Origin of the sequence: Aliigemmobacter aestuarii (assembly GCF_004799285.1) — a bacterium.
Lineage (GTDB): Bacteria > Pseudomonadota > Alphaproteobacteria > Rhodobacterales > Rhodobacteraceae > Aliigemmobacter > Aliigemmobacter aestuarii.
The window spans coordinates 1,513,637-1,625,148 of sequence record NZ_SSND01000001.1 but is presented as its reverse complement, the minus strand read 5'-3'; the positions used below and the strand labels follow the sequence as shown (position 1 = coordinate 1,625,148).

The window sequence follows — 111,512 nt, the reverse complement described above, 5'->3', positions numbered from 1 at the left end:
CCGCCGCGCGGGCCATACATGCCGACGGCATGGACCTCGTCGATGTAGGACAGTGCGCCATGCGCCTCGCAGACCTCGACGATCTCGCGGATGGGGGCGATGTCGCCATCCATCGAATAGACGCTTTCGAAGGCCACGATCTTGGGCCGGTCGCCCACGGCCTTCAGCTTGCGGTCAAGGTCGCGCCAGTCGTTGTGCTTCCACAGCACCTTGTCGGCGCGGGAATGGCGGATGCCCTCGATCATGCTGGCGTGGTTCTTTTCGTCCGAAAGGATCACCGCGCCGGGGATCTTTGCACCCAGCGTCGAAAGTGCCGCCCAGTTCGACACATAGCCCGAGGTGAACAGAAGCGCCGCTTCCTTTCCATGCAGATCGGCCAGTTCGCGTTCCAGCAGGACGTGGTGGTGATTGGTGCCGGAAATGTTGCGCGTCCCGCCCGCCCCGGCGCCGCAGGCGCGCACGGCTTCGACCATCGCCTCGACGACGACGGGGTTCTGCCCCATGCCAAGGTAGTCGTTCGAACACCACACGGTCACTTCTTCCTGCGTGCCGTCGGGGCGGTGCCGTTCGGCGCGCGGAAAGGTGCCGCAGCGGCGTTCGAGGTCTGCGAAGATGCGGTAGTTGCCCTCTGATTTCAGATCGCCAAGGCGGTCACGGAAGAAGCTGTCAAAATCCATCGGTCTGTTTCCTTGGCAAGGGGCCTGGGGCGGTGGGTGGCGTGGTCGGCGCGGCCTCGGGCAGCATCCAGCGCCACAGTTTCTGGTCGGGCACGGGCACGACCATGAAGAGATGTTCGATCAGCGCCAGCGCGGTCAGAACGGCCAGCAGCAGATAGCCGATGAACGGCGCATCCTCCTGCGCGGCGGCGGCCTCGGCGCCCCAATGGGCAGTGGCCGCCGCCAGCCCGAGGATCGAGACGGGAAGAAGCGCGGTCATCGGTGCCTTGCGGAAATGGCTGGGCAGATGCGCAAGCGGCCGCGGCAGGAATTCGGTGTGGATCCGCGGCGCGCCGAAGAACAGGTTCAGCTTGGCCGAGATGCGGGCGAAGAACAGCGTGGCGAAGGTCAATGCGGCAAAGGGATTGGCGGTATCCAGGCTGAGGTGTGTCAGCACCAGAAGCCCCGCAATCAACGCCAGTTCGTGCCACAGGATCGTCCCGATCGCGCGCCATAGCCGTTCCGGCAGGCGCGCGCCCGCAGGGCAAGGTTCGCGCGTGGGGCCGGTCAGCACGCCTGAAAGGAAGGCCAGCTCGATCCAGCCCCAGAGGGCCAGCGCCGAAAGAAAGCCGCCATAGACACCCGCGACCGAAAGGTCGTGCACGGTGGCATGTGCGGCGATCGCGCCACCGACCAGCAGCGGCAGGCCCAGAAGGACCGACCACAGGTGATCGTCGGGCCCGCCCAGATCGGCGCGGCGGACGCGCCACAGGATGGCCCCGGTCGAGGCCCACCACAGGAAGATGGCCGATGCGGCGACGATCCACGGATTGGTCATATGCGGCACCCCCATGACAGGGGTGCCGCACCGGGTGCCGGGACGCGCCCATCCCGCACCGCAGCCACCGCATGAGCGGTGGTATGGGAGTTACCGGTCAATACGACGGCTCCAGCCGCACGTTGGCGGGCGGAGTCCTCGGTATGACCGGGATCAGATAAAGCCGCGCGAAGGCAAGCCCCGCGCGCGCCGAGGCCATGGCATGTGCGATGCGGCCGCCCAGGCCACCGCGGCGCTTTGCGCGTTCCATGTCCAGCATCGCCGCGTTCATCTTGCGGAGCGTCGGAATCCACGCCGGATGGTCGATGTCGATCTCCATCGGAAAGACCTGCCGGGCGATGGTGGATGTCTTGCGGAACACCTCCTGGTCATACCAGTCGATGTCGACGCCAAGCGCCTCGTGAAAATCCTTGCGGGCATGGTCGCGCACCCACATCGTGGAATAGACGGCGACAAGGAAGAACTTGATCCACAGCTTGTTGGTGAAGCTTTCCGTCAGCTTCGGATCGGTGCGCATCAAGAGGGCGAAGGCCTCGCCATGGCTGAACTCGTCGTTGCACCATTCCTTAAACCACTTGAAAATCGGGTGGAACCGGTGTTCGGGATGCGCCTCAAGGTGGCGGAAGATCGTGATATAGCGGGCGTAGCCAATCTTTTCCGACAGATAGGTGGCGTAATAGATGAACTTCGGCCGGAAGTAGGTGTATTTCTTGGCCTTGGTCAGGAAGCCCAGGTTCACCGCCACGCCCGCCTCCCGCAGCGCATCGTTGATGAAGCCGGCATGCCGCGCCTCGTCGCGGGCCATGTAGTTGAACAGCTCGCAGATGTCGGCATTGGTGCCGCGACGCTTCATTTCCTTGTAAAGCACGCATCCGGAAAACTCGGCCGTGCAGGATGACACCAGAAAGTCGATGAATTCGGCCCGCAGTTTCGGGTCCATCCCTTCCCAGTCGACATGGTCCCAGTCGGCGGTCTTCTTGAAATGGCCCTTGTTCGGGTCCGATTTCATTTGCGCCAGGAGCGCGTCCCACTGTTCGCGGACGGGGGATACGTCGATCCGGTCCATCTCGTCGAAATCGGTGGTGTAGAAACGCGGGTTCAGCAGCGTGGTTTCGGTGGCCATCGCCGTGGTGTCGAACCGGTCCGAAAGCTCGGCATGCAGTTCACCGTGCGTGGTGTCGAAAGTTGCGTCTTTCATGCCATCAACTCCTCGCTGAACGAGAATTCACAAAGTTCCATGAATTCCAGATCGCCGGTCAGGCGGGTCCACCAACGTTCGATCATCGAGGCGCGGGTGATGGTGGCGGTGCGCTGTTCGACCAGCAATTCGCCGAAGGCGGCAAGGATCGGCGCACCATGCACCAGAACCTCGTCGCCCGGATGGATGACGGCCCCGTTGTCAAAGCGCACATGCGCATGCAGGCTTTCGAAACGGTGGCTGACCTCGACCGTGCAGGGCACGGTTTCCCTTTCTTTCGTGAAAAGTCCCATAGTGCGTTTCCCTTTGTTACTTGTGGGCCATCAGCCGTTCGAATGCGGCTTTGTTGTCCTTGCCGAAGGCGTAGAGTTCGATCGACGCCTTGGAATGCGGGTCTTCCGCCACAAGCCGCCCGTTGTCGTATTGCACGATGCGGATCGGCGGGTTTCCGGGCACGCGGGCCACGGTGCGTTCGCGGGCCACGGCGTTCTGGATCACGGTGATGAAGCCGCCGTGATCGAGTTCCATCAGAAGCGTGCCGTCGGCGTCATAGACGGTGACGGCCTGCGCGCTGCGCCCTTCCAGGATGACCAGCCGTTCTGCCACGACGTTGCCTGCGGCGGGCTGGCCCACAGGGGGGCGGTCTGTCAGGACGGCAAAGGTGGTGATCGCCAGTGCCGCCAGCGCCAGCGCCAGCATCGCCCACAGAAGGGCGCGCGGGATCATCTCGCGTTCGGGGCTGGGACGGTTCGCCAGGGTCTTGAGATAGGCCATGATGAACCCCCTATTCCGCAGCGATCGGTTCGCCTGCCGCCGTCGGGCGGCGGGTCACGACCGGTTCGTTCAGGCGCGTCTGCGCGGCATCGGCCAGGATTCGGGCCACACGGGCGGCATCGGGGATGCAGCGCAGCGCAGGCTGCACCTTGCGCGCAAATCCGGGCCGCAGGTGAGGCCAGAGCACAAGGTAGGAAAGCTGCGCGCCTTCCGTCAGCTCCAGCGCGATGGTGCCGGTGCCCGACACGGGGCGGATGTCGGCGCTGGCGGTCGCGATGCGGGTGAAGGGAACCGTATAGGTGACCTGAAGCGCCGCGCCGATGCGCAGGATCACGCGGTTCGAGGTGATCGAATAGATCGCCGCGCGGGCGCTGGCCCAGGCGAGGACGCGGATCACCGCATATCCGGCCAGCGCGAGCACGAGGTAGGGCAGGAAGACGGCCAGGGACCGCGCAAGCCCGCCATCGGCAAAGGCCGCGCCGCCGCGCCAGACCGCGATCAGCAGAAGGTAGCCGGTGATCCAGTTGATCTTGAAGGCTTCGCGCGCCAGCGCCTTTGCATCGGGGCTGCCTTGCCAGAGAAGTGCCTCGCCTTCCGGCAGGGGCGCCGGCAGGCCGGGCTGCGGCTCGAAGCGGAAATCGTGGTCTGACATGGCAGACCCTCCGTCACGTAGGGTAAGACGAAGCGGCGCGGGCGCGCGCCGCTTCCCTTCGTGGTCAGAAGCCGCGCTTGCGGCCCTTGGCGTAAAGCCAGCCCGAGGCGACATAGGCCGAGATCTTGTCTTCCTCGAGCTTGGTCACCTTGTCTGCGGCGGCCGTTGCGGGGATGTCGTCGAACAGGTCGGACGTCAGCGCATTGATGCGCACGCGATCCGACCAGATCTTGCACATGGTCATCGGCACCAGCCGCGACTTGCCGCTGTTCAGGTCGATTTCCAGATAGCGGACAAGCTGTTCGGGCACGTCGATCCACATGTCCTTGATCCGGCCGACGACCTCCAGATCGCCCGCCTGAACCGGCAGACCGCGCGGATCGCCACCGGCGCTGACGGCCATGCCGTCGATCTTCGACATCGGCTGGATCTTGGCGTGGCCGTGGCCGTCAAGTTCGGCGGCGTCCTTGCGCGGAACCCATGAGGCAGGGCCGACACCGTCAAGCATCGGGTTGCCCGTGGGCATGTGCGGGAAACCCTCGGACACGGCCGTGCGGGCCAGCGCCAGATCGGCACGGCGATGCGCGGCCTCGTTTGCGGCCGAGGGCAGCGTGACCGAACCCTGTCCGTTCGGCAGGATCACCGTCTTGGGCTTCGGCACGGGGAATGGGCCCTGATTGGGGGCAACGGACCCGTCCTCGTTTTCCAGAGGATAGCCTTCGCGCATGTTCTCGGTCTGCAGGTAGTAGATGAGCAGGGCGAAGAAGCCCCAGAACAGCCAGATCGAAAGGCTGGCCAGATCGAAATTTCCAAAGAAGTTGACACCAACCATCTGGGTCCTCCGTTGTCAGGTTGGGAATTCGGCGAGACGCAAACGCGTCTGGCCTTGGTCCGGTGTGGCAGGGTTCAGGCTGCCGATCCGGACAAGCGGGCCCAGAACGGCAAGGGTAAGGAAAAGCAGGGCGATCTCGATGTGATAGACCACGGAATAGCCAAGGCTGATGTCGTGGACCGCGCCGACAAGACCGCTGTCGACGATGTGGTTGACAGCATCCCGCAGGACCCCGCCGATCAGGATCGCAAGGCCTGCGGCGGTGGCCTGTGCCGACCCCCAGGCGCCAAGCGCAAGCCCCGCGCCGGCGCTGCGCTGCGCCTGCGCCATCGCGGCATTCAGGGTCGACAGGCCGAACACGCCGTTGCCCAGACCGATGGCGAAGGCCCCGGCATAGAACAGCGCGGCGCTGTCCAGCGGGCTTGCGAAGATGACGGCGGAAAAGGCGGCGATGCCGAACAGCAGGCCACGGGCCGCCTGGCGATAGGGTTCCGCCCCCTGCGACAGGCGCTGCGTTGCCCAGATGAAGCCCAGAAGCGCACCAAGCGCCCAGACCCCGGTCAGCAGCGTCGTGGCGGAAACCGAAAGGCCCAGGACCTGGCCGCCGTAGGGCTCAAGCAGGACATCCTGCATGTTGAAGGCCAGCGTGCCGATGAACACCACGACCAGAAGCCGCCGCGCGCCATCCTGTGCCATCAGGTCCTTCCAGGCGGCGGCGAAGGCCGGACGCGGCGCCGCGCGTTCGGCCGCCGACATCGGGCGCACACGTTCCTGTTTCCAGAAGGCGATGATGTTCAGAACCAGGGTCGCCGCGCCGCAGCCCTGCACCACGCGCACCAGCAGGATCGGTTCATAGTCGCGCAGAAGCCAGCCGACGATGATCGCCGAAATCCCCATGCCGACAAGATAAAGGATGTAAAGCATCGCCACGACGCGCGGCCGGGTATCATCGGAGGCGCGGTCGGCGGCAAGGGCAAGGCCCGCGGTCTGGGTCATGTGCATGCCCAGACCGGCCATGAGGAAGGCCAGCGCGGCCAGAACCTCGCCCGCCCATGTCGGCCCCTTGAACTGGTCGCCCGACAGCACGATCAGCGCGAAAGGCATGACGGCCAGCCCGCCCATCTGCCAGAGCGACCCGAACCAGAGATAGGGAATGCGCTTCCACCCCAGGGCCGACCTGTATGTATCGGACCGGTGGCCCAGAAGCGCGCGGAACGGGGCGACCAGAACCGGAATGGCGATCATCATCGCCACCACCATCGCGGGCACCGAAAGTTCCACGATCATCACGCGGTTCAGCGTGCCCAGAAGCAGCACCTGCGCCATGCCGACCGAAATCTGGAACAGCGCCAGCCGCCAGAGCTGGCCAAGCGGCAGATCGGCAGAGGCCGCATCGGCAAAGGGCATCCAGCGTGCCCCCAGTTGTGCCACATGCTTGCGCCGGATGATCATCTGCGATGCTCCAGACATTCCGAGATGTAGAAACCCGATGACACGCGCCCGACGCGATGCAGCTGGCCGGGGCAATGCCGCGCCAGCCTGCGGGGATCGTGCGGCACCATGACCGGCGACCGGTCCGACCGGGGAAACAGCTTGCCCATCGACCAGAAGGCCATCAGGAACGGCGTGCGCGGCGCGACGGTGAAAACGATGTTGCGGGCGCAGCGGTGCGACAGCTCGTCGATGATCTGGCCGATGTCGCGGTCGCGGTAATAGATCAGGCTGTCCATCGCCAGGGCGTGATCGAACCGGCCAAGCGCGGGGTCGGTCATGTCGCCGGCGTGAAACTCCACAAACCCCGCCAGATCGGGATCGAGCCTGCGGCGCGCGATGCCGATCAGCTGGGGCGAGATGTCGACGCCCACCACATGCGCGCCGCGCCGCGCCAGTTCGGTGGCCATCGCACCGGTGCCGCAGCCCGCATCCAGAACCCGCGCGCCGGTCAGGTCGGCGGGCAGGCGCGACAGCATCAGCGCGCGCATCCGGTCGCGCCCTTCGCGGACGGTCTCGCGGATGCGGCTGACCTTGTCGGATGAGGTCAGCCGTTCCCAGGTCTGGGTGGCGGTGCGGTCGAAATAGGTTTCGACCCGGTCACGGGTAAGGCCGTAGTCGGACATCAGTCGAACCCCAGCAATTCAAAGATTTCGCGGTCGGGCAGGGGCATCGGTGCCAGCGGGTCGGTTCCTGTCCACAGGCTTTGCGCAAGGCGCAGGTATTCGGCCCGCGCCAGTTCGATGTCGGGTTCGTCCGGCATCTCGAACAGCGTCTTCTTCTTCAGCCGCGACCGGCGGATCGCGTCATAATCGGGCATATGCGCCAGCCGCTTGAATCCGACACGCGCGCAATAGCGGTCGACCTCGGTCGTGGCGCGCGACCGGTTGGCGATGCAGCCGGCCAGGCGAACCTTGTAGTTTGCCGATTTCGCCTGCACGGCGGCGATGATCCGGTTCATCGCATAGATGCTGTCAAAGTCGTCCGCCGTGACGATCACCGCGCGATCCGCATGTTGCAGGGGCGCAGCGAACCCGCCGCAGACCACATCGCCCAGGACGTCGAAGATCACCACGTCGGTGTCTTCCAGCAGGTGATGCTGTTTCAGAAGCTTGACCGTCTGGCCCACGACATAGCCGCCGCAGCCGGTCCCGGCAGGCGGCCCGCCCGCCTCGACGCATTTGACCCCGCCCCAGCCTTCGGTGATGTAGTCTTCGGGCCGCAGTTCCTCGGCGTGGAAATCGACCTCTTTCAGGATATCGATCACCGTCGGTTGCAGTCGCCCCGTCAGGGTGAAAGTGCTGTCGTGCTTGGGGTCGCATCCGATCTGAAGCACCCGCTTTCCCATGGCGGCAAAGGCCGCCGACAGGTTCGACGAGGTGGTGGATTTGCCGATCCCGCCCTTGCCGTAGACGGAAAAGACCTTGGCCCCCTCGATCTTCAGCGCCGGGTCCATCTGGACCTGCACCGAGCCCTCGCCATCCAGCCCGCGCAGGTCGGGGATCTCGTCTCTCGGGCTCATGTCGTCTCCTTCCCGGAACCGATGGTCCCGATTTTCTGTCCCCAAATATCCCGGGGGGTCCGGGGGGCTGGCCCCCCGGTCTGACCGTTCCGCATGGCGCAAATCCGGGTCATTCCGCCGCGATCCCTTCCAGACGATCCTCAAGTTCATCCGCCGCGTCCTGAAGGGCGGCGAGCGTTTCGGGATCGGGTGTCCAGTAGGCGCGGTCGGACGCCTCCAGAAGCCGCTGCGCCATGCGCGACGAGGCTTCGGGATTGAGCGCCGCAAGACGGCGGCGCATCGCTTCGTCGGTGACGAAGGTTTCGGTCAGGCGCTGATAGACCCAGGGCTCCACCTTGCCGGTCGTCGCCGACCAGCCGAAGGTGTTGGAAATCTGCGCCTCGATCTGGCGCACGCCTTCGGCGCCGTGCTTCAGCAGCCCTTCGAAGAACTTGGGGTTCAGGCTGCGCGAGCGGGTTTCCAGCGCGATCTGGTCAGCCAGGGTGCGCACAACGCCACCGCCGCGGGTCTGGTCGCCGATGTAGACCGGCATGTCCTGCCCGCCCCGCGCGCGTTTCACCGCGCGGGCGATCCCGCCCAGGGTATCGAAGTAATGGTCGACCGTGGTCACGCCCAGTTCGACCGACTCCAGGTTCTGATAGGCCAGGTCCACATCCTTCAGCGCCTTCTGCAACAGCGCGGGATTGCCCTTGGCCTTGCCGTTCACCCCGTAGGCAAAGCTCTTGCGGTTCTGATAGGCATCGGCCAGTTCGTCTTCGTCGCCAAAGGCCGAAGACCCGACAAGAACGTTCACGTTCGATCCATAGGCGCCTTCGGCATTGGAAAAGACGCGCAGCGCGGCGGTTTCCATGTCGACACCCATTTCGGCCGCATAGCGCAGGGCATGGGCGCGGATGAAATTCGCCTCGACCGGCTCATCGGCCGTCGCGGCCTTGAAGGCGGCCTCGGCCAGCATCCGGGTCTGCAAGGGCAGAAGGTCGCGGAAGATACCCGACAGTGTCATCACCACGTCGATGCGCGGGCGGCCGAGTTCGGCCAGCGGGATCAGGTCGGCGCCGCACAGCCGGCCATAGCTGTCGAACCGGGGCCGCGCGCCGATCAGGGCCAGCGCCTGCGCGATCGGGCCGCCGTCGGACTTGATGTTGTCGCTGCCCCACAGCACCAGCGCCACGGTGCGCGGCAGGGTGGGGTGGGTGGCCAGAAGCCTTTCGGCCTGCGCCTTGCCATCCGCCAGCGCGAATGCCGTGGGCATCCGGAACGGATCGAAGGCATGAATGTTCCGCCCCGTGGGCAGGATCTCGGGCGCGCGGATCAGGTCGCCGCCGGGCACCGGGCTGATGAAGCGCCCCGACAGGGCCCGCAGCAGGGCCGGGATTTCATGTTCGCGCCGCAACAGATCGTCGGCGCGCGCGCGCGTTTCCGGATCGTCGGGCATCAGCGCCAGGAAATCGGCGCGGGCCTGGTCGCTGATCGGCCGGCCGACGACATGCAGCCCGTCGGTGATCAGCGCGCCTTCGGTTTCCAGAAGCCGCAGCCACAGCGTTTCGGGATCGTCGGCGGCCATGTCCACGGCGCGCGCCTGTTCATGCATCAGCGCGATCAGGTCGTCGCGGTCGGGCGCATCCGGGCCGGTCGCGCGGAACCGTGCCACGGTGTCCTTCAGGTCCAGCAACCCCTTGTAAAGCCCCGACTGCGCCAGCGGCGGCGTCAGGTGCGTGATCGTCACCGCATTGCTGCGCCGCTTGGCCAGCGTTGCCTCGGACGGGTTGTTTGCGGCGTAAAGATAGACATTCGGCATGTTGCCGATCAGCCGGTCGGGCCAGCATGTCTCTGACAGGCCGGCCTGCTTGCCCGGCATGAATTCCAGCGCGCCATGCATCCCGAAATGCAGCAGCACATCGGCGCCGAAATCACGCTTCATCCAGTCGTAGAAGGCATTGAAGGCATGCGTCGGGGCAAAGCCCTTTTCGAACAACAGGCGCATCGGATCGCCTTCGTAGCCGAACACGGGCTGCACGCCGACAAAGACATTGCCGAAGGTCCGGCCAAGGACGAAGACATCCGCGCCATCCGTTTGCGCACGTCCGGGTGCCGGGCCCCAGACCTGTTCGATATCGCCCAGCCAGCGCGTGCGGCGCACCAGTTCGGATGCCGGAATGCGCGCGGCCACATTGGCCGGTTGCCCGAAGCTGGCGGCATTGCCGCCCAGAACCGCCTGGCGCAGATCCTCGACCGAAGCGGGCAGGGTGACGTCATAGCCATCGGCCTGCATCGCCTTGAGAACGTTGAACAGGCTTTCGAAAACCCCCAGATAGGCCGCCGTTCCCACCGCGCCCGCATTGGGCGGGAAGCCGTACAGAACCACGGCCACCTTCCGTTGGGCCACGCTGGACTTGCGCAGGGCGGCAAGCCGCGCCACTTTTTCGGCCAGCGCCTCGATCCGTTCGGAACAGGGCGCCATGACGCGGGCGGCCATCGCCTCGGCGGCGGGGGCCTTGCAGCCGCGTGCGCAACCGTTGCAGCCTTCGGGGTCATGCCGCCCGGCGAATACGGTCGGGTTCGTCGCGCCGTCGATTTCCGGCAGGGCGATCAGCATGGTGGTTTCCACCGGGCCAAGCCCGCCGCAGGCCCCGCCCCACTGGCCAAGCGTCTGGAATTCCAGAGGATGGGCCGCGACATAGGGCACATCCAGCGCCTCAAGCGCGTCAACCGCCGCGGGGCTGTCGTTATAGGCCGGGCCGCCGACCAGCGAAAACCCGGTCAGCGACACCATCGCGTCGACCCGGCCAGCGCCGAAATACGCGTCGATCGCCGGGCGACCGTCGAGGCCCGCGGCAAAGGCCGGCACCACGGCGAGGCCACGCGATTCGAAGGCGCGGATGACCGCATCGTAATGGGCCGTGTCCGAGGCAAGGATGTAGGACCGCAACATCAGCAGGCCCACCGTCGCCACCGCGCCTTCGGGGCGCGGCAGAAGCGCTGCATCGGTGAACACCCGCCCCGGCACGTCGGGGTGATAGAGGCCCACATCCGGGTAATCCACCGGCGGGGCCGCGCGCACCCGGCGTCAGTCGCGATTGGGTGCGTAGCGGCTGACCAGGAACCGGATCATGCCTTCGATGTTGTCGTCGGACCCGCCCAGCCAGTACTGCATCGACAGGAACCAGGCCCGCATGTCCTGCGCCTTGCCGGGGATGAAGCGCAGGATCTTCGGCAGCCGCCGCAACAACGCCATCTGCCTTTCGCCCGACGAGGCCGAAGGCGATTTCGATCCGCGCAGCTTCTTCAGGAAGGCCATCGCGCCCGAGGCGGGTTGCGCCATGTCCAGATCGCCCATCCGCGTGAGCTTGACGATCTGCGGATCCGATATCACGCCCACGAATGCGTCCAGACGGTCGCGCACCGCCTGCATCTGCGGCAGGATCGCGGTCAGGTGTTCCTCGATGAACAGCAGGTTCGCCACGATGATGTTCGCCCGCGCCACATCGGCGCGTGCGCGGGCAAGGGCGGCGGGGTTCTCGGCCCATTCCGCGGCGGCATGGACCGAAATCGAGATGCCGGGAAAATCCTTGGCCAGCCGTCCGGCCACCCGCATCGCGGGACCGGCCGCATGGGCATCCAGCGTGACGATCACAAACCGGTAAAGCCCGTCATCCGCCCGGATCGGATCGGGCGACAGCGTCAGGTCCGGCGATGTGAAGCTGTCATCGCGCATAATGGGCCTTCGCCTCGTAGAGCGTTTCGATCGTGATCGCGGTCAGCCCACGGTCGGCGGCGTATTTTTCGGTGTTCCGCCGGGCCTTGGCGCGGACGAAGAACGGGATCTTGCGCAGTTCCTTCTCGGCGTCGGGCAGCCAGCGGATCGCCTCGGCCAGGGCCTGTGCCGCCTCGATCATCTGGGCCGCCATCACATTGGCCGGGGCCGGTTCGGGGATATGCGGTTCGGCGACGGGGCGCAGGTCGGCCTTGCCGCCGTGATGGCTGGGCCCGGCGGCGTCGTGGAATTCGAAATCCTCGCGGAACATCGTCAGCAGATGTTCCTCAAGCCCCATGACCAGCGGGTGGATCCAGGTATCGAACAGGACGTTCGCGCCCTCGAACCCCATCTGCGGCGAATAGCGGGCGGGGAAGTCCTGCACATGTACCGGGGCCGAGATGACGGCGCAGGGAATCCCCAGCCGTTTGCCGATGTGGCGTTCCATCTGCGTGCCCAGGATCAGTTCCGGCGCGGCGGCGGCGATGGCGGCCTCGACCTCGAGGTAATCGTCGGTGATCAGCGCCTCGATCCCGTAATCCTTCGCAGCGGCGCGGACGGGCCGGGCGAATTCGCGGTTGTAGCAGCCAAGACCGACCACCTCGAACCCGATTTCCCTTGCGGCCACACGGGCGGCGGCCATCGCATGGGTCGCATCGCCGAAGATGAAAACGCGCTTGCCGGTCAGATAGGTGCTGTCGACCGAGGCCGACCACCACGGCTGGCGCAGGCCGGTTTCCGGCACATCCGCCGAAACCGAGGCAAGCCGCGCCACCTCGGCGATGAAATCGCGGGTCGCGCCCACGCCGATCGGCACGGTCTTTGTGTAGGGCTGGCCCAGATTGCGTTCCATCCAGCGCGCCGCGCCCTCGCCCGTTTCGGGATAAAGCAGCACGTTGAAATGGGCCTGTCCCATCCGCGCGATATCGGCGGGCGAGGCATCCAGCGGGGCGGCCACGTTGACTGCGATTCCCATCCGTTCCAGAAGCCCGGCGATTTCGGCAACGTCGTCGCGATGGCGGAAACCAAGCGCGGTCGCGCCCAGAAGGTTGCAGGAAACCCTTTCGCTGCGCGGCATCGACCGGGCCAGCGCCCTGACCAGCGCCAGGAAGGTTTCATCCGCTCCGAAGTTTTCCTTGCGGCTGTAGCTGGGCAGGTCCAGCGGGACGACCGGGCAGGGCAGGCCAAGCGTCGCAGCCAGCCCGCCGGGATCGTCCTGGATCAGTTCGGCCGTGCAGGAGGCCCCGACGATCATCGCATCGGGGCGGAACCGGTCGAACGCCGCCTGCGCCGACCGCTTGAACAGGCTTGCGGTATCCGCGCCAAGATCGGACGCCTGGAAGGTGGTGAAGGTGACCGGCGGGCGATGATTACGCCGTTCGATCATCGTGAACAGAAGGTCGGCATAGGTATCGCCCTGCGGCGCGTGCAGCACGAAATGCACGCCCTTCATGCCGGTCGCGACACGCATCGCGCCCACATGCGGCGGGCCCTCATAGGTCCACAGTGTCAGCTTCATGGCCGCACCTCGCCCGAAAGGATGGCGCGGCGGCGCAGGGGCCGGCTGAACAGCCCCGCCAGATCGCCCGCCTGTTCGTAGAAATGGACCGGCGTGAAGACCAGCTCGATCGCCCATTTCGTGGGGTGCCCGGCCGCCTCAAGCGGGTTGGCCAGCCCAAGGCCGCAAACCGTCAGGTCAGGCGCAAGGGCCGCGTGCCGATCCAGTTGCAGATCCACATCCTGCCCCTCGGACAGCGCCGTTTCCGGCAGCAGGGCCAGTTCCGGCTCCATCAGCGCGCGATGCAGATAGGGCGTGCCCACCTCAAGGGGGCGCATCCCGCATTCCCGGGCCAGAAACCGTGCCAGCGGAATCTCAAGCTGGCTGTCGGGGAAGAAGAACAGGGATTTGCCGCGCAGCGTTTCGGCATGGGCGGCCACCGCACGGCGGGCGCGAGCGCGCGGTGCGGCGGTGACTTTCTCGAACCGTTCGGGGTGGACGCCGCGCGCATGGGCAACGGCATTCAGCCAGGCGGTCGTGCCTTCCTCGCCGAAGGGGAAGGGGGCGGCGATCCGTTCGGCCCCGCGCCGTTCCAGCGCGGCGGCCGTGTCCGCAAGGAACGGCTGGGTCAGGATGAAACGGGTGCGCGACCCTACCTTCGGCGCATCGGCGGCCCGGCGCGCGGGCAGCAACTGCACCTGATCCACGCCCATCTGGTGCAGAAGCGACAGGCACTGATCCTCGACCACATCGGGCAGCGCGCCGACAACCAGCAGGTTTTCGGCATCGGTTTCAGCCAGGCCGGGCACCATCGCCGCCAGACAGGCATCCTCGCCCTGGGTGAAGGTGGTTTCGATCCCCGAGCCGGAATAGTTGTAGACGCGCACATGCGGCGCATGGCGCTGGTTCAGCCGTTCGGCCGTCCGGCCCAGATCGAGCTTGATCACTTCCGACGGGCAGGACCCGACCAGGAACAGCTGACGGATGTCGGGGCGCCGCGACAGAAGGCGGGCAACCTCGCGTTCCAGCTCTTCATGGGCGTCGGCCAGGCCGGCCAGATCCTTTTCTTCCAGGATCGCGGTGCCGAATCGGGGTTCGGCAAAGATCATCACCCCGGCGGCCGATTGCAGCAGGTGGGCGCAGGTGCGCGACCCCACCACAAGGAAGAAGGCATCCTGCATCTTGCGGTGAAGCCAGATGATGCCGGTCAGTCCGCAGAACACCTCGCGCTGGCCGCGTTCGCGCAGGACGGGCGTGTGCAGGCAACCTTTGACGGGCGTGTCGAGGCTCATGCCGCCACCCCCTCGTCCAGCGTGTCGCGGCTGTCGGCGGCCGCCATGTCGCGCCGTGCCATGCGCAGTTTCCAAAGGAACTGCCCGGCGTTGAGGACATAGGTGAGATAGGCCGCCAGCGTGACCGCCATCAACTGTGGCGGCGACAGATTTTCGGTAATCAGACCATAGAGATAGAGCGTGTGAAGGCCGATCACGACAAAACTTACGACGTCTTCCCAGAAGAAGGCGGGGGCGAACAGATACTGCCCGAAGACGACCTTTTCCCAGATCGCGCCGGTCACCATGATCGTGTAAAGCAGCGCCGTTTTCAGAAGGATCGAGGCGGTTGCCGCGCCATATCCCTCGCCGGTGAAAAGGTACCGCAGCACCAGCGCCAGCGAGACGATGAAGACCAGAAACTGAAGCGGGGCGAGGACCGCCTGGACCGTCGTCCAGCGCGTCGAATCCCGGCGGGCGCGCTGGCTGGGCGTGTACAGCGGAGGGTGGCGGGGTTTCGAGGCAACAGCAGACATCCGGACGCCTCATGCTTCATCAGGTTTACACTCAGCCTAGTCCAGTCAGCCAGACTGTCAATTCAAATTTACATTTTATGCGGGTGTCAGTCTCGTGTGAGACGGACCCAAAAACTGGAAACCGGAAGACTCCAACTCCAAAAAAATATATTGAAAAACATTGATTTGATATGGATCATGTGCCAATTCGCGGAATGGCTGTCAATTTATGTAGACAGTAATGATGGTTTGATGTGGTATGGTGACTGCGAGTCGTAGGCTTCTAATTGCACTACATCGGTGCTAGCTTGCCCCGGCATCTGCGGTGTTGCCCAAGGGAGGGCTCCCGATGCGTGACGAAGGGATACCGGAAGACCAGGGCCTTTGTGTCGTCGATTGGATTGGTGGACTCGCGAAGGAGGCGCTGGAACATTTGGTGTCGGTACGCGACCAGCAGTGCGCGGATGTGAAACAGGATCACCTTGATCACTTCATGGATACCCTGTCCCGAACGTCATCGGATGATCCCGCTGTTATTGTCGACATCATGCGTGCGCGGCATGTCGAGCCTTTCACCGTTGCGCGTCAGTACGTCCCGGCAGCCGCCCGCCGTCTGGGCGAGTGCTGGGAGGCCGACGAGATCAGTTTCGTCGACGTGACGATCCGCACCGAACGCCTTCATGGGGTTCTGCGGCATATTGATACCCTGCTTGATCCCGACGGGGTCGCCGGGCCGTCGGTGCTGATCCTGGTGCCCGAGGCCGAACAGCACACGCTGGGCGCTTTCGTCATCGCGGTCCAATTGCGGAACGCGGGGCTTTCCGCGACGGTCCGTATCGCGCCTCTGGCCGCGGAACTGACGCAGCTTCTGGCGACGACGCAGTTCGACATCGCGCTGGTGTCGGTCGGATGTCAGGCGGGCATGGCTTCTGCCGCCGGTCTGGTCAAGACGCTGCGCCTGCTGTCGCGCGGGTCGATCCGCATCCTTGTGGGCGGTTCCGTGCCGATCTCTGACAAAGAATTGCTGCACGCGACAAATGCAGACCTTGCAATACGTGATCTTTCTGCCTTTCTTGGTGAGTATGGCGTCGTAACCACACCTGATGGGGTTGATAGCGAAGTCAAAAAAAGCCAAAGGGTTCGAACGAAAAACGCTCTGAGAGGGGGCGGAATTGACAGATGATGCCCACGTTCTTCCGGATCTGCCGTCGGACCCAGCCGCCAGACGTCTTGTTCTGGACCTGGTCGCGGCTGCAAGTGACCTGACGCTTGTCGTCGGGCCGGATGGCATTGTCGAAACCGTTCTCGCAAATCCGCAGTCCGGCCTTGCCGCCCATGTCGGCGGTTGGGAAGGTCAACCGATCGAATCCCTTTTCGCCGCGGAAAGCTGGGCAAAACTCAGTCAGCGCCTTGCCACTGCCAGCGGCATCCAGACGCTTGAACTGAACCATGCGGGGCCGGCCGAATACGAATTTCCCGTTCGTTATGCGATCCGCAAATGGGAAGGTTCGGGCCGTGTCCTGCTGATGGGGCGCGATCTGCGCCCCCTGGCCGAGGTGCAGCAGCAGCTGGTCCTTGCGCACCGTGCGATTGGCCGCGATCACGAGGCGCAGCGCGAACTTGAAACGCGCTATCGCGTGCTGATGGAGGAGAACTCTTTCCCGCTGCTGATCGTTTCCGCGACCACCGGGCGCATCGTCGATCTGAACAGTTCGGCGGCGCGGCTTCTGGGGGCGCCGCGCAACGATCTGCTGAACGCCGCCATCGCGCAGGAATTCGACGGTCGCCGCCGGGGCGAGTTGCTGGAAACCCTGTCCAAATATGCCTCGAACGATACCGCATCGTTCCTTGACCTGAACGTGCGCCGCACCGGCCAGCGCGTGAAGATCAACGCCAAGATGTTCCGCGCCTCGCGTGACCGGCTTCTGCTGTGCCGCATCAGCCTTTCGGAAAGCGCGCAGACCCAGCAGAGCGACCGCAGCGCCATGCTGGACAGCCTGTTCGAAAAGGGCATTGACGGGATCGTCTTCCTGGATGGAAACGGCGTGATCAAGGCCGCGAACGAGGCATTCCTGAACCTGACCGACAGTCACAGCCAGTCTGTCGTGATCGACAGGTCCTTTTCGGATTTCCTGTCGCGCGGTGCGGTCGACCTGAAGGTGCTGATGGACAACGTCAAGCGCGTTGGACATCTGCGCCATTACCGCACCCGGCTCAACACCGATTACATGGGCGAGGTTTCGGTCGAACTTTCCGCGACGCTCGTGCTGGATCGGGGCAAGCCTCTGGTCGCGATCATCGTGCGCGATTCCGTCGTGGCCGACAGCATCGTCTGGCCGTCCGCCGCGGCCGACAACGAGGGCCTGCGCAACGTGATGCGTCTTGTGGGCTATTCCACGCTCAAGGACATCGTGGCCGAAACGACCGAGATCATCGAAAAGATGTGTATCGAGGCCGCGCTGGAGATGTCGGGCAACAATCGCGCGGCGGCGGCCGAACTCCTTAGCCTGTCGCGTCAGTCGCTTTATGTGAAGCTGCGGAAATTCGGCATCCTGAACAAGGCGACGGAGTGATCCGTCGCCTCTGACTTGATCCAAGTCAAATCGACTCTGCCTGCCATGTGTCAATCTTGCTTGACACCGTCGCTCCTGACGGATGCCGCATCACGCAGGAGGCCGCCATGCGCATCGTGTTCGTTCATCCCAACTATCACTCGGGCGGCGCAGAGATTGCGGGCAACTGGCCGCCGGCTTGGGTCGCCTATCTTGCGGGCAGCCTGAAGCGCGCGGGATTTGACGATATCCATTTCATCGACGCGATGACCCACCATGTGGACGGCGAGACGCTGCGCGCGCGGTTGGCCGAACTGAAACCCGACCTGGTTGGCGTGACCTCGATCACGCCGTCAATCTATGCCGCCGAAGAGGTTCTCAGCATTGCCTCCGAAGTCGTGCCGGATGCGCTGCGGGTTCTGGGCGGTGTGCATGCGACGTTCATGTATCCCCAGGTTCTGACCGAGGCGCCCTGGGTCGATGTCATCGTGCGCGGCGAAGGCGAAGAGATCATGGTTGCACTGGCCGAGGCCGTCCGCGATGGCCGCTACATGGCCGACCGGCGCAAGATCCGCGGGCTGGCCTTCCGTGACGGCGACGAGATCGTCGCCACCGCCGCCGCGCCGACGGTGAAGAACCTTGACGGTATCGCGCCCGACTGGTCGCTGATCCAGTGGGACAGCTACATCTACATTCCCCTTGGCGTGAAGGTGGCCATCCCGAACCTTGCCCGCGGCTGCCCGTTCACCTGTTCCTTCTGTTCGCAATGGAAGTTCTGGCGCGATTACCGCGTGCGCGACCCCAAGAAGGTCGCCGACGAGATCGAGGACCTGGTCGACAACCACGGCGTCGGCTTCTTCATCCTTGCCGACGAGGAACCGACCATCAACAAGAAGAAGTTCGTGGAATTCTGTCAGGAACTGATCGACCGGGGCCTGAACCATCGGGTGAAGTGGGGCATCAACACCCGCGTCACCGACATCTACCGCGACCGTGACCTGCTGAAATTCTATCGCGAGGCGGGGCTTGTCCACATCAGCCTGGGGACCGAGGCCGCCGCGCAGATGAAGCTGGACATGTTCAACAAGGAAACCACCGTCGCCCAGAACAAGGAGGCCATCCGCCTTCTGCGCGAGGCCGACATCTTCACCGAGGCGCAGTTCATCGTCGGGCTCGACAACGAGACGCCCGAAACGCTTGAAGAAACCTATCGCATGGCCTGGGACTGGCAGCCCGACCTTGCAAACTGGTCGATGTACACGCCCTGGCCCTTCACCCCCCTGTTCCAGGAGCTGGGTGACAAGGTCGAGGTGTTCGACTTTTCGAAATACAATTTCGTCACCCCGATCATGAAGCCCGAGGCGATGACGCGGGGCGAGTTGCTGGACGGGGTGATGAAGAACTATCGCCGCTTCTACATGAAGAAGGCGCTGTTCCATTATCCCTGGCGCGGAACCGGATTTCGCCGTCGCTATCTGCTGGGATGCCTGAAGGCCTTCCTGAAGGCGGGCGTGGGGCGCACTTTCTATGATCTGGGCAAGGCGGGCTACTGGGGTCCGCAGACCAAGGACAAGGTCGATTTCCACTTCGACGAAACCCGCAAGCTTGCCCCGGCGCAGGTCGCCGACTGGGAGGCCGCCGCCGAACGGTCGCGCAAGCACCGCGAGCGGCAGGAAGCCGTGCGCGAACAGATGAAGGAACGCGCCGAAACCCGCCGCAAGGATTTCGTCCTGCCCGAACAGGCGCATGCGATGGCCTGCGGGGGCGGAAAGGAACAGATGCAGGAACCGGCGGAGTGATCCGCGATGCAGGCCGAAGCCCGGATCGGGCCGAATGCCATCCTGCAACTGGTGGACGTTCTGGAACGGCGCGGCCTGGGTGATCTGTGCGCCCACGTGCTGAGCCGCGCGGGCGTGGCGCGGCCGCCGCCCGATGCGTCCATGCTGCCGCAGGAGGATTGCGCCGCCGTTCATCGGGCGCTGCGCGAACTCAGGCCCGACGAGGCCGAACCGATCCTGCGCGCGTCGGGTCTTGCGACCGGCGACTATATCCTGGCCCACCGCATTCCCCGTCCGGCTCAAGCCGTTCTGCGCCTGCTTCCGGGCCGAGTCGCCGCGCCCCTGCTGTCAACCGCGATTGCCCGTCACGCCTGGACATTCGCAGGAACCGGCCGGTTTGACGTGGTCAGCCGCAGGCCGCTGGTGTTTTCGGTCCATGACAACCCGCTGATCGCCGGATGGCAGGCCGACAGGCCGCAATGTATCTGGCATGCCGCTGTTTTCGAAAGGCTTTTCTCGCGCCTTGTCTGGCCGGGCGTGACCGTTCGGGAAACCGCCTGCTGTGCCTGCGGCGACCCAGCCTGCCGGTTCGAGCTGACAGAAGGATGAAACCGTGCGCCTGTGGAAATGTAAAACTTGCCAGACTCGCAAGTGTCATCTTTAATTGACACATGAGCACCGCGATCACACATCCCCCGCGTCACCTGCCCGAACCCCGGGCCATGCTGACCCTGATCAAGCCGATCACCTGGTTCCCGCCGACCTGGGCCTTCCTGTGCGGCGCGGTGTCTTCGGGTGTGGCCCTTGGCGCCGAATGGCCGATGGTCCTGCTGGGGATGATCCTTGCCGGACCGATCGTCTGTGGAATGAGCCAGGCGGCCAATGACTGGTGCGACCGCCATGTCGATGCGATCAACGAACCGCACCGCCCGATCCCGTCGGGCCGCATACCGGGCCGCTGGGGCCTTTACATCGCGCTCGCGATGACCGCGCTGTCGCTTGCCGTGGGCTGGCTTCTGGGTCCCTGGGGCTTTGGCGCCACGGTCGTCGGCGTGATCGCCGCCTGGGCCTATTCCGCCGAACCTGTCCGCCTGAAGCGGTCAGGCTGGTGGGGGCCGGGCCTTGTGGGCCTGTCCTACGAGGGCTTGCCGTGGTTCACCGGGGCGGCGGTGCTTCTGTCGGGCGCCCCCCGGTTCGAGATCGTGGCCATCGCGGGCCTTTATGCGCTTGGCGCACACGGCATCATGACGCTGAACGATTTCAAGGCGCTGGAAGGCGATCGCCAGCATGGCGTGCGGTCGCTGCCCGTGACACTTGGCCCCGAGGTCGCGGCCAGGATCGCCTGCACGGTGATGGCGCTTGCGCAACTTCTGGTCGTGGCGCTGCTCGTCATCTGGGGCAAGCCGGTTCACGCGCTGGCGGTCTTCGGGCTGATCCTTGTGCAGCTTCTGGCGATGCGGCGCCTGTTCCGCGACCCGCGCCGCCATGCGCCCTGGTACAACGGCACCGGCGTCGTGCTTTACGTTTCGGGCATGATGGTTTCGGCCTTCGCCCTTCGGGGGCTGGCATGACGCTTTCATGGGTCCAGATCATCCGCCTCGGTCTGGTGCAGATGTGCTTTGGCGCGATTGTCGTGCTGATGACATCGACATTGAACCGCCTGATGGTGGTGGAACTGGCGCTGCCCGCCGTCCTGCCCGGTCTTCTGGTCGCCTTCCACTACGGCATCCAGATCACGCGGCCGAACTGGGGTTTCCGGTCGGATACCAAGGGCAACCGCACAAGGTTCATCATCGGCGGCATGGCGGTCCTGGCGGCGGGCGCCTTCCTTGCCGCGCTGGCGGTCCTGTGGATGGCCCATGCGCGCACGGCCGGTCTGATCCTGTCGGTGCTGGCCTACGGGATGATCGGCGTTGGCGTGGGGGCGTCGGGCACCTCGCTTCTGGCGCTGTTGGCCACGGCGACCGCCCCGCGCCGCCGGGCGGCCGCGGCAACGATCACATGGCTGATGATGATCTTCGGCATTGCGGCCACGGCGGCCACGGCGGGCCATTTCCTTGACCCTTACACGCCCTTGAGGCTGATGCAGGTGGTGGGCGCGGTCACGATTGGCGCGCTGATCCTGACAATGCTGGCCATCGCCGGGATCGAGGCGCGCGTCATCGCCGGGCGCGAGCCGGAACCAATGCCATTCCGGCAGGGCATCGCCGAAATCTGGGCCGAACGGCGGGCGCGCAACTTTACCCTGTTCGTCTTCCTGTCGATGACCGCCTATTTCATGCAGGAGCTGATCCTGGAACCCTATGCCGGGCTGGTCTTCGGCTTCACGCCGGGCGAATCCACCAAGCTTTCGGGCGCGCAGAATGGCGGCGTTTTCCTCGGGATGGCGTTGGTCGGCGTGCTGTCGACCGGCTTCCGCATCGGCAGCCTGAGGCTGTGGGTGGCGACCGGCTGCATGGGGTCGGCCGCGGCGCTGGCGGCGATCATCGCGACGGGCCAGACGAATGGCGCGCTGTTCGTGCCGATGGTGGTCGCGATGGGCTTCTTCAACGGCATGTTCGCGGTCGCGGCGATCGGGTCGATGATGGCGCTGGCCGGGCAGGGCCGCGACGCGCGCGAGGGCACGCGGATGGGCCTGTGGGGGGCGGCGCAGGCCGTCGCGGCGGGTTTTGGCGGGCTGACCGGCGCGGTTCTGGTGGATCTGGCGCGCCAGGCCCTGCCGGACGCCCAGGCCTTTGGCCTGACATTCGGGTTCGAGGCGGCCCTGTTCGTGATCTCGGCCATCATCGCGCTGAAAGTGATTGAAACCATGCCAGGCCGTCGCCCCGTGGCGTCGGGCCTTGCCGTGCCGGGAGAATGACGATGATCTACGACGCCTTCATCGTGGGCGGCGGCCCGTCGGGCGCCACCGCCGCCGAGGATCTGGCCCGCGCGGGCTATCGCGTGGCGCTTCTGGACCGGGCGGGGCGGATCAAGCCTTGCGGCGGGGCGATCCCGCCCCGGCTGATCGCCGATTTCGATATCCCCGACCATCTGATCGTTGCCCGCATCGGCACCGCAAGGATGATCTCGCCCACCGGGCGCGCAGTGGATATCCACATCGATGGCGGCTATGTCGGCATGGTCGACCGCGAGGATTTCGACGAATTCCTGCGCGACCGGGCGCGGATGGTGGGGGCGGATCGGCTGACCGGCACGTTCCTGAGGATCGAACGCGATGCCGGGGGCACGCATGTGATCTGGCGCGGCAAGACCACGGGCGAGGAAATGCGCACGACGGCGCGAGTCGTGATCGGGGCCGATGGCGCGAAATCCGGCGTGGCGCGGGCCGAGGTGCCCGGCGGCGACCGTATCCCCTATGTCATCGCCTATCACGAGATCATCAAGGCGCCGCCTGCCAATGCCAGCTATGATCCGGCGCGCTGCGACGTCGTCTATGACGGTCGGATCAGCCCCGATTTCTATGGCTGGGTCTTTCCGCATGGCGACAAGGCCTCGGTCGGGATGGGGACCGAGGTGGCCGATGTGGATCTGAAGAAGGCCACCGCCGACCTGCGCGCGATGTCGGGCCTTTCCGGCTGCGAAACGATTCGCAAGGAAGGCGCGCCGATCCCGCTCAAGCCGCTCGACCGGTGGGAAAACGGCCGCGATGTCGTGCTGGCGGGCGATGCGGCCGGCGTGGTCGCGCCGTCCTCGGGCGAAGGGATCTATTACGCGATGGCCGGTGGACGGGCTGCGGCGACCGCGGCGCAGGCCTTCCTGCGGTCGGGCAACCCCGCTGACCTGAAGCGCGCGCGCAAGATGTTCCTGAAAGAGCATGGCACGGTGTTCAAGGTCTTGCGGTCGATGCAGGATGCCTATTATCGCAACGATGACCGCCGCGAACGGTTTGTCAGCCTGTGCCATGACATCGACGTGCAGCGCCTGACGTTCGAGGCTTACATGAACAAGAAGCTGGTGGCCGCCCGCCCGCTGGCGCATCTGAAGATCGGGGTAAAGAACCTGATGCACCTGATGGGAGTTGTGTCGCCGAAATGGTCATGACGGAACAGCCTGCCGACACGCCGATCCCGGCCTGGGATGCATCCGGCGTCCTGCGCCCGACCGGCAAGTTGGCCGTGCATCGGCAGGGCCTGCGCCATCCGGCGATATCGGTCTTTGTCCTGCGTGGCGACCGGATCCTGATCCAGCAGCGCGCGGCGGGGAAGTATCACACGCCCGGACTCTGGGCGAACACCTGCTGCACCCATCCGCATTGGGGCGAACACGCCGCCGATTGCGCCGGGCGCAGGTTGGCCGAGGAACTGGGAATCGCCGGGCTTGACCTGCGGCATGTCGGGCAGGTCGAATACCGGGCCGATGTGCCGGGCGTCCGCGAACCCCTGATCGAACATGAACTGGTCGAGGTCTTCGTGGCCGAGGCCCCACCGCAGATGGCGATGTCGCTGGACCCGGCCGAGGTTCAGGCGGTCCGCTGGGTGTCGCTGGCCGATCTGCGGGCGCAGATCGCGCGGCATCCGCAGATGTTCACACCCTGGCTGCGCATCTACCTGCAGGACCATGCCGACATGATCTTTGCCGGTTCACCTTTGGGACAGACAGCCGAGAATCTCGCCTGACAGGCCGTCCGGGGCCTCTTCATGCGCAAGGTGGCCAAGTTTCGGCAGCAGGACGACGCGCGCCTGCGGCATCCTGCGCGCGGCATCCACCGACACCTGCGGCGGCACGGCGCGATCGCCTTCCGAGGCGATCAGGCAAACGGGAAAGGCCATCGCGGGCAGGCGCGACAGAAGCCCCTGCAACCGCCATTGCGCCATCATGCCCAAAGTGCCCGTCACATGATCGGGGTCGCGCACCAGCCGCAGGTACATCGCCCGTCCTTCCGGATCGAGCGGTGATCCCGTGCCCGCAAGGATGCGGTTCACCGTGTTGGGCCTGCCCCAAAGCGCGGCCATCGCGCCCGCCGCCATCGGCAGGCTGGCAAGGCCCCTTGCCAGCAGCGGAAACAGCAGGCCCGCGGCCCCCTCGAATTCCCCCAGTGCCGCGTTCAACCCGATGACACCCAGCGGGATCGGGCGCATCTCGGCCATGCGCAGGCCGATCGCGGCCCCGGCGGAATGGCCGATCACGGCCTCGGGCGCCACCTTCAGCGCATCGCACAGCGCCCACAGGTCCTCGGCCATCTCGTCCAGGCCAAGGCGGCGGAAACCGGGGCTGATGGTGCAGCCCTGCCCCGGCAGATCTGGCACGATCACGCGCCAGCGTTCGGCAAGACCGGGAATCGTGCGGTGAAAGCTGTGCCCGCTGGCCCCGGTTCCGTGCAGCAGCACAAGCACGGGCGCATCGCGCGGGCCGGTATCGATCAGCCAGTGACGCAACCGGCCCACGCGCAGGCTCAGCGCCGCGTCGCGATAGGGCCAGTCCGGAGGAAGCCGCAGCGGGTTCATCGTCAGCCCAAGGTCGCCGCGATCTGCCGTGCATCCGCGCGCGGCAAGGGCACATAGCGGCTGTCCATCAGGCGCGACAGCGCCGCAAGCGCGGGTTGCGGGCGGTTGGCCACATCCAGGACGACCCCGGTGATTCCCGCGGCACGGATGGCGCGCGCCAGCTCCTCGGCATCGGCCTGCGCTTGCGGTCGGTCGGCCCGCCCGTCCAGCGCGATGTTGCCGCGCCCGTCGGTCAGCAGCGCAAGGCTTGGCGTCATGCCCTGACGCCGGGCCCGCAGGGCGCACCCCAGAGCCACCGAAAGACCCGAGGCCAGCGGCGTTCCGCCACCGCCAGGCAGGCCGCGCAACCGCGTCTTTGTCTGCACAAGGCTGCGCGTGGGGGGCAGCACCAGTTCCGCCTGCATCCCCCGCACCACCACAAGGGCCACATGATCGCGGCGGCTGTAGGCCTGCGCCAGCAAGAGTTCCACCGCGCCTTTCGCCTCGGCCAGCCTGGCCACCGCCGACGACCCTGACGCATCGACCACAAAGATCAGCACCCGGTCCGAGATTTCGCGGAACCGCCGCAACCGCAGGTCGGCAGGACGGACCAGCAGCGCCCGATCGGGCCCGCCTGCGGCCTCGCGACGCCGCAGCGGCTGCCACGGTGCCGCGGCGCGCAATGTCGCCACCAGGTCGAGCCGCGATCGTCCGTCCAGGCGCCCGGCCCGCGACGGCAGCGGCCTGCCCCGGCGGTTCCCCGCCTTGGCGGACCCGGTCCCGCCGGTTCCGCGCGCGGCGCGCGCCGCCCGTGCGGCGGCCAGACGGTCAAGGATGTCAGGCGGCAGGGCAGCGCTGGCGGCATCGACCAGCCGGTCGGACAGGGCCTGCACCTCTCCCGGTGCGGTTTCCGCAGCGTCATCGTCGGGCGGCGGATCGTCGGCCGGAGGCTCGGCAGGGTCCTGCGGGGCATCCGGTTCTGCCTCGGTCATCGCGCGATGGGTCAGGCCAAGGCCCGCCGCCTGCGCCAGATCCTCGTCGGTGACGACGTCGCGCCCCTCAAGCGCGGCAAGCGCACGCGCGATCCGCACGCAAGCGATCACGGCCCGGTCAGACGCGATCCCCATGCGCGCCGCAGCGATGACAAGGGCGCTGATGCCTTCGGCCGGGCAGGCAACATTCGGCAGGCGTTCGCGGGCGCGCGCCAGATCCGCAGCCGCGATCGGTTCGGGTGCGCGCGCCGGCGCGCGTTCTCCTTCCAGATGGACGAACAGACCCAGCCTGTCGGCCAGCGCGGGTGCGATGCCCTCGCCGTCCTCCGCGGCTTCGTCCAGCGCGATCAGGCCATGAAGCCCTCGGTCCAGCGCCTGTGCCAGCCGCGCGACAAGCGCGGGGGGCGCGGCCTCGGCCATCGGCAGGACAAGGATGGACGGGCTTGCCAGAATCCCCTCGCGTCGCACCGGATGGCCCTGCGCCAGTGTCGCCACCGGATCAAGGCCGCCCAGCAGGGCTGCATCGTCCACGGCCAGTGACAGCCGCCGCTGCGGCCTGTCGAACGGAGCCGCCGCGATGGCCCTTGAGGCGATGTCGCGGACGGGCCCGGCGCGGCCGCGCAGCCATAGCCCGCCGATGCCCGCCGGATCGATGGCCAGCACGCGCAGGGCCAGGTCGAGGCGGGCCCAGGCGGTCATCTCAGATCTCGGGACAGCCGAGGGTTTCGGAAACGGCACGCGCCACCCGGTCGGTCGCGCCGGCCTCATCCAGCGGGTCGCGGCGCAGCCGGTGGCCCAGCGACATGCCCGCGACACGGCAAAGGTGCTGGCGCGTCACCGCCTCGGCGCCTTCGCTGGCCGCAAGGGCGCGCGCCGCCCGCAGCAGCGTCAGTTCACCGCGTACGCCGTCCGAACCAAGGCGGATGCACAGGGCGGCGCAATCCTCCAGCACGCCGCGGGGTGTCTGGACGCGCGCCAATGCGGCCCGCGCCCGAAGGATCGTCGCGCGCAGATCGGCCTCGGCCTCGGCCCAGCTTGCCGCGAAGGCCAGCGGGTCGGCCTCGTAGGCCTCGCGGCGCAGGACCACCTCGACCCGCGTCTCGATATCGCGCGGCGAACGGACCTCGACCGACAGGCCGAAACGGTCCAGCAACTGCGGGCGCAGGTCGCCCTCTTCGGGGTTGCCCGAACCGACCAGCACGAAACGCGCCGGATGACGGATCGACAGCCCGTCGCGTTCGACAACATTCTCACCCGACTGCGCCACATCCAGCAGCAGGTCGACGATGTGATCCTCCAGCAGGTTGACCTCGTCGATGTAGAGGTATCCGCGGTTCGCCCGCGCCAGCAGGCCGGGTTCGAATGCCTTGACGCCTTGCGAGATGGCGCGTTCCACATCCAGCGCGCCGGTCACGCGATCCTCGCTGACCCCCAACGGCAGGTCGACCACCGGCGTGGGTTTTTCGGTGATGGACGGATCGGGGATATCGGCCCAGTCGGGGCAGGCCGAGGCATCCGCGCTGTTGACCGGGCAGGACCGGACCGCACGGATCGGCGGCAGCAGGGCGGCAAGGCCGCGCACGGCGGTCGATTTCCCCGTGCCCCGGTCGCCGAACACAAGCACGCCCCCGATCGAGGGGTCGATCGCCGTCAGGACCATGGCAAGGCGCATGTCATCCTGCCCGACGATCGCCGTGAAGGGGAACGGCGGGCGGCTGCGGGTAGCCGGCTGTGCCGGGGCAAGCCCCTGGTCACGGTGAAGGATGGTCATGCGGCGTCCCTCCTGCCTGCGGCGGCGGCCCCGGCAAGGGCATCGGCCAGCGGATCCTTGTCGCCCCAGGCACCGGCGGTGCCAAGCACGCGGAACCGCGCGTAAAGCTCTTCCGAAAACCAGCCCTCGTCGCGCACCGCCTGCATCGCGCGCGCGTGCGGCCCCATTTGGCGGGCGAAGGCTGCCATCGATTCGGCATCGGGCCAGACCGAGAATGTCACCTGATGCAGCAACGGCACCTCGCCGATGCCGATCTTGAACAGCACCTTCGGATCCGATCCGATCACCTTGGAAATGTCGGGGACCCGGCGCCAGAAGGCCAGGGCGAACTGCGGCCTGACAGTCGCCCGTGTCAGCGCCGCGATCGGACCTGCGGTACGCGATGCCCGTTCCGCGGACGGGTCGATCAGCGGGTTGACCCCGCCCCAGCTGCCGCGGGCCGATACCGGCGACAGGAAGATCGTCCAGTCCTCGATGGCATGGCTGCGCCAGCGGGCGAAAACCGGGTGCCGGTCAATGTGTTCGCGCGCCCGCGCCTCGTCCGGCCAGACTGCGAAGATTGCCCAGACCGACCAGTTGGGCTGCGGCGTGAACCCCACGCCCGATCCCGATCCGCACAGCTTCACGAAACGGGCGCTGCCCGCCCAGGCCGCGCTGCGGCGGGCAAGTGCCATCTGTCCGATCACCCAAAGGCGGCTGCGCAGGGATGCGAAACGGAACAGGCTGAGCGTGGCAACGGAAATGAGTCTGTCCTCCGGCCGTGTGTAAGGCCAATGTTACACATGAAGCCCTCAGGAAAAAGAACAAAATTCACATATTTATTGGGTTAAAATGCGCAGTTGTAAATCAAACGGGACACTATAGACTGAAATCATGACCCAGCATCGCAATCCCGTTCCGATTGACACTTCCCGCAACATGGCCAGCGGAAGGGGGCGGGCGATCGTGATCGGCGCGGGGCTTGGCGGGCTGGCATCGGCCATGCGGCTGGGGGCTAAGGGATGGCAGGTCACCGTCCTTGACCGGCTGGACCGTCCGGGCGGGCGCGGGTCGTCGATCAGCCAGGGCGGCCACCGGTTTGACCTTGGGCCGACCATCGTGACCGTGCCGCAGGGGCTGCGCGAACTCTGGGCGGCCTGCGGGCGGCGGTTCGACGATGACGTGACGCTGGTGCCGATGGACCCGTTCTACAGGATCCTGTGGGAAGACGGATCGACCTTCACCGCCCGTCAGGACGATGCCGCGATGCGGGCCGAGGTCGCGCGCCTCAGCCCCGGCGACGTGGCGGGCTATGAACGCTTTCTGAAGGACAGCGAGGAACGCTACTGGTTCGGTTACGAGGATCTGGGCCGCAGGTCGATGCACCGGCTGGCCGATCTGGTGAAGGTGCTGCCGCGCTTCGGCATGCTCAGGGCGGATCGGTCGGTTCACGCCCATGCGTCGCGGCGTGTGCAGGACCCCCGACTGCGGTTCGCGCTGTCGTTCCATCCGCTGTTCATCGGCGGCGATCCGTTCCACGTCACCTCGATGTACATTCTTGTAAGTCACCTGGAAAAGGCATTCGGCGTGCATTACGCCATGGGCGGCGTGCAGGCCATCGCGCAGGCGATGGCGCGTGTGGTCGAGGATCAGGGCGGCCAGGTGGTGCAGGGCGCCGAAGTGGATGAAATCCTGATCGCGAACGGACGGGCTGCGGGTGTCAGGCTGGCGGACGGGCGGGTGGAACCTGCCGACGTTGTCGTGTCGAACGCCGATCCGGGCCATACCTATGACCGGCTTCTGCGCAACCATCCCCGCCGCCGCTGGACCACGCCGAAACTGAAACGGGCGCGCTGGTCGATGGGGCTTTTCGTCTGGTACTTCGGCACGAAAGGCACCCGCGATCTTTGGCCCGAGGTCGGCCATCATTCCATCGTCGTGGGGCCCCGGTATCGCGACCATATCCGCGACATCTTCCAGACCGGTCGTCTGGCCGGTGACATGAGCCTTTACGTCCATCGCCCGTCGGCCACCGATCCGTCTGTCGCGCCCGAGGGGGACGATACGTTCTATGTGCTGTCTCCGGTGCCGCATCTGGGCCATGACAACGGCATCGACTGGCAGCGCGAGGCCGAGCCCTACCGGCAGAAGATGCTCGACATGCTGGAAGCCCGGCTGCTGCCGGGGCTGGCCGAGCGTGTGACGGAAAGCCTGGTCTTCACGCCCGAAACCTTTCGTGACCGCTATCTTTCGCCCTTCGGCGCGGGCTTTTCGATGGAGCCGCGCATCCTGCAATCAGCCTGGTTCCGGCCGCACAACATCTCGGAAGAGGTGCCGGGGCTTTACCTTGCCGGGGCCGGAACGCATCCGGGCGCAGGTGTGCCGGGCGTGATCGGTACGGCCGAGGTTCTGGCGACGCTGGTGCCAGATGCCCCGCCGCGGCGGGATATCGCCCGGCCCCTGCCGCTGGCCGCCGAATGATCGCCGCCGAGGACATGGCCGCCTGCCGGGCGATGATCCGCACCGGAAGCCTGTCATTTCATGCCGCCTCGCGCCTGCTGCCGCCGAGGGTGCGTGACCCGGCGCTGGCGCTTTATGCCTTCTGTCGTGTGGCCGATGACGACGTGGACGAAACCCGCGACAAGGCCGCCGCCGTCCTGCGCCTGCGCGACCGGCTTGACCTGATCTATCAGGGCCGCCCGCGCGATCATTCCCCCGACCGCGCCTTCGCCGCCGTGATCGCAGATTTCGACCTGCCCCGCGCGCTGCCCGAAGCGCTTCTGGAGGGGCTGGCCTGGGACGCGACCGGCAGGCGCTATCGCACCCTGACCGAACTTCATGGCTATAGCGCACGCGTTGCTTCTTCGGTTGGTGTGATGATGTGCGTGCTGATGCATGTGCGCGACCCGGATGCCCTGGCCCGCGCCAGCGATCTGGGCCTGGCGATGCAGCTGACGAACATCGCCCGCGACATCGGCGAAGACGCCCGCGCGGGCCGCCTGTTCCTGCCGCTCGACTGGCTGGAGGCCGCCGGGATCGACGCCGAGGCTTTCCTGGCCGATCCGAACCCATCGCCCGCGCTGGCCGGAATCACCGCGCGCCTGCTGCACGAGGCGCAGGCGCTGTATCGCAGGGCGGGGGCCGGTATCGCCAGCCTGCCCCGCGACTGCCGACCGGGCATTGCGGCGGCGCTGCACATCTATCGCGGGATCGGGACAGAACTGGCCCGGCAGGGGCATGACAGCGTGACGCGCCGTGCCCGCACCTCGGGCCGGCAGAAGGCATGGCTGATGGGAAAGGCGCTTGCCGCCACGGCCCTGACCTTCGTCAGCCCGCAGGACGCCCTGCTGCATGCCCGCCCCGTGCCCGAAACTGCCTTTCTGATCGACGCGGCAAGCCGCCCGACAGCGCCGCCGCGCCGGTCGGAAACGCTGCTGGCGATCCTCGCGCAGCTTGAGGCGCGCGACAGGCGCGGTGCGGCCGGCTGACGCGTCTTCTGGCGACTGACGCGGATTTCGCTATCTTCCGCGGTCAGGGTCTGATTGGATGCCGGGCATGGATTTCACGCTTTTCCTCATCTTCCTGCTGGCCTGTGGCCCTGCTGCTGCGACCGGCGCCATGTTCTCGCCCGGCGAATGGTATCGCGGTCTGTCAAAACCCCGCTGGACCCCGCGCGACTGGATGTTTCCGGTGGCCTGGACCACGCTTTACCTGTGCATGTCTGTTGCGGCGGCGCGCGTCGCGGGGCTTGCCGGGCAGGATGCCCGCGTCGGCATGGCGTTGGCCTTCTGGGCGCTGCAGATCGGGCTCAATACGCTTTGGACGCCGGTCTTCTTCGGGCTGCACAGGATCCGTGCAGGGATGATCGTGCTTTCGCTTCTGTGGCTGGCGGTGGCCGCGACCACGGTCGCGTTCTGGATGGTGGATGCCATCGCGGGTTCGCTGTTCCTGCCCTACCTCGCTTGGGTCTCGGTCGCCGGGGCGCTGAACCTGTCTGTCCTGCGTCTCAACCCCATGGCGGCGCGGCAAGGCGGCTGACGTTCAGGACCATCCGGCCCGGCGCGGCACGCGAACGGCCAGCATCGGCTTGATCAGCGGCGACCGGAAGCGGCCCAGATCCAGTGCCTCGTGCATGCCGATGGTCGGCTCGCCTTCGATGCGGGTTTCGACCAGCGCGCGGGAATAGAACGGCGCTTCCAGCAGCGAAAGGCGCGCGCGCGGGCGGGTTCCCGGATCGGCACGGGTTTCCCGCCGCACCAGCCAGGGGTTGCGGGCAAACCGCGTGCGCGGAGGGGCGATGCAGTGGCGCACCGTGCCTGTCATGTCCGTTTCGACCGCCAGGTCGAAATGCCGCCCGTCCCGCAGTTCGGCATCATAGAAACAGATCGTCCGGTCGCGCAGCGGGTAACGCCCCCATGTCCAGAAGGCGAAATCGTCCTCCAGCGCGCGCGTGCCGAAATTGGCGTCGAAATAGCCATGCCCGCGCCAGCGGTGGCCCTGTGTCAGATCCACCTCGATATCGGCGATCGGCGCGAAGGGCCGCCACAGATGGGCCCCGTCCGCCGTCAGCCTGACCTCGGTGCCGGTGACGGCGCGCGGGCGCAGTATGATCCGCCCGCGGACCGGCGTGACCATTGGCAGGGCGCCCCATTCATCGACCTCGATCACCAGTTCCCGGCCCGTCCATGTCATCGAGGACGGCCCGAGTTGCAGCCTGTCGCGACTTTGCACCAGCGCCGCCCGGCCACGGTCGGTCATCGTGAAACGCCCGTTCGCGCCCGAGGTGACGACGTTCAGGCAGCAATGATCCGTCGGGTCGCGCCGCCCGGTCCAGGCATACCAGGGCGAAAAGACCGACCCGATGAACCCGATCACCGAGACGGCTTGCGCACCGTCATCCGAGATCCCGTCGACATACCACCAGGCATAGCCTCGGGGGGGGACCTGGATCGAGAAGTCAGGTCGCTCAGCGCCTGTGCGCTGGCTTGCCGGCCAGAGAGAAGCGCCATCGGCACCCCCGCCCCCGGATGAACCCCGCCCCCCGCCAGATACAGCCCCGGCAGCCGTGTCCGCGACACCGGGCGCCGGAAGGCCGCCAGCATCCCTTCCGGTGTCTGTCCATAGATGGCGCCCCGCGATCCCGGAAAACGCGCCGCCAGATCGGCGGGCCGTGTCAGGCACTCCCCCGTCGGCACCGGCGTGAAGCCGAGCCCCATCGACCGCAGATGCGTGAATGTCCGGTCGCGGCATGATCTGTCCTCGTCTGGATGGGCCGGCCGGTCGGCCGGGCCGTTCATGATGATCTGAAAGCGTTCAACCGCCGGGGCCGGGCCCAGTTCGCGGTCCTGCGCGCAAACGTACAGCGTGGGCGACACCGGCATCTGCCCCTGCCCGATCGGTCCGAATTCCAGTGCCGGATCGGCGGTGAAGAAAAGGTTGTGATGCACCAGGTCGCGGGCCGTCATGCCGCCCGCTTCGGCGGCGAAGGACCAGACCCAGGCCGACAGGCTGGGCGCGGGCAACGCCGGTTTGGCCAGCGCGTCGCGCGCGGCATCGCCAAGCGCGCCCTCCGCAAGGGCGCGGGGGTCGCCGTTGAAGATCGCCATATCGCAGTGCAGCTTCGCGCCGCCTTCGATCTCGACGCTGGTCACGTGGCCGGATTGGCGCACGATCCGCCGGGCGCGGGTGGCATAGCGGAACTGCACGCCGATCCGCGCCGCGGCCTGTGCAAGTGCATGGGCCAGCGCCTGGATGCCATCCCGCACGGCCCAGACACCCTGCGCCTCGGCCTGCCAGACAAGACCGAGCACCGCAGGAGTTCGCGCCGGGCGACCGCCCACATAGGTAGCATAGCGCCCGAACAATTGCCGCAGGCGGGGATCACGGAAAAACCCGCGCAGCCAGCGGTCCAGCGACATCCCCGGCAGAAGCGCGGGCCAGAGTGTGGGGTTCGACAGCGTGGCGCGCAGGATGCCGCGCAGGTCCGGCCGGGGCGCGCGCATGACCGGCAGATCGAAGGCGTCATAAAGCGCCCGCGCCTGCCGGTCAAAGCGGTCGAATCCGTCGGCCTCGGCGCTGCCGGCAAAGGCGCGGATCGCCTCGATATTGGCCTCGCGGTCGGAATACAGGTCCAGCGGGCCGGAACCCGGCCACCAGTGGCGGGCCAGCCGGGGCAGGGCGATCAGGTCGATCTCGTCCTCTGTCTTTGTGCCGCAGAGGTTGAACAGCGCATCCACCTCGGATCGCAGGGTCAGAACGGTCGGCCCCATCGCCGCAGGCCCTGCCACCGTGGGCCGCGCCCGCGCCTTGCCGCCCGGATGATCGGCGAGTTCCACCACCGTCACGCGGCATCCGGCGGCGGCAAGGCGGATCGCAGCGGCAAGGCCGCCCATTCCGGCGCCGATCACCACCGCCTGAGACGGGGCGTGAGACAGGTCTGCGCTGTCTGCGGCAGGCATCTGCGTCCTCGCGATATGTAATCCGTAACTTACATCAATGTGTAAATTCAGATTTACACATGCCGATGCGGATGCCAAACTGAATCGACACATCGCTGCGAAAGGATTCGCACATGGCGTTCGACGATCGGATTGATCAGGCCCTGCACGGGGCGTTGTCGGCCTTGGGTCACCAAGGGGCGCCGCCCCGGTTGGCCGCCGCCATTCCCTATGCCGTCTTTCCGGCGGGTGCCCGCATTCGCCCGACGATCCTTCTGGCGGTCGCGACCGCCTGCGGCGATGACCGGCCCGAGGTGGCCACGGCGGCCGCCGTGGCGCTGGAACTCATCCATTGCGCCAGCCTCGTGCACGATGACCTGCCGGTCTTTGACAACGCGGGCCTGCGCCGGGGCAAGCCCAGCCTGCACCGCGCCTTCGGCGAACCGCTGGCGGTTCTTGCGGGCGACAGCCTGATCGTGATGGGGTTCGAGGTGCTGGCAAGGGCCGGCGCGACCGCGCCCGACAGGGCGCTGGCGCTGACGGCCTGCCTTGCCCGCCACACCGGCGCGCCGCACGGGATCTGCGCGGGTCAGGCCTGGGAAAGCGAACAGAAGGTCGATCTTGCCGCCTATCACCGCGCCAAGACGGCCGCCCTGTTCGTTGCGGCGACTCAGATGGGGGCCATCGCCGCCGGGCAGGATGCCGAACCCTGGGTCGATCTGGGCGCGCGGATCGGCGAGGCCTTCCAGGTCGCGGATGACCTGAAGGATGCGCTTTTGACATCCGACCAGACAGGCAAACCCTGCGGGCAGGACGCCGCGCATCTGCGGCCCTCGGCGGTGCAGACGATGGGCGTGGACGGTGCCATGCAGCACATGAAGGACATCCTGGGCGGCGCGATCGCGTCGATTCCGTCCTGTCCGGGCGAGGCGATGCTGGCCAATCTGGTGCTGGCCTATGCCCGCAAGATGACCGTCCTGCCGATGGCGGCCAGCAAGGACCCTGCATGAATGCCGAGCCGCGTCCGCCCCCGGCACGACCGGGTGCACAGGGGTTCCTGACGCGGCTGGCGATGTCGCCCCGGTTTCATCGTCTTGCCGCGCGGCTTCCGGGCCTGCGCTGGATGGCGCGGCGCGAGGGGGCCGAGCTGTTTTCCATCATCTCGGGCTTCGTCCAGTCGCAGGCGCTGGTCGCGCTGGTAGAGGCGCGCGTCCTGCATATCCTGGCCGCCGGACCGATGTCGACAGACGATCTTTCGCGCCGCTGCGCGATCCCGCCCGAACCGTTGGCTGTTCTGCTCAGGGCGGGAGCCGCCTTGAAACTTCTGTCGCGGGACCGTCGCGGCAATTGGGCGCTGGCCCCGCGCGGCGCGGCCTTCCTGACGGTTCCGGGACTGGAGCCGATGGTGCGCCATCACCATGTGCTTTACGGTGATCTGAGCGATCCGCTGGCTTTTTTCCGGGGCCAGACGGAAACCGCGCTGGCGGGGTTCTGGCCCTATGTCTTCGGGCCTCTGGCCACGGAAAACGCACCGCTTGCCGCCCGCTACAGCCGCCTGATGGCGGAAAGCCAGGTTCTGGTGGCGCAGGATACGCTGCGGCTGGTCGACCTGTCGCAGCGCCGGCAACTGCTGGACGTGGGCGGCGGCACCGGCGCCTTCCTGGCCGAGGTGGCCCGTGCGCATCCTCATCTGACACTGTCGCTTTTCGATCTCCCGCAGGTTCTGGCGGCGGTTCCTGACAGCCTGCGCGGACGCATCGCCTGCAACCCCGGCAGTTTCCGCACTGATCCGCTGCCAACCGGGGCCGATACGATCAGCCTCGTGCGTGTTCTCTACGACCATCCCGACGCTGTCGTCGGGCCGCTTTTGGCCTCAGTCTGCGCGGCGCTGCCGCAGGGCGGGATGCTGGTGGTGTCGGAGCCGATGTCCGGCGGCGCAAAGCCTGACCCGGCAACGGATGTCTATTTCGCCATCTACACGTTGGCGATGCGTACGGGGCGCACGCGTTCGGCGGCCGAGATTGCAACGCTGCTGACGGCAGCAGGTTTCTGCGGCGTGCAATCAAGGCCGGGCGACAGGCCCTATGTGACCTCGGTCGTGGTTGCGCGCCGTCCCTGACCCGGCCCGGCCCGAAACTGTCTCCGAATATGACTGTCGTATTAAATTGACATAACAAACTGTCAGTCTAAACTTACACTATGGCGTGTAACCCGCGCCGATTCATGAGGACCCCGGCCGTGCAGACCAATGCTGTCATCCTCTCCGGCCCCCGCGCCCTGACCTTGGGAAAGGTCGGGCTGAAGGCGCCGGTGCCCGGTGACGTGGTCGTCAGGGTCCTTCACTCGGGCATTTCCACCGGCACGGAAAAGCTGTTCTGGCAAGGCACCATGCCGCCCTTTCCCGGCATGGGCTATCCACTGGTCCCCGGCTACGAAAGCTTTGGCGAAGTGGTGGAAACCTGCGGCAAGACGGGGCTGAAGCCCGGCGATCATGTCTTTGTTCCCGGCGCGAATTGTTATGACGGCGATGTGCGCGGCCTGTTTGGCGGTGCTGCCGGGACGCTGGTCACACAAGCCAGCCGGGTGGCCCGCCTTGACCCGGCGATCGGCGAACGCGGCGCGCTTCTGGCGCTGGCGGCCACCGCCCTGCACGCTTTGGTCGCGCCCGGCGCGACCCTGCCCGACCTGATCATCGGCCACGGCACGCTTGGCCGTTTGCTTGCGCGGCTTGTTTTGGCCTTGGGCGGCCCGGCCCCCACGGTTTGGGAAATCGACGAAACCCGGCGCGCCGGCGCCGAGGGGTACGCGGCGGTTCACCCCGATGACGACCCGCGCCGCGATTATCGCGCGATCTATGATGCCTCGGGCGCGGCGGGCCTTCTGGATACGCTGGTGCCGCGGCTGGCCCGCGGCGGCGAGGTCATCCTCTGCGGGTTCTACACCGCCCCGATCAGCTTTGCCTTCCCGCCTGCCTTCATGAAGGAGATGCGCCTTCGCATCGCCAGCGAATGGCAGCCGGCCGACCTTGATGCCACGCGTGCCCTGATCGACGACGGGCGCCTGTCGCTTGACGGTCTGATCACCCACCGGACCTCGGCCCACGATGCGGCGGCGGCCTATGAACGGGCCTTCACCGATCCTGCCTGCCTGAAAATGATCCTCGATTGGAGTGACGCTGCATGACCCTCGACGTTCCCAACCTCAAGGATTTCGACGCCCGGCTGCGGGCCGAGGCCGAAGTGGAGCCCTCGCTGGAGGTTCCCCAGGACCCGCCCAGCAAGAAGACCCAGATCATCGCGATCTATGGCAAGGGCGGCATCGGAAAATCCTTCACGCTGGCAAACCTCAGCCACATGATGGCCGAGATGGGCAAGCGCGTGCTCTTGATCGGCTGCGACCCCAAGTCCGACACCACCAGCCTGTTGTTCGGCGGCAAGGCCTGTCCCACGATCATCGAAACCTCGACCCGCAAGAAACTGGCGGGCGAAGAGGTGAAGATCGGCGATGTCTGCTTCAAGCGCGGCGGTGTCTTCGCGATGGAACTGGGCGGCCCCGAGGTCGGGCGCGGCTGCGGCGGGCGCGGCATCATCCACGGATTCGAGCTGCTGGAAAAGCTGGGCTTTCACGACTGGGATTTCGACTATGTCCTTTTGGATTTCCTGGGCGACGTGGTCTGCGGCGGTTTCGGCCTGCCCATTGCCCGCGACATGGCGCAGAAGGTGATCATCGTCGGATCGAACGACCTGCAATCGCTTTATGTCGCCAACAATGTCTGCAACGCGGTGGAATACTTCCGCAAGCTGGGCGGCAATGTCGGCGTGGCGGGCATCGTCATCAACAAAGACGACGGCACGGGCGAGGCCGCGGCCTTTGCCAAAGCCGTGAACATCCCGGTCCTGGCCAGCATCCCGGCGGACGAGGACCTGCGCCGCAAGTCGGCGAATTACCAGATCGTCGGCAGCCATGCGACGCAATGGGGGGTCCTGTTCGAGGAACTGGCCGGAAACGTCGCCGAGGCCCCGCCGCTGCGGCCCAAGCCCCTGTCGCAGGACGAACTTCTGGGCCTGTTCGATGCGGAAACCACCGGCGCGGGATTCGTGCTGGAACCCGCGACCGATACCGACATGCGCGGCGCGAACGCCGTGCTCAAGCCATCGCTGGAAGTGGTGTATGACGATGTCTGACCATCCCGCCCCGAATGCCGTTGCAGATGTCATGCCCACCGATGGCATGGGTTGTCACGCAGGCGCGGGGCAGATGGAGGCAGCGGCCCGCGCCGCCGGCAACTCCGAGGTGCTGGATCGCTACGCCGCCGACTACCCGCAAGGCCCGCACGACAAGCCGCAAAGCATGTGCCCTGCCTTCGGGTCCCTGCGCGTGGGCCTGCGGATGCGGCGCGTGGCCACCGTGCTTTCCGGTTCTGCCTGCTGTGTCTACGGGCTCAGCTTCGTTTCGCATTTCTATGGTGCCCGCCGGTCCGTCGGCTATGTTCCCTTCAACTCGGAGACGCTGGTGACCGGCAAGCTCTTCGAGGACATCCGCGACGCCGTCCATGAACTGGCCGACCCCGACCGCTATGACGCGGTGGTGGTGACGAACCTGTGCGTGCCGACGGCGTCGGGCGTGCCGCTGCGGCTTTTGCCGAACGAAATCAACGGCGTGCGGATCATCGGGATCGACGTGCCGGGCTTTGGCGTGCCGACCCATGCCGAAGCCAAGGACGTGCTTGCCGGTGCCATGCTGGCCTATGCCCGCGCCGAGGCTCAGGCGGGCCCTGTGGCCGCCCCTGCGCAGGGCCGGTCCGACCGGCCGACCGTCACCCTTCTGGGCGAAATGTTCCCCGCCGACCCGGTGATGATTGGCGCGATGCTGGCGCCCTTGGGCCTGGCCGTTGGCCCGGTGGTTCCCTGCCGTGAATGGCGCGAACACTATGCCGCGCTGGACAGCGGTGTGGTGGCGGCGATCCATCCGTTCTATACCGCCGCGATCCGCGAATTTCAGGCGGCGGGCCGCCGCGTCGTCGGTTCGGCACCGGTGGGCCATGACGGCACGATGGACTGGCTGGCCGCCATCGGCGCGGCCTATGGCGTGAACCCCGGCCAGATTGCCGCCGCGCAGAACGCCTTCGGCCCCGCGATCAAGGGCGCGCTTGCGGCGAACCCGATTTCGGGCCGGATCACCGTTTCGGGCTACGAGGGATCGGAACTTCTGGTCGCGCGCCTGCTGATCGAAAGCGGCGCGGATGTGCCCTACGTCGGCACCGCCTGCGCACGGAACGAATGGTCGGCAGCCGATCGCGACTGGCTGGGGGCGCGCGGCGTCGTGGTGAAGTACCGCGCCAGCCTCGAAGACGACATTGCCGCGATGGAGGCTTTCCAGCCCGATCTGGCCATCGGCACGACCCCGGTCGTCCAGAAGGCCAAGGAACAATCGCGCCCGGCGCTTTACTTTACCAACCTGATTTCCGCCCGCCCCCTGATGGGGCCGGCGGGTGCCGGATCTCTGGCGCAGGTGGTCAACGCCGCGATGGCCAACAAGACCCGCATGGAAGGCATGTCCGCCTTCTTCGAGGGCACGGGCCAGGGCGATACGGCAGGCATCTGGGAAGGCGCGCCGAACCTGCGCCCCGATTTCCGCGCCCTGCATCAGAAGAAGCTGGACAAGGCCGCCCGCGCCGCGAAGGCAGAGGAGATGATCTGATGCTGATCCAGGATCATGACCGGGCCGGCGGATACTGGGGGGCGGTCTATGCCTTCTGCGCGGTCAAGGGATTGCAGGTGGTGATCGACGGCCCGGTGGGTTGCGAAAACCTGCCGGTGACTTCGGTCCTGCATTACACCGACGCGCTTCCGCCGCATGAACTGCCCATCGTCGTCACCGGCCTTGGCGAAGAGGAACTGGGCCGCGACGGCACCGAAGGCGCGATGAAACGCGCGTGGAAAACGCTCGACGCGGCGCTGCCCGCCGTGGTGGTCACGGGTTCCATTGCCGAGATGATCGGCGGCGGCGTCACGCCCATGGGCACCAACATCCAGCGGTTCCTGCCGCGCACGATCGACGAGGATCAGTGGCAAGCCGCCGATCGGGCGATGACCTGGATCTTCACCGAATTCGGGATGACCAAGGGCCGGATGCCGCCGGAAAAACCGCGCGATCCGGACGCGAAGCCGCGCGTCAACATTCTTGGCCCGATGTATGGCGTCTTCAACATGGCGTCGGACCTGCACGAGATCCGCCGTCTGGTCGAAGGGATCGGCGCCGAGGTCAACATGGTGATGCCGCTAGGCGCCCATCTGGCCGAGATGCGCAATCTGGTGAACGCCGAGGCGAACATCGTGATGTATCGCGAATTCGGCCGGGGCCTCGCCGAGGTGCTGGGCAAGCCCTATCTGCAGGCGCCCATCGGCATGGACAGCACCACACGGTTCCTGCGCCAGCTGGGCGAGATGCTGGGCCTTGACCCGGAGCCGTTCATCGAACGTGAAAAGCATTCCACGCTGAAGCCGCTGTGGGATCTGTGGCGGTCGGTCACGCAGGACTTCTTTGCAACGGCGAGCTTTGCCATCGTGGCAAACGAAACCTACACCCGCGGCGTGCGGAAGTTCCTTGAAACCGACATGGGCCTTCCCTGCGCCTTTGCCGTGTCGCGCGTCGCCGGACAGAAGACCAACAACGAAGCGGTGCGCGCGATGATGCGCCAGAACCGGCCGCTGATCGTCATGGGGTCGATCAACGAAAAGATCTACCTGGCCGAGATGAAGGGCGGGCACGGGCCGCAGCCGGTATTCCTGCCCGCGTCCTTCCCCGGTGCCGCGATCCGGCGTGCGACGGGCACGCCCTTCATGGGCTATGCGGGCGCGGTCTGGATCGTGCAGGAGGTCTGCAACGGCCTGTTCGATGCCCTGTTCCACATCCTGCCGCTGGGATCCGAGATGGACAGCGCCGTGGCCACGCCCACGACCCTGCGCCGCGACATGCCCTGGGACCCGGACGCCCAGCTGGCGCTGGAGCGCATCCTCGCGCAGCACCCGGTCCTGACCCGGATTTCCGCCGCCAAGGCGCTGCGTGACGCGGCCGAAAAGAAGGCTTTGGACGAGGGCGCGGAACGCGTCGTCGTCGAATTCGTCGAAACCCTGTCGGGCGGCCCCCAGCCTGCCCCGCCAGCTTCCACCAAGGGAGAAAGAGCATGAGTGACCACAGCATATCCAGTCACGACCCCTTCGAACATGCGCATCGCAAGCGCACGCCGAAGGCCGAATATGCGACCTATTTCGCCCTGATCCTGTGCTTCGCGCTGCCGGTGCAGGCCCTTGTCTGGACCTGGTCGCTGATCCGGCATCGCCGCCTTCCGGCGGTCGGTCCTCTGGCCCGCGCGTTGCGCGACGCCGAAGAGATCACGCCGGCGATCTTCCGTCCCTGACCGGGGGCGGAACCCTATTCCTGACGCGGAGCGCCCGCCCGTCTGGTGAAGATCTTCGGTGGGGGCGGGGGAAACCCCGGCCCTGTCGAGAACACGGTGCAGCATTCCGTTGCAACGTGGACCCGGCCGCAGGGGATGCGGCGTCAGTCTGCCAATCCGGAGGATAGAATGGCTGATAAATCCGACCTGAGTTTCACAGGTCTCACCGACGAGCAGGCGCAAGAACTGCACTCCGTCTACATGAGCGGGCTTTGGCTGTTCACCGCCATCGCCGTTGTCGCGCATCTGGCGGTCTACATCTGGCGCCCGTGGTTCTGAGGAGGATCAAGCAATGTCCAAATTCTACAAGATCTGGCTCATCTTCGATCCTCGTCGCGTCTTCGTGGCGCAGGGCGTGTTCCTGTTCCTGCTGGCGGCAATGATCCACCTCGTGCTGCTCAGCACGCCCGCCTACAACTGGTTCGACATCGCCGCCGCCAAGCACGGCTATGTGACCGCGACCGAGTAAGTGGACGACCCCTGTTGCGGGCGGCCTTCGTGGTCGCCCGCGACGATCCACACCTTCAATCACAGACGACCTGCCGCATCGCGCCCATCGGCAGCTTTTCTGGCTCAAGCGGAGACGGAAGCATGGCACTGCTCAGCTTCGAACGAAAATACCGCGTGCCGGGGGGCACGCTGGTCGGCGGGAACCTGTTCGACTTCTGGGTCGGCCCTTTCTACGTCGGCTTCTTTGGCGTCACGACCTTCTTCTTCGCGGCGCTCGGAACCCTGCTGATCCTCTACGGGGCGGTGCTTCAGGGCACCTGGAACCCCTGGCTGATCTCGATCAATCCGCCGCCGGTGGAAATGGGCCTCGCGATGGCCCCGCTGCGCGAAGGCGGGCTGTGGCAGATCATCACCATCTGCGCCACGGGCGCGTTCGTTTCATGGGCGCTGCGCGAGGTCGAAATCTGCCGCAAGCTGGGGATCGGCTATCACATCCCCTTCGCCTTTGGCGTGGCGATCTTTGCCTATCTGACGCTGGTGGTGTTCCGCCCGCTTCTGATGGGGGCCTGGGGTTATGCCTTCCCCTACGGGATCTGGACCCACCTCGATTGGGTCAGCAACACCGGCTATACCTACGGCAACTTCCACTACAACCCGGCGCACATGATCGCGGTGAGCTTCTTCTTCACCAACGCGCTGGCGCTGGCCCTGCACGGGGCGCTGATCCTTTCGGCGGCCAACCCCGAGAAGGGCAAGGAAATGCGCACGCCGGACCATGAAGACACCTATTTCCGCGACCTGATCGGCTATTCCGTCGGCACGCTGGGCATTCACCGCCTGGGGCTTCTGCTGGCGCTGAATGCCGGATTCTGGTCGGCGGTCTGCATCGTGATCTCGGGCACCATCTGGTTCGATCAATGGGTCGTCTGGTGGGATTGGTGGCTTCAGCTGCCGTGGTGGGCCGGCATCGAAGGAGGCATAAATGGCTGAGTATCAGAACATCTTTACCCAGGTTCAGGTGCGCGGCGCCCCGGAAATGGGCATGGCGGAGGGCGTCGAGCTTTCCAACCGAACCAAGAGCGCCGGGTTTTCCTCTCTTGCTGGCTGGTTCGGCAACGCCCAGCTTGGCCCAGTCTATCTGGGCACGATGGGGGTCATCTCGCTGGCATCGGGCATCACGTGGTTCGTGATGGTCGGCATGTGGTACTGGTATCAGGCCGGGTTCAACCCCGCGGTCTTCCTGCGCGACCTGTTCTGGTTCAGCCTGGAGCCGCCGGCCGAGGAATACGGCCTGGGCTTTGCGCCGCTGAAGGAAGGCGGGTGGTGGCTGATCGCCAGCTTCTTCCTTCTGGTCAGCGTCTGTTCGTGGTGGGTGCGCACCTGGCTGCGCGCGCAGGCCCTGGGCATGGGCAAGCATGTGTCCTGGGCCTTCGCCAGCGCGATCTGGCTGTTCCTGGTGCTGGGGCTGTTCCGGCCGATCCTGATGGGCAGCTGGAGCCACGCCGTGCCCTACGGCATCTTCAGCCATCTGGACTGGACCAACCTGTTCTCGCTGCAATACGGCAACCTGTTCTACAACCCGTTCCACGCGCTCTCGATCGCCTTCCTTTACGGATCGGCGCTTCTGTTCGCGATGCACGGGGCGACGATCCTTGCCGTCAGCCGCTTTGGCGGCGACCGCGAGCTGGAACAGATCGCCGACCGCGGCACCGCGTCGGAACGGGCGGCCCTGTTCTGGCGCTGGACCATGGGGTTCAACGCCACGATGGAGGGGATTCACCGTTGGGCCTGGTGGTTTGCGGTTCTGGTGACGCTGACAGGCGGCATCGGCATCCTGCTGACCGGCACGGTCGTCGATAACTGGTACGTCTGGGCACAGGAACACGGCTACGCGCCGCTGGATTGAGGAGGTCACCATGCCGAACGACTTTTTGGAAGAAAGCCGCCAGACCCGGTTGGCCTTCTGGGGTCTTGGCCAGATGATGAAGGGCGCCGCCTATGCGGCGATCTTCCTGGTCGGGATCGGGGTGTTCCTGTGGGCGATCTACCTGCTTGGCCTGCTGCTGCCGGAAGAAAGCCGGCAGACCCCGTCGCCCTATGGCGCCCTTGAAATGCGCGTCGTGCCCGAAGGTCACGATATCGCCTGAAAGCCTCCGCCGCGTCCTTCGGGATGCGGCGGGTCCCGAATCCGGAACGGAGTGCGTTTCCGGATGCCGGGACCTTCGGGCCCCGGTTCCCTTCCTGTCCGTACGACAGGCACTAGTGCCGTGTGGTGTCCCTTCCCACACGGCACCTTTTGCCCGGCCCCGGCGCCTGCCGCCCCGCAGAGTTCGCAGCGCAGCGCCGCCCAACCCCGCGGAGAGCGCCATGACCGCCCAAGGCCCCGTATCCCCCCTGACGCCCAAGCCGACGCTGGACCGTGTGGCAAGCCCGGCCGATCTGCGTGCCCTGCCGGACCGCGACCTTGGCACGCTGGCGCATGAACTGCGCCGCGAGGTGATCGAGGTCGTCAGCCAGACCGGCGGCCATCTGGGATCGTCGCTGGGTGTGGTGGAACTGACCGTGGCGCTGCATGCCGTCTTCAACACCCCGCATGACAAGCTGATCTGGGACGTGGGCCACCAGTGCTATCCGCACAAGATCCTGACCGGTCGGCGCGACCGGATGCTGACACTTCGCCAGGCCGGCGGGCTGAGCGGGTTCACCAAGCGGTCGGAAAGCGAACATGACCCGTTCGGGGCGGCGCACAGCTCTACCTCGATCTCGGCCGCGCTTGGCTTTGCCCTCGCGCGCGAGATGGGGCAGCCCGTGGGTGACACGATCGCCGTGATCGGCGACGGGGCGATCACCGCCGGCATGGCCTATGAGGCGATGAACCACGCGGGCCATCTGGGCACGCGGATGTTCGTGATCCTGAACGACAACGACATGTCGATTGCCCCGCCCGTGGGCGCGTTGCAGACCTATCTGAACACCCTGGGCCGGAACGGCCCGCTGGCCACGCTAAAGGCGCTGGCCGAGGGCATCGAGGATCACCTGCCCGCGCCTCTGCGCGAAGGCGCGCGCCGCGCCCGTGAACTGGTGGGCGACCGGCCGGGCGGCCCGACCCTGTTCGAAAAGCTGGGCTTTGCCTATCTGGGCCCGGTCAACGGCCATGACATGCCGGCCCTTCTGGCGGTCCTGCGCGGGGCGCGCGCCCATGCCACCGGGCCGGTCCTGATCCATGTGGTCACGAAGAAGGGCTATGGCTATGCCCCGGCCGAGGGCGCGGACGACAAGTACCACGGCGTCGCGAAGTTCGACATCGCGACCGGGCAGCAGTTCAAGACCCCGGCGAACGCGCCCAACTACACCGCCGTCTTTGGCAAGACCCTGACGGACGAGGCCGCGCGCGACCCCAGGATCGTGGCCATCACCGCCGCCATGCCGGGGGGTACGGGCCTGGATGCGATGCAGACCCGCTTTCCGGGCCGTGTCTTTGACGTGGGCATTGCCGAACAGCACGGCGTGACCTTCGCGGCGGGCCTGGCGGCGGGCGGGATGCGGCCTTTCTGCGCGATCTATTCCAGCTTCCTGCAGCGCGGCTATGACCAGATCGTGCACGACGTGGCGCTTCAGAACCTGCCGGTGCGCTTTGCGATCGACCGGGCGGGGCTGGTGGGGCAGGACGGTGCGACCCATGCGGGGGCCTTCGACGTGATGTTCCTCGCCAATCTGCCGAACATGACGGTGATGGCCGCAGGTGACGAGGCCGATCTGGCCCACATGATCGCCACTGCCGCGCGGCATGACGAGGGGCCGATCGCCCTGCGCTATCCGCGGGGCGAAGGGATCGGCGTGCCCATGCCCGACAGGGGCGAGGCGTTGCCGATCGGGCGGGGCCGGATCCTGCGCGAAGGCAGCGACGCGGCGATCTTGTCGTTCGGTGCGCACCTGTCCGAGGCACTGGCCGCCGCCGCCATTCTGGAATCGCAGGGGGTTTCGGTGACGGTCGCGGATGCGCGGTTCGCCAAACCGCTGGATGCCGAACTGCTGGAACAACTGCACCGCCATCATCGCACGCTGGTCACGGTCGAGCAGGGTTCCACCGGCGGGTTCGGTGGGCTGGTCCTGCATCACCTCGCCGCAGCGGGTTTGCTGGAAAAAGGCCGTGCAATCCGCACCTTGACCCTGCCTGACCGGTTCATAGACCAGGCCAGCCCGGCCCAGATGTATGCCTGGGCGGGGTTGGCCGCGAGCGATATCGCAACCGCCGTATTACAGGCAGCATCGCCGTTCAGGACGGCCAGTGTTGTAAACCTGCGTTGACAAACACGATTCCCGTGGCATTTAAATCGGCAGAAAGTGTAAACTTCTGGCGCGACTTCGTGCAAACTTGTGCTAGTGTCGCACTGCCGTCCACGCACGGGAAGGGGGAGGGAGTTGAAGTTCCTGCAGGTCTACGCCGTTGTAGACACCAGTTACCGCCTGCTTTGGGTGGGCGGGGAATGGGACGAATTCGCCCTTCAGAACGCTGCACAATCAGCCTTGGCCAACACGGTGCTGTCGACCTCGCTGATGGCGCATATCGCCGGTGACGATACCCGCCTGTTGACCAGTCGCCTGATCGATACGGTGCTGACGACGAAAAAGCCGCTGCGCCTGGAATACCGCTGTGATTCGCCCAGCATGGCGCGGAAGTTCCTGCTGACGATCCAGCCGATGAAGGATGATCGCGCGTTGATGGTGCATGACCTGCGCGATGCCTGGCACTTCTCGCCCCCGCTGACGCCGTGGCATTACGATCCCCACGCGCGGGATTGCAAATGTTCCTACTGCGGGCATGTCATGTTCGACGGCTCGTCGGATTGGGTGTCGTGCGACGAGATCGAGGAACGCCATCCCGCCTTCGTGACCTATGCGGTTTGCCCCACGTGCTTTGATTATGTCGATGGCGTGGTCAATGAGGTTGAGGCGCGCGCCGCCGCGGGGACCGATACCGACAGCGAAAACCCGGTGCGCTAGGCGGTGCCCCGATGGGGCCGCGCCCATCAACGGCCGATGCTTTTCCACATTACCGCCCTGCCCATCCCGCGCAGCCCCTTGCCTGCGCGCCCCGCTGGCCGGTGCGGCCCGTCCGCTGCTTGCCAACGAAAAGACATGTCCCAAAAGACAGGTTCCCGCAAAGGGATACAAGGCGTATCAACGCAAACGTAAGTGGTTGTTATTATTGATGAAAAGGTAAACAATACCTGACGAGGGACCAAGAATGTTTCGCTATCTGGTACGAAAGCCTGTCCATAACGTCGGTAACAAGTATCTCGGTTCTGCCATCACTACCGCCCGCTCGATTGTTCTGAGCGTGCCTTTTCTTGAAGCCACGATTTTTCTGACAATCATTGCCCAAGTCCGGTAACTTGCGGAGGCGGGGTTGCTGCCCGCCGGCTCACGATGGCCATCTGTTTGCAGGATGGCGTGGGCCCGGCCAAGGCGACCCCGCCCCGCGCCTTCCGGCGCCCTGAGGGTTGTGGCGGGCGCTTGCCCGAACAGCCTTCCCCCCGACCTGATCCCGCACGATCGGCCCGCACCCGTCCCGGAGCACGGCTTTCAACCAGACCAATCGACAAGAAATTCTTGCTGATTGACGGGAAATCTTGGTTTCGCGGGGACGCTTCCCGGGTCATTCTGCGCTCTGGGTACAGGTCCTGTCCGCGATCGGAACGGACGTCTTCATGCAGGGGTCGCTATGCGGAACGGGGGGCAGTTGCTGGTTGAATCTCTTGTGGCGCTTGGCGCGACCAAGGGGTTCGGGGTTCCGGGCGAAAGCTATCTGGCGGTGCTGGACGCGCTGCACGACACGCAAGGCCGCCTCGATTTCGTGCTCTGCCGGAACGAAGGCGGGGCGGCGTTCATGGCCGCCGCCTGGGGCAAGCTGACTGGGCAGCCGGGGCTCTGCTTTGTCACGCGTGGGCCGGGGGTGACGAACGCCTCGATCGGCATCCATACCGCGATGCAGGATTCGGCGCCGATGATCTGCTTTGTCGGGCAGGTCGGAACCGACATGAAGGGGCGCGAGGCGTTTCAGGAAATCGACTACCGGGCGGTGTTCGGCACGATGGCGAAATGGGCCGTCGAGATCGACGATGTGAACCGCATCCCCGAAATCCTCGGCCGTGCCTGGGCGACGGCCACGGCCGGTCGTCCGGGTCCCGTGGTCATTGCCCTGCCCGAAGACATGCTGACCAGCCTGACCGATGCCGCCCCCCTGGCCGGGCCGGCGTGCATTGCCGAGGCGGCGGCAGCGCATGCGGCGCTTGACACCGCGCTTGCGATGCTTGGCAAGGCGGCGCGCCCGCTGATCCTGATGGGCGGGTGCAACTGGACCGGTGCGGGCCGCGCGGCGCTGCAAGGCTTTGCCGAAGCCTCGGACATCCCGGTGATTGCCGCCTTCCGCTATCAGGACCAGTTCGACAACCACTCGCCCTGCTATGCGGGCGAGGCGGGGGTGGGCATGCCTGCGAACGTGAAACGCCTGATCCGCGAGGCGGATGTGATCCTGGCGGTCAACGTCCGCTTCGGCGAGATGACGACGGATGGCTACACGCTTCTGTCAGTGCCTGTCCCTGAACAGACGCTGATCCATGTGCATGGGTCCGACCGCGAGATCGGCAAGGTCTATCAACCGGCGCTTGGAATTCACGCCGGGCCCAATGCCTTTGCTGCGGCCCTGCGCTCGCTCACTGGCGGATGGGCGGAATGGCGCGCGCAGGCGCGGGCTGAATGGGAGGCGGGCTTTGACCCTGGCCCACAGCCCTCGCCCGTGGACATGGGGTTGGTGACGGCGCATCTGCGCGCCGTACTGCCCGACGATGCGATCTTGACCAACGGGGCGGGCAACTTCACCGTCTGGCCGAACAAGTTCTATAAGTTCGGCGCCAAGGCGCGGCTGCTGGCGCCGCAATCGGGGGCCATGGGCTATGGCCTGCCCGCCGCGGTGGCCGCGAAAGTCGCCTGTCCTGACCGTACGGTTGTCTGTTTCGCCGGCGACGGTGACTTCCAGATGAACTGCCAGGAACTGGGAACCGCTATGCAGGCGGGGGCGCAGCCCATCGTCCTGATCCTGAACAACGGCATCTATGGCACGATCCGCGCGCATCAGGAACGCACCTATCCGGCGCGGGTGTCCGGCACCACATTGGAAAACCCCGACTTCGTGATGCTGGCCCGATCCTATGGCTTTCACGCCGAACGGGTGGAACGGACCGAGGATTTTGCCGCCGCCTTTGCCCGCGCGCTGGCCTCGCGCACGGGCGCGGTGCTGGACCTGAACATCAGCCCCGAGGCGCTGACCCCGCGGCAGACGCTGTCCCAGATGCGCGCAGCCGCGCTTGCGGCAAAGGACGGGAAATGACCATGCAGACCCGCCGGAAGGTCAGGCTTGGCGCCGATATCGGCGGCACCTTCACCGACATCGCGCTGGAAACGCCACGGGGCCTGCATTCCACCAAGGTGCTGACGAACTATGCAGCGCCCGAACAGGCCATCCTTGACGGGATCGACATCGTCCTGGCCGAGGCCGGGCTTGGGTATGGCGACCTCGAGATCGTCATCCACGGCACGACGCTGGCCACCAACGCGCTGATCGAACGGCGCGGCGCGCGGACAGCGTTCGTGACGACCGAAGGCTTTCGCGACGTGATCGAGATGCGGACCGAAAGCCGGTTCGACCAGTATGACCTGAACCTTGTGCTTCCCACCCCGCTGGTCCCGCGCGAGGACCGGTTCACGGTCGCGGGCCGGATCGGCGCGCAGGGGCAGGAGCTGGCGCCGCTGGATGAACCGGCGCTTGCCGCGCTGGCGGACAGGATCGCCACGGGCGGGTTCGGGGCCGTGGCCATCGGCTTCATCCATTCCTACATGAACCCCGCGCATGAGGAACGCGCGCGCGCGATCATCGCGGCAAAGACGGGTCTGCCGATTTCGATCTCGTCCGAAGTTTCGCCGCAGATGCGCGAGTTCGAACGTTTCAACACCGTTTGCGCCAATGCCTATGTCCGCCCGCTGATGGCCGATTATCTGGGCCGTCTGCAGGTGCGGCTGAAGGAAAGGGGCGCGGCCTGCCCGGTCTTCATGATCCATTCCGGCGGCGGTCTGATCAGCGTGGAAACCGCCGCCGAGTTTCCCGTGCGTCTGGTCGAAAGCGGACCTGCGGGCGGCGCGATCTTTGCCGCCGATGTGGCCCGGCGTTTCGGGCTGGAGAAGGTCGTGAGTTACGACATGGGCGGCACCACCGCCAAGATCTGCCTGATCGAGGATTTCGCCCCCAAGACCGCCCGCACCTTCGAGGTGGCCCGGACGACCCGCTTTGCCAAGGGTTCGGGCATGCCGATTTCCATCCCGGTGATCGAGATGATCGAGATCGGCGCCGGTGGCGGGTCCATCGCCTGGGTCGATGCGATGGGGCGCATCCAGACCGGGCCGGAATCGGCGGCATCCGAACCCGGCCCGGCGTGCTATCAGCGCGGTGGCCAGCGCCCGGCGATCACCGATGCCGATCTGGTGCTCGGCAAGATCGACCCCGAAAACTTCGCCGGTGGTGCGATCAAGTTGTCCGCTGCCGCGTCCGAAGCCGCGATCCTGCGCGATGTGGGCGACAGGCTGAAACTGGCTGCTACCCCCGCCGCCTTCGGTATCTGCGAAGTGGTGGATGAAAACATGGCCAATGCCGCCCGTGTGCATGCGGTGGAAAACGGCAAGAACATCTCTGACAACATCATGGTGGCCTTTGGCGGTGCGGCACCCCTGCACGCCGCCCGTCTTTGCGAAAAGCTGGGCATCGACCAATGCCTGATCCCTGCGGGGGCGGGCGTGGGTTCGGCCATCGGCTTTCTGAAGGCCCCTTTCGGATACGAGGCGCTGGCCTCGCGCGTGATCCGTCTGTCGCAGGCCGATGCGGATGACATCGACAGGCTGCTTCAGGGCCTGAAGGCCACCGCCGAAGGCTTTGTCCGCGCCGGAACCGAAGGTCCGGTCCAGTGCGATATGACCGCCTTCATGCGCTATGCCGGGCAGGGGTGGGAGATTCCGGTCGCACTGCCGGATCGGCCCTTCACGGCCGCCGACATCGATGCGTTGGGCGACAGTTTCAGGACGAACTATGCCCGTTTCTTCGGTCGCGCCATCGACGGGCTTGACGGGCTGGAGATCGAGATCGTGACATTTTCGGTCAAGGCGCAGGACATCCGCCCCGCGCCCGACCGCCACGCCCTTACCCCGGGCCGGACAGAGGCGGGTGCTGCGCTCTCTCGCCCTGTCTTTGATCCGGCCCGGGGTGAGGCCCTGCCGACGGCCATCGTCGAGCGCCACAGCCTTGCCGCCGGCGCGCGGCTTTCCGGCCCGGCCGTCGTGGTGGAACGCGAAACCGCGACGGTCGTTACCTCGCCCTTCGATGTGGTGATGCAGGATGACGGCAGTCTTCTTCTGGTCCGCAAGGGGGCGCAGGCATGACCGATGCAACGTTCGAGATCCGCATGCAGGTGATGTGGAACCGGCTGATCTCGGTCGTCGAGGAACAGGCGATGACGCTTTTGCGCACCGCCTTTTCGACCTCGGTGCGCGAGGCGGGTGACCTGTCTGCCGGCGTCTTCGACCCGGCCGGCCGGATGCTGGCGCAGGCCGTGACCGGCACGCCGGGCCATGTGAACACGATGGCCGAAGCGGTGCTGCATTTCATCACGGAAATCGGCCGCGACAACATGTTTCCGGGCGATACCTATGTGACCAACGACCCATGGAAGGGCACGGGCCACCTGCATGACATCACCATGGTCTCGCCCAGTTTCAGGGGCGATGTGCTCGTGGGTTTCTTTGCCTGCACCGCGCATGTGGTGGATGTGGGCGGGCGCGGGTTCGGGGCCGATGGGAAATCGGTCTATGAGGAAGGCATCCAGATCCCGATCATGAAATTCGCCGAGCGCGGAAGGGTGAATGCCGACCTGATCCGCATCCTTCGCGCCAATGTGCGCGAGGCCAATCAGGTGGTGGGTGATTTCTATTCGCTGGCCGCCTGTAATGACGTGGGCCATCGCCGCCTGATTGCGATGATGGACGAAATCGGGCTGGCCGATCTGGACGCGCTTGGCGATTTCATCTTTTCGCGCACCCGTGCCGCCACACAGGACCGGATCGCCGCCCTGCCCAAGGGCAGATGGGCGAACGACCTTCTGACCGATGGCTATGACAGCCCGGTCAGGCTGGCCTGCGCAGTCGAGATCGCCGAAGTGTCGGTCAATGTCGATTTCACCGGCACCGACGGGATCAGCCCGCGCGGGATCAACGTGCCGATCATCTATACCAAGGCCTATGCCTCGTATGCGCTGAAATGCGTGGTGGCGCCGGACATTCCGAACAACTGGGCCTCGCTTGAGGCGTTCACGATCACCTCGCCCGAAAACATCCTGAACGCGCCCCGGCCCGCGCCGGTGGCGGTGCGTCATGTCATCGGCCATCTGGTTCCCGATCTTGTTCTGGGCGCGCTGGCCAAGGCGCTGCCGGGGCAGGTGCTGGCCGAAGGCGCGGCGGCCCTGTGGAACATCCACATGTCGGTGCGGCCCGTGGCGGGCCAGGCGGGGCGGCGGGCGGAAATCCTGATGTTCAACTCGGGCGGGATGGGTGCGCGCCCCGGCCTTGACGGGCTGTCGGCCACGGCCTTTCCTTCGGGCGTGATGACGATGGCCGTCGAGGCGACCGAACACACCGGCCCGATCGTGGTCTGGCGCAAGGAATTGCGCCCCGGCAGCGGAGGCGACGGGGAATATCGGGGCGGACTTGGCCAGATGATCGAAATCGAACCCCTGCCGGGGCACGAGTTCGACTTTTCCGCCATGTTCGACAGGGTCAATCACCCAGCCAGGGGCCGTGACGGCGGCCATGACGGCGCGCCGGGTGCGGCCATGCTGGACGATGGCACGCGGCTGAAGCCGAAGGGCTGGCAGCATGTTCCTGCCGGGCGGAGGCTGATATTGCATCTGCCGGGAGGGGGCGGGTTCGGCGACTCCTCCCGCCGCAGCGGCGCGGCCCGCGCCATCGACATCGCCCGAGGATATGTGACCGGAGAACCAGAATGACCTATGTCGCCAACCGCCTTTCCGCCGTGAAGCCTTCGGCCTCGATGGCCGCCTCGATGGCGGCCAAGGCCCTGCGCGCGACCGGCGTGGATGTGATCGACCTCGGACTGGGCGAGCCCGATTTCCCGACGCCGCCCCATGTGGCCGAAGCCGCCCATGCGGCGGCCTTGCGCGGCGAGACGCTGTATACCCAGGCGGCGGGCACACCGGCCCTGCGCGCGGCCGTGGCCGAAAAGTTCCGCCGCGAGAACGGGCTGGACTATGGCCCGGATGATATTGTCGTGGCCAACGGGGCAAAGCAGATCATCTTCAACGCGCTGATGGCGACGCTGAATGATGGGGATGAGGCGATCCTGCCCGCCCCCTATTTCGTCAGCTACCCCGAGATGGTGAAACTGCTGGGCGGCGTGCCGGTCACGCCCGTCTGCGGGGCAGATACCAGGTTCCGCCTGACGCCCGACATTCTCGAAGCTGCGATCACCCCGCGCACGAAATGGCTGTTCCTGAACATGCCCGGCAACCCCTCGGGCGCGGTCTATTCGGTGGCGGAATTGCGTGCGATTGGCGAGGTGCTGGCGCGGCATCCGCAGGTGCTGATACTGTCGGACGAGATTTACGAACACATCCTGTTCGACGGGCGGGAATTTATAAGCTTCGCAAAGGCCTGCCCCGAACTGCACGACCGCACGCTGACGGTGAACGGGGTGGCCAAGGCCTATGCGATGACCGGCTGGCGCGTCGGTTATGCCGCCGGTCCCGCGCTGCTGTTGAAGGCGATGAACACCGTGCAAAGCCAGTCCGTCACCTCGGTCGCGGCGCCGATGCAGGCGGCGGCGCTGGCGGCGCTGACGGGTCCGCAGGATTGCATCGCCACCTTCCGCGAGGCGTTCGAACGCCGCCGCGATCTGGTGGTGGCCGGGATCGCGCGGATCCGCGGCCTGACGCTGGCCCCTCCGGAAGGGGCCTTCTATGCCTATATCGGCTGCGAGGGGTTGGTCGGCAGGCGGACGCCCGCAGGCGAGGTTCTGGCAGATGACACGGCGGTCGTGTCTTACCTCCTGAACCAGGGCCATGTCAGCGCCGTGCCCGGTGCGGCCTATGGCCTGTCCCCCTATTTCCGCATCTCGACCGCCACGGGCGATGCGATACTGGCCGAGGCCGTGGCGCGGATCGGCCGGGCCGTCGCGGCCCTTGAACCGGCAGAGGTGACGGCATGACCGCGCCAAGGTTCGACCGCATCCTGCTGACCGGTGCTGCGGGACGGCTTGGCACGCAGTTGCGCCGGGGCCTTGCGCCGCTTTGCCGCCAGTTGCGCCTTGCCGACATGGCCGCGATCACCGACCTGCAGCCGAACGAAGAGGCCCGGTGCTTTGATCTGGCCGACATGCAGGCGGCGATCGGTGCGACCGAAGGCGTGGATGCCATCGTGCATTTCGGCGGGGTCGCGCTGGAACAGTCCTGGGACAGCATCCTGAACGGCAATATCCGCGGCAGCTATCACATCTATGAAGGCGCGCGGCAGAATGGCGTGAAACGGGTCGTCTATGCCTCGTCCGTCCATGCGATCGGCTATCACCGGCTGGCGGACCACATCGATGCGAACGCCCCGCACCGCCCCGACGGGCTTTACGGGTTGTCCAAGTGCTTTGCCGAAGACCTCGGGCGGCTTTACTGGGACAAGTTCGGGATCGAAACCGCCGCCTTGCGGATCTTTTCATCCTTCCCCGAACCCGCGGACCGCCGGATGCTGTGGTCCTGGCTGTCGTTCGAGGATTGCGTGCGTCTGGTGACAGCAGCCTTGACCGCGCCACAGGTGGGGTTTTCCATCGCCTTCGGCATGTCCGACAACGCGGTGAAGCCCGTGGACAACCGCCTTGCCGGGCATCTGGGATATGTGCCGCAGGACAGCACCGAGCGGTTCCGGGCCGTCGTCGAAGCCCGGACCCCGTCGCCCGACCCGACGGCAGCCGCCGTTCAGTGCCTTGGCGGCTGGTTCGTCGATCTGGGTCATCCCGACGACGGGGCGCAAGGATGAGAGCCGCCTATGATGTGGTCATCGTCGGTGGTGCGGTCATCGGTTCGGCGGTGGCCCATTTCCTGACCGCCAATCCCGATTTCAATGGCTCCGTCCTGGTCGTGGAACGCGATCCGACCTATGCGCGGGCCTCGACCTCGCTTTCGTCCTCCTCGATCCGCACCCAGTTCTCGAACCCGATCAACGTCAGGATCAGCCAGTTCGGCAGCGCGTTCATCAGGGATTTCGCCAACGCGATGCAGGTGCCGGGCGAAGCACCGCCCGACCTGAACTTCCATCAGGGCGGCTACCTGTTTCTGGCGAACACCGCCGAACAGGAACAGACCCTGCGCGAGAACCACGAGGTGCAGCGCGCCTGTGGGGCCGATGTGGTGCTGTGGGGGCCTGAAGAGCTGGCACGCGCCTTCCCGCATCTGCGGGTGGAGGATATCCGCTTGGCCTCATACGGACAGTCCGGCGAAGGGTGGTTTTCCAACACCGGGCTGATGAACGGCTTCAAGGCCAAGGCCCGCGCGCAGGGGGCCGAGTATGTGAAGGATGAAGTCGTGGCCATCGGCCGCGACGGGGCGCGCGTGACCTCGGTCACGCTGAAATCGGGCGCGGTGGTGCAGGCGGGGACCATCGTCAACGCAAGTGGCCCGCGTGCGGCCCTGACGGCGCGGATGGCGGGGCTGGATGTACCGGTGGAACCCCGCAAGCGCACGCTGTTCGTGTTCGATTGCGCAAGGTCCCCGGAAGGCAGCGCCACGGTGAACAAGGGGCGCCTGCCGCTGATGATCGATCCCACGGGCGTCTTCTGCCGTCCGGAAGGGCGGTTTTTCCTTTCGGGCGCGGCGCCCGTCGAGGACCCCGCCGTCGACTGGGACGATTTCGAACCGCGATACGAGGAATTCGAATCCCTCGTCTGGCCCGCGCTGGCGGCCCGGTCCGGGGCGTTCGAGGCCATCAAGGTGGTGAACCAGTGGGCCGGGCATTACGACTTCAACACGCTTGATCACAACCTGATCGTCGGGCGGCATCCGGAGGTGGAGAACTTCATCTATGCCAACGGCTTTTCCGGGCACGGCCTGCAACAGGGCCCGGCGGCGGGGCGCGGGGTTTCCGAACTGATAATCCATGGCGGATACCGGACGCTGGACCTGTCCGAAGTGGGATATGAAAGGATCGTCGAGGGGCGGCCCTTTCTGGAAAAGGCGGTGATCTAGGGATGACCGGGGCACGGGGCAGGCATGGCAGGGCGGGGGCGGGCGATGAACGATGACCGCCCCGCGCGGCTGCCGCCCCTGAACGCGCTCAGGGCCTTTCACGCCGTTGTCCGGCGCGGCGGGTTCCGCGCGGCTGCGGATGATCTTCTGGTGTCGCCCCAGGCTGTCAGCCAGCAGATCGCGCTTCTTGAGGAAACGCTGGGTGTGGTCCTGTTCGAACGCAAGGGCCGCAAGGTGGAGCCGACCGAACAGGCGATCCTTCTGGCCCATCATGTGCAGGCGGCCTTTGACGAACTGGCGGAAGGCGTGCGGCGGGTCCGCAAGGTCAGCCATCGCAACCGGATCAACGTGAACGCCAGCCCGTATTTCGCCACGCGCTATCTGCTCGACCGGCTGTCGCGGTTCCGCGACCTGATGCCCGATGCAGACCTGCGCCTGACAACGATCGTCGACCTGCCGGACTTTGTCCGCGATGACGTGGATGTGGCGATCCAGTGGGGCCATGGCACCTGGAAGCCATGCGAGGCCACGCTTCTTGTGCGCGACTGGAAGGAGCTTTGCTGCACGCCCGAGATCGCGCGCCAGCTGCGCCGGCCCGATGACCTGCGGTCGCAGACGCTGTTGCATCCGGTCCTTGCCGATGACCTGTGGCCGAACGTTCTGCGGCATCTGGGCGTTTCGGGCGAGTTGACCGCGCAGCCGATGCGGCTTCAGGATGCCGCCACGATGCGCCGCGCGGCCGTCGCGGGCCTGGGCGTGGGGCTTTTGTCCGTCATCGACGCCGAAGAGGACCTGAAGCTGGGCCGCCTGGTCGCCCCGTTCGGGCGCGGCGTGATGCGGGGCATGCCCGAGGCCGAGGTGCCGGGGTTCTACATGGTGCTGCCAAGGGCGCATCGCAGGGTGAAGGCCATCGCCACCTTCTGCGCCTGGGTCGAATCGGAAGACTGGACCTTGCACAATGACAAGACGGTCTAGGGCGGAGACTGGAGGTCAGGACATGACGCATGCGGTGGTCACAGGGGCGACAGGCGGGATCGGCAGGGCCATCGCGCTGGCCCTGCACGAGGCCGGGCATCGGGTTACGGCGATCGGCCGCGATCCCGATGCGCTTGCGGCCCTCGGGGAAAGGGGTCTGCATGCGCTGGCCCTCGATCTGGCGGATACCGCCGCGATTGGCCCGGCGCTGGCGGGGCTTCGGCCCGACGTGCTGGTGAACAACGCGGGAATGATGCCCCGCATGGGTCATTTCTGTGATTTGTCCCTGTCCGAGGTGGACCGGGCGATCACCGTCAACCTGACCTCGGCGCTTGCGGTCACGCATGCGCTGGCGCCGGGGATGCGCGAACGGGGGCGGGGGCACATCTTCTTTACCGGGTCGACGGCGGGGCACGCGCCCTTTGCCAACCTGGCCGTCTATTGCGCCGCCAAGGCCGCGATCGGCGCTTTCGCGCAGGCGCTGCGGCTTGACATGGCAACGTCGGGCGTGCGCGTGACCGAGATCGTCGCCGGGCGCGTGGAAACCGGGCTTTACCGGGATCTGCTGCCGACCGAGGCGCGCGCGGCGATGTATGCGGGCGGTGGCGCCGTTCAGCCCGAGGACGTGGCCGGCATGGTCCTGTCTGTCCTCGCGATGCCTGCCCATGTGGATGTGGCGCGGTTCGACATTCTTCCGACCCGGCAGGCAACGGCCACGGGCGCGACAAAGGTAGAGAGGTGAAAATGCAGGGCCTTGTGGTGGTGATCGTGGGCGGGGGCGCCGGTCTGGGCGCGCTCTTGGCCGAAATGGTCGTGGAACGCGGCGCGTCCGGCGTCGGGGTGATCGACCTGAACGCAGAGGCCGCGCTGGCCGCCCTTGAACCCGCGCGAAGGGCTGGTCTTCCGACCGCCCATGCCGCGTGCGACATCCGCACGGCCGATGCCGCGCACAGCGCCTTTGCCGCGGTGGCCGATGGCCTTGGCCGCGTCGACACGCTGGTCAATTCGGCGGCGATCTATCCGCGCAAGCCGATTCTCGAGATCACCGATGCGGATTGGGATGCCTCCAACGCGATCAACGTGAAGGGCACCTATCACATGATGGTCGCGGCGGTCCGGCAGATGCGGCAACAGCCGTCCATCGGCCCGGTGCGCGGGCGGATCGTGAACATAACCTCGGTCGATGCCTTCAAGGCCCATCCGCAGAACGCGCATTATGCCGCGACCAAGGCCGCCGTCGTCAGCCTGACGAAAAGCATGGCGCATGAAGTCGCCCCCAACGGGATTCTCGTCAATTCCGTCGCCCCGGCCGGCATGGCCACGGAACGCGCGCGGCAGCTTGGGTTTCTGAATGAACTCGCCAAGGCCAGCCCGCTGGGGCGTGGCGGCGAACCGCGCGAGATGGCGGAATGGGTGCTGATGGCCGGCGGTCCGCGCAACACCTATATGACGGGCGAGAACATCATCGTTTCGGGCGGCTACATCTATGCCTGAACCGGCTTGGGCATGGCGCCCGGCCCGTCTGACCTTGGGAAATCTTGCAGGGGGATTTGTTGGTCGGAGCGAGAGGATTCGAACCTCCGACCCCCTGCTCCCGAAGCAGGTGCGCTACCAGGCTGCGCTACGCTCCGACCGTGGGAGGCGGGTTAAACCGTTGTTCGCCCTTTTGCAAGGGGGCACCGCAGTGGTTTGCCGAACGGATCAGCCGCCATGGTCCTTTGCGGCATCGCGGCTTAGGATGACCGAGATGCGCGGCATCGTGCCGGTTTCCGGGCGCGAGCGTGATTCCAGCACCGGGGTGTTCTTCGACACCCGCCCCCGATCCTCGCGCAGCACGATATAGATCCCCGAAAGGATGATCACGCCGCCGCCGATCACCGTGAAAAGGTCCGGCGTCTCGTCGAACAGAAGCGCGCCGAAGATCGCGGCCCAGATCATCTGGGAATACTGCATCGGCGCCACGATCACGGCTTCGGCCTGCCGATAGGCGGCGATCACCAGAAGCGTGGCGATGAACCCGAACAGCGCGATGATTCCCAGCATGCCAAGATGTTCGACCGGCATCGGGCGATAGACGAATGGCAACGCTGCACCAAGGATGAAGAAGTTCGCCACCATCGGATAAAGCAGCAGCACGGCGGATCGTTCCTCCTTGCCGATCTTGCGGACGATTACCGAGGCGAGCGAGGAGAACACCGCCGCAGTCAGCGCCCCAAGATGGCCAAGCGACAGGGGCGCGGCCCCCGGCCGCAGCACGATCAGCACCCCCACGAGCCCGACCAAGACGGCCAGACCGCGCCGGATTCCCACCTGTTCGCCGAGGATGGGAATCGACAGAAGCGTGATCAGCAACGGCGCGGCAAAGAGGATCGCATAAGTTTGCGCCAGCGGCAGGACCGAGAAGGCATAGAAAGCCGAAACACCCGTCACCACGGTCGAAACGGTGCGCACCGCCGTCCACCAGGGATGAACCGGCCGCAGGTTTCCGTCGGTCCGGTCCTTCATCAGCATCAGCGTGACCAGCGGAAAGCCCAGAAGCACCGAAAAGAAGATGATCTGGATGGCCGAATACTGGCTGCCGAGGAACTTTACCACGACATCATGGGTGGCATAGATCGCGAAGGCGAGAAGGGCCGCCAGAGCCCCCCTGACATTGTGACCAGCCATGTCGCTTTTCCTTGTCTGCCGAAACCGGGGCCTTGCCCGCCGATGTTTGCGCCAGCGACCTTCTGTCAGAAATCGGCGGCAGGCTCAATCGCCCGGCACGCCGGTCGGCGGCTTGCGGCGGCCATCGTTCTGCGAAATGCTGGCCCCCGGAAGGGGAAGGGCACATGGAAGGCACGGGCCTGATCGGATTTCTTGGGGGGATCGGCCTCTTTCTCTTCGGGATGGAGGTGATGACGGCCGCGCTGCGCGAACTTGCGGCCGAACGCATGCGCCGCTGGCTTGCCCGCTTTACCGAGACCCCGATCAGGGGGACGCTGACCGGGGCCGTGACCACCGCGATCGTGCAATCCTCGACGGCCGTCTCGGTCATGACGATCGGCTTTGCGGGGGCGGGGCTGATCAGCTTTTCCCAGGCGCTTTCGGTGCTTTACGGCGCCAACATCGGCACGACGGCGACCGGCTGGATCGTGGCGATGGTCGGCATCAAGCTGAAACTGGGCACGGTCGCGCTGCCGGTGCTTTTCGTGGCAAGCCTTGTGGGCATCTTCGGGCGCGCGGGCGTCGATCGCTGGGCCCGGTTTCTGGCGGGGTTGAGCCTTTTGTTCATCGGGCTGGATGTGATGCAGGCCTCGACCGCCGGGATTCAGGGCTGGATCACCCCGGACAGGTTGCCGGGGGATAGCTGGCTGGGGCGGCTCGGTCTGATCGGGATCGGCCTTGTGCTGACCATGGTGCTGCAAAGCTCGTCGGCGGCGATGGCGCTGGGGCTCGTGCTTCTGGGCAGCGGGGCGATAAGCCTGCCGCAGGCGGCTGCGATGGTGATCGGGATGAACCTTGGCACCACGGCCACGGGCCTGATGGCCAGCTTCGGCGGCAGCCGCCCAATGCGGATGACGGCCTATGCCAACAGCCTGTTCAACCTGGGAACGGCCATCGTCGCCTTTCCGCTTCTGGGTCTGATGCCCATGGTCCTTGCGACCGTCGGGGATGAACAGACCGCGCTGGTGATGTTCCACACAGGGTTCAACCTGCTAGGGGCAGCGATCTTTCTGCCTGTCACCGCACAATTCGCGGCGCTGGTGGAACGGATGGTGCCCGAGCGCCGTTCGACGCTGTCGGCCCCTCTGGACCGGGCGCTGATCGGCGACGAGGGCGCGGCGCTGGATGCGGCGGCGGCCGTGTCGGCCGGGATCGTGCAGGAGATCGCCCAGGCCCTGGGCCGTGCGGTCGATGTCCCGCCCGACCTGCGCCCGCTTTCGGCGCTGCCGGCGCGGGTGGAACCGGCACTGGTGGATTTCACCCGATGGATGGCCGATCTGAGGGTCGCGCCGGACCACGGCGCGGCGCGTGACAGGTTCGTGGCCCTGATGCATCTGACCGATCACATGACACGGCTGATGAACCGGGCCGAGGAACGTCCGCGGATCGCGGCACTGGTCGATGATCCGGTGCTGCGACGCCCGGCGCGGGCATTGTTCGCGGCGATGCACCGGGCAGAGCCAGCCGACCGGATGGTGCGGCTGAACCGGCTGATCGACGCCCGCGCGGCGCGTTATCGCCGGTCGACCCTGCTTCGGGAACATGCCGGGCTGCTGGATGTGCCGCAGATGCTGCACCTGACCGATGCGATGCGCTGGCTGGAGCGTGTATCAGACCATGCCGAACGGATTGCGCATTACCGGGAGCAGGCGCAGAACGGCCTGAAATGAAAGGCCTGAATCAAACGGCCCGCCACCGGGGCGGGCCGCTGTTCATCCGGTCGGGTGGCCGTCAGAGGCTGGCGTCCAGCGCCGCGATGACCGCATCGCCCATGCCGCTGGTGGAAACCGGCACACCGCCTTCGGGGCCCATCAGATCGGCCGTGCGCACGCCATCGGCCAGCACCTTTTCCACCGCCTTTTCCAGGCGGTCGGCCTCGGCCCCCATGTCGAAGGAATAGCGCAGCGCCATCGCGAAGGACAGGATGCAGGCGATCGGGTTCGCCTTGCCCTGGCCTGCGATGTCGGGGGCGGACCCATGCACGGGTTCATAAAGCGCCTTGGGCCGGCCGTTCGCCATCGGCGCGCCAAGGCTGGCCGAGGGCAGCATGCCAAGCGAACCGGTCAGCATCGCCGCGGCATCCGACAGCAGGTCGCCGAACAGGTTGTCGGTCACGATCACGTCGAACTGCTTGGGCCAGCGGCACAGCTGCATCGCGCCCGCGTCGGCATACATGTGCGAAAGCTCGACGTCGGGGTATTCCTTGTCATGGACTTCCTGCACGACCTCGCGCCACAAGATGCCCGATTCCATCACATTGGCCTTCTCCATCGAGCAGACCTTGTTGTTGCGACGGCGTGCCAGTTCGAAGGCCGACCGCGCCACGCGGGCGATCTCGCTTTCGGTGTAACGCTGGGTGTTGATGCCGACGCGTTCGTTGCCTTCGGTGAAGATGCCGCGCGGTTCGCCGAAATAGACGCCCGAGGTCAGTTCGCGCACGATGACGATGTCAAGGCCGGCCACGACCTCGCGCTTGAGCGACGAAAAATCGGCCAGCGCATCGAAGCACTGCGCAGGGCGCAGGTTGGAAAACAGGTCCATTTCCTTGCGCAGGCGCAAAAGGCCGCGTTCGGGCTTCACGCTGAAATCCAGCTTGTCGTATTTCGGTCCGCCCACGGCGCCCAGCAGGACGGCATCCACCTCTTGCGCCTTGGCCATGGTGGAATCATGCAGCGGGGTTCCGTGCACGTCATAGGCGGCGCCGCCGACGAGGTCTTCGCTGACATCGAAACGGATGCCGCGCTTGGCGTCGAACCAGCCGATGATCTTTTTCACTTCGGCCATGACTTCGGGGCCGATGCCGTCGCCGGCGAGGATGAGGAGGGAAGGATTGGCCACGGGGAAGGCTCCTGTCTGACGGGTCGCAAGCGGCCTAGCCAAAGGGGCGCGCGGGGTCAAGTCATCCGGCGCCGGCAGGGCTTTCAGAACTGCAGATCAACCCAGACGGGCCAATGGCGCGAGGCTTCGACCCTGGCCGCGCCATGCCCGGCTGCGGCTGCCGTCAGATCGGCCGATGGCAGCACATAGGTCACGCGCAACCGCCCGATGTCGCGGCCATAGTCGACGGTTTCCGACGGGACGTGCCGGGCAAGCGGGTCTTGCAGCCGGGGATCGGCCAACAGGGCGCGGATCGCCTCGGGGCGGCCGTCGCCCCGGTCGGGGTCGGCGTTGGCCTGGCCAAGGATCACGAAGGGCGGCGGCGGCGCGGGAAAGGGCAGATCGCCATCCAGCAGGCGTGACCAGAAGGCCGTTTCGTCATGGTTCCGGCGCCCGTTCATGTCCTCGGCCCCGTCGAAGGCCGGGGTGGTTCCGTGCCAGACCAGAAGCCGCAGGATGCGCCCCTGCCCGATGTCCACAGGCACTTCCCAATGGGCGGTGGTGGACAGGCGCAGAATGTCCCGCGCCTCGGGTCCGAGTTCGGCAGGCATGAGCGCACCGGGCAGGTCGGCCCAGAGGAAAGACGAGAATTCCCTGACCTGATCGCGCAGGATGGGACGGCGCGACAGGATGGCAAGCCCGCCTTGGCCCCGGAAACCGGCAAATCCCTGGGCGTCCTCGGGTTCGGCCAGCCGCCCGTCGCGATCCAGATCCAACCCGGTGGGCACCCCCCGGTTAGGGGCGGCGCCGAAGATGGCGGGATAGTCGATCCCGGCCTGTGCCAGACGGTCGCGCAGGGCCGTCAGCGCCCGCAGATCAAGATCGTGATCGACATCCATCAGGACCAGAACATCGGCCCGCAGCGCGGTGATCTGGTCAATCACGGCGGCGATCTGCGGATCGTCGGCCTTGCCCAGATCCCGCAGCAGAAGCCCCGGCCCCTCGCGCGACAGATCGGCGTTGTATGCGGCGATGCGCAGCGTTTCGGCGCCGGTTGGCAGCGCCGCCGAAACCCATGCGATGCAGGCCAGAACACACAGCGTTCCGGCACGCCTCAGGCGGCGATGTATCCGGTGTTTTCCGTCAGCCCGCCCAGCTTGCGGCGTTCGCGGATCATGTCGGCGATCTTGCTCATGGCAATGCCGCGCATGAAGAGGCTGGCGGGTAGGAAGGCCCATGCCGTCATCGTCCAGGTAAAGGTCTGCGGCGAGGTCAGGATGGTGGGTTCCAGCCTGCTGGCCCCCATCTGCACCACCGCCGGGATCAGGAATGGCAGCAAAAACCCTAATGCAATGTTAATGCGGGCATCCCGTTCCAGCCGGTTGATGACGTCGCCGCCGGTCGTCGGGTCGAAGGTGGGCAGGTTCACCCAGACATTGAAGGCGCCGTTGCGGTTCGGCCAGCCATTCAGCCGCAACATCAGGACGAAGACCGTCAGCCCGAAGAGCGAGATCAGATAGGCCGTTCCGGCGGCCGACCGGATCGTGTTCGACAGCGCCGATTCAGGGTCCGAGGTCAGCACGTAAGCGGCGAGCCGCACCGGCGAATAGGGGAAATCCATCGCCTCGCCGATCAAGAGGCCGGTGGCCTTCATCAGGATCGTCATCGAGGTGGGTTCATAGTCGTTCTTAACGATCATCGTGATGGCGAAGACGGTGAAGAACAGCACAAGGAACCGGATGCGGTTGAAGGGCGGGGCATAGCGGAATTCGACAAGGCCAGGATAGGTGGCGTTGTATTCGGCAAAGGTCAGCGCGCCCAGGAAGAAGGCGATCAGCGCGACCATCTGGCGGCCATCGGTTTCGGTACCGGGCAGAAGGACCGAGGGCAGGGCGATGACGATCATCACCAAGAACGCCCGGACCAGCGCGCCTCCCATGCGTGCGAACACTGCTTTGCCTTCCTCGAACCGGTCGGACATGGTGCTTTGCCATGCCCTTTTCCCAATTATCTCCCGCGCTTTGTGGCGGGCTGCCTCAATCTTGCCCAATTTTTGCCTTCTTTCGCTAGCCGCCGCAATTCCTTCGATGATCTTCGGATCGATTTGTGGCGGTTTAGGGGAAATTGTGGTGCGAGATTGCATCAAAGATGGGATGAAAAAAGGGCCGCCCCAAGGGACGGCCCCACATCTTGTGGTTCTGGCCTGATCAGGCCCAAGGACGCAGTGTGGCAGCCTTTTTCTCGAAGGCGTCGATTGCGGTGACCTTTTCCATCGTCAGACCGATGTCATCCAGCCCGTTGAGAAGGCAGTGCTTTTTGAAGGCGTCCACCTCGAAGTGGAAGACCTGGCCGTCCGAGGACGTCACCGACTGCGCTTCCAGATCCACGGTCATCCGCGCGTTCGATCCCTTTTCGGCATCTTTCATCAGCACTTCGACCGCATCCTGCGGCAACACGATCGGCAGGATGCCGTTCTTGAAGCAGTTGTTGAAGAAGATGTCGGCGAAAGAGGTGCTGATCACGGCGCGGATGCCGAAATCCAGCAGCGCCCAGGGCGCATGTTCGCGCGACGATCCGCAGCCGAAATTGTCGCCCGCCACAAGGATCTGCGCCTCACGGTATTGCGGCTTGTTCAGCACGAAATCGGGGATTTCGCGGCCTTCGCGGTCATAGCGCATTTCGTCGAACAGGTTCACGCCCAGCCCCGACCGCTTGATCGTCTTCAGGAACTGCTTGGGGATGATCATGTCGGTGTCGATGTTGACCAGCGGCATGGGCGCCGCGATTCCGGTGAGTTTGGTGAATTTTTCCATCGGTCAGATCCTTACACCGTTTCCGTCATCATCTCGCGCACGTCGGTCAGGTGGCCGGTCACGGCCGCTGCCGCCGCCATCGCGGGGCTCATCAGGTGGGTGCGCCCCTTGAAGCCCTGGCGGCCTTCGAAGTTGCGGTTCGAGGTCGAAGCGCAGCGTTCGCCCGGCGCAAGCTGGTCGGGGTTCATGGCAAGGCACATGGAACAGCCTGCCAGACGCCATTCAAAGCCTGCGTCGATGAAGATCTGCGCAAGGCCCTCTTCCTCGGCCTGGGCGCGGACAAGACCCGAACCGGGCACGACCATCCCGCGCACGCCGGGGGCGATCTTCTTGCCCTTCAAGATCGCGGCGGCGGCGCGAAGGTCTTCGATCCGGCCATTGGTGCAGGACCCGATGAAGACCGCGTCGATCTTGATATCGGTCAGCTTCATGCCGGGGGTCAGGCCCATGTAGTCCAGCGAACGGCGCGCGGCCTCGACCTTGCCGCCGGTGAAATCCTCGGGCGCGGGGACGCTGCCGGTGATCGGCAGCACATCCTCGGGCGAGGTGCCCCAGGTGACGACGGGGGCGATATCCTCGCCCTTGATCGTCACGACCTTGTCGAAATGCGCGCCTTCGTCGGTATAAAGCGTCTTCCAGTAGGCCAGCGCCGCTTCCCATGCGGCGCCTTTCGGCGCATGCGGGCGGCCCTTGACGTATTCAAAGGTCTTTTCGTCGGGCGCGATCAGGCCGGCGCGGGCGCCGCCCTCGATCGCCATGTTGCAGACGGTCATCCGGCCTTCCATCGACAGGTCGCGGATCGCCTCGCCGCAGTATTCAATGACATAGCCGGTGCCACCGGCCGTGCCGGTCGCCCCGATCACCGACAGGGTGATGTCCTTGGCGGTGACACCCGGGCGCAGTTTCCCGGTGATTTCCACCTTCATGTTCTTCGATTTCTTCTGGATCAGCGTCTGGGTGGCCAGAACGTGTTCCACCTCGGACGTGCCGATGCCATGCGCCAGCGCGCCGAAGGCGCCATGGGTGGCGGTGTGGCTGTCACCGCAGACCACGGTCATGCCCGGCAACGTCCAGCCCTGTTCAGGCCCGACGATATGGACGATCCCCTGCCGGATGTCGTTCACCGGATAATAGTTGATCCCGAAATCGTTGGCGTTCTTGTCCAGCGCCTCGACCTGGATGCGCGATTCCTCGTTGTCGATATGCTTGTCGCGGCCTGCGGTCGTCGGCACGTTGTGATCGGGAACGGCGATGGTCTTTTCCGGGGCGCGCACCTTGCGGCCCGACATGCGCAGCCCTTCGAAGGCCTGCGGGCTGGTGACTTCGTGCACCAGATGGCGGTCGATATACAGCAGGCAGGTGCCGTCTTCGGAGCGGTCGACGACATGGTCGTCCCAGATCTTGTCGTAAAGCGTACGCGGAGCGGTCATGGCTCTCACCTCGGGTTTGGATGATGGCAGGGAATTCGGTGGGCGTGGTTACGCAGGCCGACCGTCACAGTCGGGCGAGGATCGTGCGGGTCATGCCGAAGAAGCGGGCCGGAAGCCGCGCATGATCGGTGATGTTGAAGTAGATGAACCCGTTCATGACCCGCTAAATACGCCCGAATCCCCGTGCAACGCAAGGGATCAAGGCCGGCGCCCGGCCAAAGCCTGAAGCAATCCGTGAGCGCGCCAGATTTGACGTCGGGCCGTGGGGATGCAAGGCTCGGCTGCGTGTGGGAGGCATCGTATGGATCTGATCGATCAGGGAATTCTACAGAGCGCCGAGGGCCTTTGGGCGCAGCTCTTCGCCTTTATAAAGACGCTGTTCATCCCCACGCGCCTGTATCAGTTGGGACTATTGCTGGCGCTGGCCATCCTGGCCCATCTGGTCGCCCGCTGGCTGTCGCCGCGGGTGGACGACTGGATTCGAAGCCACGAGGGGTTGCGGATTTGGCAGTTGCGGCTGATGTCGGTTTTCCGACGTCGCCTGCGCGGGATCGTTTTTGTCCTGTTCGCCTGGGCTGCCGCCTTTGTCATCGCACAGATCACGCCCTTCCCCTCGCGGCGGTACCTGGTGGAACTGGTCGCCACCATCGCCACGGCCTGGTTGGTGATCGGGCTGGTCACGCGGATCATCCGCAACCGGTTTCTCAGGCAGCTTGTGACATGGCTGGGCTGGGCCTATGTCACACTGCTTTTTCTGGGGTTTGTCGATCCGGTTTCGCAATTCCTTGACAGTCTGGCGGTCACCTTCGGCGATTTCCGCATCTCGGCCCTGACGGTGCTGAAGGCGCTGGTGGTGACCGGCGCGCTGTTCACCGGCGCGCGGCTGATGACGCAGGGCGCCTCGAACCGGATTCGCGCGAACGAAGACATCAGCCCCTCGATGCGGGTGCTGGCGGTCAAGATCCTGCAGATCGGCCTTTACGGTGCGGCCTTCTTCATCGGGCTGAAGGCGGTGGGCTTTGACCTGACGGGTCTGGCCGTCCTGTCGGGTGCCATCGGCGTCGGCCTGGGCTTCGGCCTGCAAAAGGTGGTGTCGAACCTTGTCTCGGGTGTGATCATCCTGCTGGACAAATCGGTAAAGCCCGGCGACGTGATCAGCCTTGGCGACACCTTTGGGTGGATCGAAAGCCTCGGCGCGCGCTATGTTTCGGTCGTCACCCGCGACGGCAAGGAATTCCTGATCCCGAACGAAGACCTGATCACCGGTCAGGTTGTGAACTGGTCGCATTCGAACGATTTCGTGCGGCTGGACCTGTTCTTTGGCACGTCCTATGGCGACGATCCGCACAAGGTGCGCGCGCTGGCCGTGGAGGCGGCGATGAAGACATCCCGCGTGCTGCGCGACAAGCCCGCGGTCTGCCATATCGTAGGCTTTGGCGACAGTTCGGTGGATTACATCCTGCGGTTCTGGATCAGCGATCCGACGGAGGGCCTGACCAACATCCGCGGCAACGTCTATCTGGCGCTGTGGGATGCGTTTCAGGCGAATGGCATTTCCATACCCTTCCCGCAGCGCGAGGTTCGCGTTCTGGACAATTCAAAGCCGCCATCGCCCCATCCATAGGGGCCTTGAACCCCGGTGGCAGAGCGGTTAACTTAGAACCATTCTAAGAAAGGGCACATCATGATCCCCGGTTTCGGCGGTCGCCGCCGTTTTTCCGACCTGAGCGAGCAAGAGGTTCTGGCGCTGGCGATTTCCTCGGAAGAGGATGACGCGCGCATCTATCGCAGTTTTGCGCAGCGTCTTCGCGCGGATTACCCCGCTTCAGCCGCCCTTTTCGAGGGTATGGCGGCCGAGGAAGATCAGCATCGCCAACGGCTGATCGACCTGCACAGCCAACGCTTTGGTGATGTCATCCCCCTGATCCGGCGCGAACATGTCGCGGGCTATTACGCCCGCAAGCCCATCTGGCTGACCGAAAACCTGAGCCTTGACTCGATTCGCGACGAAGCCCGCGCCATGGAAGCGCAGGCGCAGGCCTTCTACACCCGCGCCGCGCAGGTCACGACCGATGCGGGCACCCGTCGGCTGTTGGGCGATCTGGCGGCGGCCGAGGCGGGGCATGAACGCACCGCCGAAGATCTGGCGAGCCAGCATCTGGATGACGACAGCCGCAGCGAGGAAGACCGCAGCGCCCGGCGGCAGTTCATCCTGACATGGGTGCAGCCGGGGCTTGCGGGGTTGATGGACGGGTCGGTTTCCACGCTCGCCCCGATTTTTGCGACGGCCTTCGCCACGCAGGACACATGGACGACCTTCCTTGTGGGTTCGGCGGCCAGCGTGGGGGCGGGGATTTCCATGGGCTTCACAGAAGCCGCGCATGACGATGGCGTGCTTTCGGGCCGTGGCAGCCCGTGGAAGCGTGGCCTTGCGTCCGGCGTGATGACCACCCTCGGCGGGATGGGCCATGCACTGCCCTATCTGATCCCCGAATTCTGGACCGCGACGACGATCGCCATGATCGTGGTGTTCATCGAACTGTGGGCGATTGCCTGGATCCAGAACAAGTACATGGAAACGCCCTTTCTGCGTGCGGCCTTGCAAGTCGTGCTGGGCGGTGCTCTGGTGTTCGCGGCGGGGGCGTTGATCGGCGGCGGCTGACCCCGGAACAGGGGGTAAGATGTACAAGAAGGGCGAAGTCACCTATCAGGCGCTGCCCCTGCCCGACCGGGTGCAACGCGATGACGCGGGGGCCCTGGCCGAGGTTCAGGCTTTTCGCGACTACATGAAAAAGCGCCATTCCGTACGCGACTATTCCAGCCGCACGGTGCCCGAGTCGGTGATTACCGCCTGCATCGAGGCCGCGGGCAGCGCCCCGTCGGGTGCCAATCACCAGCCCTGGCATTTCGCGGCCATTTCCGACCCGGCGATGAAGGCGAAGATCCGCGAGGCGGCAGAAGAGGAAGAGCGCGAGTTCTATTCCGGTGGCGCGGGCGACGAATGGCTTGCCGCGCTGGAACCGATCGGCACCGGGGTCAGCAAGCCCCATCTGACCGACGCGCCCTGGCTGATCGTGGTCTTTGCCCAACGGTACGGGGTGACGGAGGACGGGCAACGCTACAAGAACTATTACGTGCCGGAAAGCGTGGGTATCGCGACCGGAATGTTGATCACGGCCCTGCACATGGCCGGACTCGTTTGCCTGACCCATACGCCGAACCCGATGAAGTTTCTTCCCGAGCTTTGCGGACGTCCGGCGCATGAGAAGGCGGTGATGATCCTTCCGGTGGGTTATCCTGCAGATGACGCAACGGTGCCCGCCGTGGCCAAGCGCAAGAAGCCGCTCGACCAGATCCTGACCGTCTTTCGCTGACCGCGGCCGGGGGAATTCACCCTGACCGTTCCGTTGGAAACGGATCGGGGCGATCCGGGCTTGCATCCGGCCGGAGGGCGTGGGACCAAGTTCGCGAACCTCTGACAGGCCTGCGATGCTGCCCATCTTTTTGAAGACATTGCCGTTCTTTGCCCTGATCGGACTGGGATACTGGGCCGGGCGCGTGCGATTCTTCACGCCCGAGGCGACGGCCTACCTGACGAAATTCGTCTTCTACTTCGCCCTTTCGGCGATGCTGTTCCGCTTCACCTCGAACCTGTCGCTGTCGGACATCTTCGATGCGCGCTTTGCGATGGCCTATCTTGCGGGCTGCGCGGTCGTCTATCTGCTGGCTCTGGGCGTGGCCTTCCTGCGTCGCGTCAGCCTTGCCGAGGCCGCGATCGAGGCGCAATGCGCGGTCATCGGAAACACCGGGTTTCTGGGCGTGCCGATGCTGGTCGTGCTCTTGGGGGCCGAGGCGGCGGGGCCCGTCCTGATGGTGCTGGTGATCGACATGATCGTCTTTTCCAGCCTGATCACGCTGATCATCACCGGTGTGCGCGAAGGGCGGATGAGCCTGGGCATTTTCCGCGCGCTTGGGCTGGGCCTTCTGAAGAATCCGATGATCGTGTCGATGGTGGCGGGGCTTGTCTGGTCGGCGACGGGATCGCCGGTGCCCGGCCCGATCAACGAATTCATGGGTATTCTCGGCGCGGCGGCAACGCCGGGGGCGCTTTTTGCCATCGGTGCCTCGCTGGCGGGCCGTTCGGCGGAACGGATCGAGGTTGCGGCCTGGCTGTCCTTCGCGAAACTCGTGCTGCACCCGGCGGCGGTGGCCTTTTCCGCGCTGGTGCTGTTCGAGGTGGAATCCTTCGCGGCGGGTGTGATGATCGCGGCGGCCTCGCTTCCCGTGGCGGGCAATGTCTATATTCTGGCGCAACACTACGGGGTGGCCCCGCAACGGGTTTCGACCTCGATCCTGATCTCGACGGCGGTCAGCATCGTGACAGTGTCACTGGTGATCGCGTGGGTGACGGGGCTCAATCCGGATCTGGGAGGACAGGGATGAAGACGATTTCGGAAAACCGCTGTTTCGGCGGCGTGCAGGGGGTCTATTCCCATGACTCGTCGGCCTGCGGTTGTGACATGACCTTTGGCCTTTTTCTGCCCGAAGAGGCCGAGACCGGCCCGGTTCCGGTGATCTGGTATCTCTCGGGGCTGACCTGCACGCATGAGAACGCGATGGTGAAGGCCGGCGCACAGAAATGGGCGGCCGAACAGGGCGTTGCGCTGGTCTTTCCCGACACCAGCCCGCGGGGCGAGGGCATCGCCAATGACGAGGCCTATGACCTTGGGCAGGGCGCGGGTTTCTATGTGAACGCCACGCAATCGCCCTGGGCGCCGCATTTCCGCATGTGGGACTACATCACCGACGAATTGCCGCGCGTCCTGTTCAACGGGTTCGAGGTGGACGAGGACCGGCAGGCCATCACCGGCCATTCGATGGGCGGGCATGGCGCCCTAACCATCGCGATGAGCTTTCCGGGGCGCTTCCGGTCGGTGTCGGCCTTTGCGCCGATCGCGCACCCGACGGCCAGCGAATGGGGCCGCAAGCAGTTCACCGCCTATCTGGGCGCGGACGAATCGAAATGGGCGGCGCATGACTCGACCCTGCTGATGCGGACGCGGGGCTTTGACGGGCCGGTCCTGGTGGATCAGGGCGCGAAGGATCAGTTCCTGCACCTGCTGATGCCCGAGGCCCTGGCCGAGGCGATGGCCGCGCGCCGCCAGAACGGCACGTTCCGGATGAACAAGGGCTATGACCACAGCTATTTCTTCGTCTCGACCTTCATGGAAGACCACATCGGCTTTCATGCCGAGGCGCTGTATGGCTGAGGCGCCGCGCATCCTGATCGACGCCGATGCCTGCCCCGTGAAGGCCGAGGCAGAGAGGGTGGCGACGCGCCACGGGATGCGGATGGTTCTGGTGTCGAACGGCGGGATCAGGCCAAGCGCCAACCCGCTGGTGGAAAGTGTCTTTGTCCCCGACGGCCCGGACGAGGCCGACAAGTGGATCGCAGGCACCGCCGGGCCGCGCGATGTGGTGGTGACGAACGATATCCCACTTGCCGCGAAATGCGTCGCCGCAGGCGCGCGGGTGATCCGGCCGAACGGCGAGGTGCTGACCGGCGCCAACATCGGCAACGTGCTGGCCACGCGCGACCTGATGGCCGATCTGCGCGCCGCCGACCCGTTCCGGCAGGGGGGCGGGCGCGCCTTTTCCAAGGCTGACAGGTCGCGGTTTCTGGACACGCTCGACCGGCTTGCGCGGCAAGTCCTGCACGGCTGAGTCGCGCGCGGGACAGACAGGGCAAATTCGACGCGGCACCTTCGGCGCATGAGCGATGCGCAGCTGATCAACCCCTTGCCGATCCGTGGCATCCTGCTGGCCCTCGGGGGCGGGGTCACGCTTTCGGTCAACGACCTGTCGATCAAGTTCCTGTCGGGCGACTATGCGCTGCATCAGGTGATCCTGATCCGGGCGCTGGTGGGAATGACGATCATCCTCGCCGTCATTGCCATGACAGAGGTGGGGCTGGCGCAGCTGCGCACCAAGCGGCCCGGCGCGCATCTGCTGCGCGTCGCGATCGTGATGGTGTCGAATGTCACCTACTTCCTTGGACTTGCGGCGATGCCGATTGCCGATGCGGTTGCGCTGGCCTTCATCGCGCCGGTGCTGATAACCGCCATGTCGGCGCTGATCCTGCGCGAACCGGTGGGGCCACGCCGATGGGCGGCGGTCGGGGTCGGCCTGCTTGGAGTGGTGGTGATGATGCGGCCGGGCAATGGCGTGATCCAGCCCGCGGCGGTGCTGATCCTGATTTCCGCCCTGTGCTATGCGGCCAGCCACACCATGACCCGCATCCTGCGCGGCACGGAAAGCGCTTTCACGCTGAACTTCTATGTCCAGTGCGGGTTCATCTGCGTTTCGTCCTGCATGGGGCTTTGGGTGGGGGATGGCCATATGGCCGGTTCTTCCGATCCGTCGCTTGCCTTCCTGTTCCGCGATTGGGTCTGGCCCCCGGTGCGGGACTGGCCGTTCTTTCTGGCCAGCGGCCTGGCCGTGGGCATCGGCGGGCTGATGATGAGCCAGGCCTACCGGTTGTGCGAGGCAGCGCTGGTCGCCCCGTTCGAATACATCGGCATCCCGATGGCGATCTTCTGGGGCGCCGTCGTCTTTGGCACCTTTCCCGATCGGGTGGCATGGGCGGGGATTGTGCTTATCTGCGGCGCGGGTCTTTATACCTTCTGGCGCGAAACGGTGCGCAAGAAGGAGAGGACATGACACCCGAAGCGGTGATTTTCGACATCGGCAATGTGCTGATCCGCTGGAATCCCGAGTCATTCTATGACCGCACCATTGGCGAGGCGCGGCGGCGCGCCCTGTTCGCGGCGGTTGACCTGCACGGAATGAACGACGCCATCGACGCGGGGGCGCTGTTCCGCGAAACCATCTATGACTGGGCGGACCGTCATCCGGACTGGGCCGAGGAAATCCGCATGTGGTATCACAACTGGATCGACATGGCCTCGCCCCGGATCGAAGGGTCGATCACGCTCTTGCGGCGGCTGCGGGCGAAGGGCATCCCGGTCTTCTCGCTGACGAATTTCGGCACCCATGCCTTTGCCTATGCGCAGACGCAGTACGAATTCCTGACGGAATTCGATCGCGGCTATGTCTCGGGGCACATGGGTGTCACGAAACCGGCGCCCCGCATCTATGAGATGGTCGAGGAGGATTGCGGCATTGCCCCCGACCGGCTGATCTTTACCGATGACCGGGCCGAGAACATCGCCGTGGCCGCCGCACGCGGCTGGCGCACCCATCTGTTCGACGGGCCCGAAGGCTGGGCCTGCCGACTGGTGGCCGAAGGATTGCTGACCAAGGAGGAGGCCGCGCTGTGACGGTAGAAATGATTGGACCCGAGGCAGAGGCCCATCTGGACTGGATCACCCTGTCCGAGGCGATCGAGGCAGGCCATCGGCTGCCGCGGGCCGAGATTGCCGACATGTTCCTGTATCGCGGACAGGATACGCTTTTGAACCGTTCGGCATGGATCGACGGGCTTGGCCTGCTGGTGAAATGCGCCACGATCTTTCCGGAAAACAAGGCGCTGGACAAACCCACGATCAACGGCGCGGTGACGCTTTACGCCGATCGCACCGGCGAACTCGAGGCGGTCGTGGATTTCCACCTTGTGACCAAGTGGAAGACGGCTGGCGACAGCCTGCTTGCCGCGCGCAAGCTGGCCCGACCGGACAGCCGCGCCATCCTGATCGTGGGCGCGGGTGCCGTGGCCCGGTCGATGATCTCCGCCTATTCGATGATCTTTCCCCAGGCGCGATTTACCGTCTGGAGCCGGACCATCGACTCTGCGCGGGCCATGGAAGGCGAAAGGGTGACGGCCACCGACGATCTTGAGACGGCGGTGAGGGCGGCTGACGTGATCTGCACCTGCACCATGTCGCGCGACCCCCTGGTGAAAGGCGCCTGGCTGAAACCGGGCCAGCATCTGGACCTGATCGGGGCCTACCGGCCCGACATGCGCGAGGTCGACGACGAAGCCCTGCGCCGTGCCCGCATCTTTGCCGACAGCCGGGCAACCACCATCCACCATATCGGCGAGTTCAAGGATCCGATTGCCCGCGGCGTCATTTCCGAAGGCGACATCGTGGCCGATTACTATGATCTGGCGTCGGGGGCGTTCCGGCGCACCTCGCCCGACGACATCACGATCAGCAAGAACGGCGGCGGCGCGCACCTGGATCTGATGACGGCTTCCTACATCCTGGCCGCCTGGCGGGGCCGCTGACCGGCTGTGTTTGGCCGGCGGGAAGTTTTCGTTGCGGGCAGCGGAAGGCACTTGAAAAACTAAACTGATCGGTTCATATAAACTGAACCGATCAGTTTAGTTAGGTGCAGACATGACACGCTCCATCCCGCTCATGGCCCTTCTTCTGGGGCTTTCGATGGCCTCCCCCGTTCTGGCGTTCAACATTCCGCTGGACGTGCCCACGCCCACCTGGCCCGAGACCGGCGGCGATGCCGTCACCCGTGGCTGCATCGATCCGGCGCAGCCGGCGCCCAAGGGCACCTGCGCCGAGCCATCGGCGCCATGAACCCCTGCGCGGCCTTGCCCGATCCCCCGCGATTGGGCTAGGTTGCGACAGTAATGATGAACATCGCTGACGAGCAGATCCGGCGTGGCCGCAAATACGAACAGGTGCTGAACGGCGCCCGGATCGTCTTCATGCGCGACGGCTATGAAGGGGCCTCGGTCGACGACATCGCGCGCGAGGCCGGCGTGTCCAAGGCAACGCTCTACAGCTATTTCCCGGACAAGCGGCTTCTGTTCATGGAGGTCGCCAAGACGGAATGCCAGCGCCAGGCCGACGAGGCGGTGGAGTTGATCGACCTGACCCTGCCGCCCGAACAGGTCCTGACGGCAGCCGCACGGCGGATCACGCAATTCATCATGTCGGATTTCGGGATGCGGGTCTTCCGGATCTGCGTTGCCGAAAGCGACCGCTTCCCCGAACTCGGGCATCAGTTCTATCATTCGGGGCCGCTTCTGGTGCGCCAGAGGCTGGCGGATTACCTGCGCGAGGCGGTCGCGCGGGGTGAACTGGTGATCGACGACATCGAACTGGCGGCGGATCAGTTCGCCGAACTGTGCAAGGCCGATATCCATAACCGGCTGATCTTTGGCATGGCCGACTGCTGCCAGCCGCGCGACATCGAACGCACCATCCGGGGCGCGGTCGAGATGTTCATGGCGCGCTATGGTGCCGGGCGGGGCTGATCCGCCCCCGCATCGGCTGGATCAACTGTCCTGCCGTGCCATTTCCGAAATCAGCACATCCGTGACTTTCTGACCAAGAACGCGCTGCGCCGATTCCAGAAGGGACCGTCGCAAGAGGATCAGGTTCGCACCGTCGGTGAAGGTGCCCTTGAACCCCCCTGAGTTTGCATGATCGAACAGAAGCTGAAGGAAGGCATCCCGCAGCTTTGGTTCACGGGCATAGACATCCTCGGTCGTTCCGGGTGCCACCTCCAGCCCCAGTGACAGGATCACCAGAGACCGCACGCGCCCCTCTTCGACAACGGGCACGACGAACTGGTTGTTCAGCTTGACGTATTCCGGCGCGGTTTCGCCACTGTCCTGATGCTTGGCGTCCTGATGCCCTTCGCCGTCATCCGCGCCCGTCCCGCTGCCCTGGTCCGCGCCCTTGGCACCCTCCGCCTCGGCGCCAGCGGTCCCGGTCCCCTCTGCGGCATGGGCCGGATCGGGCGGCGGGCGCAGGAACAGGCCTGCGGCCATGCCGCCGCCGGTGGCCAGAAGAACGATCACGACCGGGATCACGAGGCGCAGCATGGCGGCTCAGAACGGCAGGATCGCATCGGCCACCTGCTGGCCGTAGCGGGGTTGCTGCACATCGGTGATCTGGCCGCGCCCGCCATAGGAAATCCGCGCGCCGGCGATCTTGTCATAGGTGATTTCGTTCTGGCGCGAGATGTCGGTCGGGCGGACATAGCCCGATACCAGAAGCTCGCGCAGTTCGAAGTTGACCCGCACCTCCTGCTGGCCCTCGATCCGCAGGACGCCGTTCGGCAGTTCCTCGACCACCGTGGCAGCCACCCTGAGCGTGAGCTTTTCATTCCGTGCCACCGAACCCTCGCCCGAAAAGGTCGAGGCCGATTGCGTCTCTACCGCCTCGGCCATGCTGGCCCCCTCGGGCAATTCCCGGTCGATCCGCTGCGGAATGCCGACAAGCGCGGGGATTCCCAGGGATTCGGAACCGTTCCGGCTGCGGCCCGAGGAATTGGAAATCTCGGCCTTGTCGTCGATCTCGATCACGACGGTCAGGATGTCACCCCGCCGCGCGGCCCGCCTTTCACCGAACAACGCGGCGCGATTCTCTTCCCAGAGCGAGGCCTCATCGACCTCGCGATCCGGCGGGGTGGAAGCGGGCATCGGCGTCGAATAGATCGCGTGATGCTGGTAGCTGCCTTCCAGCGGCGTGAAGGCGGGGGCCTTGCCCACCTCTTCCAGCCGGGAACAGGCGACCGTCAGGCACAGCGTCAGAAGAACGGCAACGCGCATCATTCGTGCACTCCTCATGGGTCGACCATTACCATTCCGTCGGGAAGGACATGGCCGGTTGTTGTGTTGCGGGAGGACAGGTTCATCACCTTGACCGGGTCTCCGATCGCCCCGCGATCAAGCGCACGCCCTTCGGCCCGGATCGTCAGCCCGCCCGAGCGGAAGACGAGCGTCACGATCTGGTTCCGCTCCACCATTCCGGGTGGGGCCAGATCCGAACCGTGAACAGGGCGACCGGGGTAAAGCGCCACGCGCGTTTCCAGGCCGATCGCCTGCGCCGGATCCGTCATCGCGGCGGGATTATCGCCCGGCTTCACCGCCAGGTCCGCAGCGGTCAGAACTGTTCGCGCCGGGATCATCCGTGCGGCGACCAGAACCTCCGCCGCCGCGGGGGAAAAAGGGACAAGGGCAAGGATCAGCGCCAGCGCCCGCATCAGCGCACCTGCGTCGTGGCCGACAGCATCTGGTCGGCGGCGGTGATCACCTTGGCGTTCAACTCGTATCCGCGCTGCGCCTTGATCAGTTCTGTCACCTCACGCACCGCATCGACCGAGCTTTCTTCCAGAAAGCCCTGCCGCAAAGTTCCCAGGCCATCCTCGCCCGGCGTTCCGGTTTCGGGCGGGCCACTGGCGCCGGTTTCCAGATAGAGGTTCGATCCGATCGCCTCGAGCCCCTTTTCATTGGTGAACGCGGTCAGGGTGAACTGGCCCAGCAACTGCGGTTCGACCTGATCGGCGAAATAGGCCCAGACCTCGCCCTCGGCATTGATGGCGATGGAACGCGCATCCGCGGGAATCGTGATCTCGGGCTGCACCGGGAAACCGTCCGACGTGACGATCAGCCCCTCGCCCGTGCGCTTCAGCCCGCCATCGCGGGTGTAGGCCGACGCACCCGAGGGCAGCGTCACCTCAAGATACCCGCGCCCCTCGATCGCCACGTCCAGATCGCCGCCGGTTTGTGCCAGGGCGCCCTGCGCCAGCATCACCGATACCGACAGCGGCCGCACGCCCAGACCAAGCTGGATCCCGGTCGGCAGTTGCGTGCCATCCTGCGCGGCGATGGTGCCCGGACGCGCGATCTGCTGATAATGCAGGTCCGCAAACTCGGCGCGCCGGGCGTTGTAGCCCGTGGTGGACATGTTCGCGAGGTTGTTCGACACCACGTCGACCCGCATCTGCTGGGCCGCCATGCCGCTGGCCGCGATCTGAAGCGCCTTCATCCGTCTCTCCTTCACGATCCCAGTGTGCGGATTGTCTCGCGCAGGCGCTCGTCCTCGCGTGACAGGAACGACTGGCCGAATTCATAGGCGCGTTGCACGGTGATCATGCGGGCGATCTCGTGCACCGGGTCGACATTGCTTTCCTCGAGCCGGCCCTGAAGGATGCGGCCGTCTTCTGCGGGTTCGAAGCCCCCGCCTGGATCAAAGCGCGTTCCGGCCTCGTGGCGCAGTGCGTTCGAGTCCGCCGCTTGCCACAGGCCGATCTGCGCCACAGGCTGGCCCGCGGCGGAAAGCACACCGTCGCCCGAAAGCGCGAGCCTTCCCGATCCGGGGGGGATGGCGATGGGTGCTGCCCCGGCATCCAGAAGACGGTAGCCATCATGCGTGACGACCTCGCCCTCCGGCGAAAGGGTGAAGGCCCCGGCCCTTGTCAGGCGGTTTCCCGCGGGCGTTTCGATCAAGAAGAACCCGCCGCCTTCTATGGCGAAATCCAGGTCGTTTCCGGTTTCCACCAGCCCTGCCTGCGACAGGTCGATCACCCTTGCGGTCGCGTGCGCCATCGAATGGCTTTCGCCTTCCGGGTTTGCGACCAGATATTCGGAAAAAACCACGCCTTCCCGCCGAAACCCGGTGGTGCCCGCGTTGGCGATGTTGTTGGCGATGGACTGCATCTCGCGGTTCAAGCCGCTTTGCCGTGTGAGAGTGGTGTAGATGCCGCTGTCCATGTCAGCCCCCGGCGATCCGCGGCACGATCTCGTCCTGGAAGAAGGCAAGAAGCGTACCGTTCATGAAACCCATGGTGATCCAGAAGGTCAGGATCATCGCGCCGATCTTGGGTACGAAGGTCAGGGTCATTTCCTGCACCGAGGTCAGCGCCTGGAACAGGCCGATCACCACGCCCGTCACCAGGGCGACCAACAGGAGAGGCGCCGATACCACGGCGGCCACCCAAAGCGTCTGTCGCGTCATGTCGAAAAGCTCCGCTTCGGTCATACCGGCATCCTCAGGATTTCCTGATAGGCCTCGACGACCTTGTTGCGGATGGTGACGGCCGTTTCGACCGCCAGTTCGGAAGCGGCCAGCGCCTCTACCAAGGCCTGCGGGTCGGCCCCGCCCGTCATCGCGGCCCTGGCCGTTCCCTCCGCCTCTGCCAGGGCCGAGGCGAACCCGCCGGCCGCCTGTCCGATGGCGTTGTCGGCGCGCGGTGGGCTGCCCGGCCCGGGGGCCGCCGCCGTGCGGTTCAGAAGGTAGGATTGCTGGGCAAGCGTCGCCTGTATCGACATCCGCGTTCTCCCTTACCGGCGCAACAGATCAAACAGCCCACGGGTCATCTGCCGGGCCTGATCGAACAGTTTCAGGTTCGCCTCATAGCTGCGCTGCGCTTCACGGGCGTCGGCGATCTCGATCACAAGGTCGACGTTGGAGCCGTCATAATGCCCGGATTCATCGGCCAGCGGATGGCCTGGATCGTGGATCCGCAGCAGCGGGCTGCGATCCAGTCTGACTGGCCCCGTCTCGACCATCCCTGCCTCCGATGGCTGGAACGGTATGGTCTTACGGTGGTAACCGGGCGTGTCGACATTCGCGATGTTTTCGGAAACGTGGCGAAGGCGCTGGCTCTGGGCCTGCATTCCGGATGCCGACAGCTGTTGCGCAAGGGGCAGGGAAAGGTCTGTCATCCGCCGTTACCCCCGCCCGAGGCTGGACCGGATCATCGTCGCGGCCGATCGGTAGACGGCCAGCGCCATGTCATGCTGGCCCCGGACCTGGGCGGCCCGCACCATCTCGGCCTCAAGGGATACGGTGTTGCCGTTGGGCTTCATCGCGCCCGGTGAGGGCACCGCGCCCGCGGCCTGGTCATCCGGTCCGCCCAGGTGCCCCGGACGGGTCTGGCGCAAGTTCAGGGCGGGATCGGCCACGCGATACACCTCGGCAAAGGCGGGCAGGTCACGCGCCTTGAATCCTGGCGTGTCGGCATTGGCGACATTCGCCGCGGTCAAACCCTGCCTGGCCCCGGCATGCGAGGCAAGTGCCTGCGCCATCTGAAGGATTTCGAGGTTCTGCAACATTGGGGGTTCTCCCGCATGGCCTTTCATCCGGAATTAAGGGTGATTCCTTTAGAAACGGTAATTGCAGAACAAAAGAGGCACGGATGTCCGGCATTTTCGATTCCCTTATGGCAGAGATTCAGGCTGCAAAGCCGGTGCGTCCGGTGGGGCGCATCGTTTCGGCGGCCGAGGGGTGCGTCACCGTGCGGGGGCTTTCGGCCCATGTCGCCCTGGGTGACCAGATTCGCATCGAGGCGCCGCGACGGGTCAAGGGCGAGGTGCTGCAGCTTGCCGCCGATCATGTGACCGTGCTTCTGGATGGTCCGGCCGAAGGTCTGGCCACCGGCGCCGCGGTTCTGCCCGATGGGCCGCCGCGCATCCGCCCCGACATGTCCTGGATCGGTCGGGTGATCGATCCGGACGGGCACCCGCTGGACGGCCGCCCGCTGCGGAACGGTGCCGTGCCCGTGCCCCTGCGCCGCGCCGCACCGCCTGCGGCCACGCGGCGGCGTCTGGGCGCGCGGCTGGCCACGGGGACCGCCCTGTTCGACACCTGCCTGCCGATCGTGCGCGGGCAAAGGCTGGGGATCTTTGCGGGCTCGGGTGTCGGCAAGACCACACTTCTGGGGCGTTTCGCCCAGGGGATCGAGGCGGATGTCGTCGTCATCGGCCTGATCGGCGAACGCGGGCGCGAGCTGTGCGAGTTCACCGAAACGGTTCTGGGGCCGCAGGGGATGGCGCGATCGGTCGTGGTCGCGGCGACATCGGATCAGCCGCCCCTGATCAGGCGCCGCGCGGCCTGGACGGCGACCGCAGTCGCGGAACATTTCCGCGACGCGGGGCTGCATGTGCTGTTGTTGCTGGACTCGGTCACCCGCTTTGCCGAGGCGCATCGCGAACTGGCCCTGACCGTGGGAGAGGCCGCGTCGATGCGTGGATATCCGCCCTCGACCGCTGCCCAGATCATGGCACTGGCCGAACGGGCCGGGCCGGGAAACGGGCAGGCAGGGGATATCACGGCGATCTTCACCGTTCTCGTGGCCGGGTCGGACATGGAGGAACCGGTCGCCGATATCCTGCGCGGGTCACTGGATGGGCATGTGGTGATGGATCGCCGGATCGCCGAACGCGGGCGCTTTCCGGCGGTCGATCTGCTGCGATCCGTCTCGCGCAGCCTGCCGCATGCCGCGACCGAGCCGGAAAACGCCCTGATCGCCGAGGCGCGGCGGCTTCTTGGCGCCTATGACGCGTCCGAGATGATGATCCAGGCCGGTCTTTACACCAGGGGCAGCGATCCGGAGGTCGATCGCGCAATCCGGGTCTGGCCGGCGCTGGACGCATTTCAGGCAGAGCCCAGTCCTGGTGGCATCGCAGAAAGTTTCGCGCTGCTGTCGCGGGCACTTGGTGCCTGATGCGGGCGCCTTCGTGACCTGCCCCCTGTCCGCGCAAAGGATCCGCGCGGCCGCATCTGGGACTGTCGAGCCACTGTCTGCCTTACACGTCAGGCGGACCGCCCCGACAGGATCTGAAGCGCGGCCGCACCCGGTGTACTGGCCGAAGGCCCCGCGGCAAGCGCCGCCTGCCCCAGAAAGCGGGTGATCAGCCGGTCTGTCACGCCCCGGTCGGCAAAGTCGGAAATCCCGGTGATGCCCAGGCGGTCAGCGGCCTTGTCGCGGAAGACCTGAAGCTGCCGGTCGATATCCAGCGTTCCGAAGCGCGACGGCAGACCGAGCGCCACCTCGAACACCTTGCGCAGGGGGGGCGACCCCATGATCGTGAACCAGGCGGCATCATCGCCCAGCCCGCGCCCCGCCAGATCGGCCAGTTCGCGTTCCGCGTTCAGCGCCAGGCGGAAATCCTCGTTCTGCTGGCCCACCGCTGCCTCGAACCGAAGCGTCCGATAGCGTTCCAGAACCTTGTCGGGGAAATCGGATAGCACCGTGCGCGGCACCGCGAAATCGCCAAAGCCGAAGGTCGCAGAGAAAGACCGGTAAGCCTTGTCGGCCAGCCGGTTGGCCAGCGCATCCGCCGCCAGCGTGCCTTCGTCCAGCACCTTTCGCAGAAAGGCCTTGTTGGCGATGTCTCCGTCCAGCCCGTAGGCTCCGAGCGCGACCGACAACACCTGCCGGTCGGCGATCAGGGCATCGGCCGTTGTGATCTGCCCGATCCGGTCACGAAAGGCCGCCTCGTCCCGCCGAAGCGAAGGGGATTGCGCGAAAGCGGCCTGCTGCGCCGGAAGCGTGCGTTTCAGCAGGGCCCAGCCGGCGATCCCGGACAGGGGCAGGACCGGCTGGAAGGTCATGTCGGGCGGACCGCCATCAACCGTTCCTCCCGCGGCAGCAGGCCGCGCAAGGCCTTGAGCGCGACATAATGCTGATCGGCGAGAACCGCGGCGGTGGCCTGTGACAGAAGCGTCCGGCTGTCATGATCCGTCAGCACCTGGCTCAGCTGTTCGATCCCGCGCAAAAGTTGCAGCCGCGCCTCGGCCGGGTCCGCATCGCCCGACAGCACAAGCTGGGTGATGTAGCAGACCCGCCGCACCGGCGAATTCACCTCTTCCGGGTGGATCGCATCGCGCAGCCGCAGGACATGCGCATTCGGCGTGATCACCGCCAGCCGCGACCGACGGTCGCCGTTCTCGATTACCGCGCCGTTGATCAGCACCCGTTCGTTCGGCCCCAGTTTCAGGACAAGCCCGCTCATGCCCCGCCCTCCGGTCCGGTGCCGCGCAAGCCGCGCATCACGGCGGTGTTGATGTCGATCAGCACCTCGGCGCTGGCCCCGTCGTTCAGGACGGCCCGGCTGTGTTCGGCGGTGAACTGGAACAGGTAGAAAAGCTGTGCCCGGAGCGCCGCCGGCAAGCCGTTGCCGGGTTCGGCCACGTCGGCGGCCAGCGTCGACCACAGGCGGTTGTTGTCATGCAGCGCCGCGGCAAGCGCCGCGAAATCCTGTTTGCGTGCCTCCCATGCGCTGCGCAGGCGCTGTGTGACGCGGGCGATCAGATCGTATTCGATGCTGCGTGGGCTGCGCAGGCCGATGTCTGGCCTGCCATAGGCCGGGGAGAGAGTTTGCGTCGAAGTCACGGTCTTTCCTTCGCTTCATGCGGCGGGGAAGGGATGGGCGCGAGGCTTTTCCCCGCGCCCGTTCAGTCGATCAGCGGAACAGGGCGAGGATGCTCTGCGGCTGCTGGTTGGCGATCGACAGCGCCTGGATACCAAGCTGCTGCTGTACCTGCAGTGCCTGCAGGCGGGCCGAGGTTTCCTCCATGTCGGCGTCAACCAGAGAACCGATCCCCGCGCGAAGCGAGTCCGTCAGTTTGCCGACGAAATCGCTCTGGATGTCGATCCGCTTCTGCACGGAACCGAAGGCGGCTGCCGCGTCGATCGAGGTCTGCAGCATCGCCTCGATGTTGCCGAGCGCCGCTAGCGCGCCAGGACCCGAGGAGACGTCGACCGACGACAGCGCGCCCAGACCGCCCGCGCCGGCGTTGCTGAACTGTGCGCTGACCGAAAGGTCGACCGTTCCGCTGTTGGTGAAGGCAAGCGTTCCCGCTGTTCCGCTGTTGTAATCGACCGTCAGGCCCGTGATCCCCAGGCCTTCGATCGCGCCTTTAAGGCCGATCGCCACGATGTCGGCGGTTGTCGTCGCTGCCACATCCTCGGCAGTCACGGTGTAGCTTGCGGTCCGGTCGCCGATGGTGATGGAAACCTTGTCGCCCGCGGCAAAGGCATCGACGCTGTCGTCGATGACGATCGTTCCCGTGCCACCGGCGCCGTCGATGGCGAAACCGGCGGTGTCGCCCGCGCCGGATGCCCCGCTCGATCCGGCCAGAACGCCTTTGGCCGCATAGGCCCCGATCGACAGGTCCTGTGCGTTGACCTGGATCGACGAGGCCGCGACCGACGCCGCCGACCGGTCAAGCGAGGACAGCACGTTGACCGTGGATTGCGACCCGTCCACCAGATTCAGCCCGTTGAACTGCGCGGCGCCGACGACCGAGGTGATCTGTTCGCGCAGCGCGTTGATGTCGGTCTGGATCTTGGCGCGGTCGACGTTCGCTTCCTGCGCGGCGACGATCTTGCCCTTGATCTCGGTCAGAAGGTCGGTGACCGTTTCCGCCGCCTGCCGCGCCACGGCGATGGTTGAGGAGCCAAGCGCGAGACTGTCGGAAATCCCCATGAAGCCCTTCACATCCGATTCCATCACCTTCGAGATGGCCCAGATCGCCGCGTTGTCGCGCGCCGAACCCACGGACTTGCCCGTGGAGATCTCGGCCTGGGTCTTGTTCATGTTTGCGTTGATGCCCTTCATCGTTTGAAGGGCCACCATCGCGCTTGTGTTCGTAAGAATGGACGACATCGTCTTCCCCTTGTTCAACGCGCCCTTTTGCGCGGATTGCGCCGCTGCATGGCGGCAGGAACGGCTTTCGCGCCTTGCGGGCCGCCCGACGGGCCGTCCGCGCCACGCCGTCGTGGCGTGCAGGGTCAGTCTTGGCGGCCAAACTCTAAGGGATTGCTAAGCGTGAAAGCCTGAAAACAGGAAAATTCCGCGTGATTTGAACGAATTGGTCAATATCGCCCGCGGTTGCGCAGCCCGTCGGCGGCCAGGGTCTGGCGGCCCTCGGGCGTATAGACCGACAGCCCCGACCGGGCGGCGCGGATCTCGTGCAGCCGCGCCAGCGCCGCCTTTACCCCTTCCGCGGTTGCCGCAAGAACGGGGGCCAGCGCCGCGGCCCGCGCCCGAAGCGCGTCCAGCGCCGCCCGGTCCGGGACTGCGGCCAGCATCGCCCCGGCCGCCTCAAGCTCGGGCAATCGTTGTGCAAGTGTCGTCAGATCGCCCTGTCGCGCGGCACGCGCAAGGTCGGATAGCAAAGCGTCCGTCGTGGCGACGGGATCACGCATCACCGGCCCCCTTCATGGCGCGAAACAGGGACTCTGCCAGCCCGATGCCACCGGCCCCGGCCATAGCGCGGGCCTGTTCGTCGCGCAGGAACGAGGCGAACTGCGCCTCGCCTGCGCCCCCGTCGAAGCCGCTTTCGCCGCCGGCCTCGCCCAGACCGGCATGGCGAAGCATTTCCGAAAGGAACGCCGCCTCAAGCTCCAATGCCTTGGCGCGCAAGGCGGATTCGGTGGGCATCGCGGGGGGAATGCGGGTATGCGGATTGATCGGTGGCAGGTCCATCTTGGCCCTCGGGATTGATCGCCTTTTCCGCAATCTCGCCTTGGGCCGTAAAGATTCGGTAACCGGTTTCGGGCTTGAAAGGGCTGTCTTGGCAGAAGGCGGGGCGCGGATGCAGATCCATTTCGAAAATCCGGGTGCGGGAATGGCCCGGCCCGCAGGCGGGTCGAATCCTGTCTTGCCGGGTCCATCCGCGCAGACCGGCGCCGGGTTTGTTGCGTTGCTGGCCGAGGAAGGGTGGGGCGTGGCGGAACCGCCTGTGCTGACGCATCCCCCGGTGCTGGCGGTAGCCGAGGCTGCGCAGGTGGATCAGCCGGGTCCGGTTGCGGCTCCGCCAGCCGATCCGGTTCGGGCCGATGGCACAGGCGCTGTGCCGGTTCCGCCGCCCATGCCGGTGAGACGCGACGAGCGGCCGATCCGATCCCCTTTGCCCGAAAATGTCTCTGTTCCTGACTTTTTCGAAGATTCCGGGTTGGGGGGCCTGCCGCAAGATGCCGGCGCCCGGACTGCCGGTCTAACCGAAGACGCGCGCAATCTGCCGGATCAGGATCCGGTCGCAGCGGACCTCGACACCGACGCACCCCAACCCGCGCTGACGCCCGGGTCTGTCCTGGTGCCGACCGTTACCCCACCTGTCGCCGCCGGTCACAGGGGCGGGGTCGATGCTTCCGTGCCACCGACGCTGGAACCCATGCAACCGGACGCCAGAAGAAGCGTGACGTTCAAAAAGGACGTGAACGAGGCCATCGAGGCGAGGCACGGACGTGAAGGCGTTCACCATCCGAATGGGGGAAAGGCCATCGAAATGGCCGCGCCCGGCACGGTGGATGACGGGGTGGGGGATAGGGCAAAGGAGCCAAAAACCGCCTCTGACACTGCCAAAATGGTCGAAAAATCGTTGCCGGTCCAAGGGAATGCCTTTGCCCTGACCGCAGCGCCGCCGATGGGCCTTTCCCTGCCTTCGGCACCCGGTCCGACAGTTTCGCTTCGTTTGCCGGATGGTTCTGACGTGGCGGTCTTCGGACATGTGGAAAGAATGGGCGATGTCATCGCGCCATTGCCGACCACAGCCGCGCCGGGGATCGATGAGATCGCGATGGACTTTCCAGAGGGAAACCCGCCGATTTCGGTGCGGTTCGCGTCATCCCCAACGGCCCACGCCGATGAAGCCCCGCAGGGGACGGGTGCCGTGACCGCCGTGCCCGCTAATCCGGTCGCGCCGGGTTCGCCCTTGCCACAGATGCCCTTGTCGCCATCCGGCCAAGCCCTCTGGCAGGAGAACCCCCAGCAAGAAAACCTGACCGCCTTGGCCGTTGCCACAGATGCCGCGCGGGAACAGCCCGCCCCAATCGCCTTTAACGCACCCGATCCCGCCGGGGGTGAGCCCGTCGGCCCGGCAACAGCTGCGCCCGGCATGTCGACGGCGACTGCCCGCGCGGATTTGGCGCCTTTGCCCGGCCCCCATGAACCGCGCGCCGTTTCGTTCGACGATCTTCCCCGGATGATGCCCGTCCTTCTCAAGGCGCAGGGCGCTGCCGGTGCGGTGGAACTGCGCCTTCAACCTGCCGACCTTGGCGCAATCAGCATATCCATGCAGCCAGAGGCCGACAGGGTCACGGTGGTCATTCAGGCCGACCGCCCCGAAACGGCAGAGCTTTTGCGCCGCAATGCCGATCTTCTGTCCCAGGAATTGAAGCAGGGCGGCTTTGCCCAGGCTTCGATCAGCTTCGCGGCGGGCGGGCAGGGGGGATGGGGCACGGGCGGGCAGCCAGAGGGCCAGCGCACCGACCATGCCGGCCTCGGCCGCGATGGGCATGTGGCCTCGGCGTCTCCTTCTTCCGACCGCGCCGCCCGCGCCACGGCGGACCCCGCCCTTGCGGGTCAGGGGCGGCTTTACCTGCGTCTGTGAAAGGCAAACCCGATGGATGTGACACCGACGAACGGCACCACCCCCGCCCCGCCGCCTGCCGGGACGCCCGCGGCAGGCGGCACCATGATCAGTTCGGATTTCCAGACCTTCCTGCGCATGATGACGACCCAGTTGCAGAACCAGGACCCGCTAAACCCGATCGATTCCGCCGATTATGCGGTTCAACTGGCCACATTTTCGGGTGTCGAACAGCAGGCCCGCACGAACCAGATCCTGCAAACGATGCAGACGCAGATGGGCCTTGCGGGCCTTGCCCAGCTTTCCGGCTGGGTGGGGCAGGAAGGGCGGGTCGGCGGACCGGTCCGCGTGGACGGCAAGGCAGTGACGGTGTCCTACCGGCCAGCCTCGGGCGCGGATCGCGTCGTCCTGTCGGTGAACGACGCCAACGGAACGCTGATCGCCCGCGAGGAGCTGGAGCCTGACGGTTCCACCTTCCTGTGGACCCCGCGCAATGCGCAGGGGCAGCCGCTGGCCGATGGCAGCTACAGCCTGACAGTGGAAAGCTATTCCGGCGAAGACCTGCTTTCGACGGATGAGGTGGAGCATTACGCCCTGATCCGCGAAATCCGGCTGGCCGAGGGTGCGCCTGTCGTCGTTCTGCCGGACGGGCGCGAGGTTCCTGCCGATCAGGTGACGGCGATCCGGACCCCGCCGCAGGGCGGCTAGATCAGCGTGCCGATCCAGACACCGGCGCCCATGACGGCAGCCCCCAGCCCGAACCACAACGCCGGATGGCCGCGCCGGACAACCGGTGGCGGCGGCTCTTCCGTAACCTGCTGCATCAGACGCGCCTCCACGATGCCGGGCAGCCGCGGACCAAAGCGCGACAGGACCCTCAGGGTTCGCCCCAGATCGCGGATCGCCGCCTGCGGGCCGACGCTGTCGCGGATATAGGCCTCGACAACCGGGCGCGCGACTTCCCAGATGTTGATATGCGGATCAAGGCTGCGCGCCACGCCTTCGACCACAACCATCGTGCGCTGCAGCAGGATAAGCTCGGTCCGCGTCTGCATCCCGAACCGTTCCGTCACCTCGAACAGATAGGCCAGAAGACGCGCCATCGAGATTCGGCTGGCATCCATGCCGAAGATCGGCTCGCCCACAACCCGCAGGGCCGATGCGAATTCATCGATGTCGCGGTCTGCCGGGACATAGCCCGCCTCGAAATGCACCTCGGCGACGCGGCGGTAATCCTTGCGGATGAAGCCGATCAGGATCTCGGCATAGACACGGCGGGTATATTCATCCAGTCGGCCCATGATCCCGAAATCATAGGCGATGATGTCGCCGCTGGCCGCCACCTTCAGGTTCCCCTGATGCATGTCGGCATGGAAATAGCCGTCGCGCAGCGCGTGGCTCAGGAACAGTTGCAGCACCCTTGCGGCCAGGACGCGCCGGTCATGCCCGGCGGCGTCCAGCGCCGCGTTGTCGGCCATCGACACGCCCTCGGCCCAGCCGATCGTCATCACCTGACGGGCCGAATACTGCCAGACCGGTCGGGGCACCAGAATCCCTTCGTCGCCTTCGGTGTTTGCAGCGAATTCGGCGGCGGCGGCCGATTCCAGCCGCAGGTCGAGTTCACCCAGCACCACGCCCTCGAAATGCTGGATCACGTCGAACGGGCGCAGGCGGCGCGAGGACGGCGAAAGCGCCTCGATCACGCTGGCCGCAAGGTAAAAGGCATCGATGTCGCGGCGGAACGCCCGTTCGATGCCCGGACGCAGCACCTTGACCGCGACTTCCTCGCCCGTCTCGGCCAGCCGGGCGCGATGCACCTGTGCGATCGACGCGGCCGCCACGGCATCGGAGAATTCGGAGAACACCCGGTCAACACTGATTTCCAGTTCTTCCTCGACCATGCGCTTGGCGACCAGCGTCGGAAAGGGGGGCAGCTTGTCCTGCAGGTACTTCAGCTGTTCGGCCATCTCCTCGCCGACGATATCGGGCCGCGTCGACAGCACCTGGCCGAACTTGATGTAGGCCGGGCCGAGCGCCGTAAGCGCGCGCGTCGCGGGCGGCAATGACGGGTCGCCCGCCTTGCCCAGCCACTTGAACGGCCAGCCGAGGATCCGCGCGACGACCCTCAGCCGGGGCGGCGCCTTGAACGCCTCCAGCACGACGCCGATCCCGCCGGTGCGTTCCAGCGTTGCAAGGGTCCGGATCAGCCGGACGATGTTGTGGGGCCCCCGCACCTCAGATCTTCCAGCCCGAATGCAGCGCGGCCACGCCCATCGTAAGGTTGCGGTATTTCACCTGTCCGAACCCCGCCTTGCGGATCATCGCGGCAAAGGTTTCCTGATCGGGAAACTTGCGGATCGATTCCACCAGGTACTGATAGCTGTCGCGGTCATTGGCGATGATCTGCCCCATGACCGGGATCAGGTTGAAGGAATAGGTGTCATAGGCCTTTTGCATCAACGGATTCGGCAACTGGCTGAATTCCAGCACCATCAGCCGCCCGCCGGGTTTCAGCACGCGGTAGGCCTCGTTCAGGGCATCCTGCACGCGTGTCACGTTCCGGATGCCGAAGCTGATGGTGTAGACGTCGAACGACCGGTCGGCGAAGGGCAGCGCCATGGCATCGCCCACCACCCAGTCCAGCCGGTCGGCCATGTTCCCGGCCTCGGCGCGTTGGCGGCCCTCGACCAGCATGCTTTCGGTCATGTCCAGAACCGTGGCATGCGCGCCCGCCGCGCGTTTCAGGAAGCGGAACGAGATGTCGCCCGTTCCGCCGGCCACATCCAGCAGGCGCTGCCCGGGGCGCGGCGCCAGCCAGTCCATCATCGCGTCTTTCCACAGCCGGTGGACGCCGCCGGACATCACGTCATTCATGATGTCGTATTTCGAGGCGACACGGGTGAAGACGCCATGCACCATCCCGGCCTTTTCCGCCTCGGGTACGGTCTGAAAGCCGAAATGGGTGGTGTTGTCATTCGTGTCGGTCATGGGTCTTGCCGTCCTTGCCGTTTGACACTCCTTATAGGCCGTGGGCGCGCCGCTGCAATGCGCCCATCTGTCAAGCCGGTCAAAGGAAACGCGATGCCCGAATTGCCCGAGGTTGAAACCGTCCGCCGGGGGCTGGAGCCTGTGATGACAGGTCAGGTCATCGCCACCGCGCAGGTGAACCGGCCCGATCTGCGCTGGCCCCTGCCCGAACGCATGGCCGAACGGCTGACCGGCGCCCGTGTGGACCGGCTGCGGCGGCGGTCGAAATACATCCTTGCAGACCTGTCCACCGGGGAAACCCTTCTGATCCATCTGGGCATGTCGGGCCGGATGCTTATCTCGGGCACGATGCTTGGCGAATTCCACCATCACCACCCCGCACCTGCCCGGCATGATCACGTCGTCCTCGACATGGCAGGCGGCGCGCGCGTCACCTTCAACGACGCGCGCCGGTTCGGAGCGATGGACCTGTTTGCCACCGGCACGGACGATGCGCATCCCCTTCTGGCCGGGCTTGGCCCGGAACCGCTGGGAAATGCCTTTGACGAAGATTACCTGATCGCCCGGCTGAAGGGCCGGAAGACGCCGATCAAGGCCGCGCTGCTGGATCAGCGGATCGTCGCGGGGCTGGGAAACATCTATGTGTCCGAAACGCTTTTCCGGGCCGGGATCGACCCGCGCCGTCATGCCGGGCGCATCGCAGCCGATCGCGTGCGCCGTCTGGTTCCGCTGATCCGCGAGGTGCTTTCCGAGGCGATCGAGGCCGGCGGATCATCCTTGCGCGACTATCGGCAGGCGGATGGCGAGCTTGGCTATTTCCAGCACACCTTCCGCGTCTATGACCGCGAGAATGCGCCCTGCCCGACCCCCGGTTGCACAGGGCATGTCGCCCGGATCGTCCAATCCGGCCGGTCGACCTTCTTCTGCCCCCGCTGCCAGAGATGACTTGATCCGCGGCCTCAGGCTGCTAGGAGTCTGACCAACGACAAACAAGGGGACCATTCCATGGCCTACGAGACGATCATCGTCGAGATCGAGGATTATGTCGCGCTGATCCGGCTGAACCGGCCCGATGCGCTCAATGCCCTCAACTCGAAGCTGATGGGCGAACTGAGCGAGGCGCTGACGGCGGCGGACGGCAACGACAACGTGCGCTGCATCATCATCACGGGTTCGGAAAAGGCCTTCGCCGCCGGGGCCGACATCAAGGAAATGTCGGAAAAGACCTTCGTGGACGTGTTCGGCGATGACATGTTCGCCGCCGAAACCGAAGCGGTCACACGCGTGCGCAAGCCGATCATCGCCGCCGTTGCGGGCTATGCCCTGGGTGGCGGATGCGAACTGGCGATGATGTGCGACTTCATCCTTTGCGCCGACAACGCCAAGTTCGGCCAGCCCGAAATCAATCTGGGCGTCGTGGCCGGCATGGGCGGGACACAGCGCCTGACGCGCTTCGTGGGCAAGTCCAAGTCGATGGACATGCATCTGACGGGCCGCTTCATGGATGCGGCCGAAGCAGAACGCTGCGGTCTGGTCAGCCGGGTCGTTCCCGCCAAAGAACTGATCGCCGAGGCCAAGAAGACGGCTGCCAAGATTGCCGAGAAATCCCAGATCACCGTTCTGGCGGTCAAGGAATCGGTTAACCGCGCCTACGAGACGACGATGCGCGAGGGCCTTCTGTTCGAACGCCGCGTGTTCCATTCGCTGTTCTCGACCGAGGACCAGAAGGAAGGCATGGCCGCCTTCCTTGAAAAGCGCTCGCCGCAGTTCCGCGACCGCTGATTCCTTCGCAAGGGTCTTGATGCAGGGCTCCGACGGCTGCCGTCGGGGCTCTTGCCGCGCGACGTCATGCCACCTCTGTCCGGCGGCCCGGTCGGGGTATGTCTGACGCCCGACGGCGGGTGCAGGGCCCGCAACAGGATCATTGCCGATGCCCATCACACGCGCCCGTGCCGTTTCCGCCGCCGCCCTGATTCTGGCCTTTCTCGCCCCGGCCCATGCCAACGAGGCCGCGATCGAGGCGATGCAGGAATACATGGAATTCTCGGACTACGAGGCGGGAATCATCCAGCCGCAACAGATCGACGAATCGGTCTTTGGCGCGGTCGTGTTCATCGACACGCGAGACGCCGCACAGCACGCCGAGGCGACGATTCCCGGCGCCCTCAACATCGAATGGCGCGAGGTTCTGGGGCGGATCGACGAGATCCCGGCAGACCGCAAGGTCATCTTGTTCTGCAACACCGGCAGCCTTTCTGCACAGGCCGCTTTTGCCCTGCGTGTGGCCGGTCGCGACAATGTCGTTGTTCTGCAATCAGGGTTTCTGGGCTGGCAGGAAAACGCGGCGTGGAAACCCTGAACGGGAAACACCCTGTGGTTGTGTCTGGCCCGTCCTTGCGACTTGCCTTGATTTAAATCATGTCATCAAAACATTTCTTTTGTTAGCGCCCTGAGAGTGATGGTCAACGGTGTGTAAGTGCGCCCCAACTCACGTCGAAGGACAAAGACATGAAGCCGGAATATGAACTGCTTGCCCGACGGTCCATCCTGCTGTCATCGGCCCCGAAGGAAGTCGCGGATGCAGTCTTGTCCAAGGCGCATGTGCGTGACTTCAACCGTGGCGCAACGATCTTCCTGCAGGGTGAACGCGCCAATGCGATCTACATCGTCGTGGACGGTTGGGTGAAACTTTACCGGATTGCCCCCAACGGGGCCGAGGCGGTGGTGAGCGTCTTCACCAAGGGCGCCAGTTTCGGCGAGGCCGTGGCCTTCCACAACGATGTCTACCCCGTTGCGGCCGAAGCCGTCACCGATTGCACCCTCGTCCGGATCGAGGCGGATTCCCTGCTGCGGCAGATCCGCGGCAATCCCGATTTCGCGATTTCGATCCTGTCGGCGAGCTTTGCCCATCTGCATCACCTGATCGGCCAGGTCGAGGCGCTGAAGGCCCAGACAGGGGCGCAGCGCGTGGCCGAATTCCTGCTGGAACTGGCCCCTTGCGAAAGGGGTGGCTGCGAAGTGATACTGCCCTATGACAAGGTGCTGATCGCCGGCCGTCTGGGGATGAAACCCGAAAGCCTCAGCCGCGCCTTTGCCAGGTTGAAGGAACAGGGTGTGAGTATTCGCCAGAACCTTGCCATGATCTCGGATGTCGCCGCCTTGCGCGACTATGTCGAGGAAGACCCGGCCCTTGCATGGGCGCGCGCATGACCGATCGTCTTTCGCGGGCCTTTGCCGCCATCGACGAGGCGAACGGCAAGGATCCGACACTGGAAGACGGCGCGCCTGCCGCCCTGCTTTACGGGCAACGGATGTCGCAGGAACAGATCAGGCTTTTTCCCGATGCCTCGGACGTGCTGAAGATCGCCGCGCGCGGTCAGCATGTGGAACGCTGGCTTCTGCCCCGTTCGGCCTATCCGATGGGCAAGGAAGGCTATCACGCCTGGCGGCGCGAACAGGCTCGGCGGCATGGCGAACGGATCGCGGGGATCATGGCCGACGCAGGCTATCGCGCCGAGGATTGCGACCGCGTGGGCGTGCTGTTGCGCAAGGAGGGCCTGAAGCGCGACGCCGAGGTGCAGGCGCTTGAGGATGTGATCTGCTTCGTCTTCCTGCGCTGGTATTTCCAGCCCTTCGCCGATGGCCGCGACCCGGCCGAGCTTTTGGGGATCGTGGAAAAGACCGCGCGCAAGATGTCGGATGAAGGCCGGAAGCGGGCGCTGGCCGAATTCGGCCTGCCCGAACCTTTCGCCGCCGCCTTCCGGGCGGATTAGGCTGCCAGGGCCAACACGGCGAACAGGATCAGGACAAGCGCGAGGATCCAGTCGAATCCGCGCTGCCAGACCGGCGCGACCGCCAAGCCCAGATAGCGGCCAAGGATCAGCCGCGATTTCCATCCTGCCAGGACCAGGACCGCGACCGTGAACGCGGCGCCCTGCAGCCCGGATGCCGCCAGCAGGGTCGAGGCGGCGGACAGCGCGATCAGCAGGGCCCATGCGGTGGTGACGGTCATAGCAGGTACACCACCGGAAACAGCAGCACCCAGACCAGATCCACCATGTGCCAGAAGGCCGCGCCGGTTTCGACCGCGCGCGGCGTCGCCAGCGCGCCGACAAGACCCAGCAGCAGGATGCCCGCGATCACATGCGCGGCGTGAAATCCGGTCAGCAGGTACGAGAAGGTGAAGAACGCATGCGTTTCAAACCCGATGCCCGCGCGGGCCAGATCGGCATATTCGCTACCCTTCAGCACAAGGAACACGACGCCAAGCGCCGACGCCAGCGCCAGAAGCCCGCGCAGCCGCACCTTGCGTCCGGCTTCGGCCGCCTGCACGGCCAGCGCCGCCAGCCAGCCCGACGTGACAAGGACCACCGTGTTGATCCCGGCGCCGGTCCGGTGAAGATGGGTCTGCGCCTCGGCAAATCCGGCCGGATCGGTGATGCGCACGGCCAGAAACGCCGCCAATCCCGCGCCGAAGACAGCCAGTTCCGACAGGATCAGGACCCACATCATCAACTCGCCCGGCAGGCTGTCAAGAACCGAGGGCTGATCCTGCGGGCGTGTCGGCGTCGGCGCCGTCATCCGATCACCAGTTGCCGGTAGATCGACGGCAAAGCCTGCGTCAGCTTTTCCGGGTCGGGGATCAACGCGAAACCGCCCTGCCCGAAGATCCGGGGAAACCACGACTTGCCGTCACGATCCACCGTGATCCCGAAAACGGCATGGCCTGCCCGGCGCGCCTCGCGCACGGCCATCATGCTGTCTTCAATGCCGTGCCGCCCCTCGTAATGGTCAAGGTCGTTCGGTTTTCCATCGGTGATGACCAGCATCAGCCGGCGCTTGCGGGCCTGTTCGGAAAGGCCCGCGCTGGCATGGCGGATCGCGGCCCCCAGCCGGGTGTAGAACCCCGGTTTCAGTGCGGCGATGCGATGTTCCACCGCCTCGCCCATCGGTTCGCCGAACCGCTTGACCTCGTGCAGATAGACCCGGTCGCGCTTCAGCGACGAAAACCCGTGAATGGCGAAATCGTCCCCGCAGGCGTTCAGGCCCCAGGCGAGTGCTGCCAGCGCCTCGCGTTCCACGTCGATCACGGCCCGCCCGCCGTGGCCGTGGCCGGGAATTGCGCTTTCGGTCGAGCGCGACACATCCAGCAGGATCGACACCGCCAGATCGCGCTTTTCGGGCCGGGTCTGGCGCCAGACGCGATCGGTTCCTTCGCCGCAGGCCAGAAGATCGACCCGCGCGCGCACCGCGCGTTCTGTATCAAGCTCATCCCCGTCGGGGTGGCCCGGGGTCGAGATACGGCTGGGGCGCAAGGCCTCGAACTGGCGGCGCACGGCACGGATGCGCGCGGATGCGCGCGGGTCGTCCCGGAACGGGGGCACCGCCTCGGTTGCTTCGACCCGCGAGGAAAAGACGCGGGTATGGGCGGGCAGGTACACCTTGGTGCGGACATCCCATTCGGGATAGGTGGCCACCCCGGACAGCGCCTCGCGGTCTACATCCTCGGGGGCAAGGTCAAGATGCAGCTTCAGCCGCGTCGCGGGCGCCTTGCTGAGCTGGCCAAGGCCGATCTCCTCGTGGTCGTCGGCGGCCTTCTTGGCATCATCCTCGTCGTCGTCCTCGACCCGGCGGTTGAGGTTGACGAATTCCGCCCAGCTCAGGATCGCCTCGAACTTGTGCAGGATGAAACTGTCGTTCCGTTCCGCCTGATCGGACTTGCGCCGACGGGCACGGCGGGTCTTTTCCGATTGTGCGCCCTGTTCGGGCGTGCCTTCGGTGTCGCGGGTTTCCACGGCGCTTGCCTCTGACCGTGCAAGCACCCGAAGATCCGGCCACAGCGCCACAGGCTTGAACGGGCGGTATTTGCGCGGCGCGCGCCACGCGGTGAAATCCTCGGCCAGAACCGCATCGCGCATACGCGCGGCCTTGGGGGCAAGCGGCGCCGGATCGCCCAGAAGGTTGCGCAGCACCGCCTCGACGGTGCGTTCGGCATCGGGCAGATCGGCAGTGCGGCGGGTGGCCAGTGTCGCCGCGGCCAGATCGGCATAAAGCGCACGGAACCCCGGCGCATCCTCCAGCGTCGCGGCCACCATCGCGCGGGCGGCGGCCAGCGCGGCAAGATCCGCGCGCAGGGGATCGCGTTCCTCGCGCGCGGTGCCGGCATGGGCGGCACAGGCGGCCAGCCAGAGATACAGCGCGGCATTGGCCTCGCGCGCGGGAAAGACCGCAAGGCTTTCCGGCAGGCGAAGGGCCGCACCGTCGAAACTGGCGCGGGGCGCCTCGTCGGCCCAGGTTCCCAGACGGCGCAGGAAGGACAGCCGGTGGTGCACCTGTTCGGCCACCGCCGGCTTCACCTCGACCGAAGGATCGCCCCCCAACCCCCGGAACAGCACCGCCAGCCGCCCGCCCACCTCGGCAAGATGGACGCGGGCATCGTCATGGACGGGGTCCGCATCCAGCCGGGTGGCGAAGGCATGCCACAGCTTCCCGACGGTTTCCTCGGGTTCCCAGGGTTCGAATTCGATCCGTGACATGGCTGGCCTCACCCGAAGACGGCGGTCACAAGATCGCGCAGTCCCGCCTTCACGTCTGCGTCGTCGGTCAGCGGTTCGATCATCGCGGTCTGGATCGCGCGTTCCACCGGCATCCCCCCCGCGATCAGCGAGGCCGCATAGACCACAAGGCGGGTGGATACCCCTTCCTCCAGGTCCTGGCCCTTCATCGCCCTGAGCTTGTTGGCAAGCCGCACCAGGGGTTGCACACGTTCCTCGGCCAGGCCGGATTCGCGGGCGACCACGGGGATTTCGTGTTCCGGCCGCGGGAAGGTGAATTCCATCGACACGAACCGTTGCCGGGTCGAGGGTTTCAGCGTCTTCAGCACGTTCTGGTAGCCGGGGTTGTAGCTGGCCACCAGCAGGAAGCCCGGCGCGGCCTCAAGCTCCTCGCCGGTGCGGTCGATCGGCAGGATGCGACGGTCGTCGGTCAGCGGGTGCAGCACGACGGTCACGTCCTTGCGTGCTTCCACCACCTCGTCGAGGTAGCAGATCGCGCCCTCGCGCACGGCCCGCGTCAGCGGCCCGTCGACCCAGATCGTTTCGCCGCCCTTCAGCAGGTAGCGCCCGATCAGGTCGGCGGCTGACAGGTCGTCATGGCAGGCGACCGTGTAAAGCGGGCGGCCCAACCGGGCGGCCATATGCGCCACGAACCGGGTCTTGCCGCAGCCCGTCGGGCCCTTCAGCAGGATCGGCAGGTTGCGCGCGGCCGCAGCGGCGAAGACATCGCATTCATCCGCTTGCGGCAGGTAGAAGGGGGCATCTGCCGCCCCCTTCAGGTTCAGGGTTCCGTCCATCTCCATCACTCCGCAGCCACGGCAGGACCGGGTTCGATGACTTCACGGCGCGGGAAGGCCATGGCGTAGATGAACAGAAGCGCACCCAGCACCACCGCCACACCCGAGCCGAAGCGCATGGCGTAGAAGATCCAGAGCTGGTCCTGCACGTCCATATAGGCTTGGCCGTTGACGCGCTGCAGGTGCGTCTGAACCGTGCCCGCGAAGGTCAGCGTGAAGGTCATGAACACCATGCCGCCCGACATCAGCCAGAACGAGGCCATGTTGAGCACCTGGTTGTAGGGGTCACGCCCGCGCAGGATCGGCATTGCATAGCTGATGATGGCGAGGTTGAGCGAGACGTAGGCCCCGAAGAAGGCAAGGTGCCCGTGGGCGGCCGTGATCTGCGTGCCGTGGGTATAGTAGTTCACCCCGTGCAGCGTGTGCAGGAAGCCCCAGACGCCCGCGCCGAAGAAGGCCAGCGTGGCACAGCCAAGCGCCCAAAGCATCGCCGCCTTGTTCGGGTGGTCGCGGCGGCCCTTCCAGACCATCACGAAGGCAAAGGCCATCATCCCGAAGAAGGGAACGATTTCCAGCGTCGAGAAGATCGAGCCGATCCACTGCCAGTAACCGGGCGTGCCGATCCAGTAATAATGGTGCCCCGTGCCAAGGATGCCCGAGAACAGCGCCGTGGCGACGATGACGTAAAGCCACTTCTCGATCACCTCGCGGTCGACGCCCGTCAGCTTGAGCATCAGGAAGGCCAGGATCGAGGCCATCACCAGTTCCCAGGTGGCTTCGACCCACAGGTGAACGATGAACCACCAGTACTGCTTGTCCAGCGCAAGGTTTGCCGGGTTGTAGAAGGCGAACAGGAACAGCAGCGACAAGAGCCACAGGCCAAGAAGCAGGATGTTGGTGATCGCCGTCTTCTTGCCCGCAAGGACCGTGAGGCTGATGTTGTAAAGGAAGATCAGCGCGGCGACGACGATCCCGGCCTTGACCCAGCGGGGTTGTTCGATGAACTCGCGCCCTTCATTGCCCAGCAGGAAGTTGCCGTCGAAGAGGTTGAACAGGTAGGTCACGACCACACCCGCCGTCCCGACGACGAGGATGATGAGCTGAAGATAGGCCAGCTTGGTCGAATGGATCTCGCGCTCCGATTCCTCGGGCACCAGGTAGTAGGCGGCGCCGAAGAAGCCCAGCAGAAGCCAGACGACAAGGCTGTTGGTGTGCAGCATCCGGCCGATGTTGAACGGCAGGATTTCCGACAGGAAGTTCGGGCTGACATAGATCCAGCCCAGGATCAGGCCCAGTGTCACCTGGACCGTGAACAAGGCAAGCGCGACGGCGAAATAGGCGATCGCGATCTTTTGTGTCTTGTATTTCATGGCATTTTCTCCTCAGCCCGCGTCATTCGGGGGCCAGTCCTGCGCGCGGATCGTGTTCGTCCACAGCAGGAAGTCGGCAAGCTGACGGTATTCCTCGTCCGTCAGGTTGAAGTTCGGCATCTGGCGGCGGCCCTCGATGCCCGTAGGCATCGCATCCATCCAGCCTTTCAGAACCTCGAAGGCGGCGTCGGGATCGTCCTGAACGCCCCAGCGGGTCATCACGTTTGCCAGTTCCGGGGCGAAGTAGGCGCCTTCACCCAGCAGCGAGTGGCAGTTCACGCAGGAATGCTTTTCCCAGATGTGTTTTCCGGCAGCCACGCTTTCAGTCAGCGTGGCTTTGTTCGTCGATACGTTGACGATGTAGTAGTGTGAGTGGATCGCCAGGCCCACGAAGATGGCTATGAAGAACAGTGACCCGCCGTAGAAGATATTCCGGGCCATGCTCTTGGTCATGACTTCGCGCATCGCGCTTATCCTTCCCCGAGCGGTTGATGGTCTGCTCTCTGTGCCTCGCGCGGACGTGATCAGCCTTAACAAAAGTCAATCAAGGTGTTCGGGCCCCGCGCCACTGGCTGGCCGCAGCCATTGGTTCAGGCCCGGTGGGGTGTCGATTTCGGCGGTGGATGGACCGGCGTGCGGGGTGGTCGCGGGCTGCAGAACACCTGCCACATACCCGCCAGATACAGCGTGAAGGCCACCAGCCAAAGCGCCCCCGCCGCCAGCACCGCAGGATAGTAAAGCGCCGGCCAGGCTGATCCCGCAAAGCGGGCCAGCGCCGCCAAGGGAATCAATCCGTAGGCCACAGCAACGGGACCGGGCGCCACCAGTTCGCGCCCGCTGTGCCCCAGCGTGGCGCGCGACATCACGGCCAGCGTCATGCCGCCCACGCCGCCGATTCCGATCACATGAAGCGCCGCGATTTCCGATCCGATCCCGAAACCCGCAAGACCCAGCAGCCCAAGCCCCAGCCCGTTCAACCCGTAGGACAGGTGCAGCGACCACAGAATCGGTTGGTTCCACGTCCAGCCGCCACGCCACAGCGCCAGCCGGGCCAGCACGGCCAGCCCCGCGATCAGCGCGAGCCCCGCCAGAATCGGGTCCGGCAAGCCCAGCAGATACCCCGGCGCCAGCGCCGCCGTCGGGGCGATCGCAACGGTGGCCAGCGCGGGCGGGTTCTCGGGCAGGCCATCCTCGCGCCCCGTCCGCAGCATCGCGTTGCGGGTGAAGGCGGGCGTCACGCGCCCCCCGAGGATCACGATCAGCGCGGCAAGTGTCAGAAGCCCGCCGCGCAGGCCCGCCCATGCCCCGTCATCCGCATGGCCTGTCCATTCCAGGTGGCACAGCAGGTTGTTGACCCACAAAAGGGCGATCAGCGCCAGAAAGATCATGTTCTGCGGTTTCGGCCGCTTCACCAGCTGGGCAAGGATCTTGACCCCCAGCAACGGCAGGAAGGCCAGATCGGCCAGTGCCACGGCGACAGGCGGCAATTCCGCAGACAGGAACATCGCAAGGCGCCCCAGCAGCCACAAAAGCGCGGCCACGGTGACAAAGGCGGTGCGGGCGCCTTGCGTGCCGGTCCAGTTCGGCACGGCGGTCAGCAAGAACCCCGCCACTGCCGCCGTTCCGTAGCCAAAGATCATCTCGTGCGCATGCCAGAGGTGCGGGGCCTGCGCCGCCCTGAGTTCGACCATGCCCCCGGCCGCATGGATCGCGATCCATCCTTCCCAGACGATCATGGAAAAGATCGCAAACAGCCCTGCCGCCAGAAAGAAGAACCGAAAGCCCTCGCCCAGGATCCGCCGACTCGTTGCAAACATCGTTTCCGTCCTTTCGCGCGGATTCCCCCTGCGGCGGCTCGATGGCGGCCCTGACCAGGTGCGTCGGGATGCTATCCGCGCACTCGATCTTCCATCTGGCCCATCATCGGCAGGTCGGCGCGACATGAATTGACAAAAGTCAATCCATCGCTCCGGGAATCTGTCAGCCAATGGCAAGCGCTTGATGCAACGAGTATTCGTCCGGGTTTTCCGATGGTCCCGAGGCGTTACCGGAAGGCCGGAAAAGATCACGGAAATCGTGATGATTTAACGAAAGTCAAGGTGGGGTCGGGGCCGTCTTGGCAGAGTCGAAAATGACAAGAAGCCAGGAGACCGCCATGAAGGATCTAAGCCAGGGTCGCGTGTATCTCATCGGCGCAGGGCCCGGAGACCCCGAGTTGCTGACGCTGCGCGCGCTGCGGCTGATGCAAAGCGCCGATGTGGTGGTCTATGACCGCCTCGTCTCACCCGAGATCATGGCCCTCATTCCGGCGGGAACGCGGCTGATCGACGTGGGCAAGCTGCCCCGGCGCCACAAGGTTCCACAGGACGAGATCAACGATCTGCTGGTCGATCTGGCCGGGCAGGGACTTGCCGTCGCGCGGCTGAAGGGCGGCGATCCGCTGATCTTCGGGCGCGGGTCCGAAGAGGCGATGTCCTGCCGCCTGGCCGGAGTGCCCTTCGAATATGTGCCTGGCATCACTTCGGCCCAGGGTGCGGCGGCATCCACCGGCGTGCCGCTGACGCATCGCGGGCTGGCGACGGGCGTGCGCTATGTCACCGGCCACCGGGCGAAGGATGTGCCGCTCGATCTGGACTGGGCCTCGCTGGCCAGCGAGGACACGACCCTGGTCGTCTACATGGGCGCGGCGAACATCGCCGAAATCACCGGCCAGCTCATGGCGCACGGGATGTCGGCCGATCTGCCGGTGATGGCGGTCGCGTCAGCGACGACACCGCGCGAACGCCGCATCGTGTCTGACCTGTCGGGGATCTCGGCCGCCGCGGCCGAGGCCGACATGGAGGCGCCCGTTCTGTTCGTCATCGGCCGTGTCGTGACCCTGCACGACGCCTCTTTCCCGATGCTGCAGGGCCTGGCCAACACGGTGCCCGCCCATGCCTAGGCTTGCGGCCCTGTTGCCTGCGGTGCTTCTGGCGGGGTTGGCCCCGGCTTGGGCCGAGGTGCCTGCCGAACGTGCCGCCGCACTTGAACACATGGTCATCCAGGATTGCGGATCGTGCCACGGCCTGACGATGAAAGGCGGCCTGGGCCGCCCCCTGACCGCCGACGCGCTGGTGCATGCTGATCCGGATGTGCTCGCGCTGATCATCCTTGATGGCATCCCCGGCACCGCAATGCCGCCCTGGCGCCCGCTTCTGACCGAGGACGAGGCGCTGTGGATCGCCGAATATCTAAAATCGAAGGAGCCTTCCCCGTGAAACGTCCGCTTGCCGCCCTTCTGGCCCTGATGCTTGTCACGACGGCTCCGTCGGGATGGGCGATGGACAGCGCCATCGCCACCGGGGACCTGGGCCTTGTCATCGAACGCGCAACCGGAAGCCTTCTGGTCGTGGACCGGTCGGACCGGGCTGCGATCGGTCGGGTCGAGGGGCTGGGCGATCTGTCCCACGCCTCGATGACCTACAGCCCCGACGAGCGATTCGCCTATGTCTTTGGCCGTGACGGAGGCTTGTCCAAGGTCGACATGCTGACCCGTCAGGTGGTCGCGCGGACGATCCAGGCGGGCAACTCCATCGGCGGCGCGATTTCGGACGATGGCCGGCTGGTGGCCGTGTCGAATTATGAACCCGGCGGGGTCAAGGTGTTCGACGCCGATACGCTGGAACTGCTGGCCGACATCCCCGCGGCGGGCAAGACCATCGGCCTCGTCGATGTGCCGGGCCGGCGTTTCGCCTGGACGGTCTGGGACACGGGCGAGGTGTTCCTGGGGGATTTCGCGGGCGAAACGCCGGCCATCACCCTTCTGGGGAATGCCGGGATCAACCCGTTCGACGCTGTCCTGACGGACGACGCCCACACCTATCTGATCGGTCTGTTCGGAGAGAAAGGCGTGACCGCCTTCGACCTTTGGGACGAAACCCCCGAACCGATGAAGTTCCTGAAGGACTATGGCAAGACATCCGACGATCTGCCGGTCTACAAGATGCCGCATCTTCAGGGTTGGGCCTTCACCGAAGGCCAGTTCGCCCTGCCAGCCGTCGGCCAGCATGAAATCCTCTGGGTGGATCGCGAAAGCCTTCAGGAAACCGGCCGGACAAAGGTGCATGGCCAGCCTGTCTTCATCATCGCCCAACCCGCCAGCCCCTATGTCTGGGTCAACTTTGCGACGCCGCTGAATGACGTGGTGCAGGTGATCGACAGCCGCACGCGCGAAGTGGTGGAAACACTGACCCCGGGCAAGGCGATCCTGCACATGGAATTCGCACCCCGCGGCGCCGAGGTCTGGATTTCCAGCCGCGACGACAACCGTGTGCTGATCTATGACACCCGCAGTCGCGAGAAACTGGCCGAGATCGAGGCCGACGCGCCTTCGGGCATCTTCTTCACCGCGCGCGCACATCGGACGGGGCTTTAGGCCATGGCAAACCGTCTTGAACCCACCGACATGCGCCTGCTGGATGAGTTCCAGCGCGACCTTCCGCTTGTGCCGCGCCCCTTCGCCGCCATCGGCCTGGCGCTTGGCCTGACCGAGGCCGAAACGATCCAGCGCCTGCAGCACCTTCAGGCCGACGGGCGGATCACCCGTGTCGGTGCCACCGTGCGCCCGAACACGGCGGGCGTATCGACGCTGGCCGCGCTGGCCATTCCCGAGGACCGGATCGAGGATCTGGCCGCGCTGGTGGGTGCGGAGCCGGGGGTGAACCATTCCTATCTGCGCGAGGATGACTGGAACCTGTGGTTCGTCGCCACCGCGCCCGATGCCCGGGGGCTTGATGCGCTCCTGTCGCGGATCGAGAAGCGGACAGGGCTGAGGGTGATCGACCTGCGGCTTGTCCGGCCGTTCAACATCGACCTCGGTTTTCGCCTTGCGGGGCCGCCGCGGGCGATGGGTGCCACCCGCCGGGCCGATGTTTCGGTTCTGACCGATGCCGACCGCCCGCTTCTTCATGCCCTCTCGCGCGGCCTGCCGCTGGAACCCGAACCCTATGCTGCGCTGGCACGCCAGCTGGAAATGGACGAACGCCATCTTTGCGAACGGATCGCCACGCTGACAGAGGCGGGAATCATCACCCGTCTGGGCGTGATCGTCCGGCACCGCGCCCTGGGCTGGACGGCGAACGCGATGGTGCTCTGGGATCTGCCCCAGACCGCGATCGAAGCGGCGGGGCTTGCGCTGGCCGCCGTTCCCGGCGTCACACTGTGCTATGAACGCCGCCCCGTGCCCGGCATCTGGCCATACCGGCTGTATTGCATGATCCACGGCCAGACCCGCAACCAGGCGCTGGCCGTCCTGAAGGACGCTGCCGCCCTTCCCGAACTTGCGGGCGCGAGGCACCGCGTCCTCTTTTCCACCCGCTGCTTCAAGCAGACCGGGGCCCGATTGATGGAGGCCGCCTGATGCGTCGCACTGCCCTTCCACCCGATACGCTTGATGCGTCGGATCGCGCGCTGATCAACCTGCTGCAGGACGGGCTGCCGATGGAGCCCGCGCCCTTTGCCCGCGTCGCCCGTGAAACCGGCCTGTCCGAGGATGACGTGATCGCCCGGATCGCCCGCATGCGCGAACTGGGCGCGATCACCCGCTTTGGCCCGTTCCTGGATGCCGCAGCGATGGGTGGGGCCTTCTGCCTTTGCGCGATGGCCGTTCCCGCCGACCGCTTCGACGAGGTCGTGACTTTGGTCAATGACCATCCCGAGGTCGCGCACAATTATGAACGGGCGCACAGGTTGAACATGTGGTTCGTGCTGGCCTGCGAAAGGCCCGAACAGATTGCCCGTACTGCCGCGCAGATCGAGCGGGAAACCGGGCTGACCGTCCATCTTTTCCCGAAACTGAAAGAATTCTTCATCGGCTTCCGGGTGGACGCATGACAATCGACTCCACAGACCGCCGCATCCTGACCGCCACGGCCAGCGGCCTGCCCCTGACGCCCCGGCCCTTCGCCGAGGTCGGAAGCTGGCTGGGCCTGACCGAGGCCGAGGTTCTGGACCGGATGGACGCGATGCAGGACGCGGGCGTGATCCGCCGGATCGCGCTTGCGCCGAACCATTATGCCCTGGGCATGGTCGCCAACGGGATGAGCGTCTGGGACGTCACGGACGACCGGGCCGAGGAACTGGGCGCGGCGGTGGGCAACCTGCCCTTCGTCAGCCATTGCTACCTGCGTCCGCGCAGCCTGCCCGAATGGCCCTACAACCTGTTCGCCATGATCCACGGATCGAGCCGCGACGAGGTCGAGGAAAAGCGCGCCGAGATCGCCGCGCTGCTGGGCGCTGCCTGCCGCGCGGCCGACATTCTTTATTCCACGCGCATCCTGAAGAAGACCGGGATGCGCCTTTCCGAAGGGGGCTGAGACATGTTCCGCCTGACACAATACATGCGCGAACTGGTCGATCCGACCCCGGTGCGCCGCCGCAGCGGCGCGGTGAAACCGGTGGTGATCTGGAACCTGACGCGCCGTTGCAACCTGCGCTGCCGCCACTGCTATACCACGTCGGCCGATGTGCATTTCCCCGGCGAGTTGAGCCATGAACAGGCGATGGGCGTGCTGGAGGACCTCAAGGAATTCGGCATCCCGGCCCTTATCCTTTCGGGGGGCGAGCCCCTGTCGCGGTTCGACTTCTTCGACCTTGCGACGCGGGCGCGGGAACTGGATTTCCGGCACCTGTCGCTGTCGACCAACGGCACGCGGGTGGCCGAGAACATCGATCGCATCGCCGATCTGGGGTTCGACTATGTCGGGATCTCGCTGGATGGCATCGGCGCCATGAACGACTGGTTCCGCGGCGTCGAAGGTGCCTTCGATGACGCGCTGTCCGGGGTGCGCGCCTGCAAGGCTCGGGGCGTGAAGGTGGGCCTTCGCTTCACCATCACCGAGGACAACGCCGAAATGCTGCCCGCGATGCTGGACCTCTGCGACAGCGAGGGCGTGGACAAGTTCTATCTGTCCCATCTGGTCTATGCGGGCCGGGGCGACAAGCACCGGGGCGAGGATACCGCCCATGCCCGCACCCGGCACGCGATGGATCAGCTGATCGACCGTGCCTGGGCCGCGGTGTCGGGCGGGCATCCGCTGGAAATCGTAACCGGTAACAACGATGCCGATGCGGTCTGGTTCCTGCACTGGGCGGAACGGAATTTCGACGCCGGAAAGGTCGCCCACATGCGGGCCCATCTGGCGGCGTGGGGCGGCAATTCCAGCGGGCTTGGCGTGGCCAACATCGACCCGCAGGGCAATGTGCATCCCGATACCTATTGGTCCGACTACACCGTCGGAAGCGTCAAGAAGACGCCCTTCTCGGCGCTCTGGACGGGCGATGATCCGATGCTGGCCACCCTGCGGCAGCGTCCCCGCCCGCTGAAGGGCCGGTGCGGGGCCTGCGCGTTCAAGGAAATCTGCGGCGGCAACACCCGCATCCGGGCGCTTCAGGTCACCGGCGACCCTTGGGCCGAAGACCCGGCCTGTTACCTGTCGAATTCCGAAATCGGCGTGGCCGCGGCCGATCGCGTCACCGTCACGCCGTTCCGGGGGAAAAGCCATGATCCGGCGCACCGCTTCATTTAGCCTTCTGGCGTCGCTCATCGCGACCGCGGCGATCGCCGCGCCCGATGGGGCGATGATCTACAACGATCTCTGCGCCTCGTGCCATGCCGAATCCCGGCTGGGCGGGACGGGGCCCGCGCTGATACCCGAAAGCCTTGGCCGCCTGACCGGCGACCGGCTGATCGCTGTCGTGGCCGAGGGCCGCGCGATGACGCAGATGCCCGCCTTCAAGGGCACGCTTTCGCCCGAGGAAATCGCCGCCGTGGCAGAATACGTCCAGGCGCCGTTGCCGGAACTGCCGGCCTGGGACGTTGACGCGATCATGGCCACCCGGGCGCTGAACGAGGACTACGCGCCAGCCGAAGCGCCGGTCTTCACCGCAGATCCGATGAACATCACCCTGGCCGTGGAAACCGGCGACAGCCACATCAGCGTGCTCGATGGCGATACCTTCGCCGTGCTCGACCGGTTCGAGACACCCTATGCCGTGCATGGCGGGCCGAAGTTTTCACCCGACGGGCGGTTCATCTTCGTGATGTCGCGTGATGGCTGGGTGCAGAAATACGATCTTTGGTCCTTGCAGGAGGTCGGCCGCGTCCGCGCCGGCCTGAACAGCCGCAACATCGCTATGAGCCATGACGGCCAATGGCTGGCTGTCGCGAACTATCTTCCCGCCACGCTGACCATCCTGTCGACCGATGATCTTTCGGTGGCGAAGGTCGTCAAGGTCACGGGCCGCGATGGAACGCCCTCTCGCGTGTCGGCCGTTTATCAGGCGCCGCGCCGGAAAAGTTTCGTGCTGGCCCTGAAGGACGTGCCGGAAATCTGGGAAGTGGCCACCGACCCCGAGGCCGGTCCCTTCTACGAAGGGTTCGTCCACAGCCACGAAAGCGGCATGAAAGAGGCCCTCGGTGCCGAAGAGGGGCTGTTCGCCCGTCGCCGGATCGAGGTCACGGCGCCGCTGGACGACTTCTTTTTCGATCCCGACTACCGCAACCTGATCGGCGCAAATCGCGCGGGCGAAACCGGTGTGGTCGTCAACCTGGACGTCGGACGTGAGATCGCGACCCTGCCGCTTCCGGGTATCCCGCACCTGGGTTCTGGCATCAGCTGGATTCGCGATGGCCGCCGCGTCATGGCCACCCCGCATCTGAACGAAGGCCGGATCAGCGTGATCGACATGCAAAGCTGGGAGGTGCTGAAGGTCATCGAGACATCGGGACCCGGCTTCTTCCTGCGCAGCCATGCCGGCGCACCGCACATCTGGGCCGATGTCTTCACCGGTCCGAATAAGGGGCAGATGCACCTGATCGACAAGGACAGCCTTGAAGTGGTCAAGGTGCTGACACCCGAACCGGGAAAGACGGTCGCCCACACCGAATTCACCCGCGATGGCAGCCATGCGCTGGTGTCGATCTGGGAGGATGATGGCGCGGTGATCGTCTTTGATGCGAAAACGCAGCAGGAGGTGATGCGTCTGCCGATGCGGAAACCTTCGGGGAAGTACAATGTCTGGAACAAGATTACCTTCGAAGACGGCACCAGCCATTGATCCGGACAGCAGCAACCGCCCCCGCACGAACACCTCGCTGTGGCGGTTGGGCATCCTGATCTGGCCGTTCGCGACGGGGGCTGTCGCGATCAACCTCTTTCTTCTGGGGCTGATGTGGCAGGCCGTGGGTCTGCCCGCCATCACCCCGGTCGCGGCACTTCTGTGGTCGCTCCCCCTGGGGATCCCGGCGACCTGGGCCTCGGCCCGATGGGCGCGGTCGATGATCCGCGAGGCGGAATCCTGATGCCGGGCGCAAGGGCAGATTCGCCCTTTCCATTTGCCGCTGCATCGCCTATACGGCGCGGCACATGCGCGTGGGCCCGCTTAGGCAGAATCGTTTCCGAAGGCTTCGGCCATTGTTCGGGTTCATTGCGCTTTTGAATTGCAACGGATCCGAAAGACAGGAAACCAGCCCATGGCGAATACGCCCCAGTCGAAGAAACGCGCACGTCAGTCCGAAGCCCGCTATGCGGTGAACAAGGCCCGCCGGTCGCGCATCCGCACCTTCCTGCGCAAGGTGGAAGAAGCCATCGCCTCGGGCGACCAGACCGCCGCCGCCGCCGCCCTCAAGGCCGCCCAGCCGGAGCTGTCGCGCGGTGTGACCAAGGGCGTTCTTCACAAGAACACCGTGGCGCGTAAAATGTCGCGCCTGACCTCGCGCGTGAAGGCGCTTGGCGCCAACGCCTGATCGCTTTGCAGATTGCGAAGCCAACGCGCCCTTTCGGGGGCGCGTTTTTCATTTTTCGGGCCTTCCGGCGGGTCCACTGTGGCGAAAAAGTTGACCCCCGAAGATTCGCTGCATCAATCCTGTGTCAACAGTGAAGTTCGGTTGCGGAGTCTCTTGCACGCTTGCTAGCTTCACCCTGCGATTCATCGTCCTGGGGGACGGACGCATCGCAAACCTGACGCCGGATCAAACAGGCATGCTGCCGCTCCTGCCCGGAAAATGGTTTGCGAACAATGCGTTACAGATGCTGCGTGGGGATCACGCCGCTTGCGGACAAAGGCATTGAACCCGTCGGCACCTGGCCGAACGAGGGATGTGTTTATGTTCGCGCTCCCGATTGTCGATGTCGCGCCGCGGAGGCGGAATGGGGACCGTCCCGCCGTGGGCTTGAGGGGTATGGGGCATGGTCAGCCCCCAACGAAGACAGAAACGAACGGTTGTGGACAAAAACGAAATGCCAAACGACACTTGGGGTAAGGCTCGTGACGAGCTTCGGCAGACAGTCGGGAAGAACAACTTCGTCACCTGGATCGAACCGCTGAAGCTGTCCTCGCTGGCGAATGGCGTCGCCCGGTTCGAGGTGCCCACCACCTTCTTCGGCGACTGGGTTTCGCGGAACTATTCCGACCACATCCGACACCAGCTGGCCAACCACGGAAGCCCGGTGGACCGGCTTGAATTCGCGGTGACGCGCAATGCCGCGACGCGGCCGAACGGCACGTCTCTGGAGCCCGCGGAAACCCGGCCCGCAGCCCCGGCGCGCGCGGCCTCCAACAACGACGACCTGCCCGGCGCGCCGCTGGATGCGCGCTTCACCTTCGATTCGTTCGTCGTCGGCAAACCGAACGAACTGGCCCATGCCGCCGCGCGCCGCGTGGCCGAAGGCGGACCCGTCACCTTCAATCCGTTGTTCCTTTACGGTGGCGTCGGTCTGGGCAAGACCCACCTGATGCACGCTATCGCGCATGAGCTTCAGGCCCGCCGCCCGGAATTGCGGGTGCTTTACCTGTCGGCCGAACAGTTCATGTACCGCTTCGTGCAGGCCCTGCGCGACCGCCAGATCATGGATTTCAAGGGGCTGTTCCGGTCTGTCGACGTCCTGATGGTGGATGACGTCCAGTTTATCGCCGGCAAGGATTCCACGCAGGACGAGTTCTTTCACACCTTCAACGCGCTGGTGGACCAGAACAAGCAGATCGTGATTTCGGCCGACCGCGCGCCGGGCGAGATCAAGGATCTGGAAGAACGCATCAAGTCGCGGCTGCAATGCGGGCTGGTCGTCGATCTGCATCCCACCGACTATGAACTGCGGCTAGGGATCCTTCAGCAAAAGGCCGAGTTCTATCGCCAGCAGTATCGTGACCTGAAGCTGGCCGATGGCGTGCTGGAATTCCTTGCGCATCGCATCACCACGAATGTCCGCGTTCTGGAAGGCGCGCTGACGCGGCTGTTCGCCTTCGCCTCGCTGGTCGGGCGCGAAATCACGTTGGAACTGACGCAGGATTGCCTTGCCGATATCCTGCGCGCCTCGGATCGCAAGGTCACGGTCGAGGAAATCCAGCGCAAGGTGGCCGAACACTACAACGTCCGTCTTTCAGATCTGATCGGGCCCAAGCGGCTGCGGTCGATCGCGCGGCCGCGCCAGATCGCCATGTACCTGGCCAAGCAGCTGACCCCGCGCAGCCTGCCGGAAATCGGCCGCCGGTTCGGCGGGCGCGATCACACCACGATCATGCACGGCGTGCGCAAGATCGAGGAACTGATGGCCACCGACAGCCAGCTTGCCGACGACCTGCAGATGCTCAAGCGGCTGTTGCAGGGGTGAAACGGGGGGCCGGGGCGCGTGCGCGCGCCCTCGTGCGGCCTTGACGGGTCTGGCATTCGCGCCCAATGTCCCGCAAAAGGCTTGAGAACCGGCGGGAACCGGATAATTTCGTGTTCCCTCCGATGATAGGGTGACAGGGAAATGAAGATCAGCATCGAACGCGCCACGCTTCTGAAGGCGGTGGCACAGGCCCAATCGGTCGTGGAGCGTCGCAACACCATCCCGATCCTGTCCAACGTGCTGATCGAGGCCGAGGGAGACAGGGTTTCGTTCCGCGCCACCGACCTTGACATCGAGGTGGTTGATCGTGCGCCCGCGATGGTGGAACGCCCCGGCGCCACCACCGTTTCG

The 111,512-nt window shown here is 65.7% G+C and carries 115 protein-coding genes, 1 tRNA gene and 1 pseudogene (2 of these 117 running past the window's edge); 66 read left to right on the top strand and 51 right to left on the bottom strand.

Annotated elements, in window-relative coordinates; translation table 11 throughout:
• From hemA to bchF, 14 genes and pseudogenes are all read right to left on the bottom strand, one after another.
• A protein-coding gene (hemA, locus tag E7811_RS07940) for a 5-aminolevulinate synthase (RefSeq protein WP_136393979.1) crosses the window boundary here: on the bottom strand, window positions 1-677 show its 5' portion. 538 nt of this gene lie to the left of the window's left edge; the window shows 677 of its 1,215 coding nt (coding positions 1-677); it begins with the start codon at window positions 675-677; its stop codon lies beyond the left edge, outside the window.
• A complete protein-coding gene (gene puhE / locus E7811_RS07935; protein ID WP_136393978.1) occupies window positions 667-1,494 on the bottom strand; it encodes a putative photosynthetic complex assembly protein PuhE in 828 nt (275 codons plus the stop codon). Before puhE ends, hemA begins: the two co-directional genes overlap by 11 nt.
• Window positions 1,495-1,591: 97 nt before the next feature.
• Entirely contained in the window at window positions 1,592-2,617 is a 1,026-nt protein-coding gene (gene acsF, locus E7811_RS07930; RefSeq protein WP_246020319.1) for a magnesium-protoporphyrin IX monomethyl ester (oxidative) cyclase, read from the bottom strand.
• Between the two features lie 71 nt (window positions 2,618-2,688).
• Window positions 2,689-2,985, bottom strand: coding sequence for a hypothetical protein (locus E7811_RS07925; RefSeq protein WP_136393976.1), 297 nt, complete (start codon window positions 2,983-2,985; stop codon window positions 2,689-2,691).
• A gap of 16 nt (window positions 2,986-3,001) precedes the next feature.
• Window positions 3,002-3,466, bottom strand: coding sequence for a photosynthetic complex assembly protein PuhC (puhC, locus tag E7811_RS07920; RefSeq protein WP_136393975.1), 465 nt, complete (start codon window positions 3,464-3,466; stop codon window positions 3,002-3,004).
• A 10-nt stretch (window positions 3,467-3,476) separates the two neighbouring features.
• A complete protein-coding gene (gene puhB, locus E7811_RS07915) occupies window positions 3,477-4,118 on the bottom strand; it encodes a photosynthetic complex putative assembly protein PuhB (RefSeq protein ID WP_136393974.1) in 642 nt (213 codons plus the stop codon).
• A gap of 64 nt (window positions 4,119-4,182) precedes the next feature.
• The gene (puhA, locus tag E7811_RS07910; RefSeq protein ID WP_136393973.1) at window positions 4,183-4,950 is read right to left on the bottom strand and encodes a photosynthetic reaction center subunit H; all 768 of its coding nucleotides are present in this window, start codon (window positions 4,948-4,950) and stop codon (window positions 4,183-4,185) included.
• Window positions 4,951-4,965: 15 nt separating this feature from the next.
• Window positions 4,966-6,402, bottom strand: coding sequence for a PucC family protein (locus tag E7811_RS07905; RefSeq protein WP_136394281.1), 1,437 nt, complete (start codon window positions 6,400-6,402; stop codon window positions 4,966-4,968).
• Window positions 6,399-7,067, bottom strand: a complete 669-nt coding sequence (bchM, locus tag E7811_RS07900; RefSeq protein WP_136393972.1) for a magnesium protoporphyrin IX methyltransferase — start codon at window positions 7,065-7,067, stop codon at window positions 6,399-6,401. Before bchM ends, E7811_RS07905 begins: the two co-directional genes overlap by 4 nt.
• The gene (gene bchL, locus E7811_RS07895; RefSeq protein WP_136393971.1) at window positions 7,067-7,963 is read right to left on the bottom strand and encodes a ferredoxin:protochlorophyllide reductase (ATP-dependent) iron-sulfur ATP-binding protein; all 897 of its coding nucleotides are present in this window, start codon (window positions 7,961-7,963) and stop codon (window positions 7,067-7,069) included. The genes bchM and bchL overlap by 1 nt, the downstream gene beginning before the upstream one ends.
• Before the next feature lie 109 nt (window positions 7,964-8,072).
• Window positions 8,073-11,678 (bottom strand): annotated as a pseudogene (locus E7811_RS07890) (magnesium chelatase subunit H).
• The gene (bchB, locus tag E7811_RS07885) at window positions 11,668-13,236 is read right to left on the bottom strand and encodes a ferredoxin:protochlorophyllide reductase (ATP-dependent) subunit B (RefSeq protein ID WP_136393970.1); all 1,569 of its coding nucleotides are present in this window, start codon (window positions 13,234-13,236) and stop codon (window positions 11,668-11,670) included. The pseudogene E7811_RS07890 and the gene bchB overlap by 11 nt, the downstream one beginning before the upstream one ends.
• Window positions 13,233-14,507, bottom strand: a complete 1,275-nt coding sequence (locus E7811_RS07880) for a ferredoxin:protochlorophyllide reductase (ATP-dependent) subunit N (RefSeq protein ID WP_136393969.1) — start codon at window positions 14,505-14,507, stop codon at window positions 13,233-13,235. The genes bchB and E7811_RS07880 overlap by 4 nt, the downstream gene beginning before the upstream one ends.
• Complete coding sequence (bchF, locus tag E7811_RS07875) at window positions 14,504-15,022, bottom strand: 2-vinyl bacteriochlorophyllide hydratase (RefSeq protein WP_136393968.1); 519 nt, start codon at window positions 15,020-15,022, stop codon at window positions 14,504-14,506. The genes E7811_RS07880 and bchF overlap by 4 nt, the downstream gene beginning before the upstream one ends.
• A gap of 328 nt (window positions 15,023-15,350) precedes the next feature.
• Here bchF and E7811_RS07870 point away from each other — a divergent pair, with 328 nt between their 5' ends.
• The 8 genes from E7811_RS07870 to idi all read left to right on the top strand — a co-directional run bounded on the left by E7811_RS07870 (window position 15,351) and on the right by idi (window position 23,950).
• On the top strand, window positions 15,351-16,184 hold the full coding sequence (locus tag E7811_RS07870) for a cobalamin B12-binding domain-containing protein (RefSeq protein ID WP_136393967.1): 834 nt from the start codon (window positions 15,351-15,353) through the stop codon (window positions 16,182-16,184).
• Window positions 16,174-17,574 (top strand): transcriptional regulator PpsR, encoded by a 1,401-nt coding sequence (gene ppsR, locus E7811_RS07865; protein WP_246020260.1) that lies wholly within the window; start codon window positions 16,174-16,176, stop codon window positions 17,572-17,574. Before E7811_RS07870 ends, ppsR begins: the two co-directional genes overlap by 11 nt.
• A 107-nt stretch (window positions 17,575-17,681) precedes the next feature.
• Entirely contained in the window at window positions 17,682-19,352 is a 1,671-nt protein-coding gene (gene bchE, locus E7811_RS07860) for a magnesium-protoporphyrin IX monomethyl ester anaerobic oxidative cyclase (protein WP_136393966.1), read from the top strand.
• A gap of 6 nt (window positions 19,353-19,358) precedes the next feature.
• A complete protein-coding gene (bchJ, locus tag E7811_RS07855) occupies window positions 19,359-19,940 on the top strand; it encodes a bacteriochlorophyll 4-vinyl reductase (protein ID WP_136393965.1) in 582 nt (193 codons plus the stop codon).
• 62 nt (window positions 19,941-20,002) lie between these two features.
• The gene (chlG, locus tag E7811_RS07850; protein ID WP_136393964.1) at window positions 20,003-20,902 is read left to right on the top strand and encodes a chlorophyll synthase ChlG; all 900 of its coding nucleotides are present in this window, start codon (window positions 20,003-20,005) and stop codon (window positions 20,900-20,902) included.
• On the top strand, window positions 20,899-22,191 hold the full coding sequence (locus E7811_RS07845) for a BCD family MFS transporter (protein WP_136393963.1): 1,293 nt from the start codon (window positions 20,899-20,901) through the stop codon (window positions 22,189-22,191). The genes chlG and E7811_RS07845 overlap by 4 nt, the downstream gene beginning before the upstream one ends.
• Before the next feature lie 2 nt (window positions 22,192-22,193).
• Window positions 22,194-23,375: a geranylgeranyl diphosphate reductase gene (locus E7811_RS07840; protein ID WP_136394279.1), complete on the top strand. Its 1,182-nt coding sequence runs from the start codon at window positions 22,194-22,196 to the stop codon at window positions 23,373-23,375.
• Window positions 23,372-23,950 carry an isopentenyl-diphosphate delta-isomerase gene (idi, locus tag E7811_RS07835; RefSeq protein ID WP_136393962.1) on the top strand — a complete coding sequence of 193 codons (579 nt, stop codon included), beginning with the start codon at window positions 23,372-23,374 and terminating at the stop codon, window positions 23,948-23,950. Before E7811_RS07840 ends, idi begins: the two co-directional genes overlap by 4 nt.
• On the opposite strand, the gene bchO is transcribed toward idi, so the two are convergent.
• From bchO to crtA, 4 genes are read right to left on the bottom strand one after another with little or no spacing between them, the layout of a single operon-like run.
• Window positions 23,915-24,778 (bottom strand): alpha/beta fold hydrolase BchO, encoded by an 864-nt coding sequence (bchO, locus tag E7811_RS07830; RefSeq protein WP_136393961.1) that lies wholly within the window; start codon window positions 24,776-24,778, stop codon window positions 23,915-23,917. The two genes, idi and bchO, sit on opposite strands and share 36 nt — an antisense overlap.
• Before the next feature lie 2 nt (window positions 24,779-24,780).
• Window positions 24,781-26,448: a magnesium chelatase subunit D gene (locus E7811_RS07825; RefSeq protein WP_136393960.1), complete on the bottom strand. Its 1,668-nt coding sequence runs from the start codon at window positions 26,446-26,448 to the stop codon at window positions 24,781-24,783.
• 1 nt (window position 26,449) lies between these two features.
• Window positions 26,450-27,520 carry a magnesium chelatase ATPase subunit I gene (gene bchI / locus E7811_RS07820; protein ID WP_136393959.1) on the bottom strand — a complete coding sequence of 357 codons (1,071 nt, stop codon included), beginning with the start codon at window positions 27,518-27,520 and terminating at the stop codon, window positions 26,450-26,452.
• Window positions 27,517-28,263 carry a spheroidene monooxygenase gene (gene crtA, locus E7811_RS07815; RefSeq protein WP_136393958.1) on the bottom strand — a complete coding sequence of 249 codons (747 nt, stop codon included), beginning with the start codon at window positions 28,261-28,263 and terminating at the stop codon, window positions 27,517-27,519. The genes bchI and crtA overlap by 4 nt, the downstream gene beginning before the upstream one ends.
• A gap of 175 nt (window positions 28,264-28,438) precedes the next feature.
• On the opposite strand from crtA, the gene E7811_RS07810 reads away from it, so the two are divergent.
• From E7811_RS07810 to tspO, 3 genes are all read left to right on the top strand, one after another.
• Window positions 28,439-29,980 carry a phytoene desaturase gene (locus E7811_RS07810; protein WP_246020258.1) on the top strand — a complete coding sequence of 514 codons (1,542 nt, stop codon included), beginning with the start codon at window positions 28,439-28,441 and terminating at the stop codon, window positions 29,978-29,980.
• On the top strand, window positions 29,977-30,987 hold the full coding sequence (gene crtB / locus E7811_RS07805) for a 15-cis-phytoene synthase (protein ID WP_136393956.1): 1,011 nt from the start codon (window positions 29,977-29,979) through the stop codon (window positions 30,985-30,987). The genes E7811_RS07810 and crtB overlap by 4 nt, the downstream gene beginning before the upstream one ends.
• 67 nt (window positions 30,988-31,054) lie before the next feature.
• Window positions 31,055-31,537: a tryptophan-rich sensory protein TspO gene (gene tspO, locus E7811_RS07800; protein ID WP_136393955.1), complete on the top strand. Its 483-nt coding sequence runs from the start codon at window positions 31,055-31,057 to the stop codon at window positions 31,535-31,537.
• Between the two features lie 3 nt (window positions 31,538-31,540).
• Here tspO and crtC read toward each other — a convergent pair whose 3' ends face one another.
• Complete coding sequence (crtC, locus tag E7811_RS07795) at window positions 31,541-32,374, bottom strand: carotenoid 1,2-hydratase (RefSeq protein WP_136393954.1); 834 nt, start codon at window positions 32,372-32,374, stop codon at window positions 31,541-31,543.
• Window positions 32,371-33,957 carry a 1-hydroxycarotenoid 3,4-desaturase CrtD gene (gene crtD / locus E7811_RS07790; RefSeq protein WP_136393953.1) on the bottom strand — a complete coding sequence of 529 codons (1,587 nt, stop codon included), beginning with the start codon at window positions 33,955-33,957 and terminating at the stop codon, window positions 32,371-32,373. The genes crtC and crtD overlap by 4 nt, the downstream gene beginning before the upstream one ends.
• A 113-nt stretch (window positions 33,958-34,070) precedes the next feature.
• Here crtD and E7811_RS07785 point away from each other — a divergent pair, with 113 nt between their 5' ends.
• The 23 genes from E7811_RS07785 to E7811_RS07675 all read left to right on the top strand — a co-directional run bounded on the left by E7811_RS07785 (window position 34,071) and on the right by E7811_RS07675 (window position 58,659).
• Complete coding sequence (locus tag E7811_RS07785; protein WP_136393952.1) at window positions 34,071-34,946, top strand: polyprenyl synthetase family protein; 876 nt, start codon at window positions 34,071-34,073, stop codon at window positions 34,944-34,946.
• Window positions 34,943-36,055, top strand: a complete 1,113-nt coding sequence (locus E7811_RS07780; RefSeq protein ID WP_136393951.1) for a methyltransferase — start codon at window positions 34,943-34,945, stop codon at window positions 36,053-36,055. Before E7811_RS07785 ends, E7811_RS07780 begins: the two co-directional genes overlap by 4 nt.
• Window positions 36,056-36,174: 119 nt before the next feature.
• The gene (bchC, locus tag E7811_RS07775) at window positions 36,175-37,119 is read left to right on the top strand and encodes a chlorophyll synthesis pathway protein BchC (protein ID WP_136393950.1); all 945 of its coding nucleotides are present in this window, start codon (window positions 36,175-36,177) and stop codon (window positions 37,117-37,119) included.
• Entirely contained in the window at window positions 37,116-38,120 is a 1,005-nt protein-coding gene (locus E7811_RS07770) for a chlorophyllide a reductase iron protein subunit X (protein ID WP_136393949.1), read from the top strand. The genes bchC and E7811_RS07770 overlap by 4 nt, the downstream gene beginning before the upstream one ends.
• Window positions 38,113-39,636 (top strand): chlorophyllide a reductase subunit Y, encoded by a 1,524-nt coding sequence (bchY, locus tag E7811_RS07765; protein ID WP_246020256.1) that lies wholly within the window; start codon window positions 38,113-38,115, stop codon window positions 39,634-39,636. The genes E7811_RS07770 and bchY overlap by 8 nt, the downstream gene beginning before the upstream one ends.
• Window positions 39,636-41,126 (top strand): chlorophyllide a reductase subunit Z, encoded by a 1,491-nt coding sequence (gene bchZ, locus E7811_RS07760; protein ID WP_136393948.1) that lies wholly within the window; start codon window positions 39,636-39,638, stop codon window positions 41,124-41,126. Before bchY ends, bchZ begins: the two co-directional genes overlap by 1 nt.
• Entirely contained in the window at window positions 41,123-41,356 is a 234-nt protein-coding gene (gene pufQ / locus E7811_RS07755; RefSeq protein WP_136393947.1) for a cytochrome PufQ, read from the top strand. Before bchZ ends, pufQ begins: the two co-directional genes overlap by 4 nt.
• 168 nt (window positions 41,357-41,524) lie before the next feature.
• Entirely contained in the window at window positions 41,525-41,674 is a 150-nt protein-coding gene (gene pufB / locus E7811_RS07750) for a light-harvesting antenna LH1, beta subunit (protein ID WP_128514097.1), read from the top strand.
• 13 nt (window positions 41,675-41,687) lie between these two features.
• Window positions 41,688-41,864, top strand: a complete 177-nt coding sequence (gene pufA, locus E7811_RS07745; RefSeq protein ID WP_136393946.1) for a light-harvesting antenna LH1, alpha subunit — start codon at window positions 41,688-41,690, stop codon at window positions 41,862-41,864.
• 122 nt (window positions 41,865-41,986) lie between these two features.
• A complete protein-coding gene (pufL, locus tag E7811_RS07740) occupies window positions 41,987-42,835 on the top strand; it encodes a photosynthetic reaction center subunit L (RefSeq protein WP_136393945.1) in 849 nt (282 codons plus the stop codon).
• Window positions 42,828-43,751 carry a photosynthetic reaction center subunit M gene (gene pufM, locus E7811_RS07735; protein ID WP_136393944.1) on the top strand — a complete coding sequence of 308 codons (924 nt, stop codon included), beginning with the start codon at window positions 42,828-42,830 and terminating at the stop codon, window positions 43,749-43,751. Before pufL ends, pufM begins: the two co-directional genes overlap by 8 nt.
• Before the next feature lie 10 nt (window positions 43,752-43,761).
• Window positions 43,762-43,992 (top strand): RC-LH1 core complex protein PufX, encoded by a 231-nt coding sequence (gene pufX / locus E7811_RS07730; RefSeq protein WP_136393943.1) that lies wholly within the window; start codon window positions 43,762-43,764, stop codon window positions 43,990-43,992.
• Between the two features lie 220 nt (window positions 43,993-44,212).
• On the top strand, window positions 44,213-46,153 hold the full coding sequence (dxs, locus tag E7811_RS07725; RefSeq protein ID WP_136393942.1) for a 1-deoxy-D-xylulose-5-phosphate synthase: 1,941 nt from the start codon (window positions 44,213-44,215) through the stop codon (window positions 46,151-46,153).
• Between the two features lie 114 nt (window positions 46,154-46,267).
• Complete coding sequence (locus E7811_RS07720; protein WP_136393941.1) at window positions 46,268-46,849, top strand: hypothetical protein; 582 nt, start codon at window positions 46,268-46,270, stop codon at window positions 46,847-46,849.
• Between the two features lie 721 nt (window positions 46,850-47,570).
• Window positions 47,571-49,235, top strand: a complete 1,665-nt coding sequence (locus tag E7811_RS07715) for a thiamine pyrophosphate-dependent enzyme (protein WP_136393940.1) — start codon at window positions 47,571-47,573, stop codon at window positions 49,233-49,235.
• Window positions 49,232-51,331: a hydantoinase/oxoprolinase family protein gene (locus tag E7811_RS07710; RefSeq protein WP_394345603.1), complete on the top strand. Its 2,100-nt coding sequence runs from the start codon at window positions 49,232-49,234 to the stop codon at window positions 51,329-51,331. Before E7811_RS07715 ends, E7811_RS07710 begins: the two co-directional genes overlap by 4 nt.
• A complete protein-coding gene (locus tag E7811_RS07705) occupies window positions 51,328-52,950 on the top strand; it encodes a hydantoinase B/oxoprolinase family protein (RefSeq protein ID WP_136393939.1) in 1,623 nt (540 codons plus the stop codon). The genes E7811_RS07710 and E7811_RS07705 overlap by 4 nt, the downstream gene beginning before the upstream one ends.
• On the top strand, window positions 52,947-54,167 hold the full coding sequence (locus E7811_RS07700) for a pyridoxal phosphate-dependent aminotransferase (RefSeq protein WP_136393938.1): 1,221 nt from the start codon (window positions 52,947-52,949) through the stop codon (window positions 54,165-54,167). The genes E7811_RS07705 and E7811_RS07700 overlap by 4 nt, the downstream gene beginning before the upstream one ends.
• The gene (locus E7811_RS07695; RefSeq protein WP_136393937.1) at window positions 54,164-54,985 is read left to right on the top strand and encodes an NAD-dependent epimerase/dehydratase family protein; all 822 of its coding nucleotides are present in this window, start codon (window positions 54,164-54,166) and stop codon (window positions 54,983-54,985) included. The genes E7811_RS07700 and E7811_RS07695 overlap by 4 nt, the downstream gene beginning before the upstream one ends.
• Complete coding sequence (locus tag E7811_RS07690; protein WP_136393936.1) at window positions 54,982-56,190, top strand: NAD(P)/FAD-dependent oxidoreductase; 1,209 nt, start codon at window positions 54,982-54,984, stop codon at window positions 56,188-56,190. Before E7811_RS07695 ends, E7811_RS07690 begins: the two co-directional genes overlap by 4 nt.
• Before the next feature lie 45 nt (window positions 56,191-56,235).
• Complete coding sequence (locus E7811_RS07685) at window positions 56,236-57,165, top strand: LysR substrate-binding domain-containing protein (protein ID WP_136393935.1); 930 nt, start codon at window positions 56,236-56,238, stop codon at window positions 57,163-57,165.
• A gap of 22 nt (window positions 57,166-57,187) precedes the next feature.
• A complete protein-coding gene (locus E7811_RS07680) occupies window positions 57,188-57,907 on the top strand; it encodes an SDR family oxidoreductase (protein ID WP_136393934.1) in 720 nt (239 codons plus the stop codon).
• A 2-nt stretch (window positions 57,908-57,909) separates the two neighbouring features.
• Window positions 57,910-58,659 (top strand): SDR family NAD(P)-dependent oxidoreductase, encoded by a 750-nt coding sequence (locus E7811_RS07675; RefSeq protein ID WP_136393933.1) that lies wholly within the window; start codon window positions 57,910-57,912, stop codon window positions 58,657-58,659.
• Window positions 58,660-58,719: 60 nt separating this feature from the next.
• Here E7811_RS07675 and E7811_RS07670 read toward each other — a convergent pair.
• Window positions 58,720-58,796: transfer RNA gene (locus E7811_RS07670), tRNA-Pro, on the bottom strand.
• A 70-nt stretch (window positions 58,797-58,866) separates the two neighbouring features.
• Window positions 58,867-59,832 (bottom strand): DMT family transporter, encoded by a 966-nt coding sequence (locus E7811_RS07665; protein WP_136393932.1) that lies wholly within the window; start codon window positions 59,830-59,832, stop codon window positions 58,867-58,869.
• 164 nt (window positions 59,833-59,996) lie between these two features.
• Here E7811_RS07665 and E7811_RS07660 point away from each other — a divergent pair, with 164 nt between their 5' ends.
• Window positions 59,997-61,541 carry a Na/Pi cotransporter family protein gene (locus E7811_RS07660; protein WP_136393931.1) on the top strand — a complete coding sequence of 515 codons (1,545 nt, stop codon included), beginning with the start codon at window positions 59,997-59,999 and terminating at the stop codon, window positions 61,539-61,541.
• A gap of 61 nt (window positions 61,542-61,602) precedes the next feature.
• On the opposite strand, the gene leuB is transcribed toward E7811_RS07660, so the two are convergent.
• The 5 genes from leuB to leuC form a co-directional block, all read right to left on the bottom strand.
• Window positions 61,603-62,709, bottom strand: a complete 1,107-nt coding sequence (gene leuB, locus E7811_RS07655; protein WP_136393930.1) for a 3-isopropylmalate dehydrogenase — start codon at window positions 62,707-62,709, stop codon at window positions 61,603-61,605.
• Between the two features lie 83 nt (window positions 62,710-62,792).
• The gene (locus E7811_RS07650; RefSeq protein WP_246020316.1) at window positions 62,793-63,701 is read right to left on the bottom strand and encodes an endonuclease/exonuclease/phosphatase family protein; all 909 of its coding nucleotides are present in this window, start codon (window positions 63,699-63,701) and stop codon (window positions 62,793-62,795) included.
• 101 nt (window positions 63,702-63,802) lie between these two features.
• Window positions 63,803-64,669 carry a hypothetical protein gene (locus E7811_RS18190; RefSeq protein ID WP_136393928.1) on the bottom strand — a complete coding sequence of 289 codons (867 nt, stop codon included), beginning with the start codon at window positions 64,667-64,669 and terminating at the stop codon, window positions 63,803-63,805.
• A gap of 226 nt (window positions 64,670-64,895) precedes the next feature.
• A complete protein-coding gene (leuD, locus tag E7811_RS07640) occupies window positions 64,896-65,501 on the bottom strand; it encodes a 3-isopropylmalate dehydratase small subunit (RefSeq protein ID WP_136393927.1) in 606 nt (201 codons plus the stop codon).
• 11 nt (window positions 65,502-65,512) lie between these two features.
• Window positions 65,513-66,931 (bottom strand): 3-isopropylmalate dehydratase large subunit, encoded by a 1,419-nt coding sequence (gene leuC / locus E7811_RS07635; protein ID WP_136393926.1) that lies wholly within the window; start codon window positions 66,929-66,931, stop codon window positions 65,513-65,515.
• A gap of 301 nt (window positions 66,932-67,232) precedes the next feature.
• Here leuC and E7811_RS07630 point away from each other — a divergent pair, with 301 nt between their 5' ends.
• From E7811_RS07630 to E7811_RS07580, 11 genes are all read left to right on the top strand, one after another.
• Window positions 67,233-68,555, top strand: coding sequence for a mechanosensitive ion channel family protein (locus tag E7811_RS07630; RefSeq protein WP_136393925.1), 1,323 nt, complete (start codon window positions 67,233-67,235; stop codon window positions 68,553-68,555).
• Between the two features lie 60 nt (window positions 68,556-68,615).
• Window positions 68,616-69,593, top strand: coding sequence for an iron exporter MbfA (mbfA, locus tag E7811_RS07625; protein ID WP_136393924.1), 978 nt, complete (start codon window positions 68,616-68,618; stop codon window positions 69,591-69,593).
• A gap of 19 nt (window positions 69,594-69,612) precedes the next feature.
• Complete coding sequence (locus tag E7811_RS07620) at window positions 69,613-70,305, top strand: nitroreductase family protein (RefSeq protein ID WP_136393923.1); 693 nt, start codon at window positions 69,613-69,615, stop codon at window positions 70,303-70,305.
• A gap of 115 nt (window positions 70,306-70,420) precedes the next feature.
• Window positions 70,421-71,374, top strand: a complete 954-nt coding sequence (locus E7811_RS07615; protein WP_136393922.1) for an AEC family transporter — start codon at window positions 70,421-70,423, stop codon at window positions 71,372-71,374.
• Window positions 71,371-72,201 (top strand): S-formylglutathione hydrolase, encoded by an 831-nt coding sequence (gene fghA, locus E7811_RS07610; RefSeq protein ID WP_136393921.1) that lies wholly within the window; start codon window positions 71,371-71,373, stop codon window positions 72,199-72,201. The genes E7811_RS07615 and fghA overlap by 4 nt, the downstream gene beginning before the upstream one ends.
• Complete coding sequence (locus E7811_RS07605) at window positions 72,194-72,655, top strand: YaiI/YqxD family protein (protein WP_136393920.1); 462 nt, start codon at window positions 72,194-72,196, stop codon at window positions 72,653-72,655. Before fghA ends, E7811_RS07605 begins: the two co-directional genes overlap by 8 nt.
• 48 nt (window positions 72,656-72,703) lie before the next feature.
• Window positions 72,704-73,651, top strand: coding sequence for a DMT family transporter (locus tag E7811_RS07600; RefSeq protein ID WP_136393919.1), 948 nt, complete (start codon window positions 72,704-72,706; stop codon window positions 73,649-73,651).
• Window positions 73,648-74,271, top strand: a complete 624-nt coding sequence (locus tag E7811_RS07595; protein ID WP_136393918.1) for an HAD family hydrolase — start codon at window positions 73,648-73,650, stop codon at window positions 74,269-74,271. The genes E7811_RS07600 and E7811_RS07595 overlap by 4 nt, the downstream gene beginning before the upstream one ends.
• Window positions 74,268-75,179 (top strand): ornithine cyclodeaminase family protein, encoded by a 912-nt coding sequence (locus E7811_RS07590; protein WP_136393917.1) that lies wholly within the window; start codon window positions 74,268-74,270, stop codon window positions 75,177-75,179. The genes E7811_RS07595 and E7811_RS07590 overlap by 4 nt, the downstream gene beginning before the upstream one ends.
• 112 nt (window positions 75,180-75,291) lie before the next feature.
• Window positions 75,292-75,486 (top strand): hypothetical protein, encoded by a 195-nt coding sequence (locus E7811_RS07585; RefSeq protein WP_136393916.1) that lies wholly within the window; start codon window positions 75,292-75,294, stop codon window positions 75,484-75,486.
• 56 nt (window positions 75,487-75,542) lie between these two features.
• Complete coding sequence (locus E7811_RS07580; RefSeq protein ID WP_136394276.1) at window positions 75,543-76,169, top strand: TetR/AcrR family transcriptional regulator; 627 nt, start codon at window positions 75,543-75,545, stop codon at window positions 76,167-76,169.
• A 21-nt stretch (window positions 76,170-76,190) separates the two neighbouring features.
• On the opposite strand, the gene E7811_RS07575 is transcribed toward E7811_RS07580, so the two are convergent.
• From E7811_RS07575 to E7811_RS07535, 9 genes are read right to left on the bottom strand one after another with little or no spacing between them, the layout of a single operon-like run.
• Window positions 76,191-76,742 carry a flagellar basal body-associated FliL family protein gene (locus tag E7811_RS07575; protein WP_136393915.1) on the bottom strand — a complete coding sequence of 184 codons (552 nt, stop codon included), beginning with the start codon at window positions 76,740-76,742 and terminating at the stop codon, window positions 76,191-76,193.
• Window positions 76,743-76,748: 6 nt separating this feature from the next.
• Window positions 76,749-77,471 carry a flagellar basal body L-ring protein FlgH gene (flgH, locus tag E7811_RS07570; RefSeq protein WP_136394275.1) on the bottom strand — a complete coding sequence of 241 codons (723 nt, stop codon included), beginning with the start codon at window positions 77,469-77,471 and terminating at the stop codon, window positions 76,749-76,751.
• A gap of 14 nt (window positions 77,472-77,485) precedes the next feature.
• Complete coding sequence (gene flgA, locus E7811_RS07565) at window positions 77,486-77,905, bottom strand: flagellar basal body P-ring formation chaperone FlgA (RefSeq protein WP_136393914.1); 420 nt, start codon at window positions 77,903-77,905, stop codon at window positions 77,486-77,488.
• Window positions 77,905-78,690: a flagellar basal-body rod protein FlgG gene (gene flgG, locus E7811_RS07560; protein WP_136393913.1), complete on the bottom strand. Its 786-nt coding sequence runs from the start codon at window positions 78,688-78,690 to the stop codon at window positions 77,905-77,907. Before flgG ends, flgA begins: the two co-directional genes overlap by 1 nt.
• An 11-nt stretch (window positions 78,691-78,701) precedes the next feature.
• Window positions 78,702-79,415: a flagellar hook-basal body complex protein gene (locus tag E7811_RS07555; RefSeq protein WP_136393912.1), complete on the bottom strand. Its 714-nt coding sequence runs from the start codon at window positions 79,413-79,415 to the stop codon at window positions 78,702-78,704.
• 1 nt (window position 79,416) lies between these two features.
• A complete protein-coding gene (locus E7811_RS07550) occupies window positions 79,417-79,683 on the bottom strand; it encodes a flagellar biosynthetic protein FliQ (protein WP_136393911.1) in 267 nt (88 codons plus the stop codon).
• Window positions 79,680-79,973 carry a flagellar hook-basal body complex protein FliE gene (fliE, locus tag E7811_RS07545; protein WP_136393910.1) on the bottom strand — a complete coding sequence of 98 codons (294 nt, stop codon included), beginning with the start codon at window positions 79,971-79,973 and terminating at the stop codon, window positions 79,680-79,682. Before fliE ends, E7811_RS07550 begins: the two co-directional genes overlap by 4 nt.
• Before the next feature lie 12 nt (window positions 79,974-79,985).
• Window positions 79,986-80,369 (bottom strand): flagellar basal body rod protein FlgC, encoded by a 384-nt coding sequence (gene flgC / locus E7811_RS07540; RefSeq protein WP_136393909.1) that lies wholly within the window; start codon window positions 80,367-80,369, stop codon window positions 79,986-79,988.
• A 6-nt stretch (window positions 80,370-80,375) separates the two neighbouring features.
• Window positions 80,376-80,759, bottom strand: coding sequence for a FlgB family protein (locus E7811_RS07535; RefSeq protein ID WP_136393908.1), 384 nt, complete (start codon window positions 80,757-80,759; stop codon window positions 80,376-80,378).
• An 83-nt stretch (window positions 80,760-80,842) separates the two neighbouring features.
• Here E7811_RS07535 and E7811_RS07530 point away from each other — a divergent pair, with 83 nt between their 5' ends.
• Window positions 80,843-82,150, top strand: a complete 1,308-nt coding sequence (locus E7811_RS07530) for a FliI/YscN family ATPase (RefSeq protein ID WP_136393907.1) — start codon at window positions 80,843-80,845, stop codon at window positions 82,148-82,150.
• An 89-nt stretch (window positions 82,151-82,239) separates the two neighbouring features.
• Here the strand turns inward: E7811_RS07530 and E7811_RS07525 are convergent, their stop codons facing one another.
• From E7811_RS07525 to E7811_RS07500, 6 genes are all read right to left on the bottom strand, one after another.
• Entirely contained in the window at window positions 82,240-83,040 is an 801-nt protein-coding gene (locus E7811_RS07525; RefSeq protein WP_136393906.1) for a DUF1217 domain-containing protein, read from the bottom strand.
• Window positions 83,037-83,441 carry a flagellar biosynthesis repressor FlbT gene (flbT, locus tag E7811_RS07520; RefSeq protein ID WP_136393905.1) on the bottom strand — a complete coding sequence of 135 codons (405 nt, stop codon included), beginning with the start codon at window positions 83,439-83,441 and terminating at the stop codon, window positions 83,037-83,039. The genes E7811_RS07525 and flbT overlap by 4 nt, the downstream gene beginning before the upstream one ends.
• Complete coding sequence (flaF, locus tag E7811_RS07515; RefSeq protein WP_136393904.1) at window positions 83,438-83,821, bottom strand: flagellar biosynthesis regulator FlaF; 384 nt, start codon at window positions 83,819-83,821, stop codon at window positions 83,438-83,440. The genes flbT and flaF overlap by 4 nt, the downstream gene beginning before the upstream one ends.
• Window positions 83,822-83,891: 70 nt before the next feature.
• Window positions 83,892-85,097: a flagellin gene (locus E7811_RS07510; RefSeq protein ID WP_136393903.1), complete on the bottom strand. Its 1,206-nt coding sequence runs from the start codon at window positions 85,095-85,097 to the stop codon at window positions 83,892-83,894.
• A 209-nt stretch (window positions 85,098-85,306) separates the two neighbouring features.
• A complete protein-coding gene (locus E7811_RS07505) occupies window positions 85,307-85,639 on the bottom strand; it encodes a hypothetical protein (RefSeq protein WP_136393902.1) in 333 nt (110 codons plus the stop codon).
• On the bottom strand, window positions 85,632-85,874 hold the full coding sequence (locus E7811_RS07500; protein WP_246020314.1) for a rod-binding protein: 243 nt from the start codon (window positions 85,872-85,874) through the stop codon (window positions 85,632-85,634). The genes E7811_RS07505 and E7811_RS07500 overlap by 8 nt, the downstream gene beginning before the upstream one ends.
• 154 nt (window positions 85,875-86,028) lie before the next feature.
• Between E7811_RS07500 and E7811_RS07495 the strand changes: the two genes are divergently transcribed.
• Window positions 86,029-87,825 (top strand): flagellar hook-length control protein FliK, encoded by a 1,797-nt coding sequence (locus E7811_RS07495; protein ID WP_168732946.1) that lies wholly within the window; start codon window positions 86,029-86,031, stop codon window positions 87,823-87,825.
• Window positions 87,826-87,837: 12 nt separating this feature from the next.
• The gene (locus E7811_RS07490; protein ID WP_136393899.1) at window positions 87,838-88,512 is read left to right on the top strand and encodes a flagellar hook capping FlgD N-terminal domain-containing protein; all 675 of its coding nucleotides are present in this window, start codon (window positions 87,838-87,840) and stop codon (window positions 88,510-88,512) included.
• On the opposite strand, the gene ubiB is transcribed toward E7811_RS07490, so the two are convergent.
• Window positions 88,509-90,038 carry a 2-polyprenylphenol 6-hydroxylase gene (gene ubiB, locus E7811_RS07485; RefSeq protein ID WP_136393898.1) on the bottom strand — a complete coding sequence of 510 codons (1,530 nt, stop codon included), beginning with the start codon at window positions 90,036-90,038 and terminating at the stop codon, window positions 88,509-88,511. The two genes, E7811_RS07490 and ubiB, sit on opposite strands and share 4 nt — an antisense overlap.
• Window position 90,039: 1 nt before the next feature.
• Window positions 90,040-90,792 carry a bifunctional demethylmenaquinone methyltransferase/2-methoxy-6-polyprenyl-1,4-benzoquinol methylase UbiE gene (gene ubiE, locus E7811_RS07480; protein ID WP_136393897.1) on the bottom strand — a complete coding sequence of 251 codons (753 nt, stop codon included), beginning with the start codon at window positions 90,790-90,792 and terminating at the stop codon, window positions 90,040-90,042.
• Window positions 90,793-90,885: 93 nt separating this feature from the next.
• Between ubiE and mutM the strand changes: the two genes are divergently transcribed.
• The 5 genes from mutM (at window position 90,886) to E7811_RS07455 (ending at window position 94,565) form a co-directional block, all read left to right on the top strand.
• Window positions 90,886-91,737 (top strand): bifunctional DNA-formamidopyrimidine glycosylase/DNA-(apurinic or apyrimidinic site) lyase, encoded by an 852-nt coding sequence (gene mutM, locus E7811_RS07475; RefSeq protein WP_136393896.1) that lies wholly within the window; start codon window positions 90,886-90,888, stop codon window positions 91,735-91,737.
• Window positions 91,738-91,797: 60 nt separating this feature from the next.
• On the top strand, window positions 91,798-92,574 hold the full coding sequence (locus E7811_RS07470; RefSeq protein ID WP_136393895.1) for an enoyl-CoA hydratase: 777 nt from the start codon (window positions 91,798-91,800) through the stop codon (window positions 92,572-92,574).
• A 148-nt stretch (window positions 92,575-92,722) separates the two neighbouring features.
• Window positions 92,723-93,151 carry a rhodanese-like domain-containing protein gene (locus E7811_RS07465; RefSeq protein ID WP_136393894.1) on the top strand — a complete coding sequence of 143 codons (429 nt, stop codon included), beginning with the start codon at window positions 92,723-92,725 and terminating at the stop codon, window positions 93,149-93,151.
• Window positions 93,152-93,300: 149 nt separating this feature from the next.
• On the top strand, window positions 93,301-94,002 hold the full coding sequence (locus E7811_RS07460) for a Crp/Fnr family transcriptional regulator (protein ID WP_136393893.1): 702 nt from the start codon (window positions 93,301-93,303) through the stop codon (window positions 94,000-94,002).
• Window positions 93,999-94,565, top strand: coding sequence for a DUF4202 domain-containing protein (locus E7811_RS07455; protein WP_136393892.1), 567 nt, complete (start codon window positions 93,999-94,001; stop codon window positions 94,563-94,565). The genes E7811_RS07460 and E7811_RS07455 overlap by 4 nt, the downstream gene beginning before the upstream one ends.
• Here E7811_RS07455 and E7811_RS07450 read toward each other — a convergent pair.
• The 7 genes from E7811_RS07450 to E7811_RS07420 all read right to left on the bottom strand — a co-directional run bounded on the left by E7811_RS07450 (window position 94,562) and on the right by E7811_RS07420 (window position 101,330).
• Window positions 94,562-94,804 (bottom strand): nitric oxide reductase F protein, encoded by a 243-nt coding sequence (locus tag E7811_RS07450; protein WP_136393891.1) that lies wholly within the window; start codon window positions 94,802-94,804, stop codon window positions 94,562-94,564. The two genes, E7811_RS07455 and E7811_RS07450, sit on opposite strands and share 4 nt — an antisense overlap.
• Complete coding sequence (locus tag E7811_RS07445) at window positions 94,801-95,373, bottom strand: cytochrome c oxidase subunit 3 (protein ID WP_246020254.1); 573 nt, start codon at window positions 95,371-95,373, stop codon at window positions 94,801-94,803. Before E7811_RS07445 ends, E7811_RS07450 begins: the two co-directional genes overlap by 4 nt.
• Complete coding sequence (locus E7811_RS07440) at window positions 95,370-97,328, bottom strand: nitric oxide reductase activation protein NorD (protein WP_136393890.1); 1,959 nt, start codon at window positions 97,326-97,328, stop codon at window positions 95,370-95,372. Before E7811_RS07440 ends, E7811_RS07445 begins: the two co-directional genes overlap by 4 nt.
• A gap of 8 nt (window positions 97,329-97,336) precedes the next feature.
• Window positions 97,337-98,143, bottom strand: coding sequence for a CbbQ/NirQ/NorQ/GpvN family protein (locus E7811_RS07435; RefSeq protein ID WP_394345602.1), 807 nt, complete (start codon window positions 98,141-98,143; stop codon window positions 97,337-97,339).
• Window positions 98,144-98,148: 5 nt separating this feature from the next.
• Window positions 98,149-99,513 carry a cbb3-type cytochrome c oxidase subunit I gene (locus tag E7811_RS07430; protein WP_136393888.1) on the bottom strand — a complete coding sequence of 455 codons (1,365 nt, stop codon included), beginning with the start codon at window positions 99,511-99,513 and terminating at the stop codon, window positions 98,149-98,151.
• Between the two features lie 12 nt (window positions 99,514-99,525).
• Complete coding sequence (locus tag E7811_RS07425; protein ID WP_136393887.1) at window positions 99,526-99,978, bottom strand: c-type cytochrome; 453 nt, start codon at window positions 99,976-99,978, stop codon at window positions 99,526-99,528.
• A 125-nt stretch (window positions 99,979-100,103) separates the two neighbouring features.
• Complete coding sequence (locus tag E7811_RS07420) at window positions 100,104-101,330, bottom strand: NnrS family protein (protein ID WP_136393886.1); 1,227 nt, start codon at window positions 101,328-101,330, stop codon at window positions 100,104-100,106.
• A 338-nt stretch (window positions 101,331-101,668) separates the two neighbouring features.
• Between E7811_RS07420 and cobA the strand changes: the two genes are divergently transcribed.
• From cobA to dnaN, 12 genes are all read left to right on the top strand, one after another.
• Entirely contained in the window at window positions 101,669-102,454 is a 786-nt protein-coding gene (gene cobA, locus E7811_RS07415; protein ID WP_136393885.1) for a uroporphyrinogen-III C-methyltransferase, read from the top strand.
• A complete protein-coding gene (locus E7811_RS07410; RefSeq protein WP_136393884.1) occupies window positions 102,447-102,770 on the top strand; it encodes a c-type cytochrome in 324 nt (107 codons plus the stop codon). The genes cobA and E7811_RS07410 overlap by 8 nt, the downstream gene beginning before the upstream one ends.
• Window positions 102,767-103,927, top strand: coding sequence for a cytochrome D1 domain-containing protein (locus E7811_RS07405; protein WP_394345601.1), 1,161 nt, complete (start codon window positions 102,767-102,769; stop codon window positions 103,925-103,927). Before E7811_RS07410 ends, E7811_RS07405 begins: the two co-directional genes overlap by 4 nt.
• A 3-nt stretch (window positions 103,928-103,930) precedes the next feature.
• Window positions 103,931-104,911 (top strand): siroheme decarboxylase subunit beta, encoded by a 981-nt coding sequence (gene ahbB / locus E7811_RS07400; RefSeq protein WP_136393883.1) that lies wholly within the window; start codon window positions 103,931-103,933, stop codon window positions 104,909-104,911.
• Window positions 104,911-105,384 carry an Lrp/AsnC family transcriptional regulator gene (locus E7811_RS07395; RefSeq protein WP_136393882.1) on the top strand — a complete coding sequence of 158 codons (474 nt, stop codon included), beginning with the start codon at window positions 104,911-104,913 and terminating at the stop codon, window positions 105,382-105,384. Before ahbB (E7811_RS07400) ends, E7811_RS07395 begins: the two co-directional genes overlap by 1 nt.
• Window positions 105,381-105,866, top strand: a complete 486-nt coding sequence (ahbB, locus tag E7811_RS07390; protein ID WP_136393881.1) for a siroheme decarboxylase subunit beta — start codon at window positions 105,381-105,383, stop codon at window positions 105,864-105,866. Before E7811_RS07395 ends, ahbB (E7811_RS07390) begins: the two co-directional genes overlap by 4 nt.
• Window positions 105,867-105,869: 3 nt before the next feature.
• On the top strand, window positions 105,870-107,078 hold the full coding sequence (gene nirJ, locus E7811_RS07385) for a heme d1 biosynthesis radical SAM protein NirJ (protein ID WP_136393880.1): 1,209 nt from the start codon (window positions 105,870-105,872) through the stop codon (window positions 107,076-107,078).
• Entirely contained in the window at window positions 107,053-108,609 is a 1,557-nt protein-coding gene (locus E7811_RS07380) for a nitrite reductase (RefSeq protein WP_136393879.1), read from the top strand. Before nirJ ends, E7811_RS07380 begins: the two co-directional genes overlap by 26 nt.
• Window positions 108,566-108,853 carry a hypothetical protein gene (locus E7811_RS07375; protein WP_246020253.1) on the top strand — a complete coding sequence of 96 codons (288 nt, stop codon included), beginning with the start codon at window positions 108,566-108,568 and terminating at the stop codon, window positions 108,851-108,853. Before E7811_RS07380 ends, E7811_RS07375 begins: the two co-directional genes overlap by 44 nt.
• A 171-nt stretch (window positions 108,854-109,024) precedes the next feature.
• The gene (gene rpsT / locus E7811_RS07370) at window positions 109,025-109,297 is read left to right on the top strand and encodes a 30S ribosomal protein S20 (RefSeq protein WP_136393878.1); all 273 of its coding nucleotides are present in this window, start codon (window positions 109,025-109,027) and stop codon (window positions 109,295-109,297) included.
• A 493-nt stretch (window positions 109,298-109,790) separates the two neighbouring features.
• The gene (gene dnaA / locus E7811_RS07365; RefSeq protein WP_246020251.1) at window positions 109,791-111,161 is read left to right on the top strand and encodes a chromosomal replication initiator protein DnaA; all 1,371 of its coding nucleotides are present in this window, start codon (window positions 109,791-109,793) and stop codon (window positions 111,159-111,161) included.
• Window positions 111,162-111,302: 141 nt separating this feature from the next.
• Window positions 111,303-111,512 carry the beginning of a DNA polymerase III subunit beta gene (gene dnaN, locus E7811_RS07360; RefSeq protein WP_136393876.1) on the top strand. It continues 909 nt past the right edge of the window, so the window shows 210 of its 1,119 coding nt (coding positions 1-210); its start codon is at window positions 111,303-111,305; its stop codon lies beyond the right edge, outside the window.

Bases quoted from the DNA above. Each gene is read 5' to 3' on its own strand.
- puhE (WP_136393978.1), bottom strand. From the start codon at position 1,494: ATGACCAATCCGTGGATCGTCGCCGCATCGGCCATCTTCCTGTGGTGG.
- acsF (WP_246020319.1), bottom strand. From the start codon at position 2,617: ATGGCCACCGAAACCACGCTGCTGAACCCGCGTTTCTACACCACCGAT.
- E7811_RS07925 (WP_136393976.1), bottom strand. From the start codon at position 2,985: ATGGGACTTTTCACGAAAGAAAGGGAAACCGTGCCCTGCACGGTCGAG.
- puhC (WP_136393975.1), bottom strand. From the start codon at position 3,466: ATGGCCTATCTCAAGACCCTGGCGAACCGTCCCAGCCCCGAACGCGAG.
- puhB (WP_136393974.1), bottom strand. From the start codon at position 4,118: ATGTCAGACCACGATTTCCGCTTCGAGCCGCAGCCCGGCCTGCCGGCG.
- puhA (WP_136393973.1), bottom strand. From the start codon at position 4,950: ATGGTTGGTGTCAACTTCTTTGGAAATTTCGATCTGGCCAGCCTTTCG.
- E7811_RS07905 (WP_136394281.1), bottom strand. From the start codon at position 6,402: ATGATCATCCGGCGCAAGCATGTGGCACAACTGGGGGCACGCTGGATG.
- bchM (WP_136393972.1), bottom strand. From the start codon at position 7,067: ATGTCCGACTACGGCCTTACCCGTGACCGGGTCGAAACCTATTTCGAC.
- bchL (WP_136393971.1), bottom strand. From the start codon at position 7,963: ATGAGCCCGAGAGACGAGATCCCCGACCTGCGCGGGCTGGATGGCGAG.
- bchB (WP_136393970.1), bottom strand. From the start codon at position 13,236: ATGAAGCTGACACTGTGGACCTATGAGGGCCCGCCGCATGTGGGCGCG.
- E7811_RS07880 (WP_136393969.1), bottom strand. From the start codon at position 14,507: ATGAGCCTCGACACGCCCGTCAAAGGTTGCCTGCACACGCCCGTCCTG.
- bchF (WP_136393968.1), bottom strand. From the start codon at position 15,022: ATGTCTGCTGTTGCCTCGAAACCCCGCCACCCTCCGCTGTACACGCCC.
- E7811_RS07870 (WP_136393967.1), top strand. From the start codon at position 15,351: ATGCGTGACGAAGGGATACCGGAAGACCAGGGCCTTTGTGTCGTCGAT.
- bchE (WP_136393966.1), top strand. From the start codon at position 17,682: ATGCGCATCGTGTTCGTTCATCCCAACTATCACTCGGGCGGCGCAGAG.
- bchJ (WP_136393965.1), top strand. From the start codon at position 19,359: ATGCAGGCCGAAGCCCGGATCGGGCCGAATGCCATCCTGCAACTGGTG.
- chlG (WP_136393964.1), top strand. From the start codon at position 20,003: ATGAGCACCGCGATCACACATCCCCCGCGTCACCTGCCCGAACCCCGG.
- E7811_RS07845 (WP_136393963.1), top strand. From the start codon at position 20,899: ATGACGCTTTCATGGGTCCAGATCATCCGCCTCGGTCTGGTGCAGATG.
- E7811_RS07840 (WP_136394279.1), top strand. From the start codon at position 22,194: ATGATCTACGACGCCTTCATCGTGGGCGGCGGCCCGTCGGGCGCCACC.
- idi (WP_136393962.1), top strand. From the start codon at position 23,372: ATGACGGAACAGCCTGCCGACACGCCGATCCCGGCCTGGGATGCATCC.
- bchO (WP_136393961.1), bottom strand. From the start codon at position 24,778: ATGAACCCGCTGCGGCTTCCTCCGGACTGGCCCTATCGCGACGCGGCG.
- E7811_RS07825 (WP_136393960.1), bottom strand. From the start codon at position 26,448: ATGACCGCCTGGGCCCGCCTCGACCTGGCCCTGCGCGTGCTGGCCATC.
- bchI (WP_136393959.1), bottom strand. From the start codon at position 27,520: ATGACCATCCTTCACCGTGACCAGGGGCTTGCCCCGGCACAGCCGGCT.
- E7811_RS07810 (WP_246020258.1), top strand. From the start codon at position 28,439: ATGGCCAGCGGAAGGGGGCGGGCGATCGTGATCGGCGCGGGGCTTGGC.
- crtB (WP_136393956.1), top strand. From the start codon at position 29,977: ATGATCGCCGCCGAGGACATGGCCGCCTGCCGGGCGATGATCCGCACC.
- tspO (WP_136393955.1), top strand. From the start codon at position 31,055: ATGGATTTCACGCTTTTCCTCATCTTCCTGCTGGCCTGTGGCCCTGCT.
- crtD (WP_136393953.1), bottom strand. From the start codon at position 33,957: ATGCCTGCCGCAGACAGCGCAGACCTGTCTCACGCCCCGTCTCAGGCG.
- E7811_RS07785 (WP_136393952.1), top strand. From the start codon at position 34,071: ATGGCGTTCGACGATCGGATTGATCAGGCCCTGCACGGGGCGTTGTCG.
- E7811_RS07780 (WP_136393951.1), top strand. From the start codon at position 34,943: ATGAATGCCGAGCCGCGTCCGCCCCCGGCACGACCGGGTGCACAGGGG.
- E7811_RS07770 (WP_136393949.1), top strand. From the start codon at position 37,116: ATGACCCTCGACGTTCCCAACCTCAAGGATTTCGACGCCCGGCTGCGG.
- bchY (WP_246020256.1), top strand. From the start codon at position 38,113: ATGTCTGACCATCCCGCCCCGAATGCCGTTGCAGATGTCATGCCCACC.
- bchZ (WP_136393948.1), top strand. From the start codon at position 39,636: ATGCTGATCCAGGATCATGACCGGGCCGGCGGATACTGGGGGGCGGTC.
- pufQ (WP_136393947.1), top strand. From the start codon at position 41,123: ATGAGTGACCACAGCATATCCAGTCACGACCCCTTCGAACATGCGCAT.
- pufB (WP_128514097.1), top strand. From the start codon at position 41,525: ATGGCTGATAAATCCGACCTGAGTTTCACAGGTCTCACCGACGAGCAG.
- pufA (WP_136393946.1), top strand. From the start codon at position 41,688: ATGTCCAAATTCTACAAGATCTGGCTCATCTTCGATCCTCGTCGCGTC.
- pufL (WP_136393945.1), top strand. From the start codon at position 41,987: ATGGCACTGCTCAGCTTCGAACGAAAATACCGCGTGCCGGGGGGCACG.
- pufM (WP_136393944.1), top strand. From the start codon at position 42,828: ATGGCTGAGTATCAGAACATCTTTACCCAGGTTCAGGTGCGCGGCGCC.
- pufX (WP_136393943.1), top strand. From the start codon at position 43,762: ATGCCGAACGACTTTTTGGAAGAAAGCCGCCAGACCCGGTTGGCCTTC.
- dxs (WP_136393942.1), top strand. From the start codon at position 44,213: ATGACCGCCCAAGGCCCCGTATCCCCCCTGACGCCCAAGCCGACGCTG.
- E7811_RS07715 (WP_136393940.1), top strand. From the start codon at position 47,571: ATGCGGAACGGGGGGCAGTTGCTGGTTGAATCTCTTGTGGCGCTTGGC.
- E7811_RS07710 (WP_394345603.1), top strand. From the start codon at position 49,232: ATGACCATGCAGACCCGCCGGAAGGTCAGGCTTGGCGCCGATATCGGC.
- E7811_RS07705 (WP_136393939.1), top strand. From the start codon at position 51,328: ATGACCGATGCAACGTTCGAGATCCGCATGCAGGTGATGTGGAACCGG.
- E7811_RS07700 (WP_136393938.1), top strand. From the start codon at position 52,947: ATGACCTATGTCGCCAACCGCCTTTCCGCCGTGAAGCCTTCGGCCTCG.
- E7811_RS07695 (WP_136393937.1), top strand. From the start codon at position 54,164: ATGACCGCGCCAAGGTTCGACCGCATCCTGCTGACCGGTGCTGCGGGA.
- E7811_RS07690 (WP_136393936.1), top strand. From the start codon at position 54,982: ATGAGAGCCGCCTATGATGTGGTCATCGTCGGTGGTGCGGTCATCGGT.
- E7811_RS07685 (WP_136393935.1), top strand. From the start codon at position 56,236: ATGAACGATGACCGCCCCGCGCGGCTGCCGCCCCTGAACGCGCTCAGG.
- E7811_RS07680 (WP_136393934.1), top strand. From the start codon at position 57,188: ATGACGCATGCGGTGGTCACAGGGGCGACAGGCGGGATCGGCAGGGCC.
- E7811_RS07675 (WP_136393933.1), top strand. From the start codon at position 57,910: ATGCAGGGCCTTGTGGTGGTGATCGTGGGCGGGGGCGCCGGTCTGGGC.
- E7811_RS07665 (WP_136393932.1), bottom strand. From the start codon at position 59,832: ATGGCTGGTCACAATGTCAGGGGGGCTCTGGCGGCCCTTCTCGCCTTC.
- E7811_RS07660 (WP_136393931.1), top strand. From the start codon at position 59,997: ATGGAAGGCACGGGCCTGATCGGATTTCTTGGGGGGATCGGCCTCTTT.
- E7811_RS18190 (WP_136393928.1), bottom strand. From the start codon at position 64,669: ATGTCCGACCGGTTCGAGGAAGGCAAAGCAGTGTTCGCACGCATGGGA.
- leuD (WP_136393927.1), bottom strand. From the start codon at position 65,501: ATGGAAAAATTCACCAAACTCACCGGAATCGCGGCGCCCATGCCGCTG.
- leuC (WP_136393926.1), bottom strand. From the start codon at position 66,931: ATGACCGCTCCGCGTACGCTTTACGACAAGATCTGGGACGACCATGTC.
- E7811_RS07630 (WP_136393925.1), top strand. From the start codon at position 67,233: ATGGATCTGATCGATCAGGGAATTCTACAGAGCGCCGAGGGCCTTTGG.
- mbfA (WP_136393924.1), top strand. From the start codon at position 68,616: ATGATCCCCGGTTTCGGCGGTCGCCGCCGTTTTTCCGACCTGAGCGAG.
- E7811_RS07620 (WP_136393923.1), top strand. From the start codon at position 69,613: ATGTACAAGAAGGGCGAAGTCACCTATCAGGCGCTGCCCCTGCCCGAC.
- E7811_RS07615 (WP_136393922.1), top strand. From the start codon at position 70,421: ATGCTGCCCATCTTTTTGAAGACATTGCCGTTCTTTGCCCTGATCGGA.
- fghA (WP_136393921.1), top strand. From the start codon at position 71,371: ATGAAGACGATTTCGGAAAACCGCTGTTTCGGCGGCGTGCAGGGGGTC.
- E7811_RS07605 (WP_136393920.1), top strand. From the start codon at position 72,194: ATGGCTGAGGCGCCGCGCATCCTGATCGACGCCGATGCCTGCCCCGTG.
- E7811_RS07600 (WP_136393919.1), top strand. From the start codon at position 72,704: ATGAGCGATGCGCAGCTGATCAACCCCTTGCCGATCCGTGGCATCCTG.
- E7811_RS07595 (WP_136393918.1), top strand. From the start codon at position 73,648: ATGACACCCGAAGCGGTGATTTTCGACATCGGCAATGTGCTGATCCGC.
- E7811_RS07585 (WP_136393916.1), top strand. From the start codon at position 75,292: ATGACACGCTCCATCCCGCTCATGGCCCTTCTTCTGGGGCTTTCGATG.
- E7811_RS07580 (WP_136394276.1), top strand. From the start codon at position 75,543: ATGAACATCGCTGACGAGCAGATCCGGCGTGGCCGCAAATACGAACAG.
- E7811_RS07575 (WP_136393915.1), bottom strand. From the start codon at position 76,742: ATGCTGCGCCTCGTGATCCCGGTCGTGATCGTTCTTCTGGCCACCGGC.
- flgH (WP_136394275.1), bottom strand. From the start codon at position 77,471: ATGCGCGTTGCCGTTCTTCTGACGCTGTGCCTGACGGTCGCCTGTTCC.
- flgA (WP_136393914.1), bottom strand. From the start codon at position 77,905: ATGCGGGCGCTGGCGCTGATCCTTGCCCTTGTCCCTTTTTCCCCCGCG.
- flgG (WP_136393913.1), bottom strand. From the start codon at position 78,690: ATGAAGGCGCTTCAGATCGCGGCCAGCGGCATGGCGGCCCAGCAGATG.
- E7811_RS07555 (WP_136393912.1), bottom strand. From the start codon at position 79,415: ATGGACAGCGGCATCTACACCACTCTCACACGGCAAAGCGGCTTGAAC.
- E7811_RS07550 (WP_136393911.1), bottom strand. From the start codon at position 79,683: ATGACCGAAGCGGAGCTTTTCGACATGACGCGACAGACGCTTTGGGTG.
- fliE (WP_136393910.1), bottom strand. From the start codon at position 79,973: ATGTCGATACAGGCGACGCTTGCCCAGCAATCCTACCTTCTGAACCGC.
- flgC (WP_136393909.1), bottom strand. From the start codon at position 80,369: ATGACAGACCTTTCCCTGCCCCTTGCGCAACAGCTGTCGGCATCCGGA.
- E7811_RS07535 (WP_136393908.1), bottom strand. From the start codon at position 80,759: ATGTTGCAGAACCTCGAAATCCTTCAGATGGCGCAGGCACTTGCCTCG.
- E7811_RS07530 (WP_136393907.1), top strand. From the start codon at position 80,843: ATGTCCGGCATTTTCGATTCCCTTATGGCAGAGATTCAGGCTGCAAAG.
- E7811_RS07525 (WP_136393906.1), bottom strand. From the start codon at position 83,040: ATGACCTTCCAGCCGGTCCTGCCCCTGTCCGGGATCGCCGGCTGGGCC.
- flbT (WP_136393905.1), bottom strand. From the start codon at position 83,441: ATGAGCGGGCTTGTCCTGAAACTGGGGCCGAACGAACGGGTGCTGATC.
- E7811_RS07510 (WP_136393903.1), bottom strand. From the start codon at position 85,097: ATGTCGTCCATTCTTACGAACACAAGCGCGATGGTGGCCCTTCAAACG.
- E7811_RS07505 (WP_136393902.1), bottom strand. From the start codon at position 85,639: ATGCGTGATCCCGTCGCCACGACGGACGCTTTGCTATCCGACCTTGCG.
- E7811_RS07500 (WP_246020314.1), bottom strand. From the start codon at position 85,874: ATGCCCACCGAATCCGCCTTGCGCGCCAAGGCATTGGAGCTTGAGGCG.
- E7811_RS07495 (WP_168732946.1), top strand. From the start codon at position 86,029: ATGCAGATCCATTTCGAAAATCCGGGTGCGGGAATGGCCCGGCCCGCA.
- E7811_RS07490 (WP_136393899.1), top strand. From the start codon at position 87,838: ATGGATGTGACACCGACGAACGGCACCACCCCCGCCCCGCCGCCTGCC.
- ubiE (WP_136393897.1), bottom strand. From the start codon at position 90,792: ATGACCGACACGAATGACAACACCACCCATTTCGGCTTTCAGACCGTA.
- mutM (WP_136393896.1), top strand. From the start codon at position 90,886: ATGCCCGAATTGCCCGAGGTTGAAACCGTCCGCCGGGGGCTGGAGCCT.
- E7811_RS07470 (WP_136393895.1), top strand. From the start codon at position 91,798: ATGGCCTACGAGACGATCATCGTCGAGATCGAGGATTATGTCGCGCTG.
- E7811_RS07465 (WP_136393894.1), top strand. From the start codon at position 92,723: ATGCCCATCACACGCGCCCGTGCCGTTTCCGCCGCCGCCCTGATTCTG.
- E7811_RS07460 (WP_136393893.1), top strand. From the start codon at position 93,301: ATGAAGCCGGAATATGAACTGCTTGCCCGACGGTCCATCCTGCTGTCA.
- E7811_RS07455 (WP_136393892.1), top strand. From the start codon at position 93,999: ATGACCGATCGTCTTTCGCGGGCCTTTGCCGCCATCGACGAGGCGAAC.
- E7811_RS07450 (WP_136393891.1), bottom strand. From the start codon at position 94,804: ATGACCGTCACCACCGCATGGGCCCTGCTGATCGCGCTGTCCGCCGCC.
- E7811_RS07445 (WP_246020254.1), bottom strand. From the start codon at position 95,373: ATGACGGCGCCGACGCCGACACGCCCGCAGGATCAGCCCTCGGTTCTT.
- E7811_RS07440 (WP_136393890.1), bottom strand. From the start codon at position 97,328: ATGTCACGGATCGAATTCGAACCCTGGGAACCCGAGGAAACCGTCGGG.
- E7811_RS07435 (WP_394345602.1), bottom strand. From the start codon at position 98,143: ATGGACGGAACCCTGAACCTGAAGGGGGCGGCAGATGCCCCCTTCTAC.
- E7811_RS07430 (WP_136393888.1), bottom strand. From the start codon at position 99,513: ATGAAATACAAGACACAAAAGATCGCGATCGCCTATTTCGCCGTCGCG.
- E7811_RS07425 (WP_136393887.1), bottom strand. From the start codon at position 99,978: ATGCGCGAAGTCATGACCAAGAGCATGGCCCGGAATATCTTCTACGGC.
- E7811_RS07420 (WP_136393886.1), bottom strand. From the start codon at position 101,330: ATGTTTGCAACGAGTCGGCGGATCCTGGGCGAGGGCTTTCGGTTCTTC.
- cobA (WP_136393885.1), top strand. From the start codon at position 101,669: ATGAAGGATCTAAGCCAGGGTCGCGTGTATCTCATCGGCGCAGGGCCC.
- E7811_RS07410 (WP_136393884.1), top strand. From the start codon at position 102,447: ATGCCTAGGCTTGCGGCCCTGTTGCCTGCGGTGCTTCTGGCGGGGTTG.
- ahbB (WP_136393883.1), top strand. From the start codon at position 103,931: ATGGCAAACCGTCTTGAACCCACCGACATGCGCCTGCTGGATGAGTTC.
- E7811_RS07395 (WP_136393882.1), top strand. From the start codon at position 104,911: ATGCGTCGCACTGCCCTTCCACCCGATACGCTTGATGCGTCGGATCGC.
- ahbB (WP_136393881.1), top strand. From the start codon at position 105,381: ATGACAATCGACTCCACAGACCGCCGCATCCTGACCGCCACGGCCAGC.
- nirJ (WP_136393880.1), top strand. From the start codon at position 105,870: ATGTTCCGCCTGACACAATACATGCGCGAACTGGTCGATCCGACCCCG.
- E7811_RS07380 (WP_136393879.1), top strand. From the start codon at position 107,053: ATGATCCGGCGCACCGCTTCATTTAGCCTTCTGGCGTCGCTCATCGCG.
- E7811_RS07375 (WP_246020253.1), top strand. From the start codon at position 108,566: ATGTCTGGAACAAGATTACCTTCGAAGACGGCACCAGCCATTGATCCG.
- rpsT (WP_136393878.1), top strand. From the start codon at position 109,025: ATGGCGAATACGCCCCAGTCGAAGAAACGCGCACGTCAGTCCGAAGCC.
- dnaA (WP_246020251.1), top strand. From the start codon at position 109,791: ATGCCAAACGACACTTGGGGTAAGGCTCGTGACGAGCTTCGGCAGACA.